We start from the raw sequence: 115,343 nt of genomic DNA, 5'->3' as shown, positions 1-115,343 counted from the left end.
TGCCGATGAGCGCGGACCTGATGTACATGTATGTGACAACGCCGGAACCGGACAATCCGCGCTATCCCAAGGAAGGCCTTGCGGCGGCGATGCGGGCCAAGCTGGTCAACTGTTCGGCGCAGATCCGCGAACTGGCAGAGCAGATCACCGACGATGACGGCGTGGTCTATCGCCCGCTGGAAGGGATGCTGGTGCGCGGCGACTGGAGCAAGGGCCGCGTTGGCCTGTTGGGCGATGCGGTTCATGCCACGACGCCGCATCTTGGCCAGGGCGCAGGCATGGCGATCGAAGACGGGATCGTGCTGGCCGAGGAACTGGAGCGCAGCGACGACGTGGAGGCCGCACTCAGGGCCTACCGTGACCGCCGCTTCGAACGCTGCCGCTACATCGTGGAGAGCAGTCTGGCCATCTGCATGGGGCAGCTTGGCAAGGCGCCGCCCGTCGACAACCACAAGGCCACTGCCGAGATGTTCGCAGTGGTCTCGCAACCGATCTGATGCTGTCCGTTTCCATGACGGGCACGTCAATTCAAGCATTCTGAATCAAGACCATAGGGATGACCACCATGAGCCGCGTGACCGAGATTCGCTATGTCGGGTATGGCGTGAAAGAGTTCGACGCCGAGAAGGCCTATTACCGCGATTTCTGGGGGCTGGAACCGGTGGGCGAGACTCATGGCATGGCGTGGTTCAAGGCGCAGGGTCATGACGAGCATCACGTGGTCCAGCTTCGCAAGGCGGACGAAAACCGCATCGATGTGATCGCGCTGGCGGCCGACAGCCGCGCAGACGTGGATACGCTTTGCGCGCGGGTGAAGGACGCCGGGTGCAAGGTAGTGAGCGAGCCTGCCGAACTGGCATCGCCGGGCGGCGGATACGGCTTCCGCTTCTTCTCGCCAGACGGGATGCTGTTCGAGATTTCCAGCGATGTGGCCAAGGGCGCCAAGCGCGACCTGGCGCGCTGGGAGGGCGTGCCGGTGAAGATCAGCCACATCGTGCTGCACAGCCCCGATCATCAGGCGCTGGTGAAGTTCTTCTGCGACGTTCTGGGCTTCAAGATTTCCGATTGGCTGGGCGACTTCATGTGCTTCCTGCGCTGCAATTCGGCGCATCACCGCATTGCCATCCTGCCCGGACCGCCGTGCCTCAACCATGTGGCTTACGACATGCTGAGCGTGGACGACATGATGCGCGGCATCCATCGCATGAAGATCAAGGGCGTGGACATTGGCTGGGGGCCGGGTCGGCACACCGCAGGCAACAACACCTTCAGCTATTTCGTCACGCCGGGCGGCTTCACGACCGAATATACCTCGGAACTCGAAGAGGTCGATTTCGAGACCCACCAGTACAAGGTGCACACGCCCGCTCCGATGGTCATGGATCAGTGGGGCATCGGCACTGGCGGGCCGCAGACCCTGCCGCATCCCGCAGCGAATCCGGGCCTGTTCCAGACCCCCGAACTTGCAGTCGAGGGCTGAGGCATGGCGCTTTACGAACCGTTCCCGAACTATATCTGGAACCTCTCGGTTTCCATCGCGATGGAAAGCGGTGGGCTGATCGGCGAAATCGTCGACATGTGCCAGCCGATCATCGAAGCGGCGGCCAATGGGGGCGATGCAGGAACCCCGGTGTTCATGAAGCAGTGGTCGGCCTTTGGCGACAAGCTGATCGAACTGGCCGCCGAGGACGAGGCCAAGGGGCGACTGTTCTCTGCTTCGAACAAGCTGGAGCGTGCAGCGCTTTACCTGCTGGTGGCCGAGCGCATGCAGGGCCATGGCGCACCGGGACGCAAGGAGACCTATGCCAGGGCGCTGGATGCCTTTGCAAAGTCCACCGCTTTCGGACAGATCAACCGCGAACGGGTGGAAATCCCGCTGAGCACGGGCACGATGCCTGCGCTCTATACCCGCGCTGCGGGGCCGGGGCCGCATCCGGTGGTGGTTTATTGCAATGGTCTCGATAGCTGCAAGGAACTCCTTTACTGGAGCCGCCTGCCCGAAGCGCTGGCGCGGCGCGGCGTTTCCACGCTCTGCGTCGATCAGCCCGGTTCAGGCGAAGCGCTGAGGCTTCAGGGCCTGCCGGTCGATCCGCATTCGGAAAACTGGGCAAGCAAGGCGGTGGACTGGCTGGAACAGCAGCCCGACGTGGACCCCAGCCGCATCGGCATGACCGGGATTTCGCTGGGCGGGCACTTTGCGCCGCGCGCGGTCGCCTATGAGCCGCGTTTCGCATCGGGCGCGGTGTGGGGTGCGAACCACAACTGGCGCGAGGTGCAGGACAAGCGCCTGAAGCGCGAAGGCGAAAACCCCGTTCCGCATTACTGGGCGCACGTCATGTGGGCTTTCGGCGCCAAGGACATGGACGACTTCATGGCGAAGTCGACCGACATGAACCTCAACGGACACATGGACCGGATCAAGGTGCCCTTCCTGGTGACGCACGGGGCGCATGATCGGCAGATCAGCGTTTCCTATGCCGACGACCTCTATGACCAGCTGATCAATTCGCCGCGCCGGGAGAAGGTGATCTTCACCGCACGCGAAGGCGGGGTCGAGCACGTGGGCGCCGACAACATGTCCTACGGGCGTGATCTCATTGCCGACTGGTTCGCCGAGACGCTGGGGGGGCGCACTGCCTAGATGGAGGCGAGTGCCTACATTCGCCGGGAAACCCTGATCAGCATTGCTGTCAACGTGGTGTTGAGTGCGGGCTTCTTTCTGGCGGTGTTCGGGCTGCGCGGACCCGTGCCTGTTTGGGGCAGCGGGGGTTATGTGCTCGATTTCGGGCCGCAGGGCTTCATGATCGGATTGATGGCTACGCTGGTGCCCGGCCTGCTGGCGCGCAAGGCGCGGACAGCGGGCAAGGTCATGGCCATGGACGGGGCATCGGCCTTGCCCGGCGCGATTGCCGTTCGCGCAATCCTGTGCGGCTTGATCGGAGCAGCAGTGGGTGTTGCAGCTTCGGCAATTCCGCTCCGGGCCATCGCCGTGCCTGCTCTTGACTGGTTGACGGCCCTGATTGCCAAATTGCTGTTTGGTGCCATGCTTGCCTTCACCGTCACGCCCGCTGGCCTTCGTGCTGAACTGATAAAGCGCTGAAGCCGCGCGAGAGAGGAATGACATGACTCGCCGTTTTGTTGATCTTTCGATCTATCTTGAAAACGAGGTGATTACCGATCCGCCGTTCATGCGGCCGAAGATCGAATACCAGAAGCATGGCGAGACGCTGCCGGAACTGGGATTCTTCTTTCCGGGTGTGACCGCCGAAGACACGCCCGACAGCGCAGGCTTTGCCGCGGTCGAGAACGTGACGCTGACCACGCACAACGGCACCCATCTGGATGCCCCGTGGCACTTCCACCCGACGATGAACGGCGGCGAGCGGGCCATCACCATCGACGAAGTGCCGCTTGAGTGGTGCTTCCAGCCGGGTGTGAAGCTGGACTTCCGGCACTTTCCCGATGGTTACGTTGTTACCGCGCAGGACGTGGAAGACGAACTGAAGCGGATTGGGCACGAACTGAAGCCGCTGGAAATCGTGCTGGTGAACACGGCCGCAGGCATGGCGGTAGGCAACCCGAACTATGTGAGCATTGGCTGCGGCATGGGCTATGAGGCGACGATGTATCTGACATCGCGCGGGGTGCGCGTGACCGGCACCGATGCCTGGAGCTGGGACGCGCCGTTTGTCCACACGGCCGAAAAGGTCAAGGAAACCGGCGATACATCGCTGATCTGGGAAGGGCACAAGGCCGGGCGCGACATTGGCTATTGCCACCTGGAAAAGCTGCACAACCTTGAGGTTCTGCCGCCCAGCGGATTTACCGTGAGCTGCTTCCCGCACAAGATCAGGGGCGCCTCTGCGGGCTGGACGCGCGCTGTGGCGATCTTCGAGGAGTGATCGCTTCCAGGTCCTGCGGCGCCACTTCGCGCCACTCGCCCGGAGCGAGGCCGGCAAGTGTCCATGGCCCGATCTGCCAGCGGACGAGGCGCAGCGTGGGGTGGCCGACGGCTGCGGTCATCCGCCGGACCTGACGGTTGCGGCCTTCGCGGATGGTGAGGCGCAGCCAGCTGTCCGGCACGGTCTTGCGCACACGGATGGGCGGATCGCGCGGCCAGAGCGCGGGGTCTGCGATCTGTTCCACCTTTGCGGGCAGGCTCATCCCGTCCCTGAGGCGAACGCCGCTGCGCAGCGCATCGAGCGCGGCGGTATCAGGCACGCCTTCGACCTGAACGAGATAGGTCTTTGGCAGCTTGTGGCGCGGATCGGCGATGCGGGCCTGAAGGGCGCCATCGTCGGTCAGGAGCAGGAGGCCCTCGCTGTCATGATCGAGGCGGCCTGCGGGATAGACGCCGGGTTGCCGGATGAAGGCGGCAAGCGTGGGGCGGGGCGGCCCGGTGCGTTCATCGGTGAACTGGCACAGGACGCCGTAGGGCTTGTTGAACGCGATGAGAGCCATGGCCCCGCTTAGGCGGGCTTGCCCTGTGCGGCAATTGCCCGGCGGAAGGCGGGACGCTGTTCAAGGCGGGCGAAGTAGGCGCGCATGGTATCGGACACGAACTCTTCCAGCCCGACCGACAGGGCAAGCATCAGGGCGTAGCCCACGGAAATGTCGGCCATCGTGAAGCGATCCGCCGCGGCATAATGCGGTCCCATCATGGTTTCGGCATTGCGCAGGCGCGAGCCGAACCATTCGGCATAGTCGCGCGCGATTTCGGGGCGGCGCTCTTCGGGACGGGCAAAGACCGCGTAACGCAGGTGGATGGTCTGCGGGAAGGTGAGCGTGGCCTCGCCCATCACGAGAAAGTTGAGATAGGCGGCATAGCCATTCTCGTGCGGAGCCACGGCAAGATCGGTGGGGCCGTATTTCGTAGCGAGATAGTGCGGGATTGCCACGCTTTCGGTGAGGCGCAGGTCATCGTCGAACAGAACGGGGATGGTGCCCAGCGGATTGAGATCATGCATCCCCTCGTGCCGCTTGCGCGGGGGGAAGGGCAGCACATGGAGCGCATAGGGCAGGCCCATCTCTTCAAGCGCCCAGAGCGCACGGAACGAGCGGGCATTGTGGCAGTGATAGAGCGTGAGCATGGGCGCAAGCATGGTGGCCCAAGGGGTTGTTGCGCAAGCACCAGTTCCTGACGATTGAGCGCGGCCGGACGAAATGTATCCGGCAACAGTTCGATACGCTCACGAAAAGCCGGGTTCAGCCTGAGCGGTCCATATCGCGCGCCGGGCCGTTACTTACATCAGGGAGAATAAGCGATGCGTCTGCCTTCTGTGCTGCTGGTGCCTGCACTGGCTCTTGGTCTGGCGCATCCCGCCGCGGCGCAGAGCGCGCCGGACCGGCCCGCGCCGGGTGCGCCGCCTGCTGGGCAGATGCCGCCCCAGCCGCAGGGCTGGACCATGACGGTGGGGGTTGCGCCGGTATTCGGCATGGCATGGCAGGGATCGAAGGATACCGCGCTTTCGATCTTTCCGGACCTGCGCATCAACTACAAGGACACGCTGTTTCTATCGGTGCAGGATGGCCTTGGCTGGAATGCGGTGAATCGCGACGGCTGGAAGGCCGGGCCGATCGTGCGTTCGCGCTTCGGGCGAAACGAGGACGATGGCGGATCACCGTTTCTGGTGGCTGGTGGCAGCGATGCCCTGCGCGGCATGGGCGACATCGGCATTGCTGGTGAAGCCGGTGCATTCGTGGAAAAGCGTTTCGGCGCGAAGCGGCAGTGGCGCGCACGGGCCGAAGTGCGGCAGGGATTTGGCGCGCATGAAGGCCTGGTGGGCGATGTGCTGATCAATTACTCTGGCCGCGAGGGCAAGCTGCTCTATTCCTTCGGGCCGCGTGCAACCTTTGCCACGGCGGATTACATGCAGACCTATTTCGGGGTGGATGCGGCGCAATCGGCAAGGACTGGCCTTGGGGTTTCGCGCCCTGATGGCGGGCTTGTTTCGGTGGGGTTGGGGGCAAACCTGATCCGCCCGCTGGACCGGCGGCGCGCGGTGGCGCTGTTTGCCGGGGTGGACCGGCTGGGCGGAGCGCCGGCGGGCAGTTCTCTGATCCGCGAACGTGGCCAGCGGATGCAGTATGCCGTGGGGCTGGGCTATTCGTTCCGCTTCGGTCTGTGATCCGGCGCGGACTGACCGCCATGCCTGAGGTCAGTTTATCGTGATGACCCCATCGACGGCGCGCCATTCCTGCGGGCCTATCAGGTGCCTGTGGGCAATGCGGACGGAGTGGATGGCGGCTTCGATTTCGCGCCGCCAGTGATCGAGAAAGCCGTTCAGGCGCGGAAAGCGCGGGGCGAGATCATACTGCTGGAACGCGAACATCTGAAGCAGGCTGGGGTGATCGGGCAGGTAATAGTGGATCTGGATGGTGGTAAGGCCATAGCCTTCCATCTGGAGGCGGATGTCTTCGTTCCCGATCACGCGTTCCATACTTTTCCTTCCTTCGTCCGGAAGGAGCATCGGCCGTGAGGAGCGCGATGCTCCAACCCATGCAGAACGTCTGAATGACAACGCTAATGTGACGAGGAAACCTGAAAAGGCGCTTAACCGTCAAGAGGGGCGAATGGCGTATGGTCCGTTCAGGATGAAGTTACAGCAGAAACCTGTTCGCACCTGGCCCTGGTGCCCGCGCTTTCATCGCCCTTGCCGAGCAGGCTGACCGCGAGGAAGCCGCCCACGACGAGCACGACGAAGCCGACGGTGACGAGGCCGAGATACCTGTCGATGAAGCGCTTGATCCGCGCGCCGAACAGACGGAAGAGCACGCCCACGATCATGAAGCTGATCGAACGGCTGACGAGGCTGGCCACGATGAAGGGCACCAGGGGCATGGCGATGAAGCCCGCGGTGATCGTGAGCAGCTTGAACGGGATGGGCGTGGCGCCCTTGGCGATGATGATGGCAACCCCGGTCTCGCGCAGGTAGCAGGCGGCCTTGGGGAAACTTTCGGTGAGGCCAAGCGCGGCGAGGAGCTGCGTGCCGACGGTATCGTAGAGTCCATAGCCGATGGCATAGCCGAGCAGGCCGCCCATGACCGAGGCCAGCGTGGCAATGGCCGCAAAGCGCACCGCCTTTTTCGGTTCGGCGAGGCACATCAGGCCCAGCAGCGGATGCGGCGGGACGGGAAAGAAGCTCGCCTCCATGAACGCGAACAAGCCCAGCCACCAACCGGCATGGGGATGCGCGGCCTTGGCCATGGTCCAGTTGTAGAGGCGGCGAAGCATCGGCGTTCCTGCGATTATTGCGGCGCAGCGTTTAGGGGAGAGCACGGGAAAGCGCCAGTCAGTTTGCGATTAACCGGATTGGCACTTTTCTGTTGACATTCGCGCGTTCTTTCGGTACATAACAGGAACATCGCGAAGAGACGAGTCGCCGCACTCAATGCGCGGCCGCAGGCGCGGTGCAATTCACGAAGACCCAATTTCTGGAAGGATGGTCAGCATGGCCAAGCCGACTGTGCAGCGGCGCGCGAAGACTTTGCGCGCAAGGGTGGGTGCTGCGCCACAGGCGCAGCCAGCAAGAACGGGCAAGCCATGGAAGGCCGGGTTTCTGGCGGTGCTTGCGGAAACGTCGAATGTTTCGGCGGCGGCAGCCGCCGCAGGGGTGACGCCTTCGCGCGTTTACAAGGAGAAGCGCAGCGATGCCGATTTCGCGGCGCGCTGGCGAGAGGCTCTTTGCGAGGGTTACGATCTGCTGGAGATCGAGGTTCTGCACCGGCTGCGCTTTGGCGAGCCGAAGGAGGGCGGCGCGAAGTTCGACAATGCCACCGCGCTGCGTCTGCTTTCGCAGCACCGCGAGACCGTGGCGCGCGAGCGGGCCATCCGCGAGAACGCCGACGTTGAGGTGGTGCGCCGGTCGATCCATGCCAAGCTGCTGGCGATCCGCGACGAAGTGCTCCGGCAGCGGCAGACGCACGCAGCGGAAGCCTGTGCGGATGCGTGAGCGCTGCCAGCTGGGGTGGGTTCCTGATGCCAGCGCGGAACAGATCAGCGCCTTCGTGCAAGGACTGGAAGAACGGGAGATCATCGAATGGCCTTATGACTGGCGCACCTGGGCCAGGGCCAGCCAACTGGCGCCGCAGGGCGACTGGCGGGTGTGGCTGGTGCTGGCCGGGCGCGGGTTCGGCAAGACGCGGCTGGGCGCGGAATGGGTGCGCGGCATTGCCGAAAGCCAGCCAGATGCGCGCATTGCGCTGGTGGGCGCATCGCTGCACGAAGCGCGCAGCGTGATGGTGGAGGGTGAAAGCGGGCTGCTTTCAATCGGTGCGCCATGGCGGCGGCCCGTGTTCGAAAGTTCGATGCGGCGGCTGGTCTGGCCGAATGGCGCGCAGGCTTTCCTCTATTCCGCGGGCGAGCCGGAAGCCCTGCGCGGGGCGCAGCACAGCCATGCCTGGTGCGACGAGATTGCCAAGTGGCAGAGCGCATCGAACCGGGCCATGGCCGCTTGGGACAACCTGCTGATGGGCCTGAGGCTGGGCGGCGATCCGCGCGTGGTGGCAACCACGACGCCGCGCGCGGTGCCGCTGGTGATGCGCCTTCTGGCAGGCGACGAAGATGTGGCCGTGACGCGCGGCTGCACCTTTGACAACGCGGCAAACCTGCCCGCGCGTTTCATCGAGGCCATGCGCCGCAATTATGGCGGATCGGCGCTGGGGCGGCAGGAACTGCTGGGTGAACTGATCGAGGATGTGGCGGGCGCCCTGTGGACCCGCGGCCTGATCGAGGCCGCGCGCGAGGAGGCAAGCGCCGCCATGACGCGCGTGGTGATTGGCGTGGACCCGCCGACGAGCGCACATGGCGATGCCTGCGGGATCGTGGTCTGCGGCATTGGCGATGACCGGATCGGGCGGGTTCTGGCCGACTGTTCGATAGAGCAAGCCAGCCCCGAACGCTGGGCGGCGGCCGTGGCGAATGCGGCGCGCGCATGGTCGGCCGACCGGGTGGTGGCCGAGGCGAACCAGGGCGGCGAGATGGTGCGCGCGGTGCTGCGGGCAGCCGGGGCGCATCTGCCCTTGCGGCTTGTCCATGCCCGGCGCGGCAAGGCGGCGCGGGCCGAGCCGGTGGCGGCGCTCTATGAAGCCGGGCGGGTGCGGCACGTGGGCATGTTTGCACGGCTGGAGGACGAGCTGTGCGGCCTTATGCCGGGCGGCGAATATCGCGGTCCGGGGCGATCGCCCGACCGCGCCGATGCCTGCGTCTGGGCGCTGACCGAGCTTATGCTGGGGCAGCAGGCAGAGCCGCGCATCTGGTTCGACTAGGTTGCGCTTGCCGGTGGCGGGCTGACTTTTCCATTCTTGCGAAAGGGACATCATGTCGTTCTTTCAATCGCTTGCGGCTGCGTTCAAGGGCGAGGCGGTGACGCCGCGCGCACCGCTGGGGCGCAGTTTCATTTCCCCCTGGATTGCCGCTGCCGACTGGCGCGGGGAGCCTTCGCGCCCGGAGTTCAGCCGGGGACCGAGCAACTATGCAGCGGCGGCGCGCGAAGCCTATCTGCGCAATCCGGTGGCGCAGCGCGCGGTGCGGATCGTGGCGGAGGGGGTTGGCTCTGCGCCGGTCAGGGCATCGCACCCCGAACTGCTCGCGCTGGTGAGCGAGACAAGCGCCGGGCAGCCGCTGCTGGAGACGCTTGCGGCGCACCTTATGCTGCATGGCAATGCCTTTGTGCAGGTGCTGCGCGATGCCGAGGGCATCCCGGTGGAACTCTTCGCGCTGCGGCCTGAGCGGGTGACCGTGATCCCCGATGCGGCGGGATGGCCCGCTGCCTTCGCCTACAAGGTGGGCGAGAAGACAATGCGGATCGATGCCGTTGACGATCTTGGCCGGGCGAACCTTATCCATGTGAGGCATTTCCACCCTTCGGACGATCACTATGGCGCGGGCTGTCTGGAGGCGGCCGAGGAAGCCGTGGCAATTCATAACGCCGCGGCGCGGTGGAACCGGTCGCTGCTGGAGAATGCGGCGCGGCCTTCGGGCGCGCTGGTCTATGATCCGGGCGAGCCGGGTGCGGCGCTGACGGCGGACCAGTTCGAACGGATCAAGAGCGAACTGAGCGCGGCCTATTCGGGCATGGGCAATGCCGGGCGCCCCATGCTGCTGGAGGGCGGGCTGCGCTGGCAGGCACTGGCGCTGACGCCTGCGGACATGGACTTTGCCACGCTCAAGGCGGCCGCAGCACGCGACATTGCCCTGGCGTTTGGCGTGCCGCCGATGCTGCTGGGGATCCCCGGCGACAATACTTACGCCAACTATCGCGAGGCCAACCGCGCGCTCTGGCGGCTGACACTGCTGCCGGTGGCGGGCAAGATCCTGAGCGCGCTGGCCGAGGGGCTGCGCCCGTGGTTTGCCGGGGCCAGCCTGATCGTCGACTTTGACCGGGTGCCTGCGCTGGGCGAAGACCGCGAACGCCTTTGGGCGCAGGTGACGGCGGCCGATTTCCTGACGGGCGAGGAGAAGCGGGCGCTTCTGGGCATCGAACAGGTGCAGGCATGACCCGCGAGGACATGCTGGCACGGCTCATCGCGCAGGCCGGTGATGAGGGAACCGATCTTGTCACGCTGCGGGCCATTGTCGAGGAGGCATCGGACATGGGCGCGGTGCGGGCCCTGACCCGCATGGGGCTTGGCGATGATGATGCCCACAGCGATCTGGCGGAACTGCGCCAGCTTCTGGGGGCGTGGCGCGATGCCAAGGCGAGCGCGTGGAAGGCGGCCATCGGCTGGGTGGTGCGTGGCGTTCTGGCGCTGCTGCTGTTTGCCATCGCGGTGCGGCTGGGTTCGGCGGAGCTGGTGCGATGACGGGGCCGATCCGGTTTGCGGGCTATGCCGCGATCTTCCGCAAGCGTGACAGCGGCGGGGACACGATCATGCCGGGCGCCTTCAGGGGCAGTCTGGATCGGCGCCTTGCCCAGGGGTTGCGGCTTCCGCTGTTGTGGCAGCACCGGCCCGACCAGCAGATCGGCTGGATCGAAAGCGCAGGCGAGGATGAACGCGGCCTGCGCGTGGTGGCGCGGGTGGATGCCGCCGATTCCGCTCCTGCGAAGGCGTTGCGGCAGGGCGCGGTGGACGGGCTTTCGTTCGGATACCGCGTGCTTGACGGGCGCGCCCTGCCGGGCGGGCGCGAACTGAAGGCGGTTGAGATCATCGAAGTGAGCCTGGTGACGCGCCCCATGCAGCCGCTGGCGCGCGTGCATTACGTGGAAAGCGGCAAGGCGGCCGCAGCCGCCTGAGCCTTGACCGGCAGGACGGCAAGGCCCGGAGCAGCCCGATCCCGACATAATGGAAGTCCCCCTCAGGCCGACCTTTGCGGCGACCTGTTTCATGCAGAAAGGACGTTGAGCCACATGGAAAATCTTGACATCGAAACCAAGGCGGACGCGCTGAGCGCTTCGTTCGACATTGCCGCACGGCAGGAAACGCACGACGCCGCCATTGCCGCGCTGCGCAGCGAAGTGGAGGAAGTGAAGGGCCGTCTGGAGCGGTTCGGCCGGGCAGCAGTGCGGCCCATGCTTGACGGTGCGGCCGATGCGATGCGCGATGTTTCCGGCTTTATCGATGGCTATGTGCGTCATGGCCGCGAGACCGAGCTGAAGGCGCTTACCGGAACGACGGGTGCGGATGGCGGGTTTGCCGTTCCGCAGCAGATCGATACGCTGATTGCGCGCCGACTGACCGAAATCAGCCCTATCCGCGGCGTGGCAAGCGTGGTGCGCACCGGGACTTCGGGTTTTCGCCGCTTGATCTCGACCGGTGGTGCGGCGTCCGGGTGGGTCAGCGAGACGGGCGCACGGCCCGAAACCGACAGCCCGAAGCTGGCCGAGATCGTGCCGCCCAGCGGAGAACTTTATGCCAACCCTTCGGCCACGCAGGCCATGCTGGATGATGCGGCCTTTGACGTGGAAGGCTGGCTGGCCAATGAAATCGCGACCGAGTTTGCCCGCGCGGAAGGCGCTGCTTTCGTGAATGGCAGCGGGGTGAACCAGCCGCGCGGTTTCCTGAATGCGCCGACGAGTGCAGCGGGCGATGCGGCGCGCGCCTTTGGCAGCTTGCAGTTCATCGGATCGGGCCATGCAACTGGGTTTGATGCCGCCCCCGAACTGAAGCTGATCGATCTGGTGTTCCAGCTCAAGGCGCCGCTGCGGCAGGGCGCGGTCTGGGTAATGAACTCGGCCACGCTGGCGGTGATCCGCAAGCTCAGGACCGCCGATGGCGCGTTCCTGTGGCAGCCGGGCATGATCGAGGGGCAGCCCGATCGCCTGCTCGGCTATCCGGTGATCGAGGCAGAGGACATGCCGGATGTGGCCGCCAATGCCTGCCCGATCGCATTTGGCAACTTCCGTGCCGGATACCTGATTGCCGAGCGTCAGCAGACGACGATCCTGCGCGATCCCTATACCAACAAGCCCTATGTCCAGTTCTATGCCACGCGCCGTGTTGGCGGTCAGGTGATGGACAGCGACGCGATCAAGCTGCTGCGTATCGCAGCCTGATGGTGACGGCCTGCGGCCGCGCGGCGGCGCTGTCGCAGGCCGCCCTTTCCTTCCCATTGACCGGAGATTGCCATGATGCGGGCAATTGTTGCGCCGCCGGTGCTGGCTTCGGCGGCGCTGAGCGAACTCAAGGCCTGGCTGGGAATCAGCCGGTCAGCCGAAGATGCCGAACTGCTGGCGCTGCTGCGCAGCGCGCTGGACCTGTGCGAGGGCTTTACCGGCACGATGCCGCTGAACGCCGGATGCGAGGACGTGCTGGCCGCGAGCAGCGCATGGCAGACGCTGGGCGCGCGGCCGGTGCGCTCGATAACCGCCCTTGCCGCACTCGACCAGAGCGGCGGGCGCATTGCGCTGGCGGCGAGTGACTATGAACTGGACATCGACGCCGAGGGACGCGGGCGGATCAGGCTGTTGCGGCCGATCGAACAGCGCCGGGTGGCGGCGACATATGTGGCCGGTCTGGCCGAGGACTGGCCAGACCTGCCCGAAGCGATCCGGCAGGGCGTGATCCGGCTGGCTGCGCACCAGCACCGTGCGCGGGACGACGAGAAGAAGTCTGCCGCCTGGCCTCCTGCGGCAATCGCGGCGCTGTGGCGCCCCTGGCGGCGGATGCGGCTGGCATGATCGCGGCGCAGGCGCAGCAGATCGGGCCGCTGATGCAGCGGCTGGTCGAGAAGGCCGAGGCGCTGGCGAAGGCGCGGGCGGTGATGATGGCGCGGCGGCGCGATGCCCGGCGGTGGCGCAAGGCGGGCCTGCTCTGGCCGCTGTTTGGAGAGGACTAGCGCGATGGAAATCCCGTTTCGCAGTGTTCTGATTGACTGGCTGGCCAGCGATCCGGTTCTTTCCGGTGCGCTCAACGCCGTGGTTGAGGAAGCGCCCTTGCGCACCGCGCTGCCGTGGCTGGCGCTGACGGCGAGCGCAAGCAGCAACTGGGGCACCAAGACGCAGGCCGGGCGCGAGATCAGGGTGGCGCTGGAACTGAACTTTCGCAGCGACGATCCGCTGGGCGGCGCGGCGCTGGTGGCCGCGATCGAGGCGCGGGTGGAGGCGCTGCCCGCCGATCAATCTGCCGCCGGACTTCATGTGGCAAGCCTTGGCCTGCTGAAAGCGCGGGCCGAGCAGCGCGGCGAGGCGCTGCGCGCGGTGGTGCTGGAATACCGGGCGCGCGTGCTGGCCGCCTGAAACCCCGTTCATTCAAAGGAGAACCGACATGGCAGCCCAGAAGGGAAGCGCCTTTCTGCTGAAGATCAGCGATGGCGCGGCAGTGCCGACCTACAATACCGTGGCCGGCCTGCGCACGACGCAGATGTCGATCAATGGCGAGGCGGTGGTGATTACCAGCAAGGATTCAGGCGGCTGGCGCGAACTGCTTTCCGGAGCAGGGACGCGCTCGGTGACGGTCAGCGCGGCGGGGATCTTCCTGGGCAGCACCGCAGAAGCGCAGGTGCGCGGCCACGCGCTGGCGGGGACGATTGCCGACTATGAACTGTCGTTCGAGGGGGGCGAGAAGATGCGGGGCAGGTTCCTTGTCCAGCGGCTTGACTATTCGGGCGATTTCAATGGCGAGCGCAACTACACCATGACACTCGAAAGTTCGGGTCTGGTGGCGCAGGTCTGATGACGGGCGCGGCAAACCCGCACCGGGGCGAAGCGGTGCTTGTGATCGGCGGCCAGCCGCTGGTGCTGCGCCCGACATTCGGCGCGCTGGTGGCCGCCGAGGAGGAACTTGGCCCGCTGTTCGCGCTTGTCGAGAGGGCCAGTGCGGGGCAGCTCCGCCTTGGCGAGATGGTGGCCCTGTTCTGGCACACCCTGCGCGAGCGTGAGGGGCTGGAGCGCCCAGATTTTGCGGAGGCCGTGGCGCGTGAGGGGCTTGCCGCCTGCACTCCGGCGCTGCGCGCGCTGATCCTGCAAATCCTGAAGGGTGGCGGGTGAGCGGGCGGTTCGGCGCGGTGGCGGCGCGGCTTTCGGGCCATACCGCACTGCTGCTGGGCTGGACGCCAGACACGTTCTGGGCGGCAACGCCGGAAGAATTGACCACGATCATGATGGCTCTGCGCCCACCGGAAGGCGCGGCGGTGGACCGCAGCACAATCGACAGACTGATGGAGCAAGACCGTGGCGGATGAACTCGATACGCTGATGATCGACGTGCGCGCGAACACTTCGGGCTTTGCCGCCGACATTGCGCAGATGCGCGGCAGTTTCGATTCGATCCTGGTAGAAGGTTTCGGGCGGGCCGGGGATACGCTGGAACGCGGCCTGCTGAGCGCAATACGGCGCGGATCGCTGGGCTTCGAGGATCTGCGGCGGGTGGCGTTGAACGTGGTGGGCGACATTGCCGCGCAGGCAGTGAGTGCAGGGATCGGCGCGCTGGGCGGTGCGGGAGCAGCAGGGCAGCCGGGCGGGATCGGCGGCCTGCTTTCGGGGCTGATCGGATCGATCTTCGGCCTGCCGGGGCGGGCAACCGGCGGTCCGGTGGCGCCGGGGCGGGGATACCTGGTGGGGGAACGGGGGCCGGAACTTTTCGTTCCGACATCGGCCGGGCGCATCGAACCTTCGCCGGGCGCCGGGAAGGGACGAGATGTGAATGTCTCGATCCGCATTGTCAGCCCGCAAGGCAGCAGCCAGCCCGAAAGCCTGCGCCGTTCCGGCAGGCAGGTGGCGCAGGCCGTTCGCCGCGCGCTGAGCGATTTCTGACGGCGGGGAAAGACCATGGCATACTGGCTGGCCAAGCACCGCACGGTGCAGCAGACCGACGTGATCCAGCGCTTCGATCCGCGCTTCTGGATGGTGAACTTTCCCCGCCCCGCCATGGCATCGGTGGTGACAACCGCGCCCGATGCGCTGCGGGTGGATGCGGTGTTCCGCAAGGCGGATGATCTAGTTGGCCTGATCTGGGAATCCGAAGACAAGTGGGACCATCCGCTTCTGGCCTACGATACCGACCGCGATTATTCGCGGCTGACGCTTTCGTTCCGCTGGCGATCGGGGGGTGTGCTGCCGCTGGATGCGGTGAACGGGCCGACACTGACCATCGAGGGGCGCGATGCGGCGGGCAATGCGCGGTCCTGGTATGTGCGGCTGTGGAACTATGCCGAAGGATCGCCCACCGATGCGCGGGTGACACTGCGGTTTTCAGCGCTGGACGGGGGCTTCATCCTGCCTGCCGAGGCGGACAGGGTGCATCCCGCAGACATCGACCGCATGTTCATTTCGCTGGTGGCGCCGGGATATGGTGCGGGCAATGCCGCGCCCTTCGCTGCTTCGGTGGCGGGCTGGGCCGAACTTTCCGACATGGTTTGCAGCGGACATCAGCCGATGCTGACCATCGGTGACGTGATGGTGCCGCCGCACGGGCTGGCCATGTGCACGGGATATGACGACGCCTACAATCTTGCTCCGGCGCGGCTGCTGCGCGAGATTCGCGGTCTGGGGTATCGCGGCAGCATCAACCACTACATCGGGATGAGCCACTTCTATGCGATGGGGCCCGACGGTGCTGACGGCTTCGTGGTCGATCCTGCCCTGCCCGCCATGAACCCTGCGGCCGAACGCTGGCACAAGGCATTCCTCGCCGAGGCGAAGGCGACGGGATACACGGTGATCGCATCGCAATCCTACGAACTGCTGGCGCAGAACTGCCCGCAGGAGTGGCAGCAACGGGCATGGAACGGCGATCCGGCATGGACCGGCTGGGAGCCTCCTTCGGCGCTGCTTTCGCCCGCCAATGCGCAAGCCATGGCATGGGTGCGCAAGGTGGGTGTGGCCCTCGTCCAGATGATGCAGGAAGCGGGGCTGCCTGTGCGGCATCAGGTGGGCGAACCCTGGTGGTGGGTCACGCACGACCGGCGCATCTGCATCTATGACGATGCGGCAAAGGCCGCGTTCGGCGGCAATCCGGTGCACATTCCCGATCTGGGGGCGAGCCTTTCCGGCGCGCAGAAGGCGCTGCTGGATCAGGCCGGGGCGATCCTTGCGCAATCGACGGCAGACCTTGCAGCTGCGGTCAGGGCGGCGGCGGGGCCGGAGGGGGCGGAAACCCTGCTGCTGGCGTTTCTGCCCACCGTTCTCGACCCGGTCACGCCTGAGGCCCTTCGCGCCAACCTTCCGCCGGGCTGGGCATCGCCTGCCTTCGATATACTCCAGCTTGAGGACTATGACTGGGTCACAACCGGCAAGGATGCCCTGCGCCGACAGGCGCGATCCCTTGCGGAGACGCGGCTGGGCTATCCGCGCGAGCGCCAGCATTACCTTTCGGGCTTTGTGCTGGCGGCGCAGAATGCGGCCGAGGAATGGGCGCATATCGATGCCGCTGCAAGCGAGGCGTTGGCGCTGGGGGTGGCGGAGACCTTCATCTGGGCGCTCCCCCAGGTTTCGCGCGACGGCTTTACCCGGATTCCCGACACGAGCGGAGGCGAGACGATGCAATCTTTCGACGAAGTCCTGTTCCCGCTGGCGCTGGGGCGGGATGCTTCGGTGACGCCGGAGTTTTCGACAAATGTGACGATCACGGCATCGGGCTTCGAACGGCGCAACAGTCTGTGGTCGGACGCGCGCCTGCGTTTTGACGTGGGGCCGGGGGTGAGATCGGAAGCCGAGCTTGGCGAACTCATCGCGTTCTTTCGTGCCCGGCGCGGGCAGGCGCGGGGGTTCCGCCTGCGTGATCCGTCCGACTTCAGTTCGAACGGCATGACTGGTGTGCCGACGCCAACCGATCAACTGCTGGGGATTGGCGATGGCGCGACATCGCGCTTTGCGCTGGTCAAGCATTATGGCGATGCCCCGGACGCGCAGCGCCGCCGCATCACGCGGCCGCGCGCCGAATCGCTGCGGGTCAGCGTCGCCGGTGTCGAGACGGGTGACTTCACGCTTGATCCGCTGGGCATGGTGGTGCTGGCAATTGCGCCGCCCGGTGGCGCAGAGGTTTGCGCGGGTTTCCTGTTCGACGTGCCCGTGCGCTTTGCCGAGGACCGGCTGGACATTTCCGGAGCGGAGTTCGCAGCGGGAGAGGCCCCAAGCGTGCCGCTGGTCGAGCTGCGGGAGGACGCATGAGCCGGGCGTGGTTCAGCCAGCCGCTGGAGACCGTGGCGGTATGGTGGCGGATCGAACGGTGCGACGGTGTGGCGCTGGGACTGACCAGCCATGACCGCGATCTGGTGTTCGCGGGCCTGCGTCACCGCACGGCGCCCGGCATGGTGCCATCGGCCGTGCGCCGTTCGGCAACGCTGGAGCCGGATAGCGCCGAGGTGGCAGGGGCGATCAGCCATGACGCGATCAGCGAGGCGGACCTAGCGGCGGGGCGGTTTGACGGTGCGCGCGTTTCGATGGGGCTGGTGGACTGGGAAACGCTGGAGAGCGAAAGCCTGTTCGCCGGAACCATTGGCGCAGTCACGAGCGAAGGCGGGCGGTTTTCTGCGGAACTGGCATCGATCAAGCAGAAGCTGGCTGTCGATCTCGTTCCGAGAACGTCGCCGACCTGCCGGGCAGAGTTCTGCGGAAAGGGATGCACGCTTTCGGCCGCAAGGTTCATGCACGAGGTCATGCTGTCTGCCGTGAGTGCGGATCGCCAGTGGGTGCAGGTTGATGGGCCTGCGGCACAGGATCTTGCCTTTGGCTGGATTCGCATGATCGATGGCAGCGATGCCGGCATTACCCTGCGCGTGCAGGCGGTGAGTGACGGCTGGCTGGTGCTGGACCGTCCGCTCGGCGAGGATTGCGGGCCGGGGGACCGGCTGCTGGTTCGCGAGGGGTGCGACCAGACCCTTGCCACATGTTCCGCAAGGTTTGGCAATGCGGTGAACTTTCAGGGCGAACCGTTTCTGCCGGGCAACGATCTGCTCACCCGCTACCCGGCTCCATCGGCATGAATGCGGCCCTTGCGGAGGCAGCCCTCGAACTGGTTGGCGTGCCCTTCCGGCTGCATGGGCGCGACCCGGCATCTGGCCTTGATTGCGTTGGGGTGGTGGCGGAAGCCCTGCGCAGAACGGGACGCACTGTTTGCACGCCTGAAGGCTACGCCTTGCGGGCTTCATCGGTTGCGCGGTTTCTGACCTGTGCCGACCAGAGCGGGCTGGAGCGGATCGATGCGGAGGGCGATGTGCTCTTGTGCATGGCCAACCCGATACAGCCACATCTGCTCGTCGCGGTGCCGGACGGCTTTGTTCATGCCCATGCCTCGCTTGGCCGTGTGGCCTTCATGCCGCCGCCGCTGGAGTGGCCGGTGATTGTGCAATGGCGTCTGACGTGACGGATTGAGGGAGTTTTCATGGCAACACTGATCCTGTCAGCCGTTGGCACAGTATTTGGTGGACCGCTGGGCGGAGCCTTGGGGGCGCTGATCGGACAGCAGTTCGATGCAGCGCTGATCGGACGGCGCAAGGTGGAAGGACCAAGGCTCAAGGAGCTTTCGGTGCAGACTTCCAGCTATGGTTCGCCGCTGCCGCTCCATTTCGGCACGGTGCGCGCCTCCGGCAGTGTGATCTGGGCCACCGAACTGATCGAGCGCGCGGAGCGTTCGGGCGGCGGCAAGGGACGGCCTTCGGTGACAAGCTACAGCTACTCGGCCTCCTTCGCGGTGGCCGTTGCCAGCCGACCCATTGCGGGGATCGGGCGCATCTGGGCCGATGGCAATCTGCTGCGAGGGGGCGAAGGCGATCTGAAGGTTGCAGGCAAGCTGCGAATCCACACGGGTCATGGCGATCAGGCGCCCGATCCACTTCTGGTGCAGGCCGAAGGGCCCGCGCTGAACCCGGCCTATCGGCACACGGCCTATGCCGTGTTCGAAGATTTGGACCTCGCCGAGTTCGGCAACAGGCTGCCATCCCTGACATTCGAGATTATCGCCGATGCCTCTGGCGTGACGGCAGCCGATGTGTGCCGTGCCATCGACCCGATCGTTGAAAGCGCTGACCTTGAGGGCACTCCTATCACCGGCTTTTCGCTGGAGCGCGGCGGCGCCAGCGAAGCAATCGGGGTTCTGGGCGAAATTGTGCCGATGTCCTGCATCGTCCGGGATGCGCGGATCGTTCTGCAACGGGCCGAAGTGCCGCACGAACAGCCGCTGCCGGTCCTGCCCGAAGCCTGCGCCGGCGGCGACAGGGCTGAAGATGCTCTGACTTCGGGATGGACCCGCAAGCGCGAGGCCATGCCCGCGACGGCCCAGTGTGCGGTTCGCTATTATGACACTGCGCGCGACTATCAACCGGGATTGCAGCGCAGCGTTGGTCGCCACGTGCGCGGCGACGTGGCGGTGATTGAAATGCCAGTGGTGATGACGGCCGACGAGGCGGCAGGCGTTGCCAATCGTGCGGCTCTGCGCAGAACGCGGGCGCGCGACACCTTGCGCTACCGGATTTCCGAAATCGACCAGCGGTTTGCGGCTGGTGCTTTGGTGCGCACGACGGTTGCCGGCGGGATCTGGCGCGTGGAAGAGTGGGAATGGCTGGCCGATGGCGTGCTGCTGGATCTGGTTTCGGTGCCGGTCGACCTGCCAATGGGGCAGCCCGGCGATCCCGGCCGGGCCAATGTGCCGCTGGACGTGCCGGTCCCACCTACGCAGGCGGTTGCGCTGGAACTTCCCTGGAATGGACATGGCGATGCCAATCAGACGATCGTTCGGGCAGCGGCCACGGCATCGACAGCCGGATGGCGCGGTGCAGCGCTATATGCACGCCAGCCCGACGAGGCACTGCTGCCGCTTGGTTCGACCGGGCGCAGCCGCGCGGTCATGGGCAGGATTCCAGAAAGCCTGCCAGCCGCATCTCCGCTGATCTTCGACAGGCGCAACAGCTTGCTGGTGGAACTGGCCGGACCCGATCTGATGCTCGACAATGCCACATGGGCGCAGCTGATGCAGGGTGCCAATCTGGCGCTCATCGGAAACGAGCTTGTCCAGTTTGCCACGGCGGAAAGGGTTGGCGGCAGGACATGGAAGCTGCGTGGCTTCCTGCGGGGGCGCGGGGGCACTGAAGATGCAACGTCGAGCCATCTGGCCGGCGAACCGTTCGTTCTTATCGATGATCGCCTCACGGTGCTTGATCCAGCCCTGATTGGTGGAAGTGCTCCGGCCATGCTGGCGGCGATCGGTCTGGGCGATGCCGACGCCGTGACCAGTCGGGTCATCAATGCGGGGCTTTCCTTGCGGCCGCTGTCACCCGTTCACGGCAAGGCGACGATCAAGCCGGATGGTGGCCTTGAGCTGACATGGACCAGACGGGCGCGTGGCAGCTGGGCATGGCTCGACCTTGTTGACGTGCCGTTGAACGAACCGCAGGAATCATGGGAGGTGCGGTTCGGTGCGTCCGGTCAGACTGTCGCTTTCTGGACGAGTTCGGCCCCGCAATTACGGCTTGATGCCGCGACCTTTGCCGGGATCACTGCCGAGGCGCCATCGGGCATGTTCGAAGTCCGGCAGATTGGTCGCAGTTCACTGTCCGCACCGCTGCTGGTTCCCCTGCCTGCCTGATTGCACAAGACTTGGAGGTTTCATCTCATGCCGGATCAGATGTTCTATTCCGCCGCAACTCCGCGCCTTGCACTGCCGCTCCTCTTTGCCGGACAGGCCCAGAAGGAGGCGACCGTCAACGAGGCGCTCTCAATGCTGGACCTTGCTGTCGGTGCGGTAGTGCAGGGCGTTCGTAGCACGGTGCCTTCAGGCCCGCAGATCGGGCAGATGTGGCTTGTCGGGCAGGGGGGCGAAGCAGACTTTGCCACACATGACGGACATCTTGCTGGTTGGACCGAAGGAGGCTGGCGCTTTATCGTTCCGTTTGCTGGCATGTGTGTCCATGATCTGGAAGCGGGCGCGATGCGCCTGTTCGACGGGAGCTGGAAAATTGCCTCTGTGCCATCAACGCCCTCCGGCGGGTCTTTTGTGGACGGCGAAGCGCGCGCTGCAATCACGGCATTGATTGCTTCCCTGCAATCAATCGGGGTGTTTCCGGGAAGTTGACCGGAACCAATTCGGGGCCTCTGCATTCAAAGGCGACATGACGGCATGAACTGAACAGAGTTGCACTGCACAATGGACATGATTCGTTGTTTTTGTGCAACACTATGGGTGTTTGTCTGCTTGCATGACCACTTTGGAACCGGTAGACAACGGCCACGACGTGGCATGATGTCGCAAAAAGGGGAAACGATAATGCGGAAACTGGTCCTTGGCGTAGCCTTGGCCTCGAGCGCCTTGGCATCGCCGGCACTTGCACGGAACGATTCCTGGTATGTCGAAGCCGATGCTGGCGCGATGATTGTGGAAGACATCACCAGCCTGACGGGTGTTGGCCAGAACGGTCTTCTCAACTCCCGCACGGGTTATGATTTCGGCGGAATCGTGGGTTACGATTTCGGCGGCTTCCGCCTTGAAAGCGAAGTCAGCTATCGTCGTGCAAAGGCCGAGTCGTTCAACGACGGCGTGCGCACTTATGACCGCGCGATCGCGGGCAATGCGAATGCACTCAGCTTCATGGTCAACGGCCTGCTGGATTTCGGTCCTGATGATGGACTCCAGGGCTTCGTCGGTGGCGGCGTGGGCGTCAGCCGCGCAAGCATCCGCGTTGACACGCCTTCCAACCTTACCGATCTGAACGATTCGGATACGGGCTTTGCATGGCAGGCCCTCGCAGGTGTCCGTGCGCCGATCAGCAACTCGGTGGATGTCGGTCTGAAGTATCGCTTCTTCAATCAGAACCGCATCGACCTGGTAAATGCCGGCGGAACGAATGCGCGCACCAAGCTGCGCACGCACTCGCTGATGGGCACGCTGACCTACAACTTTGGTGGTGCGGCTCCGGTGGAAGAGGCTGCGCCTCCGCCGCCTCCGCCGCCCCCGCCGCCCCCGCCGCCTCCGCCGCCTCCGCCGCCTCCGCCGCCGCCTGCGGTGGTCTGCAACAAGGGTCCCTACATCGTGTTCTTCGACTGGGATAAGTCGGACATCACGCCGGAAGCCGCAAGCATCCTCGACAACGCCGTTACCGCTTATGGCAACTGCGCGAATGTTCCGATCATGCTTGCTGGCTATGCCGACCGTTCGGGCACGCCGAAGTACAACCTTGGCCTTTCGCAGCGTCGTAACGCTTCGGTTCAGGCTTATCTGACCTCGCGTGGCATCCCTGCCAGCGCGATCACCAGCAAGGCCTTCGGTGAAGCCAACCCGCGCGTTCCGACTGCGGATGGCGTTCGCGAGCTTCAGAACCGCCGGGTGGAAATCACCTACGGTCCGGGTTCGGGCATGTAATCTCCGGGTGAACCGGAAAATGGAACAAGGGGCCGGAGCAATCCGGCCCCTTTTCTGTTATGAATGGCATGATCCGCAAACCGGAGATCCAGGGATGACTTTGAAGACCGCAGGTATTTGGCTGCTGACTTTGCCTATGCTTCAGGCGTGCGCACACGCGCCGCGCATGCCGGCCTCTGTGCCGATTGCGACGGCCGCTCTCAAGGATGCGAGCGGAGCGGCCATCGGCGAGGTGAAAATCATGCGTGAAGGAGACCAAGCCAGATTGATTGTCGAGGCAGCGGGTCTTTCGTCAGGTCTGCATGGCCTGCATTTCCATGAGTTTGGCAGATGCGACGGGCCGTCGTTCGCTTCGGCCGGGGGCCATCTCAATCCGGCGGGGCGTCAGCATGGCATGCTTAATGCGGCAGGGCCGCATGTCGGCGATCTTCCCAATCTGCTTGCTGAGCCCAATGGCAAGGCAACAATGAACACGCAGCTTGCCATAGCGCCATCGGCGCTGGTTGCCGCCTTGTTCGACGCTGACGGAACCGCGGTCGTGATCCATGCGGGACCCGACGATTACAAGACGGATCCCAGCGGCAACAGTGGCGGGCGCATTGCCTGCGGCGTGCTCGTCGCAGCCTCCTGATGAACGGATGCGGCGGTTCTAGACCGGCTCTCCGGCTGCACGGGCGCGGTCTTCGAGGCTTGCCTGTGCGGTCGGGACGGACCTGATTGCAAAGAGCAGCAGTGCGAGACCGATGGGCACGGCAACAAGCGTAGAAAGAACGCCCTTGGCCAGATCATCGTTGTTGGTGGCTGAAACATAGCCAGCCATGAACGGCCCCAGCGCCAGGCCGACAAGGGTCGTGGCCAGAAAGAATGTGGCCGTCGCCGTCCCGCGCATTCGCGGCAGCACAAGCATCTGGCTGGTGGCCGCAGCGCCGCCAAGCGCGCTGCTCGACATGACATGCGCGATGAACGCATAGGCGAGGAAGGCGACGAAGGAATCGGTGGTGTATGCCCCGATCATTGGGAGGATCGGCGCCAGAAGCCCGAACAGGGTGACATAGAGCCGTCCGGCTGGGCCGCGCGCAAACAGGGCATCGGCGACACGCCCGCCAATGATCACGCCCAGAAATCCGGCAAGGGCGCCCGTCCCGCCAATTGTCAGGCCAAGGTCGGCCTTGGCGATGCCGAAGACCCGTTCCGCATAGGGTGCGCCCCAATAGGACGAGGCATAGGACATGAAGGCGACCATGCCATAGCCGAGCGTGGTGCACAGGAAGGCCGGGGTTCCCCAGATCAGCCTGAAAGTGGGCAGGTCGGTCGCTCTCAGGGCAGAGGCCCAACTGAAGACGGCATAGATTCCGACTGCAAGAAAGATCCACTGCTGCATCGTGCCGCGTCCAAGCACTGCTGAAAGCAGCCATACCGCCCCGGCAAGCACGCCTGCGATTGCCAAATTGATTGCCAAGGCACCAAGGCCGCGCCGCGCGGCGCCAATCAGGGTAAGGGGTGGAATGACGTTGAGCAGTTCGCTGGCAAACCCCTTGAAGGGTTCGGGCGATTGCCTTGATACCAATCCGTCAATCGCCCCGCGTATCGGCTCACGGATGGTCATCACCCACAGTGCCAACAGAACGCCGGGAAGGCCGACAGCCATGAACGCTGCCTGCCAGCCCACCAGGCCCATGGGACCGCCATCAGGATAGGCGCTGTTCCATGCTTCCAGGATGTAGCCGCCAATGAACAGCGAAAGGCCGCCGCCGAGAAAGAGGCCGGAGGAATAGATTGCCAGCGCCGTGGCCCGAAGGCGTTGCGGGAAATAGTCGGAAATCAGAGAATAGGCGGCCGGGCTTGCGGTTGCTTCGCCCACCCCCACGCCGATGCGCGCCAGCGTAAGTTGCGTGCCGGTCTTCGAAAGGCCCGAAACGGCGGTCATGACCGACCAGACGGCGAGGCCCGTGGTCATCAGGCGGACGCGATGCCAGTTGTCGGCAAGCCGCCCAAGCGGGATGCCGAAAAGCGAATAGAACACGGCAAAGGCCGTGCCGTAAAGAAAGCCCAGATCCGCGTCAGTCAACGAAAGATCACGCTTGATGTCGTTCGCGAGGATCGAGAGAATCTGCCGGTCAACAAAGTTCAGGATGTAAACCAGCACCAGAATGAACAGCACATACCAGCTGTAGGCGCTGGCTTCCTGCGGCGCTGCCCGGCCATTTCCTTCAGTCTTCGCCGTATCTGGTGCCGTCATGCAATCCTGCCTCTTCAAATCCCGCGCGCCGCAGCCGGCAACTGTCGCAAACCCCGCAAGCCGTGCCGCCGGGCAGGGGGTCATAACAAGACCAGCTTTGCGCAGCATCCAGCCCCAGCCGCTTCGCTTCCTGGGCAATCTGCGACTTTTTCAGATGCTGTAGCGGTGCGTGAACAGTCACCGTTCCGCCCTCGCTGCCAAGCTTGGTGGCAACCCGCGCGAGATTGCCGAACCCCTCGATGAACTCTGGCCGACAATCAGGATAACCGGAATAATCCAGCGCGTTGACGCCGATGAACAGATCCTTCGCCCCGGCCGCTTCTGCCCAAGCCAGCGCCAGCGAGAGAAAGACCAGGTTCCTGGCCGGGACATACGTCACCGGGATGTCGTCGGTCAGACCTTCTTTGGGAACCGCGATATTGTCGGTCAGCGCTGATCCGCCGAACTGGCGCAGGTCCAGCGGCAGGATCACGTGCCGCTTCACGCCCAGCCTTTCCGCAATCACGCGGGCCGCATCCAGTTCAATGCGGTGACGCTGGTTGTAGTCGATGGTCAGGGCAAGGATTTCAAAGCCCTGTTCGCGGGCAAGCGCGGCGCAGACCATCGAATCGAGACCGCCTGACAGCAGGACTACGGCAAGCGGCGGGGCGGATCGAGGATGACGGGGATCGGACTGAAGGTCGGGCATTGCCATTTGGCTAGCCGCGCCAATCCTTCGATGCAATGGTCTCGCGTGTAACTTTGTGCTGCCCGCTTCAGCGGCACGGACCGATCCTGCGCGCCTCGGCAGTGAAGTTGAAGGGCAGCCCTGTTCTTATACCCTGAGTATCGAGCCGGATGAGACGCGCGTTCTCTAGCCTGAGGCTGGTATGGCCGTAACCATTGGTCGGGCAGGTGTAGTGAACGGTCACGAGGCCGGGCGTATCGTCGACAATGAACCTCCGGCAGGTTTCGCCCTGATGGCGGATCTGGATCAGTTCGCGCCCACTGTCGACACAGATGCGGAAGGTTTCGGCTTCATCGCGGGCGCGCACCTCCCACATGCCCGGCTCGATCCTGTCGAGCATGGCCATGGCTGGACCCTGGGCCAGACCGCTTGCCGCAGCAAATCCCGCGATCAGGAAACCACAAAGGGTGATCGAACGCCTGATGAGCGCCGGATTGCCAAGTGCTGCCTTCATCATGTCCGCAACCTCGCACATAGAAGCGGTTGGGGCTGTGATGCCAATCATTGCCGGCGCATGTCGGTGCGCTGCTGCACGTTTTAAAGCGGAAAGGTGCCATGGCCGCATGAAAAATGCTGTCATATGCCGCTTCGGTCCCGTTCACCACATGAACCGGCCCGGATGATCTGACGCAGTCAGGGGAGGTCGATCGCGAATTCCTTGGAGCAGAAGGCGCAATCGACCACGATCAGCCCTGCCTCGTTCTTCATTTCGGCAATCTCGGCGGCGCCGAACCGGCTCAGGATATTGCGGTAGTGCTCGATCGTGCAGCGACAGCCGCGCTTCAGCGGGCGGTCCGCGTGAATCCGGATCTCGCGTTCCTCATGGAACAGCCGCCAGACCACGGTTTCGAGATCAATGTCCCGATCAACGAGTTCTTCCGGCTTGACCGATCCGCCCAGCGCGACAACATGCTCCCACTCCGGATGATCAAGCTGCACGTGAAGGCGCTCGCGCCCCTCTTCGCCTTCCGGGAGATGCTGCAAGAGCAGCCCTCCGGCGACACAGCCTGTCGGCGTGTTGCTCACGCCTACGCGAATGAGCGTGGGCACCTGTTCGGACTGGAAGAAGTAATTCTCGCATGCCTGCGCGAGCGACGCGCCTTCAAGCGGGACGACCCCCTGATAACGCTGTTCGGTCACGGCCAGATCGAAGGTGATCGCCAGATAGCCTTCGCCGAAAAGCGAAAACAGCGATGGGGATGGCCCAAGTTCGTCGAGCCGCGCGCGATCGTGGCGCACATGGCCGCGCACTTCGCCGTTGCGATAGTCGCAGACGAGCAGGTCGATGACGCCGTCCTGGGTCTGCGCCTGCATGGTGAGCTGGCTGTCCTGATCCTTCAGCAGCGATCCCAGCAAGGCCGTAATGGTCAGCGCTTCGGAAAGCACCTGCCTTATCGGCCCCGGATAGGCATGGGCGGAAAGGACCGTGTCGAGAACCGGCCCCAGCCTGACCACGCGCCCGCGCGCGTTGCGGTCCGGCAGGGTGAATTGCAGCACCTGGTCAAACCCGGTGGAAGACTGAGCCTGTTCTGTCACGCGCGCGTGTCCCTTCGGTTTCCCGTGAGAGCCATGGTTCTAAAGCTGGCCGAAAACCCAGCGCAGCACCGATTTCTGGGCGTGGATGCGATTCTCGGCCTCGTCCCAGACGACCGATTGCGGTCCGTCGATGACGGCATCGGTCACTTCCTCGCCGCGGTGCGCGGGCAAGCAGTGCAGGAAGATGGCATCGGGCTTTGCCGCAGCCATCAGCGCTTCGTCGACCTGGTAGGGGGCCATGGCGGCAAGTTTCGCCTCGGCATGGGCCTGCCCCATTGAGATCCACGTGTCGGTCACGATCACGTCTGCACCCCGCACGGCTTCGGCCGGGTTGCGCACGACATTCACGTTTGTGCCGCCACGCCGCGCCTCTTCGATGAAGCGCGCGTCCGATTCGTAGCCTTCGGGCACGCCGATGCGGACATTGAACTTCATCAGCCCGGCCGCCTCGATGATCGAGTTGAGCACGTTGTTGCCATCGCCCAGCCATGCCACCTCAAGGCCGGGCAGGGCCTTGCCGTGTTCGATCACGGTCAGCAGATCGGCCATGATCTGGCACGGGTGCGAAAGATCGGTAAGGCCGTTGATGACAGGCACGGTTGCATGGCGCGCCAGTTCCTCGACCTTGGCATGATCGTCGGTGCGCAGCATGATTGCATCGGCCATGCGGCTGAGCACACGCGCCGTGTCGGCAATGGTTTCGCCGCGCCCCAACTGTGTTGTTCCGGCATCGAGCACCAGTGCCGAGCCGCCGAGCTGGCGCATCGCGATATCGAACGAGACGCGCGTGCGGGTGGAGTTCTTCTCGAACACCATGGCCAGAACGTGGCCTGCCAGCGGCGCGTCGGAATCGGGCCTGCCCTTGGGCCATGCCTTGCGGGCCTGCTTGCGGTCGATCGCGTCTGCAAGCATGGCAGCCACCGCATTGCCGCCCGCATCGACAAGGTTGAGAAAGTGTCTCGTCACGATGCCGCGACCTCCGGCTGATAGCTGGCGGCAGCGGCCGAGAGCCGCTCCATGAACTCGTCGATGTGGCTGTCGTCGATCACCAGTGGCGGGATCACGCGCACGGTGTTGTCACCGGCAGAGACGGTGAGCAGATGATGATTGTCGCGCATATGGGCCACGAAGGGTCGCGGTTCGACATGCATCATCAGACCCAGCATCAGCCCGCGCCCGCGCACTCCCTTGAACAGGTCGGGATAGTTGCCGATGAACTGTTCCATCCGGGTGCGCAGGCGTTCGCCCTTGGCGCGCACATCGGCAAGGAACGCTTCGTTCGCTACCACGTCAAGCACGGCCTCGCCCGCAGCCATGGCCAGAGGGTTGCCCCCGTAAGTGCTGCCGTGGGTTCCGGCCACCATGCCGCGCGCTGCCTTTTCGGTGGCAAGGCAGGCGCCCATCGGAAACCCGCCGCCGATGCCCTTGGCTGTGGCCATGACATCGGGAATGACCCCATACTGTTCGTAGGCATAGAGCGTTCCGGTGCGCGCCACGCCGCACTGCACTTCATCAAAGATCAGCACGAGATCGTGTTCGTCGCAAAGCGCGCGAAGCCCCCGCAGGAAGGCGTCGGAGGCATCGCGGATGCCGCCTTCGCCCTGGATCGGTTCGACCAGAAAACCGGCGGTGTTCGGCCCCATGGCGGCCTTTGCGCCTTCCAGATCGTCGAAATCGACGTATTTGAAACCTTCCAGCAGAGGGAGGAAGCCCTTGTGCATCTTTTCCTGATTGGATGCGCTGATCGTGGCCATGGTGCGGCCATGGAAGGCGTTCTTGAAGGTAATCAGTTCGTATTTGTGGTCATTGCCCACCGACGAATGATAGGCGCGCGCCGTCTTGATCGCGCACTCCACGGCTTCCGCGCCCGAATTGGTGAAGAACACCGTATCGGCAAAGGTCAGGTCCACAAGACGCTGCGCGAGATGTTCACCCTGCGGGCTGCCATAAAGGTTCGAAACGTGCATCAGCGTTGCCGCCTGACGTTGAATCGCGCCGATCAGATGCTCATTCGAGTGGCCAAGCAGGTTGACCGCGATGCCGCTGGCGAAATCGAGGTAGCGGGTGCCATCCTCGGAAATCAGGTGGCAATGCTCGCCTCGCACCGGACGCACGCCGCACCGGGGATAGACGGGCATCAGCGGGGTGATCGACATAAGGCTCTCCTGGTTTCTCAAGAAGCGTCCGGATGGCGGCCATACAATGCCTTGTCCGGATGGAAAAAGGGGAATCGCAAACGACGAATGGCGGCCCCTCAAGTCCCTTTCAAGGGACTCCGGGACCGCCATCTGTGCGCGTATGTGCTTGCAGGCCGCCGGTCAGCTTACCGGAAGCGATGCAATCGGGATCAACCCTGAATCGGCACCAGGTTGACCGCCGAATGCTTGCCTCGTCGATCCACTTCGAGGTCAAACTCCAGCTTGTCGCCTTCGTTCAGTTCGCGCAGGCCCGACCGCTCGACCGCGCTGATGTGCACGAAGGCATCGGGCTGGCCATCATCACGCGTGATGAAGCCAAAGCCTTTCATCGCGTTGAAGAACTTTACCGTGCCGGTGGCCTTTTCGCCGGTAAGCTGGCGCTGCGGGGCAGCGGGCTTTGCCGCCACCGGGATCACGTCGCCCACAACCTGTAGATCGGCTGCGGAAACCTTGCCGCCGCGGTCAACGAGGTTGAACTCAAGCTGCTGCCCTTCGGCCAGACCTTCGAGGCCCGCGCGCTCGACCGCGCTGATGTGCACGAACACATCTTCGCCGCCGTCTTCACGCTGGATGAAGCCGAAACCCTTCTGGCTGTTGAAGAACTTGACGACGCCCTTGCCCGTGCCGACGACCTGGGCAGGCATGCCGCCGCCGCGCGGGCCGCCGAAGCCGCCACCGCCACCGCGTGGGCCGCCGAAGCCGCCACCGCCGCCACCGAAACCGCCACGGTCGCCACCGCCAAAGCCGCCGCGATCACCGCCGCCGAAACCGCCACCGCGATTGCCGTATCCGCCACGATCACCGCCGCCGAAACCGCCACGGTCGCCAAAGCCACCGCCAAAGCCGCCACCGCCGTAGGGATCGAAACCACCCTCGTCGCCAAATCCGTCGCGCTTGTCTCTGCCGCGACCGCGCCGCCCTCTGTCAAAACCCATAGAAATCAATAGACCTTCAATCCGCCCCAACCTTCACGGCACCGCAAGCCGGACGCGGGAGCCGGCGGCGCGACGAGGGAATCGGCTTGCGGCCTGTGACAGCCGAAAACCTTCCTTTGCCCTTTAGACTATAAAGCAAAATCGCCGGACCGCTAACGGAATCGACAAAGGTTGCGCATTTGATCGCGAAAACTGTGGCTTTCGTGCCGATTTGAACAATTCGCGGCTCTTCGTCGTCGTTTCTTGACGGAACCCGGCTGCCTCGTCGGGGGCGCCTGCTCTTGCCCATCAGGCAGGCTTTGGGCACAAGCGGGATGAAGATCGAGACTTCAGACGGATGCCCGCCCATGTTCCGCAAGATTGACGACAAGACCTATGCCAGCCCGCAGATCACGCTGGCCGAAGTGGCTTATGCCAAGGCGCTGGGCATCGGACTCATCATCAACAACCGGCCCGAAGGCGAATCGGACGATCAGACACCCGGATCCGAGATCGAGGCGGCAGCGCGCGATGCAGGCATTGCCTATGTGGCGATCCCCGTCTCGCACGCAGGGTTTTCTATGCCGCAGGTGGAAGCGATGCAGAAAGCGCTGGCCGATGCGGGCGATGCGCCGGTTCTTGCCTATTGCCGATCGGGAACCCGTTCCACGCTGCTGTGGGCGCTTGCGCAGGCACGGTCGGGAATGAACCCTGACGAGATTGCCGCCAAGGCGGCCGGTGCAGGCTACGACATCGCGCCGGTCCGGGCCACGGTCGACATGCTGGCCGCTCAGGCCCAGTAGCATCCGCACTGAAGCATCGCTTCATGCCATCCAGCGCCGCTTAGGATTGCAGCAGGATCATTCGCCTCGATCATGAAGCCACTTGCAACCCTTCAGGAAGTGCCTCTGCACCAGATCCCGGCCCTTGGCATGGCCTTGCAGGCGCTTGGGTCGCTCGTGGCGATACTGGCGCTGTTCTGGATTGCCCGTAAACTTCGTCTTGGGGGTGATCCGCGCATCCTTGGCGAGGAGCAGGCGCGCGCGCTTGCCGATGCGGCGATCTGCGGCTTCGATGCGCAGGCGCTGGTGATCGACCGGGCAGGCATCGGCGCCCTTGTCCGCGACGGGGAGGGGCGCGTCCTGCTGATCCGCCGGCACGGCAGCAATTTTGCTGCGCGGCAGCTCACCAGCCACGCGGGTGTCCGGCTCGATGGACGGTTTCTCACGCTGTCGACGGATGACCGGCACTTTGGCACGATCACGCTTGATCTGGGCGAACAGGCGCCTGTCTGGGCCGCCAGTCTGCGCCGTCTGGGAGCAGGCATGGCATGAAGCCGGTCGATGTCGTCACCTATGCGGTGCCGTTCTTCGTGATCCTCGTCCTTGCCGAGATGATCTGGGCGGCGCGGCGTGCGCCTGAAAAGTATGAGCCGCGCGATACCCTGACCAGCCTCGCGCTGGGGCTGGGCAGCACGCTTGCCGGTGCGCTTGGCGCAGGGACGGTCATGGCGGCGGCCATGTGGCTTTACGATCACCGCATCGCCACTGTGCCGTTTGCCTGGTGGGCGTGGATTGCGTGCTTCGTGCTTGACGATTTCAACTACTACTCTGCGCACCGCACAGGCCACCGTGTCCGCTGGTTCTGGGCGAGCCACGTCAACCACCATTCGAGCCAGCACTACAACCTGTCCACCGCCCTGCGGCAGACTTGGACGGGTTTCATCGCGCTGTCTTTTGCCTTCCGGATATGGCCCGCGTTCCTTGGGTTCCATCCTGCGATGATCCTCACCGTGGGCGGCGCGAATCTGGTCTATCAGTTCTGGATCCATACCGAAGCGGTCGGACGGATGCCCCGTTGGTTCGAGGCGGTGTTCAACACGCCGTCGCATCACCGGGTCCATCATGCCACCAACCCGCTCTATCTCGATCGCAACTATGCCGGCGCGCTGATCGTCTGGGACCGCCTGTTCGGCACTTTCCAGCGCGAGGATGATGGCATCCCGATCCGCTATGGCATTGTCCGGCAGCTTGGCAGCTTCAACCTCCTGCATGCGGCCTTTCATGAATGGCGCAGTCTGCTGGCCGATCTCTGGCATGCGCCATTCAGGCACAAGCTGTCATACCTGCTGCGCCCTCCCGGCTGGAGCCATGATGGCAGCCGCGAAGGCAGCGACGCTATCCGGGCGCGCTGGCAGGCCCTTCAGAGCGGGGGTGATAACGTGATGACCGTGGTAAAGGAGCAAGGCTCCGGCATGGCCTGACGCGTCCGGTCCGGGCCGGAATCCAAGGCGCTTGCCCTTTTCCAGCCACTGCGATAGGAGCGCGCCTCGCTTTTCGCCGGATGCGGGCGTGGCGGAACTGGTAGACGCGCTGGATTTAGGTTCCAGTATCGCAAGATGTGGGGGTTCGAGTCCCTTCGCCCGCACCAGTCCGCGCGCCGCCATCCGAACATTTTTTGTCCGAACGGTTTTTCCCGCGTCGACAGGCGCGCGACATACGAGAAAGTTGGATCAGGATGCAGATCGTCGAAACCACCAACGAAGGCCTGAAGCGCGCCTACACCGTCACCATCCCCGCAGCCGACATTGCGGCAAGGGTCGAAGGTGAAGTCAGGAAGATTGCGCCGCAGGTGCGCATGCCCGGCTTCCGTCCCGGCAAGGTTCCCGCCAACCTCGTGCGCAAGATGCACGGCCCCGCGCTCCATCAGGAAGCGCTGCAAACGTCGATCCGCGCCGCGATGGACAAGCTTGTGGCTGACCACAAGCTGCGCCCCGCCATGCAGCCTGCCGTTGCGCTGGGCGAAGGCTATGACGAAGGCAAGGACGCCGAACTGACCGTCGAACTGGAAGTCCTGCCGGAAATCAAGGCTCCCGCGCTCGATGGCCTGAAGCTGGAAAAGCTGGTGGTGCCTGTCACCGATGCCGAAGTCGATGAAGCCATTGCCCGGATCGGGCAGGGCCAGAAGTCGTTCACCGAAGCGAAGAAGGGCGCGAAGGCCAAGGAAGGCGACCAGATCATCATCGATTTCGTGGGCAAGCTGGATGGCGTGGCCTTCGAAGGCGGCAGCGCGGAAGATGCGCCGCTCGAACTGGGCGCCGGGCGCTTCATCCCCGGTTTTGAAGAGCAGCTCGTCGGCGTGAAGGCCGGTGAGGAAAAGACCATCACCGTCACGTTCCCGGCAGACTATCCGGCCGAGAACCTCAAGGGCAAGGAAGCCACCTTCGACGTTACGGTCAAGGCGGTAAAGGTGCCGGGCGAGTTCGAGGCCAACGACGAGTTTGCCAAGATGCTCGGCCTTGAAAGTCTTGAGCAGCTCAAGACGCTCCTGCGCGGCCAGCTTGAACAGGAAACTGCCGGTCTGACCCGCACGCAGATGAAGCGCGCCCTGCTCGATCAGCTGGCTGCCGGGCATGATTTCGCGGTGCCGCCCTCGATGGTCGAGGCCGAGTTCGAACAGATCTGGACCCAGCTTCAGCAGGAAGCGGCCCGCGAGGAAAACCCCGAAGAGGCCCTGAAGGAAATCGAGGCCGAGAAGGACGATTACCGCAAGATCGCCGAACGCCGCGTGCGTCTTGGCCTGCTCCTGTCCGAAATCGGCCAGGCCAACGGCGTGCAGGTCACGCAGCAGGAAATGGAAATGCTGATCCGTCAGGCCGCGCAGCAGTATCGCGAGCAGGACCGCCAGCGTTTTGTCGAATATGTCCGTTCCGAGCCGCTCGCCGCCGCGCAGCTGCGTGCGCCGCTCTATGAGGACAAGGTCGTCGACTTCCTGTTCGACAAGGCCGAAGTGACCGAACGCGAAGTGACCCGCGAGGAGCTTCAGGCCGCCATTGAGGCGGAAGAAGGCGCGGTTGCCGAAGCCAAGCCCGCCAAGAAGGCTCCGGCCAAGAAGAAGGCCGCGGCCGCCAAGGACGAGGAACCGGCCGCCGAAGCTGCCCCAGCGGGTGAAGGCGAAGCCGAAGCGCCGAAAAAGAAGGCCGCTCCCAAGAAGAAGGCGGCAGAAGCGGCAGAAGATGCCCCTGCCACCGAGGAAGCGCCTGCCCCCAAGAAGAAGGCTGCGCCGCGCAAGAAAGCCGAAGGCTGATTCCGGCAATCTGATCCTTTCCGGCCTGCATCGGGCCGGTTATCCGAACGCCCCGGCATGCACCCCGCATGTCGGGGCGTTCTGCATGCGCTGAGCCACACGTCTGGCTGCGCTGGTGAGCACCTTGACAGGGTGTATTCAGGTTCCATAATGATAGCGCTATCTAACCGATGGCCATAAGCCAGGCCAGCGCATTCGGGAGAGGCGCGATGATCAAGAGTGGCATGGACGAACGCCTTGCATTGGCTTTCGATCGGTGCAGATCTGTCCGGTCACGCATCGCATCTCCCATAAAATCCATTTTGAACAACATTTTGTGTCGCCTCGCGGAATGTGGGTCGTTGCGTTGTCCAATCTGGGAAAGGCCTTTCGGTTGCGGGAAAGATTGCGCCGAAGCGCGCGGCGCTGCTCCCCAATCCTTTTGGCCGCACATTCTTTGTGGCGCTGGATCGCACACGGGTAGGCGGACAAATGTGAGCGCTACATAATTTGTTGCAAATGCGGGCCGCGAATGATCGGCCGCATCACCGGGAGAGCAGAATGTCCGATAGGCCGTCACTTGATATCCGTGCGCTGACCCGGCGCGAGCACCTGGCGCTGCTGGCATCGGGCGCCGTTGCAGCCTGCGGCGGCGGGGGCAGCGGTTCGGGGGCAGGACCGATCACCCTGCCATCCCCGGTGCCCGCGCCTTCGCCAAGCCCCACCCCTTCGCCTACACCCACCCCGACCCCCACCCCAACCCCAACTTCGTCAGCAGGTGTGCACACTTTGGCCGCTGCGCGCGGGCGCCGCTTTGGATCGGCCGTGGCGTGGTCCGCGCCGAATGCGGATGCGGGCAGTTTCGCCAATCCGAACTATGCCGCCATGCTTGAGCGCGATTGCGGCGTGCTGGTGGCGGAAAACGAGTTGAAGTGGGAGTTCATCCGCCCCGGCGCGACAACCTACAACTTCACGCGCTTCGACGAGATGCTGGCCTATGCCGAATCGAAATCGATGCTTATGCGCGGGCACACGCTGCTGTGGTATGTGGAGGAGCGCTTTCCCGGCTGGGCGCGCGGCTACAGTGCAAGCGCAACCCCCAATGTTACCGATCTGGTGCGCGGCCATATCGAGACGGTGATCCGCCGCTATGGCAATCGCATCTATAGCTGGGACGTGGTCAACGAGGCGATTGATCCGGCAACCGGCCAGCTTCGCTCCAACAGCTTCTCGCGGCTGGCGGGCGAGGATACCAGCCTCATCGACCTTGCCTTCCGCACCGCGCGCGCCGAAGCGCCGAACGCGCAGCTTGTCTATAATGACTACATGGACTGGGGCGGGGGCGATGCGCCGCGTCACCGCGAGGGCGTTCTCAACCTTCTCAGGGGGTTCCGTGATCGCAACGTGCCGGTCGATGCCTTGGGCATTCAGGGGCACATCGGCTTCTATTCCAGCCAGCCTGCGCGCGATATCGTCGATGCCCGGCGCGATTCGTGGGTTGCTTTCCTCAACGAAGTCGTCGCGCTGGGATATGATCTGGTCCTGACCGAACTGGATGTGAACGATGTCGGCCGCAACGGCAGCACTGCGGTGCGCGACGAGGATTCGGCAACGCTTGTGCGGGGCTATCTCGATATCCTTCTCAGCTATCGCCAGTGCCGGGATGTGCTCGTCTGGGGCATGTCCGATCGCTATAGCTGGTTGCAGAGCTTTGCACCGCGCAGCGATGGCCAGCCGCAGCGCCCGTGCCCCTATGACCGCGATTTTCAGGTAAAGCCGATGCGACAGGCGATCATCGATGCCATCGCGGCCGCGCCTGCTCTCGCCGCACCGGCCTAGGCGTTTGCGTGCCCGTCATTCGCCCCAGCGCTTCAGGGAAGGCGCGGGCACCGCAGCCGAGCGGGCGCGTTCATAAGCCGCGCCTGCTTCAAGCACGCGCCTGTCGTCCCACTTCGTGCCGATGAATGACAAGCCGATGGGCAGGCCCTCAACCGCGCCCATCGGCACCGAAAGATGCGGGTATCCGGCAATCGCTGCCAGGCTGCCCGCGCCCACGCTGGTGAAGTGGTCGCCCAGAACAAGGTCGATCGGCCAAGCCGGGCCATCGGTGGGCGCGATGAGCAGGGATGCGCGGTGTTCCTGCAACAGGCGGTCAATTCCCTCAGGCCCGGCAAGGCGCAGCGCGTTGGCGCGCGCCTGTGCATAGGCGCTCGTGTCGGTCGCGGCTTCGGCCGCTTCGAAGATGTCCTGCCCGAACCAGCGCAGTTCTTCGGGGTGGGCCTTGTTGAAGGCAATGAGATCCGCCAGCGAGCGCGGCCCGCCGCTTCCGGGGAGGGAACGCAGGTAGCGGCCCATGTCCTCGCGCAGTTCGTGCAGCAGCACGGCATATTCATCGCGCCCCATTTCGGGCGCGGGATCGAAGGATATGTCCACCAGTTCCGCACCAGCCTTGCGCAGGTCTGCCAGCGCCTGCTCGAACAGGGCCAGCAAGGCCGGATGGCTTCCCGCCTGCTTGCGCATGACGCCCAGCCGCACACCCTTGAGGCTGGCCGTGGCAAGGCCGGCGGCAAAGTCTGTCTTGCGCCGGTCTGCTTCGGCTGTTGCAGAATCGGCTGGATCGGTGCCCGCGAGCGCGTTCATCAGCAACGCCGCATCGGCCACGCTGCGTGTCATCGGGCCTGCGGTATCCTGGCTGTGGCTGATCGGGACGATGTGAGTCCGGCTGATCATCCCGACCGTGGGCTTGAATCCGACCACGCCATTGACCGAGGCCGGGCAGGTGATCGAACCATCGGTCTCGGTGCCGATGGCCGCCCATGCCAGCCCTGCGGCAACGGCCGCGCCGCTGCCGGAAGATGAACCGCATGGCGAGCGGTCGATGGCATGGGGATTGCGGGTCTGTCCGCCAAGCGCGCTCCAGCCGCTCGACGAGGAACTCGACCGGATGTTCGCCCACTCCGAAAGGTTGGTCTTGCCAAGGATGACAACGCCGGAACGGCGCAGACGCGCCACAAGCGGCGCATCCCGCCCCGTGACGTTATCCTTCAGGGCAAGACTGCCCGCAGTCGTCGCCATCGGGCCTGCAACCTCGATATTGTCCTTCACCAGCACCGGCTTGCCCGCCAGAGGCCCCTTGATTGCTGCTGCCGTGCGCTCCTCGCTGCGGGCCTGCGGGTTGATCGTCAGCACGGCGTGCAGCATCGGCCCGGCATCGTCGATTGCAGCGATTCTTGCCAGGTAGTCGTCAACGGTCTGGCCTGCGGCGCTTGTGCCTGAAAGACCAAGGAACAGCGCGGCGGCCAAGCGACGGGTATTCATAGCATTCCCCCATGTTCCCGCGCCTCGGCCCTGTGCCCGTGTGCGTCTGGCGCGCGGCATGTGTTTGTCTTGCAGGTTGCAGACCGCGCGGTTTGCCGCAACGCCCTTGTTCTGCCCCCTTGTTTCGAAGCCTTGTTTCGGGACCTTGTTTGACACCCCCGCCACGCAAATCCCCCGATTTGCGGTTAACGCCCTTGAACATCCGGTCATGTCACGCGACATAGACGGCCTAACCATATGAGGATTCCCATGCTCGACCTGTTCGGCGCCCATGGCGCCCCCACTTTTGGCAATCAGGGAAAGTTCACCACCGATCCCGTCACCGGCGCACTGATTCCGGTTGTGGTCGAACAATCGAGCCGCGGCGAACGCAGCTTCGATATCTATTCGCGCCTGCTGCGCGAACGCATCATTTTCGTCACCGGCGAAATCGAGGACCACATGGCCTCGGTCATCATCGCCCAGCTTCTGTTCCTTGAGTCGGAAAACCCCTCCAAGGACATCTCGATGTACATCAACTCGCCCGGCGGCGTGGTGACGGCGGGTCTGGCGATCTACGACACCATGCAATACATCCGCCCGCGCGTGTCCACGGTGTGCATCGGGCAGGCCGCGTCGATGGGTTCGTTCCTTCTGGCCGCGGGCGAGCCGGGCATGCGCATTGCCCTGCCGAATGCGCGAATCATGATCCACCAGCCTTCGGGCGGTGCGCGCGGCATGGCTTCCGACATCGAGATTCAGGCGCGCGAGATCCTGCGCATCCGCAAGCGCATGAACGATCTCTACGTGAAGTTCACCGCCCGCCCGCTCGACGAGATCGAGAAGGCGATGGACCGCGATACCTTCCTGGAGGCAGAGGAAGCGCTGAAGTTCGGTCTGGTGGACAAGGTGTTCGAATCGCGCCCCGCAACCGATGCCGTTGGACATGAAGAAGGCTCCGGCGGCGCACCGGAATGATGCAACGCCCCTTTTCGGCCGTGCTTTCCCGTTGCAAGAAAGGCACTGGCCGGTAAGGGCCTGTTACCTGTTTTCGAGTCCGGTTGATTAATGCCCTTGCGGTAGTAGGATAGCCGGACCCGCTCCTTGTGAAGGAGCGCCTGGGATGAACGAATGACCAAGCTTTCCGGATCGGATACCAAGAGCACCCTCTACTGCAGCTTCTGCGGCAAATCGCAGCACGAGGTGCGAAAGCTCATCGCCGGACCGACCGTGTTCATCTGCGATGAATGCGTCGAACTGTGCAACGACATCATCCGTGAAGAGACCAAGGCCGGGATCGCCGGAAAGAAGGATGGCGGCGTTCCCACCCCGCGCGACATCTTCGAGACTCTGAACGATTACGTGATCGGGCAGGACCGCGCCAAGCGCGTGCTTTCGGTCGCCGTCCACAACCATTACAAGCGCCTCAAGCACAGCGGCAAGGGCGGCGATGTCGAACTCCAGAAGTCGAACATCCTGCTTGTCGGGCCGACCGGTTCGGGCAAGACCCTGCTGGCGCAGACGCTGGCGAAAACCTTTGATGTGCCCTTCACCATGGCCGACGCCACCACGCTGACCGAAGCCGGTTACGTGGGCGAGGACGTGGAGAACATCATCCTCAAGCTGCTTCAGGCGTCCGACTACAACGTCGAGAAGGCGCAGCACGGGATCGTTTATATCGACGAGATCGACAAGATCAGCCGCAAGGCCGAAAACCCCTCGATCACGCGTGACGTTTCGGGCGAAGGCGTGCAGCAGGCACTGCTCAAGCTGATGGAAGGCACCACGGCCTCGGTTCCGCCGCAGGGTGGCCGCAAGCATCCGCAGCAGGAGTTCCTGCAGGTCGATACCACGAACATCCTGTTCATCTGCGGCGGTGCCTTTGCCGGTCTGGACAAGATCATCGCCGATCGTCTGCAGAAGCGCTCGATCGGTTTCGGGGCGCATGTCGCCGATCCGGAAAAGCGCCGCGTGGGCGAACTTCTCCAGAAGTCGGAACCGGAAGATCTGCTCAAGTTCGGGCTGATTCCTGAGTTCGTCGGTCGTTTGCCGGTGATTGCCACCCTTAACGATCTCGACATCGAGGCGCTGGTCAAGATCCTCAAGGAACCCAAGAACGCGCTCATCAAACAGTATGCCAAGCTGTTCGAACTGGAAGATGTTACGCTGACCTTCACCGACGACGCGCTTGAGGCGATCGCCAGGAAGGCCATCGAACGCAAGACGGGCGCCCGCGGTCTTCGTTCGATCGTCGAAGGCTTGCTGCTCGACACCATGTTCGACGTGCCGACCGAAACCGACATCACCGAGGTCGTTGTCGACAAGGACGTGGTCGAAGGCCGCAAGGAGCCGATCCGCGTGCACAAGGCCAAGGAAGAAGCGGCCTGATAGCGCTGCGCACTGACAAGGCGCGCTGAGCCGGGCACGCCTCGGAAACATCGCTTGATCGCGCACCGCACAAGGGGCGGCCATCGCACGGTGGCCGCCCTTTTCCCGTGCGCGATTCGCGAAAAAAGAGGCGCGCCGCCGGCAGGCAGCGCGCCTTCATGAATGTGACCCCGGCCGAAGGGAACGAGATAGCCGGAAAGTCAGGGGAGGAACCGGGTCGGAGGGGTAGATCAAACCCGGTCGGAACGTCTCCGCTCCGGGAAATGGAGCCTTGGAGGACAAATTGCGACGTGTCCCTTGGGGCTATGTCTGCAAGGTCAGGGGGCTGCGGTCATCCGCCTCAGACCGTATGGTCATCCAGCAAGACGCACTCGTGGCCATTGATCGTCTCGATCTGCACGGTGGGATGGCCAATGCCGAACTCATGTTCCAGTTCGTGCGCAAGCTGATGCAGGAACCCGTCGCCGGGATGGCCGCCGGGCATGACAAGGTGCGCGGTAAGCGCGGTCTCGGTCGTGCTCATCGGCCAGATGTGCAGATCGTGCACTGCCTCAACTCCATTCAGCCCTTCTAGGAAACTGCGCACGAGGCGTTCGTCGATATTGCCGGGAACGCCCAGCAGGCTCATCCGCAGCGAATCTTTCAGCAGGCCCCACGTGCTCCAGGCAATCACACCCACGATGACGAGGCTTGTTGCCGGATCGATCCATTGCGCGCCCGTAAGGGTGATGAGAAGGCCCGCCACGACAACGCCTGCCGAAACCGCAGCATCCGCCGCCATGTGCAGATAGGCTCCGCGGATATTGAGATCATGGTGGCGGCCACGCATGAACATGAGCGCGGTTGCGGTATTTATGACAATGCCGATGGCCGCCACGATCATCACCGTTGTCCCGGCCACGGGTTCCGGTTCGAACAGGCGGCGAATCGTCTCCACAAGGATCGCGCCCAGCGCCATCATCAGGAAGGCGGCATTGCCCAGCGCGGCAAGGATCGAACTTGATTTGAAGCCGTAGGTGAAACGCGCGGACGGGGGGCGCCGGGTCAGCACGCTGGCGATCCAGGCAATGACCAGACCGAGCACGTCCGAAAGGTTATGGCCCGCATCGGCGATCAGCGCCATCGAACCTGAGATGAACCCGTATGCCGCCTCGACGATCACGAAGCCAAGGTTCAACCCGATCCCGATGGCAAAGGCCCGGCCAAAGCTGGCCGGAGCGTGCCCATGCCCATGATGCCCATGATCGTGAAGTGTATGGTGATGGCCAGCGGACATTGGCTTGTTCTAGCGCCTTGGTCTTGCAGTGGAAACATGCGATGCGCCAGGGGGCCTGTAAGCCGGGTTCTGTAGCGCCGACGGTATGCCCAAGGTTTCCCTTTGGCGGGCACCGTATCGGCACTGGCAGCCATTCCTCTAGGCGGACCGTTGCCGGAACGCTCAAGCAATCAACCCGGACTGCTGGCCCGAAACCGGCCTGCCCCGAAAGGCGCGCAGTCCCTATTCGATCTTGCTCCGGGTGGGGTTTGCCGTGCCGCTTCCGTTGCCGGAAAGCGCGGTGCGCTCTTGCCGCACCCTTTCACCCTTACCTTCCTGATCCTGCGATCCTGAAAGGCGGTCTGCTCTCTGTGGCACTTTCCCTTGACCCTTTGCCCCGACTTTCGTCGCAGCCGCAGGCCCGGCGGGCGTTACCCGCCACCCTTGTTTCGTGGAGCCCGGACTTTCCTCGGTGTCGTCAAGACAACGCGGCTGCCCGGCCCCCTGGCGCAGCGCTACCTAGCATGACCCAGATCGCGTTCCAACAGCAGTTCGAACAGGAGCGCGCCGATCTGCCCGTCCACTTCACCGTCGATCCGTTGCGGCCGCCAGCGGCGCTGAAACGCCCGCACCGCGGCCTTCTGGTCCGAGATGTCATAGCCGAACCGTTCGAGCGCGAGGAAGAAGGCGGCTTCGTTGTCGTAAAGCAGCCGCATGGAAAGCTTGGGCGTTGGCAGACACAGCCGGTGGCGCGCCAGCAGTTCCCACGGGAACAGTTCGCCCGGATCTTCCTTGCGCGCCGGAGCCACATCGGAATGGCCGACCACGTTCGCGCGCGGCACATTGTGGCGCTTCATGATATCCGCCAGCAGCGGCAGCAGTGCCTCGATCTGGGCGTCGGGGAAGGGGCGGTAGCCGAACTCGTGGCCGGGGTTGACCAGTTCTATGCCCACGCTGGCCGAGTTCACATCGGTTATGCCGCGCCAGCTTGCCCGCCCGGCATGCCACGCGCGCTTGTCTTCGTCGACAAGGGCGGTGACGGTGCCGTCCTCGTCGATCAGATAGTGCGCCGACACTTCCGCCGCGGGATCGCACAGCCGGTCCAGCGCGGCATGCGCCGATTCCATGCCGGTGTAATGCAGCACGACCATGCTGACCGGCAGCTTGCGCTCGTTCCAGTTGGGCGAGGGAATCTCGCGGTGGACGAGCCAGCGGCGCATCGTTCGGCCCTCAGCCTCAGCCGACCGGAAGCACCGCGCCCATGACGAGGCTTTCCGGCGTCACATGCACCTGCACGCCTCCCCCTGCGGCTGCGGTCAGTTGCTGGACCATGGCGGCCGGTGCCGTGCGGCTGGACAGTTCGGCAGCGGGCAGGGTGCCTTCCAGCGCCTGTCCGATCGCCGGGTCAAACGCCACGCGCTGTCCGGCGGCGCGCACCACGATTTCGGCAACGCCGCCGCGCACTTCGGCGCCAATGTCGAGCGTGCCGCCGCGCACCAGTGCATCCAGCCCGATCAGGGCAAGGTTCAGGAGCGTCTTGACGGCGGGCTTCGACAGCGCGTCGACGCCAAAGAGCCAGTTCACGCTGACCCGCGCATTGCCGCCCACCAGCGCATCGACCAGTGCCTGCGCCTCGCTCACCGGCACAGTGTCGCCAAAGCCGCCCGCCGCACCGAAGGCAAGGCGGAAGAACTTCAGCTTGTCGGCCGATGCCTTCGCGCTCTGCTCCAGCAGTTCGAAGCAGCGCTGGCGCATTTCGGGGTCTTTCTCCTCGGCAAGGAGTTCCAGCCCGTTGGAAAGGGCGCCCACGGGGCTGAGCAGGTCGTGGCAGAGGCGCGAGCAGAGCAGGCTGGCAAGATCGAGCGAGTTGGAAGACATGATCAGGGTATACGCCTTGTCAGGAGATCTGGATCAGGAAATCGGAATGGTGCTGCTTGACGCCTGTGGGCAGCCATTGCGTCGTCCGCGCAGGGCCATGCCGCAGCCCGTGCAGGGGGCGGCATCATGGCGGGGCAAGCAACGAAATGTGTCATCTTCGCTCTCAGCCTTAGCCTTGCGCAATGCGATAGGAAAGCGCTTCGAAGCCGTCAGGGCCATCGCGCCAACACGTAGTGGTCCACTGGCCCATGCCGGAATGGGCCAGGATAATCCACACCCGGCCGTCGTGCGCGGCGCTGGCCACATCCGTTGCCGAAGGCCGGCCAAGTCCGTTGGGATGCGAATGAAAGTATCCCAGAACCTGCGGTCCGCCTTCGCGCGCGGTCCGATGCGCCGCGATCAGCGCGGCCGGATCAATCTCGAAATGATCGCTGGGCTGCGTGGCCACATTGGCGGCAGGCACGGCAGCATCGATAACATGGCCGCTGCCAAGCAGAAGGCCGCAGGCCTCGTGCGGCACTGCGGCGCGCGCGCAGGCCACCATGGCTTCAAGGCAGTGATGGCTGATCGAAAGGATCATCGCGCCGGTCTGGCGTCATGGCGAGTGGCTGGCAAGCGTGTGGTGTGTCGCGATCATCCGCCATTCAGCGATTTGTGATAATACAGCAGGCCGCGTCCTGCGCGAAGCAGAAGGCAGGCAGGGAGGAGCAGAATGATGGCGCCACGAATCCGTATCCCACTCACAGCCATTCTGGCAGTGTGCAGCTTTGCGATCTCGGCCCATGCGGAACCTGCAAGACCGGGAGTGTCCGGCCCTGGCAGCAAGGCGTCCACCCCTTTTGCGGATGCGCCTGCCGCGGCTAGGGGCAGCCATGTTTCGCCCGCGAAGCAGAGCCAGCAGGCCACCTTTGGCGAACGGGTGAATGCCGGACCGCCCAAGGCGCCTCCGCGTGACGGGCAGGAACCATCCCGGACCGAGCGCGGGACCGGAAAGTCGGCCGGGCAGCCGCAGGCGGCGCCTCAGCGGGATTGAGCCGGGCCATCGGTGCGGCTTGAACCGCACCGGCCTCTTTCCCATATCGGCGGCGATGGGGGGCGCCGATACGATCATTTCCGGAACCGTTCCTGCCGGTGGCCAGCGGCTCGACAAGGCGCTGGCCGATGCATCGGGGCTTTCGCGCGAACGGGTGAAGGCTCTGCTGGGCGAGGGGCGGATCAGCCTTGGCGGCAAAGTGGCGGTGCAGGCGTCGATCAAGCCCGCCGAAGGCACCGCTTTCGAAATCCGCGTGCCGCAGGCCGCGCCTGCCGAAGCGCTGGCCCAGGATATTCCGCTGGTCGTCGTCCACGAGGACGAGGCGCTGATCGTGGTGGACAAGCCCGCGGGGCTGGTCGTCCATCCCGCCGCGGGCAATCCCGACGGCACGCTCGTCAACGCGCTCCTGCATCATTGCCGGGGGCAGCTTTCGGGTATTGGCGGGGTGGCGCGGCCGGGGATCGTGCACCGGATCGACAAGGATACTTCGGGCCTGCTGGTCGTCGCCAAGACCGACGCCGCGCACGAAGGACTGGCACGGCAGTTTGCCGATCATTCGATCGTCCGCGCCTACAGATGCGTGACGGCGGGGGTGCCGAAGCCGCCCGCCGGCACGGTGCGCGGGGCAATTGCCCGGTCAAGCCACGACCGCAAGAAGATGGCCTTGGTCGAGGACGGACCGCATGGCCCGGCAAGGGGCAAGCACGCTGTCACGCACTATCGCATGCTTGCCGCACTTGATGGGGCCGCGCCTGATGGAGCCGCGCTGGTGGAATGTCGGCTAGAAACCGGGCGAACCCATCAGGTGCGCGTTCACCTTGCGTCAATCGGCCATCCGCTATTGGGCGATCCCGTCTATGGACGCACACCCTCAAAGCTTCGGCCTTTGTTGCAGCGACTCGGCTTCCACCGTCAGGCGCTTCATGCGGCCGAACTGGGGTTCATCCATCCGATCAGCGGCAAGGCGCTGCACTTCATCAGCCCGACGCCCGTCGACATGCGGGAACTTGTCGTCGAATTGTGCGCTGACGGGCAGGATGCAAAAGTCATGGCGATGCTGTAGAGTTCAGACATGGAGTCGGTCGTTCGAAGGCTCCGCAATGTGTGGTCCCGCCAACGGTCGCCCAGCAGGGGGCCGGACCATGGGAACCGACGCGATGAAAGGAATGTTCAGGTGAGTGAGGAAAAGACCGCGTTGACCGTCCCCGCCCTCGGCGGGGAAGCCAGCCTCAACCGCTACCTTGCCGAAATCCGCAAGTTTCCGGTGCTGACGGCCGAGCAGGAATACATGCTCGCCAAGCGTTTCCAGGAGCATCAGGATCCTGAAGCTGCCGCTCAACTGGTGACGAGCCATTTGCGCCTCGTGGCCAAGATCGCCATGGGATATCGCGGCTATGGCCTGCCGGTGAGCGAACTCATTTCCGAAGGCAACATCGGCCTGATGCAGGGCGTCAAGAAGTTCGAGCCGGACCGGGGTTTCCGTCTGGCCACTTACGCCATGTGGTGGATCAAGGCTTCGATTCAGGAGTTCATCCTGCGCTCGTGGAGCCTCGTGAAGATGGGCACCACTGCCGCGCAGAAGAAGCTCTTCTTCAACCTGCGGCGCATGAAGAAAAACCTCGAAGCCTTCGAGGACTCCGATCTTCACCCCGATGACGTGAAGAAGATTGCAACCGATCTCGGCGTGCCTGAGCAGGAAGTGATCAACATGAACCGGCGCATGATGATGGGCGGCGATGCCTCGCTCAACGTCTCCATGCGCGAGGACGGGGAAGGTTCGTGGCAGGACTGGCTGACCGACGACCGCCCGCTTCAGGATGAAACCGTTGCCGAGGCCGAGGAGGCCCGTTACCGGCATGAACTGCTGGTCGAGGCCATGGGCAGCCTGAACGAGCGCGAGCGCCACATTCTTACCGATCGCCGCCTGATCGATGAACCGAAGACCCTCGAAGAACTGAGCCAGGTCTATAACGTAAGCCGCGAACGCGTCCGCCAGATCGAGGTGCGCGCCTTCGAGAAGCTCCAGAAGGCGATCCAGCGCATCGCGGTCGAACGCAAGCTCCTCCCGGCCTGATCCGACTCGGGCGTTGGCGTGCCGCTGCGGTCCGATCTGCGCCAGTAATTGGCGATAAGCCGGGGCGCTTATATTCATAATGGACTAAAAATGACGGCCGGATCATACCCGGCCGTCAGGCATTTTTGCGCCTCGGCCAATTGCGCGCCACGCCAGAGAGAACGTGTGCTCCGTCACATTTCTGTGCTGCTGGGAATGATAGAACAGCAACGTTCAGTATTGAGGATGCCTGTTGGCGTGTTGGTTTTCATCTCGTTAACAATGATTGCCACCAATCTGGCACTGAGGCAGCCTCAAAACTGAGCAGAAGAAAGATTTTTCGGGTTCGCAATCGGAAGTTTGGAAGGTGAGTCATCTCAGACTTGCCTGCGGATGCTTTCATTGGGGGCACGAAATTGAAGAAGCCTTTGTTCGCCACTTTTGCTGGCGTCGCCGCGTTTGGTGTGTCCGCTTCGGCCGTTCAGGCGCAGCAGGCTACTCCCTCTTTTGATCCAAGTTCGACGCAAACCCGCGATCAGTTGCAGTTGCCCGTGGCGAAGCCGCAGGCCCCGGAGGCAAGTGTCCGCGTGCGCTCCGACGGGTTCGAGCCCGGTCCCTGTCCTATCGCTGAAAGCGACATTCGCGCTGCGATCTCTGCGGTGGAGATTACCGGTCCGGGCGGAGCGACCCTGCCGCCGGAAATTGCCCGCCTTGTTGGCGGCATAACGCCGGCTTCGGGCGAGCAGCCGATCCGTCAGGTCTGCGATCTGCGCGATGAAGTGCAAATGCGGCTGCGAGCAGCGCGCTACGTCGCCAGTGTGCAGATTCCGCAGCAGCGCATCGATAGCGGTGTGCTCAAGCTCGAAGTGGTGTCGGGTCGCATCGTCGAAATGCGCGTGCGCGGCGATGTCGGTCCTTATCAGGCGCTGTTGCAGCGCCGGATCGAACGGTTGCAGGCAATCGACCCCCTCAATGAAGCCGAGGCGGAGCGTATCCTGCTGTTGGCGAACGATATTCCCGGACTCACGGTGGAACTGTCGCTCAGCCCAGCAAGCGGCCGTCCGGGCGATCTGGTTGGCGAACTTTCGGTGGCCTATCGTTCATTCTCCCTGCTCGCCAACCTTCAGAACTACAATGCCTCGTTCCTCGGTCGTGAAACCGGGCTGCTTCATGCCGAGTTCTACGGGTTGCTCGGACAGGGCGATGTCACGTCTATCACGGGGCAGAGCACGTTCGACTTCAAGGAACAGCGCATTGCTTCGCTGCGCCATGCCATGACGCTCAACAGCGCCGGGACTACGCTTGAACTGCGCGGCACGATTGCCGAGGCGCGCCCTGATCTGCCTGGCCTTGATCAGCGCACGCTTTCGGCTGTGGCGGGTATCGGCTTTTCCCACCCCTTGCTGCGCACCGTTACCGATCGGGTGAAGATCAGCGGTGGTTTCGAATATTCCCTGCAACGCTCCAAGTTCTTCCAGCCCAACGGTGTTTCCAGCCCGCTGACACGCGACCGTATCTCCGCGCTTTACCTGCGCCTTGATGGATCGCGTTCGGAACTCGACGTAACCGGCCAACAGATCGGAGGGGTCAGCGCTTCGCTCGAATTGCGGCGCGGCATCGACGTGTTCGGCGCCTCGCATCAGGGTGATGTGGTTGATCTTTATGGCATTTCCCGGCCCGATGGCAGTTCGCTTGCGACCGTTGTGCGCGCCAGCATCGATGGCTTCTACAAGTTCGGGCCGGTCTTCGAAATGGCCGCCAAGGTCAATGGCCAGTGGGCCAACCGCGCGCTCCTTAACTATGATACCTATGCCATCGGCAACTTCACTATTGGCCGCGGCTATGATCCGGGTGCCAATACCGGTGATCGTGCGATCGGCTTCGTGGTCGAACCGCGGATCAACTTCAAGCTCGACGAGAAGGTGAACGGGCAGCTCTACGGCTTCTATGAAGGCGTCCGGCTGTGGAACATCGGCGCCAACGCTACCGAACGTCGCCGCTATATCGCATCGCTGGGCGGCGGGGCGCGCTTCTCTCTGGCGCAGACAATGCGCCTCGACGTGACCTACACCCATGCCCTGGACCGGCCGCTGCTGACGGGGGCGCTTTCACGGCGGCCTGAAGACCGGGTCCTCGTTTCGATGACTTTCCAGTTCGTGCCGTTCGGCCTCTGAATATTCCAGGAGACTTCCGATGAATGCAGCTCTGAACGGCACGCGGCGCGCTCTCCGTCTCGGCACCGGCCTTGCTACCTGCGTTTCCTGCATGGTCTTCGCGCAGTCCGCGCTTGCGCAATCCATGCCTGAACTTTCGAATGCGGGCGGTGCCAGCATCAGTCTTGGCGGCAATACGCTTTCGATCGATGCGCTTGCGGCAGATCGCGTGATCAACTGGCAGACCTTCAGCGTCGCGTCCGGCAACACGGTCAGCTTCACGTCCACGGACGGAATTGGCAATGCGGTTGCCACGCCGGTCACGGTCATCAACCGCGTGATCGGCAAGGATGTGGGCGGCACCACAACCTTTTTCCCGTCGCTCATCAACGGAAGCATCACCGCAACCGACAACATCTCGTTGTGGCTCATCAACCCGTCGGGGGTGCTGTTCGGTGCAAGCGGCGCCTTCAATGGCGGAAGCCTTGTGGTATCGACGCTGGACTTCAAGGGCGCACCTCCCGGAACCCAGGTCTTCGGACCGGGCGATCGCACGGTTACGCTTGCAAGCCGGGACGTGGTGATTGATCCAGGCAGTGCACTTGCGGCGGTGGAACTGAAGCTCGAAGGAGGCGCAGGCGCGCTGCGTTCGTCGGGTTCGGTGCTGCTGTTGGGCGAACAGGTCACGGTTGGCAAGACCGTTGCGGCTCAGGATGATGTCTATGTCGTGGCGGCCAGCGATGTGCGCATCACCTCGCGCGCGGGCAGCCCCGTTGGCTACGCCTTTGCCAAGGGCACCCGGCTGAACGGTGCGCAGGTGCTGGCTTCGGGCAACGTCGAAGGGCGTAGCATCGTGCTGGCAGCCTCTAACGGGACCAGCGCACTGGCGGATCTGCTGCAAGTCGAAGCCGGTAGCCGGCTGACCGTGACGCAGGACGGCGGAAGCATCACGCTCCTCACTGCCGCCCAGCCTGTCACCCTCGGTGATCCGGCGACGGGGGCCAACATCGTAAGCCGGGGCGTCCTGCGATCGCTGGCGGATAATGCCGATGTCACTGTCCAGTCCAATGCGAGCGCGCTTGTCGAACGCATTGAAACAAGCGGAAACGTTCTCGTCCGGTCAGGTGCTGGAGCATCCGACACCGTAACGGCAGGCACGATCCGTTCCGGCGGCAATGTCGAACTTCGCGCAACCGGTGATCTGGTTCTCGGCACCAGTGGCACCCAGGCGATCATTGCCGACGGCAAGATTACCTTGCGCTCCAACGCCGATATCGTGCGCGGCGCAGGATCGACCACTCTGGCGATCCGGTCGCATGATGATCCACTTCTCGCCGATGGCACCATGTTCATTTCGGCGCAGAACGTCGATCTCGGAAATGCCAGCCTCGCGGGCGGCAGCAACGGCTCCGCTTCCGTCACGATCTTTGCGAACGGCGGCGAGATTGCCATCGGATCCGCCATCGCAAGCCGCTTCAGCGCCACGGCTGCCACGACATTCGCGGCAACCGGCCTGATCCGTGCCAACAACTCGGCAGTGGGGGCAGGCACGGCACTTTCGATCAGCGCGGCAGATGGGATCGAACTGGGGACGGCGCAGACGACCGGCACCGATCAGGACATCTCGCTCAATACCGCAGGCACGCTCGCAGCGAACAGCATCAGCGCCAGCCGTAATGTTATCATCGGCAATTCCTTGAATCCGGTGGGGCTTGTCGATGCTGGCACGCTCACCGCGCAGAACGGCAACCTCACGGTCATCGCAGACGAGATCGATGTTGGCAGCGCGTCGGCCGGGCAATCGGTGAACCTGCGTTCGGATGGCGATATTGCGGTCAGCGGCGGGTTGATTGCCGGGACGGCGGCGATGTCGACGGGCAACATCACGGTCAGCGGCATCACGGGCTCGCGCGCCGCTTCGTTTGCGGCGGGCGCTGTCAATGCCACCACGGGGCAGGCTACTGTCCGGGCGGATGCGCAGACGATCGGTTCGCTGCGTTCGGCGACGGCATCGACGCTTGATGCGACCGGTGCAGTATCGCTGGGTTCGGCGACGGTTGGCGGCAACCTTGCCGTCACCTCGACAGGCGGCGACATTTCGCTGGGCACCAGCGGGGCGCAGAGCATCGTGGCCAATGGCCGGGTGACGATTACCGCCACGGCGGGTGCGATCGGGCGCGGTGCAGGGTCGAGTGCGCTGACGGTGCGCTCGAATGACGATGATCTTGGTGCGGCCGACAGCCTCACGCTGCGCGCGGGCAATGCCGTGGCGCTGGGCAATGCGGCGCTGAACGGCGGCCGGACCGGGACGGCTGCGGTATCGGTCAGGTCGGACACGGCAGGGGTGGCGCTGGGATCGGCGCTGGGATCGAGCTTTGCCGGTTCTGCGGCGACGACCTTTGCGGCGAGCGGGTCGATCCTCGCCAACACGGCGACGGCCACCGGCGGCGACACGATTGCCATTACCGGGCTTGGCGGCATCGACGTGCAGACGGTGCGCACCGGCGGCGGCTCCGGTCAGAATATCGTGCTGACCAGCAACGGGCCGATCAGTGCCACGACGCTCGATGCGCAGAACAATCTGACCATTGCGAGCCTTGCCAATCCCGCGGCCAGCCTCACGGCCACGACGCTGACCGCGCGCGACGGTTCGATCAGCGCCTTTGCCGGATCGATGGCGCTGGGCAGCGCGTCGGCCGGGCAATCGGTGAACCTGCGTTCGGATGGCGATATTGCGGTCAGCGGCGGGTTGATTGCCGGGACGGCGGCGATGTCGACGGGCAACATCACGGTCAGCGGCATCACGGGCTCGCGCGCCGCTTCGTTTGCGGCGGGCGCTGTCAATGCCACCACGGGGCAGGCTACTGTCCGGGCGGATGCGCAGACGATCGGTTCGCTGCGTTCGGCGACGGCATCGACGCTTGATGCGACCGGTGCAGTATCGCTGGGTTCGGCGACGGTTGGCGGCAACCTTGCCGTCACCTCGACAGGCGGCGACATTTCGCTGGGCACCAGCGGGGCGCAGAGCATCGTGGCCAATGGCCGGGTGACGATTACCGCCACGGCGGGTGCGATCGGGCGCGGTGCAGGGTCGAGTGCGCTGACGGTGCGCTCGAATGACGATGATCTTGGTGCGGCCGACAGCCTCACGCTGCGCGCGGGCAATGCCGTGGCGCTGGGCAATGCGGCGCTGAACGGCGGCCGGACCGGGACGGCTGCGGTATCGGTCAGGTCGGACACGGCAGGGGTGGCGCTGGGATCGGCGCTGGGATCGAGCTTTGCCGGTTCTGCGGCGACGACCTTTGCGGCGAGCGGGTCGATCCTCGCCAACACGGCGACGGCCACCGGCGGCGACACGATTGCCATTACCGGGCTTGGCGGCATCGACGTGCAGACGGTGCGCACCGGCGGCGGCTCCGGTCAGAATATCGTGCTGACCAGCAACGGGCCGATCAGTGCCACGACGCTCGATGCGCAGAACAATCTGATCATTGCGAGCCTTGCCAATCCCGCGGCCAGCCTCACGGCCACGACGCTGACCGCGCGCGACGGTTCGATCAGCGCCTTTGCCGGATCGATGGCGCTGGGCAGCGCGTCAGCCGGGCAATCGGTGAACCTGCGTTCCAACGGCGCCATCGGCGTGACCGGCAGTGTCACCGCCGGAACCGACCTTGCCGTGGCAGGCCTCACAAACGCGCGCGCGGCATCCTTCAGTGCCGCACAGGCCACCGCAACCGGCGGCATGCTCGACATAAAGGCGGCCTTGGTGAATATCGGCAACGCCACATCGGGTGCCGATACGCTGATCGATGGTGCCACGGTGGTGCTTGGTCGGGCGACGGCGGGAACGCTTCCGGCATCCGGCAATCTGGTAATCACGGCCAGCGGCGACATCACGCTTGGCACCGCGGCCGGCGCATTGATTTCGGCTTCGGGCGGAGTCTCGATGACCAGTTCCGGAGGCTCGATCCTGCGCGGCGCGGGGGCCTCGAACCTCACGATCCGATCCAACAGTGACGGTGCTGGCAGCGGCCCGCTTGCCCTGACCGCAACGACGGGTGCTATCGCGCTTGACGGAGCGACGCTCAAGGGAGGCACGGCAGGTCAATCGGCCATCACGCTCAACTCGGGTGCAGATACGCTGTTCAGCGTAGCCGATGGCGCAGGCTTTACCGCCACTACCGGAGGCAACTTCACCAGCACCGGCAGCATCAAGGCGGCAGGTGCGGCACAGATTGCCGCAACGGGTGCTGCAAGCATTGCCCAGGTCGAAACCACCGGCGCGGGCAACGCCATTTCGGTGACGGCTGCGAGCGCCGACATTGGCCGCGTGGCATCTGCGGGCGATTACTCCGTTGCGGCCACCGGCAACATCGCGCTGGGCCGTGCAGGTGCGCTTTCGCAGGCAGCGGCAGGGCTGGTGAACATCTCTGCCGGAGGAAACATCAGTCAGGGTGCGGCCAGCCTCACGCTGACGGCCAACAGTGATGGCGCAGGTGCAGAAACCCTCGCGCTTTCAGCGGGAGGAACGATCGGGCTTGGCGGCGCCTGGCTGGTTGGAGGGACAGGCGCGCAGGCATCGGCGGTCTCGGTCACGTCTGGCGGCAACGCCGTTGTCGATCGCATCACTTCGGCGGCTCTCACGGTCAGTTCCGGAGGATCGTTCACTTCGGACAACCGCATCGATGCTGTGGGCGATGCCGTGATCACGGCCAGCGGCGCGGTTACGCTGAACCAGATCTTCGCGTCGGGAAGCGGACATGACCTTTCCATCACCACGCCGGGGGCGGTGAATGTCTTCAGCGCAGGGGCTGCACGCAATCTGACCATCGGCGGGTCGGCTGGCGGCAATGTCGCGTCGGTCGTGGCAGGAAATCTCTTCGCAGTCAGCGGCAGCGTCAGGGTCCGCGCCACAAGTTCGGACATCACCGATATCTATGCCGGCAATAACGTGACCGTATCGGGCGCCAGCGCGATCATCGGCAATGTGGCGGCAGGTCTCAGCAATCCGGGCGGCAGCCTGAGCATCAACGCAACGGGCAACGTGACTCTGGGCAAGACTGCGGGCAACACGCAGCTGGCCACGGGGGCAATCACCGTCAATGCGGGCGGATCGATCACCAAGGGCGATGCCGGACTGCTCACGCTGACGGCCAACAGCGACGGCACTGGCGCAGAGGCAATGACACTGAACGCCGGCGGCGCAATCGCGCTGGCGGGCGCAAGGCTGAATGGCGGCACGGCGCAGCAGTCGGCTGTCTCGCTTTCCGCAGGCAGTTCCATCCGCATCGAGCGTGCGACATCCGCAGCGTTCACGGCGACAGCCGGAACTTCCTTCACCGCGGACAACGACATTGTCGCTCTGGGCAATGCCGCGATAACCGCTGGCGGGCCTGTTGCTCTGAGGGCCGTAACAGCCAATGGCGCAAACAACGATATCACCGTGGTGACACCGGGAGCGGTTGCGGCGCTCTCGCTGACGGCTGCCCGCAACGTGACGGTCGAAGGGCCTTCTGGCAGCAGCGCAGCCTCGTTCACTGCGGGCAGCGTAACCGCGACGGCAGGCGCAATCAGCGTGCGCGCAGGTGCGACCGACATCGGGTCGGCGACATCGGGCACCAATACGACCGTTTCGGGAACGACCGCAGCGCTGGGTATCGTCTCTTCCGGCGGAAACTACACGGTTTCCACTACGGGCGACGTGACGCTCGGCAAGTTTGCCGGTCAGACCCAGTCAGCGCGCGGCGCCATCGCAATCACGAGCACTGGCGGCTCGATCCGGCAGGGAGCAACCGGGCTGCTCACCATGACGGCCAACAGCGATGGAGTCGGCACCGAAACACTTGCGCTTTCGGCTGGAAGCGCGATTGCCCTGGGAGGCGCGCAGCTGAACGGCGGAACCAACCGTCAGTCTGCGGTCAATCTCACCTCCGTTGGCAATACCGAGATCGCCGGCGCAAATGCTTCTGCGTTCACGGCAACCGCCGGAACTGCATCCGCGCAGGCAGCCTTCACTGCCAACCGCGCCGTGCGGGCCGCCACGAACATGACGATCACGGCCAATGGCAAGGTGACGCTTGGCGATGGCGGTTCGGCAGGAAATGCGGTGCGCATCTCCGCGCGCGATGCGACCATCGGCGACGATCTGAGCGCCGCCACGATCGAGCTGTTCAACACGGCTCCATCGGGCAGCACGATCATTGGCGGCACGGCCGAATCCATTGCGGGTAACTTCGTGCTCGACCGCAACGAGGCAGCCCGCCTCAAGGCGACCGGCACGCTGACGCTCGGTGCGGATGCTGCGCATGATGTCGAGATCCGTCAGGTGAACTTCACCGTTCCCAGCACGGTTCAGGTGCTGGCACGGGGCAAGCGTATCGACGTCACCGGACGCATCACCTTCGATGCCGACACCGTGCTCAAGCTGGGCAGCTTCGGCGCCGCGGCGGCCGACCAGACCTCGATCATCCGCCTGAATTCGCAGGCGGGCGGCGCGATCTACAGCCCAGGCGGTGTGCTTGAACTCTCCGCGGCGAACATCGCGGCAGGCAACAACGAGTTTGGAACGGCGCTCAATGCGCAGGCAAGCGGAACCGGGGCCGGAACCGGCTCGATTGCCGAGGCGATCAAGCTGAATCTCAATCCGGGCAGCCCGCTCTACACTTCCGCCAATGGCGGCGGGGCCGCCATGATCGAGACTGGCTCGATGAAGGTGACGTTCTCCGGTTTCGCGATGTTCCAGAACACGAACAACATCGATGGCTCGAAGGGAGCGATCAACCTGCTCTCCACCGGGGTCACGCTGGGCGGCGGCAATGCGCTGGCGCTCGATATCGTCAGCGGAGCAGCGCAGCCGGTCTTCGCGCTGTTCGGTTCGGTCAACGGCATCGTCAACGCGGCAACCGCCCTGCTCGGCAATCCGCCGATCGGACGATACACCAACGTCAGCGCATCGCGCATCAATGGCTGCATCATCGGCGGTGGCAGCTGCAACTCTGTCCAGAACCTGACCCCGTCGCTGACCGGCCTGGAGAACATCCGGACCACGATCTTCACCGTGAAGCCTGACTTCGTGGTGCCGTTCGATCCTCTGGTCGGCACAAACAATGATGCCCTGTTCGACGACGTCGGTTCGTTCGGTCTGGGCGAACTTCCCATGACTCCGATTGAATGCAGCGATCCCAACGGAAGCTGCGACGTGCAGAAGAAGGATGGCAAGTGATGAAGCGCGCGTTCCTGGCCTCGCTGTCCGTGCTGGCGCTTGCAGTCACTGCAAGCCCCGTGGCCGCCAAATCGCCCGAATTGCCGGATCAACTCGAACTTGGCCGCAATGGCGCGGGCAACCCCTGCGTCGCCACGCCGCTGTGGAAGGAGGATGCCTTCAAGGGCAGCTATACCTTCACCTGCCGCGGCGCCAGCGCCAACCGCTATCTGGGGATCGTTCGCACGGTCCGGGCTGGCGATATCGGCAAGGTTGATGGCCTGCTTGATTGCGGTCCGGGCATGGCCGTGACCATTCCCGGAGTGGGGCCGGCCAACGCGCGGCGCTGCTTTGACCGGCAGCTTGGTCAGGAGACGATCGAAACCCGTTTCAGCCGCAATGGCAGGGTCTATACCTCCAGCGCCATCCCGTTGGCGCAGGGGCCTGCGGAAGAGGCGCTGCGCTTCCTGTCCGGCGTGGCCGCGCCCAATCAGGACCGCACCAGAACAACCACTGCCGCGGTGGAAATCGGCGTTCTTGCTCCTTCGCCAGCGGTGAAGGGCAGCACCGCCGGGGCCGTGGCCAACGCCGAGGATGCCTTGCAGCAGGGATTGCGGCTGGTGCGTCAGGGCCTGCACCTTGATGCAGCGCGCATTGTCAGCGATGCGTTGGCGCGTCTGCCGCAAGACACCGCGCCTGCCACGCGGATCGACCTGCTGCTCCTGGCGGGCCTCGCCGACTCCAACCTGCGCTTCTTCGATTCGTCCGACGATTATTTCGCCCGTGCAAATGCGCTTCTCGCACAGAACGCCGGTATTCCGGGGGCAGATGTTCTTCAGGCGAAGAGCCGCAACTATGCTGCACTGCACCTCATCAACAAGCGCGAGTTTGGCATTGCCGCCACCGCACTGGAAGCGGGATCGGGCGCTGCGGTATCAGCCGATCAGCCGCTGCTGGATGCCCGTTCGGTGCAGAAGCTGAACGAAGCGGCAAAGAACGCCAGCTCCGGATCGTCCTTGGCTTCGGCATGGGACAATCGCACCAGGACCTCGCTGGTGATCGATGCCCAGGCAGGCTGGGCGCGGAGCGTTGCCCTGCTTGGCCAGAACCGTCCTGAAGAGGCCGCCGCGGCGCTTCGTCTCGCGGATGCAAGCTATGGTGCCCTGCGCGAGCAGCCAATCCCGCAGCAGCAACTGCTGTGGCTTGCGGCCCGGATCGAGCGCCAGCGTGCGCGCCTCCAGTTGCGCGCCGGTGACCGCACCGCCGCTCTTGCTTCGCTCGACAAGGCCATTGGCTATCTGCGTCTGGCCGAGGATGCCGGGGACAATGGTCCGGCGCTTGCACAGGTTCAGCTCGAGCGCGCGGCCGTCCTTTCGGGTGGCGGCGCATCGAGCGAGGAAGTCCTCGCGCAATTCGACGAAGCGGTGACGAGCCTCATCTCCGCGGAGGCGGATGTGGGCGGATTGCCGGCCCAGACGCGCAGTTATCTCGATGCGCTGGTGGTTGATGCTGCGCGGCGGCCCGACGGCAAGTCGCCGGAGCGCTTTTTCCGCGCAATGCAGGCGGCCGCCACTCCGGCGATCGCGCGCCAGTTCGTGGAACTGCAATCGCTTGTGTCGGCTGATCCCGTGCTTGCGGCGAAAGTGCAGGACCGACAGGAGGTCGAGCGCGAGATCAACCGGCTGCGCTTCGAGATCGCATCGGGTGGGGATGCAGCGAAGATTGCGGATCTGACTGCGCGCCGTGCCGAACTGGAGAACCGCTCGCTGGCGCTCCAGAACGAACTCAGCGCCAATGGCTCGTTCCGGCAGGTGGTTGATACGCCTGCCACGGTCGAGGAAATCCGTGCCGTGCTGAAGCCGGGCGAGGGCTATCTCAAGCTCAGCAAGGTGGGCGGATATGTCTTCGGTGCGGTGATTGATGCTTCCGGCACGCAGATCTATCGTGTGGCGCGTCCCGCCGTGGAAGTCGATCCGCTGGTGAGTGCCGTTCGCGAAACGATCACTGGCGGCGGCGCCAAGGTGCCGGTCTTCTCGGTCGCGGGTTCCAGCGCGCTTTACAAGCTGCTGGTTGGCCCTGCTGCGAAGCGCATTGCTGGCTACTCCTCGCTTGTCATCGATGCCTCAGGCGTCCTCGATGCGCTGCCCGCAGGCGTGCTGGTTATGGATGATGCATCGACGGCAGCGTTCGCCAAGTCGCGCCGCAAGGACCAGTATGACTACACGAATGTCAGCTTCCTCGCTCGCAAGCTCTCGCTTTCGACGGCGTTGTCGCCACGTTCGCTGATCGTCTCGCGCAATCTGGCTCCTTCGAAGGCGCCCTATCCGTTCATCGGATTTGCCCAGCATCAGCCCGTGCCGATGGAGGCAAACCTTGGCGGGATGATGGTGAGCATCGGCACCAACTGCGAAGTCGAGCTTCAGAAGGTGGCGGAACTCAGCCGCATGGTCCAGCCGATCGATGCGGTTGAGTTGCAGCAGGCAAGCGCGGCACTGGGCGTGTCGGGCGCGCCTGAAGTCATCGGTGCAGCCTTTACCGACACCGCCGTGCGCAGCCGCACCGATCTTGACCAGTTCCAGGTGCTGCACTTTGCCACTCACGGCCTCACCGAGGGTCAGTGGGCATGCTCCAAGGCACCGCCCGCGCTCGTCACCAGTCTGGGCGAGGCCAATTCGGACGGCATCCTGTCATTTGACGAAGTGGCCCAGCTTCGCCTCGATGCCAATCTGGTCGTGCTGTCGGCCTGCGATACCGCCGCCGGCGTCAGCAGCCGGGCTGGCCGTGCCGCCGGGCAGGAGCAGGTGGGTGCCTCGCTCGACGGGCTGGTGCGCGCCTTCCTTGCCGCGCGGGCGCAGGCGGTGCTGTCCACCTACTGGCCGATCTCCGATGCGGGCGAAAGCGTTGAGCTGATCACCAGCTTCTACGGCAATGCCCGCAACGACACCATTGGCGCGGCACTGCAAAAGGCGCAGGTAGCCCTGATGAGCAAGCGCAACAGTTCGCACCCGCTCTATTGGGGGGCCTTCGTGCTGGTCGGCGATGCGCAGAAGTCTTTGCTGACAGGCGCGGCGAAGATGGCGGCACAGGCAAGCGTTGTCCCGGCCGTGGCGGCGCAGTCCGTGGCAGTCAGCGCGGAACCGGCAAACAATGCCGGGGCAAGTCCTGCGGCAACGCGCTGAAGAACCGGGGCCCTGGGCGGGGCTTGCACCTCGTCCGGGGTTTCACGCGGCGCGCATGTGTGATCTGGCGCATTCCCGCGCAGGATCGGCCGGGGTAGAAGGTACAGGATGAGCAGGCCGGCGGCACGCATATCCGATCCCCATGTCTGCCCGATGGTTTCGGGCACGGTGCCCCATGTCGGCGGGCCGATCATGCCCCCGTGCGCCTTCAACGTGCTTACCGGGATGCTGCCTCAGGCCAGAATTGGCGACAAGGCCGTGTGCAACGGACCGCCCGATGTTATCGCGCTTGGCTCTTTCACCGTCTTGGTCAAGGGAATGCCCGCCGCGCGCATGGGCGACATCACCGCGCATGGCGGCGTCATTGTCATGGGGCAGCCAAACGTGCTGATCGGCGATGCGGGGACGGCCAGTCTTTCGGCTATTGGCAAGTCGCTGGTCAATCTGCCGATCGGCGCTGAGGGTGAGGGCACGTCGTTTGCCGATATGGCGAAGGCCATGATCGCATCGGCGAAGGAGGGCAAGCCCTTCTGCGAACAGTGCAGCAAGAGCTGATCCGGGCTACGGCATGGACCCGGTCTGGTATGCCATCATCGATTGCGCACAGGATCCCAGACTTGTAGATCTGGTGCGGTCCTGCCGCGAGCATCTGTGTCTGTTCAAGGGGCGCGATCTTGATCCGCGCTTGCTGGCCGCCTCGCCATGGCTCGTGCGAATAGACGCAGCCGAACCTCTGCTGGGGGTGTGGCAACAGCACGGACATGGCGCAAGCTGGGGGCTTATGGTGCTCTCGGACATGTCGATCGAACGGCTTCAACGCCACTTCCGGCGATTTCTGCAAGCCCGCTTGCCCGATGGCATGCTTGCCCTGTTCCGCTTCTACGATCCGCGCGTTTTCAATACCTTCATCCGCGCGGCGACACCTGAGGAGCGCGTGCCCTGGTTTTCCGGGGTGCAGCAGTTCTCGGTGGAGGCCAACGGTGGCTCGGCCGTGCATCATTACCGGCTGGTCGAGGGGAGATTGTTCGATGGCGCAAATCTCGTCGGGTGACGAAAAGGTGCCGCTCTGGCGGCAATGGTCGGCCATTGTCGGTGGCCTGCTCGTCGCGTCAGGATGGATAGCCCTTGTCATCGCGCTTGCGCCTGCGCTGATGGGCGATGGCAGCAATCTCTGGCGCTATGCCATGTTCATGCTCATGATCTATGTGCCTCTGCTGCCGATTGCCCTGATCGGCGGCTGGCTCTGTCGCAGCCAGGTGTTGCGTGCAGGGCAATCGCCGGGCGTCTGGATGGCGGCAGGCATCCTGATCGGAGGCGGCGGCGTTGCGGCATCGCTGCTGATGTCCTGGCTCAACGGCGGCGTGGTGGAAGGCAGCGGCATGACCGGCTTCGGGCTGCTTGTCGTGCTGGGGATGATGCTCACACTGGTTCAGGCCTCGATGGAGGAAGTGCTGTTTCGCGGCTGGCTTCAGCCGATCCTCGCTGAACAACGGGGCGCCATAGCAGGCGTTCTGGGAAGTGCGCTGCTGTTTGCGCTGTTCCACCTCATCGGCGGTGCGCGGGCGCCGGTGACGCTGGTGTTCATCATGCTGGCGGGCGTTCTGTTCGGGCTGTTGACGCAGCGCACAGGCGGTATTGCGGCATCCGTTGGCGCGCACGCGGCCTGGAATATCACCGAAGGGTCGGTTTTCGGGCTGGTTCCCAATCCGGGAACGGACCTGTTCGGCTCGGTCCTCGATTTCGACATTGCGGGGCCACCGATCTGGGGAGGCAGCGATGAGGGACTGAACGCTAGCGTCGGCACCTTGATGGTGATGGCGGCGCTGGTCCTGCCGTTTCTTGCAACGGTTCGGCCCCGGGGCGGCAAGCCTGCCCAGCCCGGCCTTGCGGTCTAGAGCGCGCGCTGGCTTCGCGCGGTGTCGATGCGGTCGCGTTCCTTCAGGAAGGCTTGCAGGGCCGCTCCATCCAGCCGCTTGCGGCTCGCTTCGTCGGTCGGGATGCTCAAGGGATCGACGCGTTCGCCGTCGATGTGGACTTCGTAATGCAGGTGCGGCCCGGTCGAGCGTCCGGTTGTGCCGACGTCACCGATGCGCTGCCCCTGCATGACGCGAACGCCTGCAGCAATGCCCGGCGCAAAGACGTTCTGGTGCAGGTAATAGGTCTCCCAGCCGTTGTCGTGGCGCAGGATGGTGAGGTTGCCGTTGGCGCCCTTCATCGCGGCAAATGCGATTGTGCCATCGGCAGCGGCAAAGATGGGCGTTCCGATGGGGGCGGCAAAATCGGTCCCGCCATGCAGTTTGTTGTAGTGCAGCACGGGATGGAAGCGCATCCCGAACTTGGAGGTGATCCGGGCGCCATCAACAGGAGTGCGCATCAGGCCGCGCTTGGTGGTCGCTCCGTTGCCGTCAAACCAGCCGGCATCCTCGCCGGGGGGATGGAAACGGTAGAGCGCGAGGCTTTTCTTCGGCGTGGTCAGCTGCGCAAAGAGCAGCCGCGGCGGGCCGACAGGCTCGTCGCGCCCGTTGACCTCCTGATCGTAGGCCACCTCAAAGACATCGCCGGGTGCCACTTCCGAGGCGAGGTTGAAGTCATACGAGAAGGCGTTGATGAACTCAGGGATCAGGGTGTCGACAAGGCCCGCAGTAACGGCAGAAGTGTAGAAGCTCTCGCTGTCGATCTCTCCGCGCAGAACCTGAATGCGATGAGTGACATCGGCGGCCAGTGGCGTGACGGTAAAGCTGCCGTCATCGCTGCGGCCCAGCATGACGCCCGATCCATCCACGCGCGAGGCGCGCAATTGCCGGAGCAGTCCGCCAGTGGCTCCTTCGCCGGGCGCGATGACGAGGATGGCATGGATCTCTCCTCCGCCGCCAAGGTAGGGCGCTGCCGCGATGGCAGCGGCTGTGGCATCGTCAAGTCTCACGCCCGCCTCGACCAGGGCCGTGGCGAGCTGCTCAGGGCTGGTCAGGTTGAGTGCGCGTTCCTGCATTCCGGTGCCGGTCTCGGCTGCGGTGGGAACCGTGGTTTCAGGCGTGGGAACGCGGGTGAGCCATGCCGCCAGCGCCGTGCCTGCAAGGATCGCTGCCGAACCGGCAAGCGCGATTGCGAAACGCATGTCGCGGGGCTTTGGCCGCGCAGCAGAAGGGGCCGCATTTGCTGGTCCGCTCGCGCCGGTGTCTGCCGGAAGCGGCGACGCCAGCGCCTCTTTCCAGAACGCCGTGCCGCTTGCGGACCGATTGCCTGCGTCCGGAGCAGAGACGGGGTCTTTTGGCGAAGTTCGGCCCGCAACCCATTGCTTCGGATCGAAACTGTCGTCGTTCATGGCAAATCTCGTCTCGAACCGGGGCAATTGCCGTGAAATATTCACGCATGGCTATAACCACGCTTTTGCAAAGGGTGAAGCTGTGCTTAACAGTATCGTGCTGATTATCGGGGGTGCGGATGTCGTTCGGAAGTCGTGTCGCATGGCGCGAAGGGCAGTTTCTTCGGCCCCAGCACTTTCAACAGGCCGATCGCGCCATGCGCTGGCAATTGCGCATGCGGTCGGATTCGCTGCGTCCTCATCCATGGGGGCTGACAGAGGTCGAGATTGACGAGGATCTTGCCGCAATCGGCAAGCTGACTCTCATCAAGGCCAGGGGCGTCATGCCTGATGGCACGGCCTTTTCCATTCCCGACGACATGGCCCCGCCTCCACCGCTCGACCTGCCGCTCGATACCCGCGACGCCGTTATCTATCTTACCCTGCCCGCCGCCCAGACGGGTGCGCAGGAGTTCGACGAGGCGGGGACCGCCGGCCCTGATATCCGCTTTCTCGTGGAAGAGCACGAGATTGCCGATGCCTTTTCGCAGGACCGCAGCCAGGAGCCGATCGAGGTGGCGCGGCCCAACCTGCGGCTGGGGGTAACGCGCGATCAGACCTACGGGCGCATCCTGTGCGGGCTGGTCCAGATCCGCGAGATGCAGGGGCGCAAGGTCATGTTCGATGACCGTTACATTCCCCCGCTGCTGGATGTCCGTGCCTCGCGGCCCTTGCGGCATGGGCTGGTGGATATTCTCGGCCGGTGCGAGCAGCGCGCCGACGAACTTGCGCTGCGTGCGGTTGAAGCAACCGATGGCGGCGCGGAAACCTTCGCCAGTTTCCTGCTGCTGCAAGCGCTCAACCGCTGGATTCCGGTGCTCCGTCACCTCGATTCGCTGCCAATGGTGCACCCCGAACGGCTCTATCAGGAACTTGCAAGCCTTGCGGGCGAGATCGCCACGCTGATCCGGCCGGAGCGCAAGGCGCCAACGCTGCCGCCTTACGATCACGAGAACCTGCGCCTTGCCTTCGAACCTCTGTTCGATCTCCTGCAATCCATGCTGTCGGCGGTGTTCGATCGTTCGGCGGTGCAACTGCCGCTGGAAGCCATGGGACCGGGTGCATGGACTTCGACGATCACCGACCGCAACCTTTACCAGCATGGTTATTTCTATCTGGCGGTGCGTGCAGCGGCTTCGCTGGACGAAGTTCGCCAGATGTTTCCGGCCGTTGCCAAGATCGGCGCTGTCGAGAAGATGCGCCAGATCGTAGATTCCGCCTTGCCGGGGGTGCCCTTGCGGCACACGCCCACGCCGCCTTCACAGCTTCGGGTTCTGCCGGGCTTCGTCTATTTCGAACTTGATCGCGGCGTGCCTGACTGGAGCGATTTCGCCACGGCCACCGCGCTTGGCCTGCATGTCGCCGGTGACTGGCCGCAGCTGCGCATGGAGCTATGGTGTGTGAAGCGGGCGGCACGATGATCTTCGATTCGAAGGAGGCTGCGGCATGAGCGGGGACGGTTCTTCCGACAACGGCAACCGGACGGTATTCCGACCCTCGCCCCTGGCAGGAATGCGGGGCGGATCGGCTGGCAGCGGCCAGCCGGCGTCTGGTCAGCCTCCTGTCGCTCAGCCGCCTTCAGGGGGTGTTTCGTGGGGGGCGCCGCCGCCAATTCCGCAGACACCGCCTGCCCAGCCATCAGCCCCGCCGCAGGGCTATGGTGCGCCGCCCGCCGGTTTTGGCGAGCCGCCGCCCTCGTTTGCCGCGCCGACCCCGGTCACGGGTGTCAACCGCCGTCTCAACGATGATGATATTCCGGTGCCCTCGCGCCCGCGTGATACGCGCAGCCCGCTGGTGATCGAGGCAGGCACTGTGCTGGCGCTGGCGGCATCGGTCCGTTCGGGCCGGGCGCGTATCGCCCTGCCCGATCTGCACCGCGAGGCAATGGAAGCGGTGGCAGCTTATGATCGCGCCATCGCGCCGCTCTATCCCGAAGAGACGCGGATGCGCGCGCGCTATGCAATCTGCGCCACGATCGATGATATCGCCCAGAACCTTCCCGGCATTGGCGGTGATGGTGCGGAATGGGCGCGGCGCAGTCTCGTGGTAAGCTTCTTCCGCGAGAACATTGGCGGTGATCGTTTCTGGCAACTGGTCGATGATCTGCTGGCGCGGCCGGGCCAGAACGCAGAACTGATCGAGCTTTATGCCGATTGTCTTGCCGCCGGGTTCGAAGGGCGATTCCGGGTCATGCCCGACGGCCGCGCGCGTCTGCAGCAGATCCTCACCAATCTCTACGGCGCGCTGGAACATCCACGCTCGCTCTCGCAGACCGAGATCGCCCCGATGTGGCGTGGCGCCGATGCTCCGCTGCGCAAGATCAGTCCGTGGAGCAGGGTTGCACTGGCTGCCGCCGCCGCCGTTGCTCTGCTGCTGGGCATATACATCGTCCTGCGGCTTCTGCTGATGACGGCAGGCACGGATTCGCTGAATGCTGCCAAGGCGCTCATGCCAAGAGAGAATCTGCGACTTTCGCGGGTTGGCGCTGCGCCTCCGCCGCCGCTGGAAAGCGGCCAGCTCATGCGGCTGCGCCAATTTCTCGAACCGGAAATCCGACAGAATCTGGTGGTGGTTGAGGAAGACGGCAGCACCGTTCGCGTGCGCACGACCGTGGGCCAGTTGTTTCGGTCCGGCTCCGACCAGCTTGAACCGGGCAGGGCGGAACTGTTTGCACGCATCGGCCGGGCGGTTGAGGCTGAACCGGGGCAGGTCACGGTCGAAGGCCATTCCGACAGCGACCAGATCAGCGGGCTGGCCTTCCCCGACAATACCGCGCTGTCGCAGGCGCGAGCGCAGACGGTGGCGGGCATCCTCGGTTCGGTCCTGTCCAATCCGGGACGCATCGCGGTGCAAGGCTATGGTGACAGCCGCCCCGTGGCCGACAATGCGACGCCCGACGGCAAGGCGCTCAACCGCCGCGTCGAAATCGTCATCCCGCGTCAGCCCTGAACGAGCGAGGCGAGACCCGTGAAGAAATACTTCGGCAACTGGTGGGTTCTGACAGGGCTTGCGGTCCTGTTCCTCGTTCTCGTGCTGTGTCTTGGCCTGCCCATCTTCGTGCGGATGCTGGCGCCATGGTGGGTGCGGCTCTTGCTGTTCATGCTGGTGGTCTTGCCATGGGGCCTGATCGGCTGGCTGCGTGTGCGCAAGAGCCGCAAGGCCGCTGCGGCCATTGCCGCCGAGCTTTCCGCGCCTGCACCCGGCGATGCCGAAGGTCAGGCGGTCGCCGCGCGCATGGCCGAAGGGCTGGCCGCTTTGCGGGCAGGATCGGGCAAGCGGCGGGACTATCTCTATAACCGTCCCTGGTATGTCATTATCGGGCCTCCGGGTGCAGGCAAGACCACGGCGTTGCTCAATTCGGGGCTGCGCTTTCCACTCTCGGACCAGTCGTTCAAAGGCGTTGGCGGCACGCGCAACCTTGATTTCTGGTTCGCAGATGAAGCGGTCATGGTCGATACTGCGGGCCGCTACACCACGCAGGATTCCGATAGCGCCGCGGATGCAAAGGGCTGGACCAGTTTCCTTGCCTTGATGAAGAAGCACCGTCCGCTCTCGCCGGTGAACGGCGTTATCGTGGCGATCGGCGTTGACGAGCTGCTTCAGGCAGACAGGGCAGGGCTTGATCGCCATGCCGCACTGGTGCGCCGCCGGCTTGCGGAAGTGCGCGCCACGCTTGAAGTTGCGGTCCCCGTCTATCTGCTGCTCACCAAGGCAGACCTCATCGCCGGTTTTGCCGAGTTTTACGACGATCTGGATGTCGAGGGACGGCGCGCGGTGCTGGGCGCAACCTTTCCGGTCGAACTCAAGCGACCCGGCAACGACGATCTGGTAGCCGCCTTCGATGCAGTGGTCGCTGCCCAGCAGGCCCGGCAGGCCAAGCGCCTGTTCGAAGAGGTGGATCAGACCCGGCGCAGTCTGATTCTCGGCTTTCCCGCCCAGCTTGGCGCGTTGCGCAACCGTCTCGCCCGTTTCGCCGATGGCGCCTTCCTTTCCGGCGATCAGCCGATCGGCACGCTTCGCGGCTTCTATTTCACCAGCGGCGTGCAGCAGGGCGCACCGCTTGACCGCATTCTGGCAGGGGTTGCCGAAAGCTATCAGAGCGCCACGCGTCCGGCCGAAGGATCGGGCCGCACCTATTTCCTGAACCGCGTGCTCACCGAAGTCGTGTTCGGCGAGGCGGGGCTGGTCGAGGCCGATCCTGCTGCCCGGCGGCGCCAGCAGGCCCGCACAACGGCAGGGATCATTGGCGTTGCCGCCGCCGCCACTGCCATCGTGGCGCTATGGGCTGTCAGTTTCTGGCAGAACCGTTCGTTCCAGTCTGCGCTTGGCCAGTCGTCGGCTCAGGCGGCCACGCTGATCCAGCAGACCGGTGTCGATCTGGTCGAAGTGCGCGATACGGATCCGGATCTTGAGCAGGCGCTGGCCTCGCTCAGGGCGCTGCGCAATCTGCCGCAGGGCTATGCCGAGCAGGCTGGCGGAGAGCCGGGAATGTTCATGCGTCTCGGCCTCTACCAGTCGAGCCATGCCGATGCCGCTGTCGAAGCCTATCGGTCGGGCCTGCGCCGCATCCTGCTGCCTCGCCTGCTGTTGCGGCTTGAGCAGTTCATGGCGGCCAATTCCGCCGATCCTATGGCAATCTATCAGCCGCTCAAGGTCTATCTCATGCTGGGCGGGCAGGGGCCGCTAGATCCCGGAACCGTGAAATCGTGGATCGAGGCGGACTGGGCAAACGAGCAGTTCCCCGGTGCCGACCGCGCGCCCGTGCGCAAGGAAATGTCCGATCATCTGGCGGTCCTGCTTGAAGATCAGGGCCTTTCCTCCGAATGGGCGGGGCGCAAGGCGCCGCTGGATGGCGCCATCATCGCCTCGGCGCGGGCCGCGCTCCAGACTCTCAGTCTGGCAGACCGCGCCTATGCGGTGCTGCGCCAAAAGGCGCTGGCCGGGGCGGAACAGCCCTGGCGCGCCAGCGCCGCCATTTCCGCCGGAGATGCCCAGGCTTTCGCCAACGGTGCGGAAGTCATGCAACTTGAAGTGCCCTACTTCTACACCCGCGAGGGCTACGAGAAGGCCTATCTGCCCGGCCTCGTTACGGTTGCGGGCGATCTTCAGAAAGACCTCTGGGTTTTGGGCGAGGGGGCGCAGACAGCGGGTGTGCAGGCCCAAATCGAACAGATCCGCCCCGGCGTCGCCGCGCTCTATGCCCGCGACTATGTGGATGCGTGGGAACGGGTGGCCACCTTGCCGGTTCCGGGCAACCTGTTCGGCGATCTGGCTGTGCTTGGCACCTTTGCCAAGAGTCCCTCGCCGCTCAAGGTTCTCCTGCTCGAACTGCGCAAGAACACCAGCTTCGCAGGCGGTGCCAAGGCGGTGGGCGACATGGCCAGCGCGCGGCTCGAATCCTCGCGCTTCGGCAAGCTGGCACAAGCTGCCGCCGCCACGGCAGCAGGGCCGCAGGTCGATGCCGCAACGGCAATCTCCTCGCATTTCAAGCCGGTCCACGACTATGTGGGCGATGGCAAGGCGCCTGCGCCAATCGATGACTTCGTGGCGGCGATCAAGAAGGCGGGCGAGGCCATCACTTCGGCAAAGCTTGCTGGAGGAGGCATGGGGGCAGATGCGGTGCAGAGCCAGATGGCGATGGCACAGGCCGCCGTTGCCACAAGTGCCGGGGCCGCACCGCCCCAGTTGCAGAACTTCGTGGCGGCTGCTGCCAGCGGTGGTTCTTCGGCCAGCACCGCTGCGGCACAGGGCGCGCTGAGCGAAGCCTATGCCCAATCGGTCTTTCCCGATTGCCAGCTCGCCACGCAGGACCGCTACCCTTTTGTCGGCACCGCCATGGCCGACGCATCGCTGGCTGATGTCCAGCGTGTCTTCGGCCTTGGCGGCACTTTGGACAGTTTCATTCAGGGCCGCATCGTGCCGCTGCTTGATCTGACCGGGCCGGTATGGCGCTGGAATGCGCAGAATCCGCAGACCGCCGCACTCAATCCGGCAACGCCCGAAGAGTTCGTCAAGGCGCGACAACTGCGCGATATCCTTGCCGGTGGCCTCAACGTGAAGATCGAAGCCAAGTCGTTCGGAGCCGGGGTCGATACGGTTGACATGGTGGTTGGCAATACGCGCTATACCTTCGAGCGCGGCTCGCTTGGCATGGCGCGGCCGCTTGCCTGGTCGGCGCAGGGCAATCTGCCGGTGGCCTCGGTTGCGCTCATGGCCGATGGCGCGAAAGTGGGCGGGGTTGAAACCGAAGGCCCTTGGGCCTTGTTCCGCCTGTTCGACGCCGCCCGCAAGGAAAATGCCGGGCCGCTTGCGGTGCTTGCCACTTTCGGGTCGGGCGCGCAGACCGCCGTCTTCAAGATCAGTCTGCCCAACGATCGCAATCCCTTCGGCCGGGGCGGCATCTGGAGCTTCCGATGCCCGACCGCGCTTTGAACCTGAGCGTGGCAAAGGTGCGCCCATGAGCCGCTGGCTATTCGGCAAGCTGCCCGCGCATGGCGATTTCGTGGCGCGCGGGATAGCCGCGGATGCGCGCGAGCGGCTCGACCGGTGGCTGGCGGCAGAAATGGAGCGCGCGCGAGCCCGCTGGAACGCGGAATTCGATTCGCTCTACAATGCCGCGCCGGTGTGGCACTTTGTCGATGGCGATGCGCTGACCGGCTGGAGCGGCGGCATCCTGTGCGCTTCGATGGACCGCGTGGGCCGCCAGTTTCCGCTGATGTTCGCCAGTCCGGCCGGGGATTGCGAAGCGGCGGTTGCAGCATCGGGCGGATGCCTGGCCTTGGTCGGGCAGGCTTTTGCGCAAGGCTGGACGGCGGACCAGTTGATTGCGGCGCCCCTTATCGCCGAAGGCCTCCCATGGCAGCCTTCGAGCGCAGGCTGGGCGCTGGTCGGAGAGGATGGTCCCGTGGCGGAGTGTGGTGGGCCGCACCCGGAAGGGGTGATTGAACGGATGTTGGAGATGGCTGCATGACCGGGACGTTCCGCATCGAAGACTTTGCCTTCAGTCATGTCGGCAACGTGCGCAGCCAGAACGAGGACAGCCACTTCGCTGATGGTGCGGCAGGGGTTTGGGTCGTGGCCGATGGCATGGGTGGCCACACCAACGGCAAACTTGCCTCCGAGGCGCTGGTCGCTGCGGTGGCGGCAGTGCGCCTGCCCGAAAGCATCGATGAGGCCTGCGAGGTGCTGGCGCAGGCGATCCATTCCGCCAACACCGCGATATATGGCCACGCACAGGCCGAAGGCGTGCAGATGGGCACGACCGTGGTTGCGCTCATCGTGCGGGGCGACGAGTTCGCGGTGCTCTGGGCAGGAGACAGCCGCGCCTACCTTCAGCGCGACGGAGTGCTGGTGCAACTCACCCGCGACCACACGCAGGTGCAGGAAATGGTCGATCGGGGGCTGCTGGATCCCGCGGATGTGGAAGACCACCCGATGAAGCATGTGCTTTCGCGCGCAGTGGGTGTGCAGGAAGCGCTTGAGATCGACGCGATCCGGGACACAATGGTTTCCAGAGATCTGTTCCTGCTGTGCAGTGACGGACTTTACGGCGTGGTCGGCGAAGCGCAGATTGCGCAGATAATGCACGAACGCGGCATGGCCGCAGGCGAGGCGCTGATCGAAGCCAGCCTTGCGGCAGGGGCACCGGACAACGTCACGGTCACGCTTGTCGGCGTCAACGAGCCGACCCTTCTGGTTCTCAACGGAGCATCATCGTGAGCGAGAACAACGGCCAGAACGGCGAGGGCGAACCGCGCACGATCTTCAACCCGCAGCCTTTGCCCGGAGGCGGCGATGCCGCATCGGCCTCCGCCGGTGGCTGGGGTGTTCCGCCCGTTCCCGAAAGCGTGCCGCAGGCTGCGCCGCCAACGCCCGGCTGGCCGCAGGCGGAACCGCCGCCTGCAACGCCTGAGCCATCTGCACCCGAACCATCTGCGCAACAGCCAGCCGCGCCGCAAGTGGCGGCCCCTCTGCCGCCCGAACCACTGGCCGAAACCGCGTTTCCCGGTGGCACCGCATTCCCGCTTGCCGGAACGGAGCCGCGCGAGGTGCGCGAAGGGGATGTTCTCAACCATCTCTATCAGGTTCGCCGTTTCATCGCGCGCGGCGGGATGGGGCAGGTGTTCGAGGGCGTGAACATCAACAACGAGGACGAGCGGGTCGCGATCAAAGTGATCCTGCCCCATCTCGCCCGCGATCCCAATGTCCTTGCGATGTTCCGCAAGGAGGCTCGCACCCTCACCCGGTTGAGCCATCCGGCACTCGTGCAGTATCGCACGCTTGCCATGGAGCCGCAGCTTGGCGTGTTCTACATCGTCACCGAATATATCGACGGCAGGAACCTGTCCGATGTCCTCTCGACAATCGAGGCCACTCCCGCGCAACTGCTCTCGTTGATCCGCACGCTGGCCGAAGGACTGAGCGTGGCCCACGAACTGGGCGCGATCCACCGCGACATTTCCCCCGACAACATCATGCTTGAAGGCGGGCGGCTGGACCGGGCCAAGGTGATCGACTTCGGCATTGCCAAGGATCTCGACGCTGGCAGCCAGACGATCGTGGGCGATGGTTTTGCGGGCAAGCTGAACTATGTCGCCCCTGAGCAGCTTGGCGATTTCGGACGACAGGTGGGGCCGTGGACAGATGTTTACAGCCTTGGCCTGACGATCCTTGCGATCATCAACAAGCGCGATGTCAACATGGGCGGTTCGCTTGTCGATGCAGTGGACAAGCGTCGCGCCGGTCCCGACCTTTCGCCCGTTCCGGCCGAATTGCGCCCCGTTCTGGAGGCCATGCTTCGGCCCGATCCTGCCCAGCGCCTGCGCAGCATGGACGCCGTGCTGGAGGCGCTGGGAGACCGCAAGGGCACCGGGGGAACCTCGTTTGCACCAGTGCAGTCCGCCTCAGCGCCCGCCCCGGCGCCTCTGCGGGAAGCGCCCCCTTCGCAAAAGCCGCCGGCATCGGACGACGCGGGCAACAAGCAGCGCAAAGTGCTGATTGGCGCAGGTGTTGCCGCTGCGGTCGTGCTCTTGGCGGGCATGGGCTACATGCTTGCATCGGGTGACGATGCGGCCGTCCCCGATGCGCCGCCTTCGCTTGCGGCCGCAGCGCCGCCAGCCGATCCGCTAAAGGCCGCACAGGCCGCGCTTGAGGGGGGGCTTTCGGTAGTTTCCTGTTCCTGGCTTGATGTCAGCGACCTTCAGGTTCAGGGCAATGATGTGGCTCTTGCGGTGAAGGGTGTGGCGGGCCGCCCGGTCGAGGCGCAGAATGCCATCGGGCAGTTGCTTTCGGCCAGGGGGTTGCGGGCAGCCTCGATCGATTTCAGCGAGGTTTCGCAGATCAGACCCAGCGATTGCGGCCCCGTCGAAGCGTTCCACCGCATTCGTGGCAAAGGCGCTTCGCACCTGTCGGTGCCGCAGACCAAATGGGAGCTCGCTCCTCTTCCCGCCGATGATCCCGATGCGGGCAAGCTTGGCGTTCCGGTGGTGATCGAGTTCGATCTGAACGGGGTTTCAGGCGATATCGCCATCGTCACGCTCGATGACAAAGGTATCATGGAGGTCACGCCGCTTCCGCCTGCCATGCTGGAGCAGATCAAGGTCGGCCCTGATCGCTACCGCCTGAGGATCACCACTACGCACAACGGCTGGAGCGGTATTTTCCTGCTCTACGGACGTGGTCCGTTCGATCCGGGTCTGCTCAACAGCACCACGGCAACGCGCACGGGCAACTGGGAGCAGCGCTTCCTTGCTGCGGCTCAGACGCAAGGGTGGCAATCGGATACGATCTGGTATCGTGCGGTTGACGAACAGCCCGACTGAAGCGCGAAGCCTCGTGATCGCCATGGCGTCGCCGGGTCATCGTTGCCGGGCGATTTCCTCGTAAGCCTTGCGGAACTCCTTTGCGAAGACTTCCATGAAGGCTTCGTCGGAGCCTTGGGCCACCCCGCTGAACTCCCTCTCGTAGGCAGCCCAGAGCGCGGCATCCTTTGCGCCGGGAAGAATGCGCGAGAGAATGCCGCCCTGTTCGGCGCGCGCACGGATCGCGCGCGGGCTGAACCGGTCGAGCGTTGCCCGCAAGGCTCCCTGCATCGCCTTCAGTGTCGCCATCTGGTGCGCCTGAAGATCCTTGAACGCATCTTCCACCGCGCGTTCGCTGTCCATGAAGCCGCGCTGGGGAGCGTTGAGCAACTGTTCCAGCGCCTGCTCCGGCGTTCTGGCAAACTTCAGCGGATTGTTACCGTCGAACTCAAGGCTGGTGCCTTGCGCGCCGAGCTGGCTTTTGGCGCGCGCCCGCGCCTCCAGCATGACCACCATGCCCGCAACAAGGCGGCGCAGCAGATTTCCGGCGACACCCAGAGTCTGGACTTCGCCCGACTGCAAACGTTCCAGGCTGATCCCGGCGCTCTGGGCAAAGGCGGCAAGGGAGCCTCCTGCGGCTGCGCCCGTCTGCGGCACGGCGGAGGTGGGTGATGCTGCATGGGATGGGGCGGCGGGGGGTGGTGTCGGCTGGAAGGCAGGGGCCACCGCAGCAGGCGTGTGGACCTGCGGCGCGGTGAAAGCCGGTGGCGGTGAAGGGCTCGCCGCGCCAAAGCCGCCGCGCGCCCAGTCGACAACATTGGACTGGGAAAACTTGCCCCAGATGTCGTCGGCAGCAGGTGGCGGGGGCGGTGCGGCTGGGCTGGACCAGTCCGAGGCAGGCTTGGGCGGGGCAGGCGGCGGTGCGCCCCAGGGCGATCCTCCCGCAGGTGCGGGCGTTGACGCAGACGCTGGATTGGACCATCCCCCGGTGGACGGAGCGGGGGCCGCTCCCGGTGGCGGTCCCCAGCCCGACGGCGCAGGTGCCGCGCCGCCCGCTGCGGGCGCCGGTGACGGCCCCCACCCGCTGCCTGAAGCCGCTCCAGTGGCCGCAGGTGCGACGCCCGCCGCCGGCGGGGCTGCCCAGCTTTGCGACATCGGGCCGGTGCCGGAAATGGCCGATCCGGTCGGGCGCTTGTCCCACGCGGAGGCGGCAACGGGCGGCGCGGCTTGCGCCTCGTTGCCAGAGGTCCAGCCCTTCCAGTTCGCCGGTGCAGGATTGCTGTTTCGCTCGGCAGCCTGAGCAGCAGCGGCATCATCGAGTGCCGCAACGATTTCGAACGGCCCGATGCGAATGACATCGCCCGGTGCGATGAGGTGCGGCCCTGCTAGCCGCGCGGCTTGCCCGTCGATGAAAGTGCCGTTGGTGCTGTGATCGATCAGTTCATAGTGGCCGCCTGCAAAGCGCACTTCGCAGTGGCGTGACGAAATATGGAGCGACGGATCGGGCAGGCACCAGTCCGAGGTTGCTGCCCGGCCGATCAGCGCGCCGCGGCGATCAAGCACAAGGGACAGCGGCGAGCCGTTGTCCAGCCGTTCGGCATTGCGGATGGTTAGAGTAAGAGGCACGGACCAGACCTAAACTGTCGGCGGCAAATTGTCATCATGCACCGCGAGGCGGAAAGGAAGGTGTCGCACCGATGGTCTGCGCGGTCAGCCGGGCGGTTCAGCTTCCGGCGAGGATCGCCTCGCCCAGCGCCAGACTTGCCGCAATGGCCTGTGAGGGATCGGCACTGGCAAAGGCTGCGGTCAGCACTGCTCCTGCCGCCAGTTTTGCGCAGACATCGGGCGGGGGTTGCACCGCGGGGAGATCTTCCTCCGAGATCGATCCGCCTGAAAGGAAGATCGCCTGGCAAAGCAGTGCCTGCGGGCTTTCGTCATCAAGCGTTTCGCCCAGTGTGGCGGCTGCGCGCCGCAATGTGTCGGACGGATTGTCGATCCAGCGCAATGCGGCGACAGTGGCCGGATCCGTCCGGGCAATGCCGATCTCGATCAGGCTTCGCGTTGCCCAGATCACGCATTCGTAACGGGGCATGGCATGGGCCAGAAAACTGGCCGCGTCGCTGGCCTCGCCAGCCTCGCGCAGCCGGGCGAACCAGTCGGACGGTGCCATGCCTTGCGCTTCCGGCGCCACGGTGCGGGGATTGACCACGCGGGCAAGCTGTGCCGCGTCGGTCCAGGTGGAAAGTGTCCAGTTGCCCATCGTGCGTCCCGATCGCGTTTGTCAGTTGATCTTCACCAGACTGCCCTTTGCAGTCAGGATTCCCGATGCCTCGACATTGGTCATCGCGCCCTTCAGCTTGGCCGTTGCGGCGCCTTCCATCTTGAGCTGGGTCGTCGAGATCTTCACCGAGGTGGGATCGATGGTGATCGTGCTGCCGCCGCATTTCAGGGTGATCTTGGTGGCGGCGGTGATCTCGATTGAGGAACCGGAGGTAATCTTGATCTTCTTGGTCACGTCGAGCGTGTCGTTCGACTTGATCGCAACCTTGCGATCCTTGTTGACCGTGATCGTCTCGGTGCCCTTGACTTCCTCCTTGCGGTTTCCCTCGATCAGGATCTCTTCGTTCTTGCCGACGCGCTCCTTGCGGTTCTTGCCGACACTGATTTCCACGTCACGGCCAACCTTGTGGGTCTCGTTGTGCCGCACCCGTGTGTTCATGTCCCGCTCGGCGTGAAGGAAGACTTCCTCCTTCCCGGTGGCATCCTCGAAGCGCAGTTCGTTTGCGCCGGGTGCCTTGGTGTCAAGTTCCTCGGCTTCCGGCAGCGCCTGACCGCTGGTGCGCTTGTAGGTCTTGGTCCGCCACAGGGCCTTGGTCTTGTGGTCAGGCAGCTTGTAAACGGGCATGTGGCTGGCATTGAAAACCCTGCCGACCACGATTGGCCGGTCCGGGTTGCCGTTGATGAAATCGACCAGAACTTCATGCCCGATGCGCGGAATGATGATGTTGCCAAGCCCGCCGGTCTGGGAAACGCGGACCCAGCAGCTTGACTTGTCATCGAGCTTGCCCTGACGATCCCAGTGGAACTGCACCTTGATCCGCCCGAACTCGTCGACGTGGATTTCCTCGCCGGGCGGTCCGGTGACGACCGCCGTTTCGGGGCCGCGCGCCGAAGGACGGGGTGTTGCCATAGGGGCGCGGTAGTTCACGTCGTGAGGGATCGTGGTGAACTCGACGAAGGTCTGCCCGGCGCTGCCGCCCGAACGGTATTGTTCGGTGGCCAGCACGGTCCGGCAGCGCACGATCAGGTATTTGCGGTTGAAGCGGCTGATCGGATGCCCCTTCAGCTGGAGGTGATAGCCAGTTTCGATCCCGGCATAGGTGCTTGTGCCTTCATAGCGCAGGCGCTGGGCGCGGCGGCTCTCCAGAACCACGGTGCTGAGCGCCTGTCCTGCGGGTTCCTGATAGTAGCGGCCCGGCCAGTTGTAGATTTCGATCGAATCGAGCGGATGCGCGCTCTTGTCGGTGGCTTCGGCCTGGCGCGGGCGCGTTGGCTGCTTGAAGTCGTAGTCGCGCATGGTCACGCGCGATTCGCCCCCGGTCGAGGCACGTTCGTGCCATGACTGGATGAAGATCCCCGCAGAGCCGCCCCGGCTCGTCGAATCCACCAGAGCCGCGGAATCCGAAACCGGATTGTAGGTCATCGGCCCTGCCGGCATCGTTACGTGGCAGCCGGGCTTGTCGCAGATCACCATCGTGTGGGCCGATGGCCCGTGCTGGTAATAGTAATAGAGCCCTTCTTCTTCCATGAGACGCGAGACGAAATCGAAATCGCTTTCGCCATACTGCACGCAATAGGCCAGCTGACGCGTCCCGCCCGAAGCCTTGACCTCGAAGGCAATGGAACAGCCACCCAGCACGGACTTGATGATCTCTATGACGGGCTTGTTCTGGAATATCCGGTAGTTGCTGCCCTGATCGTGCAGCTGCGCAGCGGGTGCCAGCATCAGGCGATAGACAAATCCTGCGCCCTCGATCTCCTCCACGTATTCGGCATCCACCACGATGCCGTGAAAATGGCGCAGCAACTGGCCATCCAGCCTGCTCTCGATTGCCGCAGGCTTGCCCAGATTGGGCAGAAGCTGAAGTTCGTCGAGCGAGAGCACTTCAAGTGTGATGGCGAAGTGCTGGCTCAGGCCCTCGAAGGCGTCGAGCCGGACCAGCCTGAGTTGTTCGGCACCATTTCCAAGCCGCAAGGCAAGGGCGGTCTGTCGCATCGGACCATCAGCCAAGTCTGTTCCCCTACCAAAGAGGTGACGGCATTGCTGCCGCAGCGATGCGACCGGTTTGCTGGTTTATCAGCTTCTCGTCTGTGATTGTCGTCACCGCTACCAGATGGCGCGGCTGTTATGAAGCGTCTATTCCGCAAGAGACGGCAGTCTTGAATAGGGGTGAACTTATCCGGGGAGTATTGCCGGAAAGTTCGGACTTGGCAGACCGATTGTCTCGTAGTGGCACCGATTTGCCGGTTCTTCGGGAAATGCGGGTTTGCGGTGCAGGAATCGTTTGCGACGCTGGTTGATGACCTGTAGATGTGTTGGAAAGATTTAACCAAAGGCGTCGCGTATTCAGGCCCGGATGTGCCGGGACAGACAACGGCTCCCCGTTCATTATCGGGGTAAGCCCGTCATTGAGGTGCGCTATGGTGTTCAAGATCATCGCTTCGGGCGTTCTCATCACGCTCCCGACCATCGCTTCGGCACAGGCCGGTCCTGTCGCGACCAAGTCCAGCAACCAGATTACCTGCGAACTGACCGGCGACTGCGACGCCTTCAATCAGGAACTTGCAACCGAAGACCGCAAGGAAAGCCGCGGCCTGCGAGTGGACCTTCCCGGCGCTCCGGCGCGCAAGGTGCTTCCGCCTGCTCCGGGCTATGCCGCGCCGCGCGCGCCTGCTCCCGTGGCATCGGGGCAGCGCACGTATGTTGCCGCGCCTGCCGTCACGCGCGCCGCACCTGGGCGATCCACCCTGTCGATCAACTTTGCTTCGGGTTCGGCAGAGATCCTTGCAGGCAGCCGGGCACAGGCACAGGCGCTCGTCGATGCGCTGAAGTCGCCAGCAGCGGCGGGCAAGCGGTTCATCGTGGCGGGCCATACCGACTCGGTTGGCGGGCGTGAATACAACCTTGAGCTCTCGCGCCGCCGCGCCGAAGCGCTGACCAGCTTTCTGGTCGAGAACGGCGTTGAGCGTTCGCGTCTCCAGCCGGAAGGCTACGGTTTCGACAAGCCTGTCCCAGGCCTGAGCGCACGTGCGGCGGCCAACCGCCGTGTCGAGATCGTGAAGGTCGACTGAGCCGGAAGCAAAGGGGGGTGAAGGGGGACGCAGCGAATGGCGCTTGATATTGCGGCACTGGTTGCTCCCCTTTCCGATGAGGCGCCCTCCGGACCCGATCTTTCCTATGATGACGCGCGCATTGAGATAGAAGGCGCGTTCGAGCGTCCCGTCAGCGATGAAGGGGGCGAATCCGATGTCGACTGGCGCAAGGTCATCGACCAGATCCTCGTTCAGGCAGAGCAGACCCGCGACATCTGGCTGCCGGTCTATCTTATCCGCGCGGCCGTTTTCGCCCGTCGGTTTGATCTTGTTGTCGAAGCAGCGCAATGGCTTGCCGCCCTGCTGGAAGAACGCTGGGCGGATCTTCATCCACAACTCGACGAATACGGCTTCATCGGCCGCAAGTCTCCGTGCGAATCGCTGACCCGGATCGTCGATTTTCTGGGGCCACTGGGCCGTGTGCCGCTGCTGGAGCATCCGCGCTTCGGCCGTTTTTCCTGCGATGATATCGAGCGTTTCGCCGAGCAGGGCAGCAGTGCCGAGGGTTTTGGCCCGTTTCGCGCCACGCTCGATGCAACCGATGCGGCGCAGGTGGAGGCGCTGGTCGAGCGGTTTGCCGCACTTTGCACTGCCTTCAAGCGGATCGATGGCGTGCTGACCAGCAACGCCGAAGGTGACACGGCAACCAATTTCAAGCCGACCCACGATAAGCTTGAGCGTTTTCGCAAGGCGCTGGCCACAGTCCTGCCGGGACAAGCGGCAGAGCCTTCCGACGTTGCCGCGCCGACTTCGGAAGAAGCGGTTGCGAGCATGTCGGCAACAGCGGCGGGGGCAGTCGTTTCAGCCGCTCCGGCGGGTGCCGTATTCAGCGGCGCGGTCCGCAGCCGCGATGATGTGGTGCGGGCGCTTGATGCGATCTGCCTCTATTACGAGACGGCAGAGCCGGGCAGCCCGGTGCCCTTGCTGCTCAAGCGCGCGCGGGCCTGGACGAACCTCGATTTCCTGAGCGTGCTCGAAGATATCGCGCCGGGCGGCATGGATGAGGCAACGCGGGTGCTGCGTTTCAGCCGGGAGGCAGGGCAGGGTGATGGTGCCGCTGCCGCATCGGGTGGTTGGGATGAACCGGCTGACTCGTCGTCGGAGTGGTAGAGATTTGAGATGTCCCTGATGGCATCAAGCGGGCGATGCGCCGAAGATGCCGGATTGTGATTTTCCGCACCGAACCTTGGGGGGAAGTGCAGGACATGGAATGAGTGGGTTCCCGGAGCGGATGGCTGCGGGGTGTCGGCGGGTCCGGCAAAGGAGGCGAGTATGGCGAAGAGTGGTCAGCGGTTCATCAAGGAAAACAGGGCGCCACGGGTCCATATCGAATATGAAGTCGAGACTTACGGCTCGAAGCAGAAGGTCGAACTGCCTTTCGTAATGGGCGTCATGTCCGACCTTTCGGGCAAGAGCCTTGTCGAGAAGAAGGCGCTGAACGAGCGTGACTTTCTCGAGTTCGACATGGACAACTTCGAGCAGCGCATGGCGGCGATCGCGCCGCGCGCCGCCTTCAATGTCGACAACACGCTGACCGGCGAAGGCAAGATCTCGGTCGACCTCACGTTCAAGTCGATGGAAGATTTCTCGCCCGGCGCGATCGCCAAGGCGGTCCCGGCGCTTGCGCAGCTTCTGGAGGCGCGCGAGCAGCTCAATGATCTCATGCTCTACATGGATGGCAAGGACGGCGCGCAGGACCTGCTTGACCAGCTGCTCAAGGATCCCGCGCTGATGAAAGCCATGTCTGCCGCTGGCAAGGGGCCACAGGGCGGAGCGTCGGGCGAAGGCGAGGGTTGATCGCGGGCCGTGTGCAGGCGGAAGCCGATTGAGGGAAATCACCACCACGGCGGGCGGTCGTGGCAGGCAGACAGGATGGCGTGAAATGGCAACGGAACAGGTTCAGGGCGCAAGTGCGGCAACCCAAACGGAGTTCGCTCCCGATGATTTTGCTGCACTGCTGCGCAAGGAGTTCAAGCCGAGCGACGATGCACGCGCCAACCGCATCGAGCAGGCGGTTTCGACACTCGCACAGCAGGCGCTGGCTGATGTATCGGTCATTGGCGATGACGTGTTCAGCACCATGGATGCGCTGCGCGCAGCACTCGACCGCAAGCTGACCGAACAGGTCAACGAGATTATCCATCACCCCGATTTCCAGAGCCTCGAAAGCGCTTGGCGCGGGCTGAACTATCTGGTGATGAACACGTCGACCGGCAAAGATCTGAAGATCCGCGTGCTGAATGTCGGCAAGGACGAATGCCGCAAGATGTTCCGGCAGTATCGCGATGCGGCATGGGATCAGAGCCCGCTGTTCAAGAAGGTTTACGAAGCCGAGTTCGGCCAGCTTGGCGGGCAGCCCTACGGCGCCTTCGTGTGCGATTATGCATTCGATCATTCCGCGCCCGATCTGGAGGTGATGAAGGGGCTGGCAAAGATCGGTGCGGCGGCTCACGCCCCGTTCATTGCCGGGGCGGCGCCCGGCCTCATGGGCATGCAGAGCTGGACCGAACTTTCCAACCCGCGCGATCTTGCCAAGCTGTTCGATGCGACGGACTATGCCGCGTGGCGTTCCTTCCGCGACAGCCCCGACAGCCGCTATCTGGCGCTCGCCATGCCGCGCTTTCTGGGCCGTGCAATTTACGGTGCGAAGTCAGAACCGGTCGAGGAGTTTGCCTTCGAGGAGGACACTGGCGGCGATCACGAGAAGCATCTGTGGATCAATGCCGCATACGCCATGGGCACGCGCATTACCGAGGCATTCAGCACCTGGGGCTGGTGCAGCCGTATCCGCGGGGTCGAGAGTGGTGGCACGGTGGAAGGGCTGCCACTTGCCATGTTCCCCACGGACGATGGCGGGGTCGACATGAAGTGCCCCACCGAGATTGCCATCTCGGACCGCCGCGAGGCCGAGCTGTCCAAGGCAGGCCTTATGGCGATGATACACCGCAAGGGCACCGATCAGGCAACCTTCATCGGGGCGCAGACGGTGAACAACCCGGCCGTCTATGATGATCCTGCCGCCACGGCTTCGGCCAACCTTTCGGCGCGTCTGCCCTACATCTTCTCAAGCTGCCGGTTCGCGCACTATCTCAAGTGCATGGTCCGCGACTGGATTGGCGGCACCCGCACCGAACGCCAGATCGAGCAGGATCTCCAGAGCTGGATTTCCAATTACATCGATGGCCAGCCTGAAAGTTCGACCGAAGAAACCAAGGCGCGCCTGCCGCTCAAGGATGCCCGGATCGAAGTTGTTCCTGATGAAGCCAATCCCGGTTACTTCAAGGGCAAGTTCCTGTTCATTCCGCATTATCAGCTTGAAGGCATGGATGTTTCGCTGAGCATGGTCTCCAAGCTGCCCAATTCTGGCGGTTAGTGCATAATGTCACATGATCCGGTCGGCTCCGGGTGTATCTGTGTCATGACGACACGAGCATCGGAGCTGGCCTGCAGGAAGGCCACGAACAAGGCAGACCTGGCGAGGACCAACCTGACAATGGCCAGACCCTTCGGGTGACGGCCGCCGATTTTTGAGTGCCAACCAGTCTTTTGAGGCTGAACGTCGTTCGGGTTCGCAACCTGTTGATCGAGTTATAGGAGACGGATCGTGGCAACTGACATCTTTCTGAAGCTGACGAATATCAAGGGCGAGTCGAAGGACGAAAAGCACAAGGGCGAGATCGACATCGAGAACTTCTCGTGGGGTCTTTCCAACGGCGGTGACTGGGCGACCGGTGGCGGCGGTGGTTCGGGCAAGGTTTCGTTCAACGACCTGACCATCCAGAAGCGTTGTGATCTTTCCACACCGGCGCTGATGCAGGCTTGCGCCAAGGGCGATCACATCGCCGAGGGCGTGCTCACCGTTCGCAAGGCGGGCGGCAAGCAGGAAGAATACTACAAGATCTCGCTCAAGAACATTCTGGTGTCGAGCATTGCCAACACCGGCACCGATGGCAGCAACCCGATGGAATCGGTCTCGCTGAACTTCGGCGAGATCAAGTTCGACTACAAGGAGCAGACCGACAAGGGCGGCCTTGGCGGCGTTGCCAAGTTTGGCTGGGATCTCAAGGCCAACAAGTCGCTTTGATCGTGTGCGCCCGGCTTTCGGGCCGGGTGCGGAATGTCGGGACTGGGGGTGGTCGATATGGCAGATCCGGACACCTTGCTGCGCGAGGGCGATCTGGACGGGGCGCGCAGCGCTCTCGTCGAGGTCGTTCGGGCGCGTCCGGGCGACGACAAGGCCCGCATGTTCCTGTTCCAGCTGCTGTGCGTGACTGGCGAATGGGACAAGGCCCGCAAGCAGTTGCAGGCGCTCGTTCAGGTAGCCGGGAACGCGCAGATGCTGGCCGTGACCTACAATCAGGCCATCGATGCCGAGTGCGCGCGCGCCGATGTGTTCGCCGGAAAAGCCGATATGCCGGTGCTGGTGGGCATGGGCGGCTGGGTGGAAGGCGTGGCCCGCGCGCTTACGCTCCAGTCGAGAGGCCGCCATGCCGAAGCCGAAGCCGTGCGCGAGGAGGCATTCGCCGAGGCCCCGGACACGCCGGGGGTCCTCGACGGGCGCCGCTTCGACTGGATCGCCGATGCTGACACGCGGTTCGGCCCCACGTTCGAAGCGATTGTTGCGGGCCGCTATGGCCTCATCCCCTTCGATGCGGTGGTCTCGATCACGTCCGATGGGCCTGAGGATCTTCGCGATACTGTCTGGTATCCCGTGCAGCTTGCGCTGAAATCGGGCCAATCGATCGCGGCATTTCTTCCCGCGCGCTATCCGGGCACCGAAGCGGCGCAATCACCCGCCTTGCGGCTGGGCCGCGAAACCGACTGGGTCGATGCCGAGCATGACGGCGTGGCCATGCAGTCCGGACTTGGCCAGCGGTTGTGGACCCTGTCTGGCGGAGAAGACGCGGGCCTTCTCGAATTGCGCAAGCTCACCTTCGATTGATGGCGCGCAATCCTGCCCAGCCGGTTCTCAATCCCACGCTTTTCGACAAGCTGGTGGCTGGCAACGAAATCGGCGGGATGCGCGGCGAGGAACTGGAGCAGGCCGAAGAGCGCCGCGAAGCCCTGCGATTCCTCTCCGTTCCGGCGCTTGAGCGCTTCAACGAAACCGCCTTGCGCGCCACCGTGCGCCGCGAACTTGGCTGGCTGCTCAACACCACCAATCTTGAGGCAAGCGTCGATCTTGAAGCCTATCCGCAGGTGCGGACCAGCGTTCTCAACTATGGCGTTGCCGATCTGGCGGGCAAGTCGCTGAGCAGCCGTGCGGTCCTGCGCCGTGCGCGCGAGATTCGCGATGCCGTGCGTGCATTCGAACCCCGAATCGATCCGGCAACGCTTCACGTCGAACTGTCCGGAAAGGTCGAGCGCGAAAACGCGCTGACTTTCGTGATCGAGGCGGACGTGCGTTCGGCGGTGCGGGCCGTGCCGATCAAGTTGCGCACCGATGTCGAGGCCGATTCCTCGGCTGTGACCGTGCGGGAGTAGGGAAATGGACCCGCGTCTCCTGCGCTTCTACAACGAGGAGCTGACCTATCTGCGCGAATCTGCGCGCGAGTTCGGGGAGGAGCACGAGACTGTCGCCGCGCGGCTGGGACTGAAAACCCCTAACGATCCGGATCCTTACGTTGAGCGGCTGCTTGAAGGGGTGGCCTACCTTTCGGCAAGGGTCCAGCTCAAGCTGTCGGATCAGTATCCTGAGTTTACCCAGCATCTGCTTTCCGCCGTTCAGCCGCACTATCTTGCGCCCGTTCCCTCCATCTGCATCGCGGGTTTCGAGCCGAAGGAAGGTGATCCGCTTCTGGCCGAGGGCTATGAAGTGCCGCGCCAGACCGAACTTGTGGCGACAAGTGATGAGCCCGGAGCCAGCCCAGTCACTTTCCGCACGGGTCACGCGGTCCGGCTCTACCCGTTGCGCATCGTCGAGGCCGAGTATCTGGGCTCGCGCACGGCGGTCGCCAGTTTTGCCGCAAGTGCCGGAGCACGCGCCGAAGCGGGACTGCGCCTGCGCTTCGAGGGGGTTGGCGCGATCCCGCTCGAAAACCTCGCCATTGCCGATCTGCCGCTTTACCTTGATGGTTCAGAAACCATTCCCGGCGAGCTTTATCGCCAGATCATCGGCGAGACGGTGGCGGTGCTCGCCAAGCCGGCATCATCGGCATCGGCGGTTCCGGTGCAATTGTCCGTGCCGGTCCAGGCCGGTTTTGACCAAGACGAGGCTTTGCTGCCGCCGGAGGAACGCTCCTTTCGCGGCTATCGCCTGCTGACGGAATATTTCGCCTGTCCGGAGCGCTTTCTGTTTGCCGTGCTGCGGGGGCTGGACCGGGCCTTTGCCAATGCAGCGGGCGGCGCGGTCGATGTCGTGCTCCTGTTCAGTCGCAATGCACCTGCCTTGGCCGGAGCGGTTTCGCCGGCCAATTTCCGGCTTTTTGCAACGCCTGCGATCAATCTCTTCGAGAAGCAGCTTGGCCGGGTTCAGGTCGATCAGGCCGAGCATGAGTTCCTGCTGATGCCGGATCGCACCCGGCCTGTCGATTTCGAGGTCTGGCGCATTCTCGATGTTTCCGCGCACATGCGCGAGGCAACCGATCCGCGGCCGGTCGCACCGCTCTATGCGCTGGGCGCCCTGCTTTATGACTGGCGCGATGCGCTCTTCTTTGTGCCCCGGCTCAAGCTGCGCCGTCTGTCCACGCGCGAGCAACGCCGCCTTCGCCGCGACGACTATACTGGCACCGAAACCTGGATATCCCTGACCGCTGCGGGCAATCCCGAACGCATCGCCGACATCAAGGAGCTGGCGGTTCGTGCGCTTGTCACCAATCGCGAACTGGCTGCGAAGCTGGCATTCCGGGGAACCGAACATTTCATTCCACCCGGCGGTCCGGTCCGCGCGGTCAGCGTGCTGCGCAGTCCTAGCAAACCGCGCCCGCCACTGGGGCTTGATGATGCCGCCTGGCGGATCATCGCGCATCTTACCCCCAACTACGCCTCGCTCGTTCCCGAAGACGGGAACGATCCGGCCATGCTGCGCGATCACCTTGCGCTTTACGGACCGCGCGACAATGCCGCGCTGCGGCGGCAGATCGACGGAATCATTTCGGTCAGTTCGCGCCCGGTGGTGCGGCGCGTGCCGGGGCGCGGGGCCATGGCCGTTGCGCGCGGCAGCCGCGTTACGCTCACGCTTGATGATGCGTCGTTCGACAACGCGCGCCTGTTCCTGTTTTCTGCCGTGGTCGAGCGGTTTCTGGCAGAGTTCACGTCCGTCAACAGCTTCACAGAAACGATCGTCCGCACGCCGGGCGAAGGAACGATAATGTCATGGCCGCCCCGGATCGGACGCAAGCACACGATCTGATCGACTGGTCGGCCCTTGCGGTCGATCTGAAGCGCAGCGGGCTGTTTGCCGTGCTGCGCCGGGCGGAGGCTGCGGCAGCGGCAAAGCCGCGCATTGGTGAAGCACGGCAACCTGCGCATTCCATTGTCGATTTGGCGCAGGAGCCTTCGCTCGGTTTTGCCGCTCAGACACTTTCCCGGATCGAGTTCCATCACGGCAGGCCACGCCTTTATGGCGAGTGGCTCGGCCTTCTGGGGCCGATGGGGCCGATGCCGATCCATCTCACCGAGTTTGCGGTCTATGAACGCCGTTATGCGGCCAAGCAGCCTTTCCTGGACTGGCTGAACACCATTTCCGGGCGGATGCTGCAACTTTTCTATCGTGCCTGGGCGGAATCGCAGCCTGCCGCACAGGCTGACCGGCCGGGCGATGATCGCTTTGCCGCATGGCTTGGCGCACTTTCGGGCGCAAGCGAGGGCGCGCGCGAGGACAGCAGCTTCCATGCGCGCGCACGGCTGCACTACGCTTCGGTCTTTGCCGGGCCGCGCAGCGCGGTGGTGATCGAGGATGCGCTGGGGCACCTCCTGCGCCAGCCCGCCACAGTGGTGGAGTTCATGCCGCGCTGGCGGGAAATGGAGCGTGAGGATTGCACCCGGCTCGGTCGCAGCTATGCCACGCTGGGGCAGGATGCCGTGCTGGGAAGCCGCATCTACAGTGCGTCGGATGCGTTCCGCGTCATCGTGCGGGCCAACAGCCACGCGGATTATCTCTCGCTCATGCCCGGCGGGACGCGATTTGCCGTCGCTGCCGAGGCAATCGAGGCTTTCAAGCCGACGCATCTTGAGTGGGATCTGTGCGTCGAACTGGCCGACGAACATGCACCTCCGGCGCGGCTGGATGGCAAGACCCGGCTGGGCTGGTCGGGCTGGATCAAGCCAAGAGGTTCCGCGCTGGCCGCCATTGCCCGGCGCCGCCGCAGGCCCGGTTCTGCCACCGGCGCGCAAGCAGCCGATCAGGCCGCCGTTACCGGGCCGATCAGGGCCGATGCCCATTTACGCAAGACCAGTCTCAGAAGAAGGAAACCGGCAGGATGACCGAGATCAGCCGCAGCGCCCTGTTCGGGCGCCTCAACCAGACCGCGCTCAAGGGGATCGAAACAGCCACCGGTTTCTGCAAGATGCGCGGCAACCCCTATGTCGAGCTGGTCCACTGGATCCACGTCCTTTTGCAGGACCCCCAGAACGATATCGCCGCGATCCGCAGCGCCTTTGGTCTTGATGACGAAAGCCTTGCCCGGCAGGTCGTGGCCGCGCTCGATGCCCTGCCGCGCGGGGCAACCTCGATTTCCGATTTCTCGCCCCAGATCGAGGAAGCGATCGAGAAGGGCTGGCTCTATGCCTCGCTCCAGTTCGGGGCGGGACGGGTGCGCACGGGGCATCTGCTTTACGGGATGCTCAAGACCGCAACGCTACGCAACGCCCTGTTTTCGATCAGCGCAGAGTTCCGGAAGGTTCAGGTAGAGCGTCTGGCAAGCGAGTTCGAGGCGGTTTGCGCCCCAAGCCATGAAACGACGCAGGGTGCCGATCTGGCCGGTGGCGGGGCAGGCGGCGAGGCTGGTTCCGGTCCGGTTGGCGATGGCGAGGCGCTGGCCAAGTTCTCGGTCGATCTCACGCAAGCCGCGCGTGATGGCAAGATCGACCGTATCGTGGGGCGCGACAGCGAGATTCGTCAGTGCGTCGATATCCTGCTGCGTCGCCGCCAGAACAATCCGATCCTTGTCGGCGAAGCGGGCGTAGGCAAGACCGCCGTGGTCGAAGGCTTTGCCAAGCGCATCGTCGATGGTGATGTGCCGCCAGCGCTTCAGGGTGTCACCCTGCGTAGCCTCGATATCGGCCTTATGCAGGCTGGGGCCAGCATGAAGGGCGAGTTCGAGAAGCGCCTGCGCCAGGTGATCGACGAGGTTGAGGCCAGCCCCACCCCGATCATCCTTTTCATCGACGAGGCGCACACCCTTATCGGTGCGGGCGGGCAGGCGGGCACGGGCGATGCCGCAAATCTGCTCAAGCCTGCATTGGCCCGCGGCAACCTGCGCACGATTGCGGCCACCACCTATGCCGAATACCGCCAGTATTTCGAGAAAGACCCGGCTCTCACTCGCCGCTTCCAGACGGTGGACGTGGCCGAACCGGAAACCGACAAGGCGGTGGCCATGATCCGCTCGGTCGCGCCGATGATGGAAAAGCACCATAATGTCGTCGTGCTCGACGAAGCGGTCGAGGCGGCGGTCAAGCTTTCGCAGCGTTATGTCCCGGCGCGGCAGTTGCCGGACAAGGCGGTCAGCCTGCTCGATACCGCCTGCGCGCGCGTGGCTGTGTCGCAGCATGCAACTCCGGCGCAGGTCGAGGACCGCAAGCGGCGGCTGGAGCTGCTCGAAGTGGAGCGCGAGATCGCGCTGCGCGAGGCAGGCGGGCAATATACCAGCGGGGAACGCCTGCCCAGGCTGGACGAGGCCATCGCCGAGGCCAGAACGGCGCTCGACGAGGTGAATGCCAAGTGGGAACGCGAGAAGCAGGCGCTTGCCGACGTGGTGGTTGCGCGCGATGCGCTCACCGAAGCGCGCAAGGCCGCAGGCGAAGGGCCAGTCGAGGGTGAGGAATCCCTTAAAGAGGCACTCAAGACTGCCCTTGCCGCCATGGCCGAGGCGCATGGCGACGAGCCGATGGTGTTCGGGGTGGTCGATCAGGATGCAATCGCTGCCGTTGTGGGCGACTGGACGGGTATCCCGATGGGCCGCATGGTCAAGAACGAGATTGAAAGCGTGCTGACCATTGCCGATCAGCTGAAAAAGCGGGTGATCGGGCAGGACCATGCAATGGATTCCATCGCCAAGCGCATCCAGACCAGCCGCGCCAAGCTCGACAATCCGAACAAGCCGGTGGGCGTGTTCATGCTGTGCGGCCCATCGGGCGTCGGCAAGACCGAAACGGCCATGGTCCTGTCCGAACTGCTGTTTTCCGGCGATGACAGCCTCATCGTCATCAACATGAGCGAGTTTCAGGAGGCCCATACCGTCTCGACGCTGAAAGGCGCGCCGGCAGGCTACGTCGGTTACGGGCAGGGCGGTGTTCTCACCGAAGCGGTGCGCAGGCGCCCTTATTCGGTGGTGCTGCTCGACGAAGTGGAAAAGGCCCACCCCGATGTCCACGAGATGTTCTTCCAGGTCTTCGACAAGGGCTTCATGAACGATGCCGAAGGCCGCTACATCGACTTCAAGAACACACTGATCCTGCTGACCAGCAATGTCGGCACAGACCTCATCACCACGATGAGCGAGGATGAGGAGATGAAGCCCGATGCCGAGGCACTGGCAACCGCGCTGCGTCCCGAACTGCTCAAGGTCTTCCCGCCTGCGCTGCTGGGCCGCCTGATCGTCCTGCCCTACTATCCGCTCAGCCCCACGATGCTGCAAGGGATCGTCCGCATCCAGCTTGATCGCATCGTCAAGCGCATCGCCGACAGCCACGGCATCGCCTTCAGCTATGGGCAGGACGTGGTCGACCTCATTGTCTCGCGCTGCAACGAAGTGGCCAGTGGTGGCCGCCTGATCGATGCGATCCTGACCAACACCATGCTGCCCGATCTTTCGATCGAGCTCCTCAACCGGCAGAGGAACGGCGACGAGATCAAGGTGATCGATGTCACCGTTGATGGGGACGGGTTCGGGTATCGGTTCGGGTAAAGGCCATGCACGTGCGTGCATCGTCCGGGAGATTGACATGCGAATGCAGATGAACCTTCTGAAGCCCGGTGCGATGGTCACAACCCGCTTCATGCTTACCCCTGCGAGAGCGCAGAACTGGAAATATGCCGCCACCAATCCCGCCATTGGCGGTGGCATCATGGCAGGCACGGCCATGAAGGTGGTCGATGTGTCGATGAACCCGCCAAGGGCGAGGCTTGAACTTCCGGGGCGTTCGCCACCTGCATTCATAACCTTGAGCGGCGAGGAAATGGCCAGCCTGTTCGAGATGGTGCAAGCCAAGACGGCACCGCCATTGCCGCCTCAGCAGCCGCAGAACCTGTCTGCCACGTTCCAGCGGCTGGCGCAGAAACAGATGGCGGCAAGCGCAGGTGTGGCGGCAATGCGCGAAGCGCGCAAGGCACTGGAAACAGACATGCAGCAGGCACGATTCTGGGGCAACATCGCCGTATTTGCGAATGCCGCCATGCTGCCGCTCAACCTCATGATCAATGCTTTCCAAGCCAAGGCCGCCACGAGCGCCTATCAGGCCGCGGTCAAGGAGCTCTACGCACAGCTTGGCAAGAGCGGGACGCGCCTTGAATCCGGGGCGATCAAGACGTCGCTCTCCGTCATCAAGAAGGCCACGGTCGAAGCGCTGAAATCGAAAGGACTGACCAGCTATGTTCCCGGCGTGAACATGCTCGTCGGTTTTGCCGAGGACAGCGTAGCCTTGTTCCAGACCGCCAGCACAGTCCGCGACGGATCGAACGAGATGCGCCAGTTGATGCGCCAGATGGAAACCAAGATTGCCAATGCCGAGCAGACCTTCCTGAAGATCGGCATCGAAATGGACCGCCTGCTGACCGAGATGCAGCGGCGGGAAAGAACCGCCTGATCCGGCCATGTCCATCGCCAACGCCAAGGCCCGCGCCATAGCGCTCCTCGCCAAGGGCGAAGGTCTGGTGAACTTCATGTATCTCGATTCCAAGAGCCGCGTCACCATCGGCTATGGTACCATGCTTCCCGATGCTGCGTCTGCCACGGCCATTGATTTGCGCCATCCGAACAAGCAGCCGGCAAAGCCTGAGGAAAAGCGCGCGGAATGGGAGCGGCTGCGCAAGATCAGCCCGGCCGGAACGGACCGCAACTACAGCGCGCAATCCTATCGCAAGGATGCCAAGCTGTTCATCATGGAATCTGAGGCCGACCGGCTGCGCCTGCTCAAGCTTGACGGCTTCATTGCCGAACTGCGCATTGCCTATCCCGGTTTCGATACCTTCCCGGAAGATGCGCAGGTGGCCATGATGGACATGGTTTACAATCTTGGCGGTGGCGGGATCACCAAGAAGTTCCCCAAGTTCACCCGTGCGGTAAACAACCCCAAGGGGCCTGACTGGAAGACAGCCGCGCTGGAATCAAATCGCCCGGATCTGTCGCCCGAACGCAACAAGGACGTGAAGGATCTGTTTCTGTCCGCCGCGCGGATTGCCGAAAGCGAGGCGCGCAACCAGCCCGGCAGACCCCTCATGAAGGCGAAGGGCAGGGAGCACAGGTGAGACTGCTCGCAACAGCGATGCTGGCGGCGCTGATCCTTTCCGCCTGCAACACTGGAAAACAGCCTGCTGATCACTCCCCCGCATCAACCGAAAGCCATTCCCCCACGACCGCGACGAACCCGGCTCCGCCCGCCATCGATCCCGCGCTTCTGGGCCAGTGGCAGCCTTATGATACGCAAGCCTTCAAGGTTCTGGGTGCGCTTGCCGTGAAGCCTGATCGCCTCGATTTCGCCAAGGGCCTCGGCCTTCGGATCGTGCCGGCATCGCCGCTGCTCGCCCGTGTCGATCCGGCCGATGGGGCAAAGCCGGTCTGGGGGAAGGATGGCCTGTGCGGTGCGGTGCCAGTGCGAGCGGTTTCCTTTATCCTCGCCGAACCGAAAGTTCTGCGCATTTCGGTTCACGATGTTGCGACCGGGCCGGGGCCGGATGCCGATTTCGATCTCCATCGCTGCCAGACGTTCACCTACGTGCGTGATTGAGCAAGGACACTGCACTTGACGACCCTCGCGAACCCCACTCCCTACGATCGCGTTGCCTATCCCACCACGGTTTTTGCGCAGACGCACCCTGAACGGCTGGCCGTGCTCGCGCGGCTGGCCGGGCTTGATCCGGTGCCGCCTTGCGAGGCGCGCATTCTTGAGATCGGCGGGGGCACCTGCGTCAATCTCATGTCGATGGCGGCCATGTGGCCGGGTTGTGATGCCCATGGCTTCGATCTTTCCACCAATGCCATTGCACGCGGACAAGAGATTGCCGAGGCGGCTGGGCTTGGCAACGTCACGCTGGCGGTTGAAGACATCTGCGAGGCGCATCACCGCTACCCGGCAGGCTCGTTCGACTATGTGATTGCGCACGGCGTCTATGCCTGGGTGCCGCCGCACGTGCGCGAGGCCACGATGAGGCTGGCCGCGCATGTCCTGTCCGACCGGGGCGTGGCCTTCATCAGCTACAACGCCATGCCCGGCGGCCATGTGCGCCAGATCATGCGCGAAATGCTGCTCGATGCCATCGGCGAGATCGACGACCCGGAAGAACGCATTGCCGCCGTGCGCGATTTTCTCGAAAGCTATGCCCGCCCGCAGGATGGCGACGAGCCACTTGCCACCGCGCTTCGCCAGCAGGCCGAGAACATGCTGCAACGCCCCGATGCGGTGCTGTTTCATGACGAGCTTGGCCCCTGCTTCCATCCGCAGCGGCTGCTTGATGTTGCTGCCGCCGGTCATGCCTGCGGCCTTGCGTTCCTGACTGATGCCGGTCGCAACCGCCAGCTTGACGGGTTCCTGCCCGATGGCGCGTCTGTGCCCGATGATCCGGAAGCGGCCGTTCTTCTTGCCGCGTCTCGCGATGACTATGCCTCGCTGCGCTACTTCCGGCAGAGCCTTTTCGTGAAGCGGCAGCACGGCCGCATGATCGACCGGACGATCGATGCCACCCGCATCGCCAACCTGTGGATGTCAACCCGGATGGCACGGCAGGAGGATGGCTCGTTCGTGCATGGCGCCGACAGCATGGTCATCAAGGATGAGGCGCTGGCAGATGCGATCGAGAGGGCGGCGGCGGTCTATCCCCAGCGGGTGCCGGTTGCCAGTATCAGCACCGATCCAGAGCATTTGCGGGTGCTGCTGCAACTTTATATCGAATGGTATGTCAGCCTTTTCACCGCGCCTGCACCCTTTCCGCCCAGCCCTGCTGAGCGGCCGCAATGCAGCCCGCTGGTGCGCGGGATGCTCGAACTGGGCGAGGCGATGCTCTGCACGCTCGATCACGGTGTCCTGAAGATCGAACAGGCAGAACTTCGCGCGCTCCTCAGGGCAGCCGACGGACAGCGCACCATTGCCGAGATCGCCGCGCTGGGCACTGGCATTCCGCCAGAGGATACGCTGGCCGCGCTGACCGCCTGCTGCACCAAGGCATTGATGAAGGTCTAGAGCGCGCTTCCCGCCAGAAAGCCGAGCGCCTGCCGGCCGGGCAGGAAATAGTAGCCTCCGCCGCGCAAGGTCACGTAGCGCTGCACCGGGCACAGGGTGAGCGGCGCATTGCGGCCGTGGATGGTGAATCTCTGCTGCGCTTCGTGTCCGCCGTGGTGCAGGGCAAAGGGATCAGGCTCGGCCTCAAGCCCGTGGAACACCGGTGAGGCAAGCCAGGTCTGCTGGACGAACTCGAACTGGCGCTCAAGATCGGCGTTGAAGCACATGAACAGCGTGCCCTGCGCCGTTTTGCCATCTTTGGCCAGATAGGGGCGTCCGCGCCGCAGCAGGCGGTGGCGGTTGATGACCGAAAGCTCGTCCGGGTCGGTCTGGCCAAGGCTGTCGCGCGGCAGGCTGCGGCGGATGTGCGATCCGAAGGGGCAGCGCAGCCCTTGCGGGTCGGTCTCGCGGAACAGAAAGCCGTTGCGCCGTGCAGCATCCGCGCCGCTGCGGAAGGCCGGGCTGAACGGGTGATCGACCAGCGCCGATCCATCGCGCCAGCGGCCCAGCAGCTTGGCCGCGATCCATTCGCGCGTGCGGTGCAGGTTTGCGTGGTGCGGATTGCTGACATCGCGCTGGCGGCAGACTTCCTCGGCCATGCGGTCAAGCTGGGCGCGGAAGCCCTCGACGTCCTGTTCAAGCTGGCGGATCACCAGATAGCTGCCGTTGCGGCCGAAGTCGCGCGGGCGGATGCGCGTCCGGCCAAAATCGGGAAGCGGTCCGGGCTGGCTGTCGGGCGGCGCGGGCAGGCATTCGTGCCCCGGCATTGCGCGCTCGATCAGCGGTGATGGCGGAAAATAGCCGCGGTTGTCGGCATAGCCGAGGATGAACTCGCCCGGCTCCACGCCATGCACCGGATCGGGGCCGCCATGCCCGCCCGGAAACCCGCGCACCAGGGGTTGCGACACGCCATCGACAAAGCCGAAGGGTTCGGTCGCAAAGGCATCGGTCGTATCCGGCCTGGCATGAACGAAGGCGTGCGCTTCGCCGGGGGCGGACAGTTCCTCGTCGCTGGCATCCCATGCCTTGCGGAAGGCATCGAGGTCGAACATCGTGATCCCGGTGGCAATGCTGGTGACGACCTTCAGGTCTTCAGCCTCGGCCCTTGCCACGATCTGCGCAAAGCGCGCTGCGGTTGCTTCGTCGCGGGCGTAGAGCAGCAGCACGGCGTGGGTTTGATCGTCATTCCAGTCGAGGCTTGCGGGATCGCCCAGCGCGCGCTGGCGGCTGGGATGCGCCATGCCAAGCGCAAAGGCGGGGGCAAACCCCTGTGCGGTCCCCTCTCCCTCCAGCGCCAGTTCCCGTTCCAGCCCCAGAAGGCGCAGCCCTGCCGCCGAAAAGGCGATGTTGCAGACCAGATCCTCGGCCGGTCTGTCGCCAAAGCCGATCATGTCCTCGCGGATCAGTCCTGCCAGCCAGCGCCGGGCGCGTTCACCGGCTGACGCGGCGTCCTGCGCGCCCGACGTGCCGAAGTTCAGGGCAATGACCTTGCTGTGCGGATGGCGGCGCAACCCGCCGAACATCAGCGTCTGGATTTCCTCGTATTGCAGGCCGTAATCGGGGCGCGGCACCGTTCCGAACAGGTCCAGCCAGGCCTCGGCGGCGCTGGGGCACTGCTCCACCCGTTCGCGCCAGACCAGTCCGCTGGCGATCAGCGCGTGTTTGCGCATCGCCGTGCAGGAAAGATCGGGATGGGACGAAAACCAGAAGGGCGTCGGCTGCATCGACCGGCGGGCATAGCGCTTCATCCGGTCGCCATCCTCGGCTCCTTGCCAGAACAGCATCCGCGCCGCCGGAGCGCCTTCGGTATTGCTCCACATCCCGGTCGTGCCCTTGGCGGCCTTGGTGATGAAGTCTTCTAGGTAGCTTTCCCAGCTTCCGTCGTAGTTGCTGCAGAACACCAGTTGCCGCGTTCCCGGCAGCACGATCCAGCGCGCCGCATGGATCGTGCCGATAGAGGCAAGAAAACCCGGACGCATCGCACCGATGCGCGCCATGACTGCCACCACGGTGAAGGCGGCAGGCATGCTCAGCCTGCGGATCCATGCCGGGCGCAGGCGGGTCACGCTGATCATGTGGTTCTGCACCACACCCGGCGCATTCTCGCGCGCCATCATCGCGGCAAGGCTTGCCGCCGACGGAGTGCGGTCCACTGGCCGGTTCGCCATTTCATCGCGTCGCAGCAGCCAGAGCAGGAGCGCGATCAGGGCCGCGCTCAGCACAAGGCCGGGCACAATCGCGCCCGATGCGGCAGCGCCAATGCCCTTGCCTGCAATCAGCAGGCCTGCGGTGATGACCAGCCACGGCATGATGACCAGCGGGAACAGGAACCCCGTGGCCGCGGCCAGTCCGCGCAGGATCCACACCGCGTTCCAGCCGCTGCGGGCAAAGTCCAGCCAGGGCGCCTGCGCGCGGTCGCAGAAGGAAAGCGGTTCCGGTCTGCCTCCGCGCATGGGCGCAAGGTCTGCCTCCAGCCGGTCGGCCACGCGGCGGAACAGTTGCTGCGGGCTAAGGGCCGATGATGCGCCACGCTCTGCCTCGATGATGGCGCGCGCCTTTTCCGCGATGGCGCGGTTGCGCGCAATTGCGCGCACGCTCAATCCCGGAAGGCCGTTGAAGGGCAGGCCGGAAAGATGGCCGAACCAGCGCAGCGGTGATGGGCTGATGCGGTGGCTGTGCCTTGTCAGAAGGGGCAGCACTTCCTCGGCTGATGTGATGCCGCTGGTCAGCGCCAGCACTGGCAGCAGGTCTGCGCCGATGGCATCGACCAGCCGGGGCAGGGCCGCATCCGCCTTGCCGTCCACTGTCGCCTCGATCAGGAGATGTGCCTTGCCGCCTGCCGGATCGGGGGCGATGGCATGGATCGAGAGGAAATGGACCATGCCCGCCGCGCGCAGCCGTGCGGCGATTTCCGGATGCGCAGGATTGCCCAGTTCGCCGATCTTGCGGTCGACATCGGCCGGATCAAAGGTTTCGCAAGCCTCGCCAAACGGGATTGCGATGGTGATGAAGTCCTGCACAAGGCTCACGGCAATGTCCGTCGCTACTGGTAAAGGGCGGTAAAGGGCAGGTCGTCGGGCAGCCCGGCAAAGTTTGTCAGCCTTGCATCGGGGGCCGGAACGATGCGCCCGGCGGTGGCGGCGATGGCCTCTGCCATGATGGTCCACGCCATGCCCCGGCCATAGCACACATGCGGGCCTTCCAGCGGGCCGGAGGTGATGTAGGGCCGCGCCGGATCGGGGGCGAAACGCCCCGGATCGGCAAAGGCGGCCGGATCGCGCGATGCCGCATCGGTCAGCACCACTACCCGGTCCTGCGCGGCAAGGCTGATTGCGCGCCACGTGCCGTCATGGCGCACGGTGCGCATCAGGCGGCTGCCGCCCACCAGCCGCAGCGCCTCGTTCACGGCTGCATCGCGCCGCGCCCATCCATGATCGCGCGCGCTCAGGTGTGTGACCAGTGTGATCCAGTCCAGCCCCGCTTCGGCCCCTTGTGCCGATGCGGCAAACCCGGCGATTTCCGCCAGGGATTTGCCCACGATCAGCACCATCGCGCCGGTCAGCTCGAAGATCAGACTGCGCGCCTGCAGGCGGTAATCGGCCACCTCGGCAAATTGTGGTTCCACCGCGGCCAGCGCGGCCAGAAGGCTGTGCGCCGGGGCCACGCCGGGCAGATCAAACGCCCGGTCGATCGCGGCGAGCGAAGGCTGCGCCATCTGCCGGGAAAGCCATTGCATCCATCCGGGGCTTGTCGTCACCGTTCCAAAGACATGGCCGAACAGCGGCTGAAGCATGAGCAGCATGGTCAGCGATGCGCCCTGTTCGCCTTGCAGACGAAGCCATGGGCCCGGTCGGGAAATGTTGCGCAAGGCCGCCACCAGCCGCACCGGCAGCGGCACACGGTGCGGCGCGGGCACGCCGATGATCCTCCGGGCGATGCGCCATGCGATCAGGAAGGCATATTCGCGCACGAAGTTGATCGGCGCTGCGCCATGTGCCCGCCGCGTCAGCCGATCAAGCACGCGCTCTGCTTCCTCGCGTGCCATGGCGCCGATCCAGTTGCGGAAGGCCGGAGCAAGGTTGGGGGGCACATCACCGGCATTTGCGCCGCGCTGCGCATCCAGCCAGCCCTGCGCCGCATGGAGCAGGCGCAGCCGCACCTGCCGCTTCGCGTCGTTTTCCCCCACGAGATAGCGCGTGCCGGGCAGAACCTGTTCAAGCAGATCATCGTAATGGCGCAGCGAGAACCGTGCCGTATCGCACAGGATTGCGCTCGCCACATCGTGCCGGGCCGCCACGAAGACACGTCCGGGATAGGCGGGCTTTTCCAGCGCCGGGCAGCGCAGCAGCGCGGGCGCTCCCGGTTCGAGCAGCGCCTGCCCGATCCGGGCGAGTTCCGCCTCCGCGCTCATCGCTTGCCAGTGCCCTCCACAGGCACGGCGGCCACGCCGAGGCCCAGGCGCTCCACGGCCACAGCCAGTCCGGCCAGACCAAGCTGGCGCGCACGCGTGGCCAGCATGGCGGGATCGGTCATTCCGGCGGCGGCCACGGTCCGTCCCGTCTTCGCCCGGACTTCGGCGCACAGGACGAGAGCATGAAGTTCATGAACCACGTCCTCGCAGGCGCGGGCATGATCCAGCGCCACGCCGGCCAGCGCCTCGGCCGACGCCGCATCGCCCTGTGCCAACGCAAGGCGGCAACGCGCCTCATGCAGGTAATAGGTGGCCGATGTGCGCACTTTCAGGAAATGGCCTCGCGCGACCGTTTCCTCGACAATCGTCTGCGCTTCGTCGAGCAGGCCCAGATCGATCAGGCACAGCGCCAGCCAGCTTGCGCTGGCCGGTTCGAACCCGTGAAAGCGGTGGCGCAGGCAGTCGGCATAGGCCGCCCGCAGGATCGGCAGGGCCTTGCACAACCGGCCCGCGCGGTAATGCAGATAGCCCCGCGCCAGATCGGCCAGCAGCCGCGAATAGGCGTGGCGATAGCGCCGGGACAGGTTGAGCGCCTCTGCGATCCAGCTCCTTGCCTTGGATGTCTCGCCGAGATCGGTCAGATACCACGCGCCGAAGGCACGGGCCAGAACATGCGGGATGACCACTACCGCGCCGAAAGTCGCGCCGCGCAACCCGTCGTCCAGCCGGTTGCCCAGTCGCTCGATCCTGTCCACGGCCTCGCGGGTCTGGCCCAGCGAGTAGGCGAGATAGGCTCCCACCAGATCGGCATAAGTGCGCCGGGGCAGGCTTTCGTGCGCGTCAAGATCGGCTTCGGCCTGCGCCAGCCAGCGGCTGCCGCGCGTGGGTGCGCCGTCGATCCATTCGATCAGGGCCATGTTGATCCGGGCCACCGTGCGCGCGCCCGGCCCCAGATCGATCGCCCCTTCGGCGAGAGCCAGCATTTCCGCGCGCAGGGATTGTTCCAGCGAAAGCTGTTGCAGCGTGTCGAACACAAGCAGGCCGAAGCGGGCGCGCGCGGCTGGGGCGGCTTCGGGGGGCAGGAGTTCGGCAATGCTCCGCGCGCGGTCGTGCAGCTCCTGCACCGCCTCGATCGCGGCAAGGCCAAGCGCCTGCGTGCAGGCATTCCACAAGTGGCCAAGCGCCTGTTCGAACAGTCCGGCCTTTTCGGCATGGGTGGCAAGTTCGGCGTGGGTGGGGGCAAGCGCGTCCTGCGCGTCGGCCATGCCCGCTTGCAGCATCTCAAGAACGCGTGCGTGCATGGCCCGGCGCCGCTTGCGCGCCATGGCGCGATAGGCCGCCTCCTGCACAAGCTGGTGGGTGAAGCGTGCCTGCCCGGTTCCGGCAAACTCGATCACGCGTGCCTCTATCAGACGAGCAATTGCACCCGCGGGGTTGCGGCAGACGAGCGCGGCCCCCTTTTCCAGACGCTGCAAGGCAAAGACCGGGCCAAGCGCGGCGCAAAACTGGCACAGCCGGTTGGAATCCACATCGAGCGCGGCAAGCCGCGCCGCAAGCAATGCGTCCAGCCGGACCGGAAGCTGGTCATTGACCGGGTCGAGCGTTCGTTCGTGCGCCGAAAGGCCGCTGTCCTGCGCGGTCATGGCAAACTCGTGCAATGCCAGCGGCAAACCTTCGGCACGCTCAATGATGCGTTCCATCGTGCCGTCGTCGAGCGGGGCAAGCCGGTTGATGAGCGAAACCAGCGTCCGCGCCGATGGCGGTGAAAGAGGGCCAAGCGTGATGACCGTGCGGCACATGGCTTGCAGTTTCGGCATCGCTTCGGGGCGACCGGCAAGAATCAGCGCAAGGCCGGGCATGGGGCCTTGTTCTGCCGGGCTGGCAAGATCGTGGCAGATGGCGGCCAGCGCTGACATGCTCTCGCTGTCGATATACTGGACATCGTCCACCAGCAGCAGCACGCGGATGTGCCGTGCTGCCAGCCTTGCCAGACGCAGCACGGTCTGCGTGGCGATATGGTTGCGATCGTCCGGTGTCAGGTGCGCCAGCCAAGCGTCGGTCTTGCCCAGAAGGCCGTCGAGGCAGGCGCTTTCCTGATCCGACATCTGGGCTGCCGCTGCCGGATCGGGTGCAAAGGGGCGCAGCAGATCGATCAGCAGCCGCAGCGGTGCCCCCAAGCACCCGAAGGGCACGGCGGCCATCAGCGCGCTGCCCCGCACCGCCACGAAGGTCACGCCAAGACCTGCCCCCAGCCGCGCCGCCTCCAGAAGCAGCCTGCTCTTGCCGATCCCTGCCTCGCCTATGATGCCCAGCGCGCGGCAATCGTGCGCTTCGGTCGCATCGGGTTCCCGCAAGGCCAGTCTGCGCACTTCGGCATGGACCATGGCAAGTTCCGCCGTGCGGCCGATCAGCGGAACGGTCGCATTGCCCTTGACCGGCAGACTGTCGCTCCCGTCAAGGTTGATCGCAGCCAGCGCGAAAACCGCCTCGCCACGTTCATCCGCGCCGGATGCCACGGTCCCGGCCGGTTCCACCGCACAGGGTTCCGCGATCAGGGAAAGCGCGGTGGCACTTATCGCCACCCCGCCCGGCTTCGCGATCTTCTCGGTCTGGCCTGCAACGTGTGCGGCATGGCCAACCACATCGAGGATGCGGCCGAAATCGTTGTCTTGCTGGCGAAGCAGCACCGGTCCGGAATGAACGCCCACCCGCACCTGCGGGGCGGGAAGAATGCCCATGATCCCGCTTTTCATCAGTTCGTTGATGCGCAGCCCTGCCAGCGCGCCGCGCAGCGCGTGGTCTTCGGCTGCGGGCTGCACGCCGAACACCGCCATCACCCCGTCGCCTTGCACGCGCACCACCAGCCCGCCCAGTTCATGGATGGCCTGCTGGATCAGCAGGATCGACGCATCGAGCAGGTCGCGCGCATCGTCGGGTTCGAGCGAGGCGATCAGTCGGGTCGATCCGACGATGTCGGCAAACAGGATGGTCACGAAACGGATGGAATCGAGGTCGCCCGGCGCTGCACCCGCTGCGGGCAGCGGTTGAACCGGGTCCGGCAGCATCTCCGGTTTTTCGCTTTCGGTGTTGAATCCTGACAAACGCACGATGCGTTGCTGCGCCCCCGCGCAAGACAGCCTGAAGCCCGCACAGGACTGCTTGCCCGATGTAGCTATTCAACTTTGGATAAGGTTCGCAACGAAAATCTTGCGATGGCGGCGTGCCCGTGTGAAACGATTGCATTAACCGCAAGGGCGCTTTCAGCCGTGGCAGCGTGCGTTTACGCGCAGGAATGGCCTGATCGACCCTGCCGGACCTGTCCAAAGGGTCAGGCCAGCCCGATGATCGCATGGCCGTGCGCCATTGCGGTGCCCGCCGGGATGTGGCGCAGGTTGGGGCGGGTAAAACCATCGCGCGCCAGCGGGATCGGCCGTCCGTCCAGCAGATGCCCGTTAAGCGGAACCCCGCCGCGCGAAAGGCGGACCGCCCATCCCCAGCGTCGCCTGCTGGATGTGAGGGCGAGGAAGGCATCGCATTGCAGCATGATGCAGGGCGGGCGCAGGCCGTCGCGCGGGGAAAGCAGGCGCGCCACATCCTCGTCCGACAGCGTGAAGCGGGCAATGTCGCCCTCGTCTTCGCGCGGGATGCTGATGGCGCCTGCTGCGGTGACAATCGAGACCGACGGCCGCAACAGCGCCTCGCCCGCGCGCCGCAGGTCGAGCATCAATGCGCCGGGTCCGGTCTTCCACAGCGTATAACACGCGGCCGTCGGCGAAATGCGCGACGAAGCCTGAAGGGGAGGGCTGTCGGAAGAGGCTGTGCCTGAAGAAACGGACGGGACAGGTTGGACCATGTCCTCTTATGGACGCGTGATCCTTCGCTCGTGCGTTGCCCAGCGCACCGGGTGCTTGTGATAAAAGGCACAATCCATCATGCACAGTGCCGGTAAAGCTGCGGGAATGGATGGATTCGTGCCCGGTTCGAACCTGAAAGTGCCGGACGAGGCATATGCGATTCTGGCGCGGCACGGGCGCCAGCTCCGCGTGCGCAAGGGCCAGGTCATGGTGGCGGTGGGTCTGTCAGCCAACGATGTCTATGTTGTCATCGAAGGCTGCCTCAACGTCTCGCTTGTCTCGGCGCAGGGCCGCGAAACGGTGCTTCGCGCCATCATGCCGGGCGAAATGTTCGGCGAACTGGCCGCCATCGACGGGGAGCCGCGTTCTGCCGATGTCGTTGCGGCCGAAAACAGCACGCTGCTGGTGGTTCCCGGCAATGCCTTCATCGCGCTGATTGAACAGGAGCCGGTGCTGGCGCTGTGGCTCACGCGCTTTCTGGCCTATCAGGTCCGCTATCTCACCAACCGCATCTATGAACTGTCAACCATGGGGGTCGGTCCGCGCCTTCAGGCAGAGCTTTTGCGCCTTGCCGGACAGGCCGGGCCCGATGGCGCGGCGGTGATTGCCCGCATTCCCACCCAGGCCGAACTGGCCGCGCGGATCGGCACCAACCGCGAGACGGTGACGCGCGAGTTTGCCCTGCTGCTGCGCGAAGGGCTGCTCGTGCGCGAAGGGCGGCGCATCGTGGTGCCGTCGGTGGTGCGGCTGGCCGATCGGCTGCACCGCTATTCCCAGACGGCCTGAACGCGCGCGAAGGCAATTGCCAGACCGGCCCCTGCGCGGATAGCGTTCCGGCCATGATCGAAGAGCTGAAAAACCCGCGCACCCCTGATCTGGCGAGTGCACGCCCCACGCGCCGCTTTGGCTGGGTTCTGGTGCGGATCATTGCCGCCTTCCTGTTCTTCTCGGTGGCACAGGTGGTGATCTTCAAGTTCGTTCCGGTGCCGGTTACGCTGACCATGCTGATGGACCCTTTCCCCGTCACGAAGAAATGGGTGCCACTTCAAGAGGTTGACCGCGACATGGTGGATGCCGTCATTTCGGGCGAGGACGGCAAGTTCTGCCTGCACAACGGATTCGATCACGAGGCCATGATGGATGCCTTCCGCCGCAACCAGCGCGGGGGGCGGATCAGGGGCGGCTCCACCATCAGCCAGCAGACCGCCAAGAACGTTTTCCTGTGGCAGGGCGGGGGCTATTTCCGGAAAGGTCTTGAAGCCTGGTATACTGTTCTGATCGAGACGATCTGGGGCAAGCGGCGGATCATGGAAGTCTATCTCAACGTCGCCGAAACCGGCATCGGCACCTATGGGGTGGAAGCAGGCGCGCAGCGCTATTACGGGAAGAGCGCGCGCAGCCTCACCCCGGTGGAGGCCGCCCGCATAGCCGCGGTCCTGCCTCTGCCCAAGAAGCGCGAAGTCAACGGCGCGGGCGGTTTCACCCGCCGCCATGGCAATGCCATCGCCCGCCGCGTCAAGGTGGTGAAGAACGAAGCACTCGATTCCTGCGTCTATCGCTGAACATCGTCCAGGCGCCGGGCCACAAAAAAGCCCCCACGGCAAACCGTGGGGGCAGGGTCTGACCACACAGGGATCGGTCTTGATCGATCAGTATTTCTGACCCCAGCGGATGCCGAAGAACTGCGGCTTGATCGGGAAAGTGCGCGCCGAACCGCGGCAGAAAGTGATCGAGCAGAAGGTGTTGCGCGTCAGCTCGCCGCGCTTGTCGAAGGCGTTCTGGAGGAACAGGTCGAGCGTCCAGTTGTTCTTCCTGATCCCTGCCGAGAAGTCGAAGCTGACGAAGCCGGGCGTGGTGCAGGTGCGGTTCGCGGCGGTTTCGGCCTGGGCTTCGGCGACTGTGTCGCAGGTCAGCAGGTTGTTGTTGAACACGTTGAGGTTCTGCGTCGCATTGGTCTGATAGAGCGCCGCGCCCTGGAAATAGACGTCGGCGTCGCCCATCGAGGTATCGTAGCGGATCGATGTTGTGCCCTTGAACTGCGGCTGGCGCGGCAGGCGCGTGCCCGAACGGGCCGCCACTTCGGCCACTGGCGGGTTGCCGAAGGTCGCGCCGGGGGTGCAGGTCTGCAACTGGCTGATCGAAAGATCGGCCGCATTGAAGCGGAAGTTGCAGAAATTGCCCGAAAGCGCGGCGTTGTTGTAGGCGCCGTTGGTCGAAATGGTGAACTTGCCCAGCTTCAGGTCCGCATCGTATTCGATGCCATATACGCGTGCCTTGCCCGCGTTGCCGGTCATCCCGGCGCCCTGCGTGCCTTCGATCACGACGCTATACTGGATATTGTCCCACTTCTCGTAATAGATCGCGGCGTTGAAGCGGAACATGTTGTTCCATGTGCTCTTCAGACCCAGCTCGAAGTTCGTCAGCTCTTCCGACTGGAACGGCGGAACCGTGGCGATGCCCACGTTGCGGATGCGCAAGGGCCGGTTGAAACCGCCGGGGCGGAAGCCGGTGGAATAGTTGGCATAGACCATCTTGGTCGGATCGATCTGCCAATTGAGCGCAATCTTGTGCGTTTCGCCCTGTTCCTTGTAACGGCCAACCTGATCGGGCGCGGCAAGGTTGGTGTTGAGGCATTGCAGACGCTCCGCCGGAAGCGGGATCGGGCAGCCGAATGTGCCTGTCGGCACATAGAGCGAGGTTACGGTATTGCGCGCCGATGCGGCCACCCCGGCAAAGCCCACGACACTGAACTCGGTCCAGAAATAGCGGATGCCTGCGGTCAGCTTCAGGTCGGGCGTGATGTCGTAATGGCCTTCGCCGAAGATGGCGTAGTCCTTCCAGCGCTGGTCCTGTTCGGTCATGTAGAAGGCATCGCCCTTCACGGCAGGGCTGCCGAGGATCATGGTGCCGCCCTGCGCCACGGGAATGCCGAAGCCGGCCGGATTGCTGTCACCGCCCCCGGCGCGGGTATAGCCGACGATCTTGTCGAGCCCGCGCGTGGAGTAGTTGTTGTTCACCTCGTTCTTCTGCTCGTGATAGAAGCCGCCGATGGTGACGTTGAAGGGCCATGATTTAGGCGTGGTCAGACGCACTTCCTGCGTGAACTTCTTTTCCTTGCGCAGGCCGCGGTAATACTGCTGCGGATTGATGAGGGTGTTGCACTTCAGCGTCGCGCCCGATCCGGTGCAGCCGTTGCGGTCGAAGAACTGGAGATAGTTCTCGTAACCGGGGCCGAACCCGTCATAGGTTACGGTGTAATAGGTATAGTCGTTGAGCAGGTTCACTTCGCGGCGGTAGTAGCCGGTGGCAGAAACCAGATCCCAGTCACCGATGTGGCCGTGAATGCTCAGCGCCGCCTGATACCATTTGTCGTCCTGGCGGGTGATGTCATAGTCATGCACCTGCAAGTCGCCCACGCGCGGGTCGAACCCGAAATAGCCGTCGACGATCTGCTTCTGCGCGGTGATCTGGGGCAGGATGTCCCAGCCATCTGCCGGAGACCACAGCACCTGCAGGCGCCCGCCATATTCCTCGATGCCATTGTAGTTGTCCTTGGCAATGGCCGAGTTGTCGAGCGTGTAGTTGGTGTTCGGGTTGTTGTCGCCCAGCGTCAGGGTTGACGATCGGCCATCGTTGAACTTGCCGTTGTTGGGCGTGTTGTCGATGAAGCCGCCGTCCTTGCGGAAGTATCCCATGGCGCGCACGGCCAGCGTATCGCTGACGGGGGTGTTGATGAACGACTGATACTGCCCGCCGAAGGCGCCGGGGCCATACTTGTTCACTTCCACGTCCCAGCCGAACTCGAACTTGTCGAGCTTGGGCTTGTTCGAGATGAAGCGGATCGTGCCTGCCAGCGAGCCTGCGCCATAAAGTGTGCCCTGCGGCCCCGAAAGCGCTTCGATGCGCTCAAGGTCATAGGCGTGGATATCGGGCAGGGCCGTGCCGGTGATCGGAATGTCGTCGATATAATAGCCCACGGATTCGCGCGCGCCGCCTGCCGGCACGATGCCGCGGAAGAAGGGTGTGTTGCGGCCCGGACCGATGCCCGCGAACGTGACCGAAGGCAGCAGCGTGGCAAAGTCGGTCAGACCCTTGACCTGCCGCTGGGCCAGCGTGTCGGCGCTCAGCGCCTGCATCGAGATCGGCACGCGCTGGATGGAGGTGGCCGTGCGCGTGGCCGTCACCACGATATCGCCGAAACCGCCTTCGCTCGTTTCCTGCTGCGGTTCGGCAGCGGGCGCGGCAGCCTGCGGTTCGGCCGGGGCGGCCGCTTCGGCGGCCAGCACGCTCATGGGAAGGGCCATGGTGGAAAGAATGGTGGTGGCGCCAAGCGCCCTCATGATGCGCGGCCTGACCCTGATCTGCTTTTTCATTGCGTGCTACCCCCTTGGTATGTGCTGCGTGGCGTTCCCGCCCTCCCCTGACATCCGTTCCCGTCTTCCGTTCGGCGCCGTTCCCTTGGCGCATCCTTTTATGCTGCGACGCGGCATTCCAGCCCTTGCATGGCGCGGCCGGTGGCGCGTGGACGTGGCGCGCAGGCAAGGCTCTCCCCCGGCCGGAAGACAGCAAGGACTCCGGCCTGCCGCTGCAAAACGGCAGATTTCAGGTGATCGGCATTACCCCTACGATGAGCGCGGCCCTTCGGCCATTCCATGACGCCCGTCCGGGATTGATAATGATGCAGCGCAATATGGAGTCAACGCCCTTTTACGCAGCCGCAACATCCTTTTTCGCTGCCGGGCCGAAACGAAAACGGCGCCCGGATTGCTCCGGACGCCGTCTCTGCGTTGCGCCTCTTGCCGCGAAAATTACCAGGTGCCGGTATTGGCCATGCTCGCCCACGGTTCCTGCGGCGGCAGGTGCCCGTCCTGCAACAGTTCGATCGATATGCCATCGGGGGTTTTCACGAAGGCCATGTGCCCGTCGCGCGGCGGGCGATGGATGATGTGCCCGGCATCCATGATCCGCTGGCAGGTCTCGTAGATGTTGTCGACCCGGTAGGCGAGGTGCCCGAAGTTGCGCCCACCGGTATAGGTTTCGCTCGCAGAACCATCATCAGGCGGCCAGTTGTAGGTGAGTTCCACCTCGGCCACGCCTTCCTCGCCGGGCGCGGCAAGGAAAATCAGCGTGAAACGGCCCTGCTCGCTTGAGAAGCGGCGGACTTCCTTCAGGCCGATCAGTTCGAAAAAGGCGATTGTTGCATCCGGGTCTGTCACCCGGATCATGCTATGGAGAAACTTGGTCACGCGCTGGCCTTCATGTTCAAAAACGGTTCATCGACAAAATAGCACAACCCGCCTCAATCAGGGGCAATTCCGCGCCACAGGGAGATCAAGATGCAAAGCGAAGATAGTCAAACTCCGGCTCAGACCCAAGCCGGTCTCGCCCGCTTTCTTCCGCGGGGCGCAACTTCGCTGGCGCCGGTGGTGATCCTGGCGTTCGGGCTGATCGTCGGTGGCTGGTTTGTCGGTGACGGCTTTCGCCGCGCCAAGGTGGCTGACCGTTCCGTCACGGTGCGCGGGCTTGCCGAACGCGAGGTGACGGCCGATCTTGCCACGTGGACGCTGGCCTATTCGGCCACCGCGCCCGATCTGGCCAGCGCCCAGGCCAGCGTTGACCGCGACAGTCAGGCAATCCGTGCCTTCTTCGATGAATTGGGCTTTCCTGCCGACGCGCTCCAGCCCACCGGGGTCAACGTGCAAAGCTTTACCAACGATGGCGTGGTCAGCTTTACCGTGCGCCAGCGCATGACGCTGCGCACCACCGACATCGACCGCGCCCAGAAGGCGGTCAAGCGTCAGTTCGATCTGGTGCGGCGCGGGGTCATGCTTGAGGAAGGGTCGGGCATGGCCTTCACCTTTACCAAGCTGAACGCGATCAAGCCCGAAATGGTGGCCGCCGCCACCAAGGACGCGCGCGCCGCCGCCGAACAGTTCGCGCGCGACAGCGGCGCATCGGTCGATGGCATCAAGACTGCGAGCCAGGGCTATTTCGAGATCACCGCCCGCGATGGCGACGGCGGCGGCTGGGGTGTGTCCGATACGCCCTACAAGAAGGTCCGCGTTGTCACCACGATCGATTTCTACCTGCGCTGAGCGGGCCTGACCGGCCATTCGCAGCGCCGCGGAAGCCGCGCCTGTTGCATCGCGCACAGGCGCGGCCCATATCGCGCGCTAACGAGGCGTCATGTTCAGCAAGTTGCGTTCCCTTTTCACCGCGCCCGATCCGGGGCCGCAAACCCCGCCCGAACCTGTGGCAAGCGTGCCTGCGGGCCAGCGCGTCTATGCCATTGGCGACATTCACGGGCGGCTCGACCTGTTCGAGCAATTGTTGCAGCGCATCAAGGCGGATGACGCCGCCCGTCCCAGCGCCGAAACCACGCTGATCCTGCTGGGCGATCTGGTCGATCGCGGCCCGGACAGCCGCGGTGTGGTGAGCCGTGCGATGGAACTTGTGGCAGGCGGAAGCGTGCGCGTGCTGGCCGGCAATCACGAGGAAATGATGCTGGGCAGCCTCTCCAGCGAGGAGACTCTGCGCCACTTCCTGCGCCATGGCGGCCGCGAAACGCTGTTCAGCTATGGCCTTCAGCCCGAAGACTATCGCCGCTCCACGATCGAAGAACTCCAGCAGCGCATGGCGGCGCTGGTTCCCGCCGAACATGTTGAATTTCTTCAATCTCTGGAGGATCGTATCGTCATTGGTGACTATGCCTTCGTCCATGCCGGGGTAAGACCGGGCGTTGCGCTCGATGCGCAGAGCCTTTCCGATCTGCGCTGGATCCGGCGCGAGTTTCTCGATCATCCCGGCCCCCACGGGCATGTCATCGTGCATGGCCACACGATCGTTCCCGATCCGGTTGTTCTGCCCGGCCGCATCGGCATCGATACCGGCGCCTTCGCTTCGGGCAAGTTGACGGCGCTGGGCATGGAAGGGAGCGAACGATGGTTCCTCTCGGCGTTCATCGCGGCCGAGGCTGACGAGGCGCCCTGACCGTTTTCGCTTGTGCAGCAATTTTTGCTCGCTGTTGCACTATTGCCACTTCATTCCACTTATTGCCGGCAATCCGCTGCTTCGGCAATAAACGAACAATTGGCCGGGCTGTTCGGGCAATGAGCTTTCCGCCGCCCCGGCCATGGTGTCACCCCGTCGCAATATCGTCATTCTGGTGTCATTTGAGACCGGTTTTGAGGGCGCAGATGGGCGTCTAAAGGCGGTTCCGTCGGGACGGGCATGGCTGATTCTTGCAGTCACAGCCTCCACCGGCCGGGGTCAACCGCGCGGAAGCACGCCCGCGCCACAACCGCGCCATCGCGGCGCAACAACGGGGTTCGAACATGCACCTGAGATTTCTTCTGGCGGCCAGCGCGGCCAGCCTGACGCTTGCTACCGCAATCGCAACGCCGGCCTTTGCCCAGGAAACCACTTCCTCGATCCGTGGCACGGTGACGAACAACGGCACCGCGATCCCGAACGCGCAGGTCACGATTACGCACACCCCGTCGGGCACGGTCAGCACCACCACTTCGGACGCCAGCGGCAACTTCAGCGTCAGTGGCCTGCGTCTGGGCGGTCCGTTCACCGTCGAAGTGACCGCCGAGGGCCTGCCGCAGGCTTCCGTAACGGACATCTACCTCGCCGCCGGCCAGCCCTTCCGTCTGCCGATCGATCTCAAGGGCGATGACGTGATCGTCGTGAGCGCCAACGCGATCCGCAGCACTGCCCGCCTCGATTCGGGCGCAGCCACCGTGCTGTCCGTGCGCGACATCGCAGGCGTCGCCAACGTTAACCGTGACATCCGCAACCTTGCCGCGCGCGACCCGATGGTGAACATCGACCCCACCAACGGCGGTGCCATCTCGATTGCCGGGCAGAACAACCGCTTCAACCGCTTCACTGTTGACGGCATTGCCTTCGGCGACCCGTTCGGTCTGGAAGCGGGTGGCCTCGTTTCCACGCGCGGCCCGGTCCCGCTTGATGCCATCGGCGAGTTTTCGGTCGAAGTCGCCCCGGTCGACATCCAGCAGGGTTTCTTCCAGGGCGGCGCGATCAACACCCAGCTCCGTTCGGGCGGAAACGATTTTACCGCGCTGGCTGCGGCATTCTACCAGAACGACAGCATGCGCGGTAAAACCGCTGCCGGGCTGACGCGTACGGGTCAGTTCAAGTCGCAGATCTACACCGCACAGATCACTGGGCCCATCATCAAGGACAAGCTGTTCTTCGCGGTCACCTACGAACGACTGCGCGATTCCGTGCCGGCAGGCGTGACTCCCGGCCAGCTTGGCATCACCGATGCCCAGATTCAGCAAATCCAGAACATCGGCAACAGCGTTTACAGCTTCGATCCGCTTGGCGTTGCCAGCTCGGTGCCGGAACGTGACGACAAGGTGGTTGCCAAGATCGACTGGAACATTGCGGACGGCCACCGTGCAACCGCAACCTACATTTACAACAAGGGCAACGTCCTCGCCGGAACCACCGGCATCGGTGAACTCACCGCCACGAACCCCACTTTCGCGCTCCAGTCGAACAACTACAATCAGGGCGCGATCAACCACTTCGGCGTGTTCCAGCTGAACGACCAGTGGAGCGACAGCTTCTCGACCCAGGTCCGCGTGTCCTATGCCGATTACAAGCGCCTCCAGCAGCCCTTCGGCGCCACCACGTTCGGCCAGTTCCAGGTCTGCCTTGACGGCACGTCGAGCGCACCGCCGCTGACCTGCCCGGCCGGTATTCGCCGTCTCACCTTCGGTCCGGACATCAGCCGCCAGGCCAACGAACTGGATTCGCAGTCGCTTGCGGTCGAGTTCCAGGCCAAGCTCGAACTGGGCGCCCATACGCTCAAGTGGATCGCCGAGCGCCGCCGTCAGGACATCCGCAATCTCTTCGCACAGCGCGTTTCGGGTGCATGGTATTTTGACTCGGTGGCCGATCTTCAGGCCCGCCGCGCCAACGAAGTCGACTTTGCCGTGCCGCTGCGCGGTGGCATCGACACCGTCACCGCGCTGTTCGAGAACAACAGCTGGACCTTCGGCATGCAGGATACGATCGACGTTACCGATCGTCTGACTGTTACGGCCGGGTTCCGCTGGGATCTGTTCGATTCGCCGGATCGCCCGTTCAACAACACTGCCTTTTTTGACCGTTTCGGCTTCACAAACACCGCGACGCTCAACGGGCGTGAGCTGTTTCAGCCGCGCTTCGGCTTCAACTGGAAGGCGTCAGATCGTCTGAAGGTGCGCGGCTCGGCCGGTCTGTTCGGTGGCGGCAATCCCAACGTTTGGATTTCCAACAACTATTCCAATCCCGGACCGACGCTGGGCCGCGCTCAGGTGCGTCGTGCTGCCGATGGCACCTTCACCATCTCCGGCATTTCGGGTCTGACCAACGCCCAGATTCAGGCGATTGGTGCTGCAACGCTGAACAATGTTTCGGGCGGCACGGGCATTCCGCAGTCGCTTATCGATGCTATCCGCACGACCGGCACCGCCGGTTCGCCCACGAACGCACTTGATCCGAACTTCAAGGTGCCTTCGCAGTGGCGCGTTTCCGGCTCGGTCGATTACGAGGCCGATCTGGGCGGTCTGGGCGACGACTGGAAGTTCGGTGTCGACGTGATCTGGTCGAAGGTCCGCAATGCGCTGACCTGGGTCGATCTGCGCTCGGTGCCGGTGGGCACCCTGCCTGATGGCCGCATCCGTTACGGCGTGCTGCCTGGTCAGGGAACGACCACCAACACCGACATGCTGCTTACCAACACCACGAAGGGCTACAGCTGGAACGTGGTGGCCCGCTTCGACAAGCGCTGGGACAGCGGCTTCCGTCTGGGTGGTTCCTACACCTTCCAGCGAGCGAAGGATCTCAACCCCGGCACGTCCTCGGTTGCCTTCTCGAACTACACCAACGCCACTGCGGGGATTGATCCCAACAATGCGGCCTATGGCATCTCGAACTACCAGCGCGACAATGCCTTCCGCATCGTTGCCGGCTATGATGCCGAACTGTTCGGCGACAACGTCACTCGTTTCGAGCTGTTCTTCAACTCGCAGTCGGGCCAGCGCTACAGCTATACCTTCGCCGATCAGGCCTCCGGCAACAACCGTTCGGCTGTCTTCGGTGTTACCGGAACGAACAACCGGTACCTGATGTACGTCCCGAATGTGTCGTCGCCCACTGCCGACCCGCGCGTGACTTATGCTTCGGGCTTCGATTTTGCCGGCTTCCAGCAGTTCATCCTGAACTCGGAACTGAAGGACTATCAGGGCCAGATCGCTCCGAAGAACATCGGCAAGTCGCCGCGCTGGAACAAGCTTGACCTGTCGGTGCGTCAGGAAGTGCCCTTCGTGTTTGGCGGCAAGATGGAACTGCTGCTCGACGTCGAAAACGTCCTGAACCTGATCGATTCCGATTGGGGCGCCATCAAGCAGGTTGGGTTCCCGTATTACGGAACACTGGTCAACGTGACTTGCAACAACAACACGAACTGCACCCAGTATGTCTATTCGAACCGCTCCGGCACCAGCTTCGTTGCTCCCAACGAGGCCGTGCAGATCAACGGTTCGTTCTGGGGTCTGCGGATCGGCGCACGCGTGAAGTTCTGATCGCGAACGCCAGCGTCTGAAACAGGCAAGCGCGGGAGAGGCAGCTCTCCCGCGCTTTCTTGTGTCCGGGCTGTTCGCGGGGGTTGTGTGGCGGGGGGTTGCGGGTTCAGGCGTCGGGCACTGCCGGATAGCTTTCCAGCACCGGTCCCAGCGCTGCCTTCAGCGGCTCAAGCCAGGGCTCATAGGGTTTCCACGCTTCCAGCCCATCCTTGTAGATGGGCTTGCGCACCTGTTCCGAACTGGCGGTGCGCACCGCGCGTTCGGTGCGGTAGAACTCAAGGCACGCCGGCTCGAACGAAACGCCGATATGATCCAGCAGGCGGCGCACCTCGGCTTCGGTATCGGCCACCATGCTTTCATAGAAAACGCGGTGCACCGTGCCCGGCGCGGCCTTGTCCCATGCGGCCATCATCATCACGTAATCGCGGTAATAGCGGCCGATATCCGCCAGATCATAGGTGAAGGTCTGCCCGCGTGCGAAGTGCTGCTTCCATCCCGAAAAGCAGCACGACATCGGGTGCCGCCTGGCATCCACGATCTTCGCATTGGGCAGGATCAGGCGGATGAGGCCCACGTGCTGCCAGTTGTTGGGCATCTTGTCGATGAAGCGGGGGCGGCTGGTCTGGCGGTGGATGCGCGTGCGCTCGATGTATTCCTCGCCCAGCCGCGTGCGATCGGCCGGAGAAAGCGCGGCGATCATCGCGCCGAAATCGGCAAACTCGCCCTCGTCCACCCGCGATTGCAGGCGCCCGGCAATCATCATCATCTCAGGCAGTTCCATCGTGCCTTCGATCTGCGAATGGCTGGCCATGATCTGTTCAACCAGCGTGGAGCCGGAACGCGGCAGGCCCACCACGAAGATCGGATCCGGGGCAGGGCAGCCGCCCCCTGATCCATCAATGCCCATGCGGGCGATGAAAGGTGCGGTGAAGGTCAGGGCCGCCGCGCGCACTTCGGCCGAAAAGGCATCGGCATCGTGGCGGATCATCGTGCGGCGCAGCGCATTGCCCTTGGCATAATGCGCGAACGAGGCGGCATGATCGCGCGCGTCCTCGAAGGCCTTGCCCAGCGAGAAGTGCAGGTGGAACACGTCCTCGCGGCGGTCGTCTCCGGCGCCTGCCAGCGATGCCAGCGCGGCTTCCATGGCCGCAATGTCGTAGGGGCCAAGCTTCACCGTCTTCAGGTTGGCAAGGCTCCACCATGCTTCGCCCATCGTGGGCTGGCGCGAAACGGCGGCGCGGTAGGCATCGACCGCGCCTGCCTGATCGCCCAGCGTTTTCAGCACATGGCCAAGGTTCTGCCAGACCTGCGGCTGATCGGGCTGCTCGGCCAGAAGCGCGCGGTAGATCTGCGCTGCCCGTTCCTGCTTGCCCAGCCGCACCAGCACCGATGCCAGCAAGAGGCGGTTGCCGGGCGCGGGCACCGGTGAACGGGCCAGCACTTCGGCCTGTTCCAGCGCTTCGGGCAGGCGGTTGGTCTGGAGCAGCAGGCGGATCAGGAAATCGCGCGCCAGATCAAAGCCGGGGGCCAGCGCGACCGCGCGCTCCACCCGTTGCAGGGCCGGAGTCATGTCGCCCCGCCGCCATGCGACTTCGCCATGCAGGCGCAAGGCTGCCGGATCATCAGCCGCGCGCGCCAGCCGCGCCGTCAGCAGGGCATCGGCCGTGTCGAGATCGCCTTCGTTCACCGCATGTGCGGCCTTCAGCAGTTCGGGATCGCGCGATGATGCGTGGATGCCCGAAAGATCGGCGCGCCACGCATCCTCGTCGCGTCCGGCCTTGCGCAATTGCCGCGCCAGCAGGAACCAGCCCGCCGCCACATTGGGCTGCAATCCGGTCAAAGCCTCAAGCGCGGCGATGGCGCGGCGGCTGTCGCCCAGATCGGCCGCCACCTGCCCCAGTTCCCAGAACACCGCCGGGACGCGCGACTGGCCGCACGCCAGCGCATCGAGCCGCGCGAGCGCCTGTCTGCCCTTGCCCATGCGGCGCAGCGCGCGTGCGGCAAGGAACTCTGCCGGAGGAAAGCCCGGTGCCTGCCGCAGCACCCCCTCGGCCTTGCCGAGCGCCACATGGGGCTGTTTTTCCAGCAAGCCTTCCGCCTCGGCCAAAGTGCTGGCGGGCGAGGGCGGCGGGCGGAATTGCTGGATCATTCCGCCAGCCTAGGCCGCAGGCCGCGCATTGGGTGTACGCGATTCAGCGCAAGGGCTGGCGCAATTCGGGCGCGGCATCAACTGGCGCAAGCGGGACAATCCGCAAGCGCTGCCAGAACGGCATCACGGCTGGCAAGTCCGCGCGCAGCAATCCAGCCCGTTGCCTGCGCCACGGCAAAGCTCACGCCATGAAGGTTGCGGCGCTGCTCCACGCCGGGGATCGGGCGCGGAAAGCCCGATGCCATGACCTTCGTGCCATCATCGCCAAGGCGCAGCGTCCCGCACGGCTGGTCCCAGTCCAGCGCCACGCCCAGCACATCGGGCAGGCATCCGGGCCAGCACGGCTGCCCTTCCGCCTCGAACGCGGCCACGATCAGCGCGCCCTGCGCGGCAGCTTCGGCGGCAAGTGCTGCGAAAGCATCGGCATGGACAGGGTTGGCCGTGCCAAGGCTGAGGTTGACCAGATCGCAATCTTCCTCAAGCGCCAGCCTGATGGCGGTGGCGAGCGCGCGCGCCGAAGCGCGCAGACCATCGCGGAACACGCGGATCGGCAGCACCTGCGCATCGCGTGCCAGTTCCTGAATCGCGGCAGTCACGGCGGTGCCGTGGCCCAGCCGGTCAAGCATGTCCGCTTCGCCTTGCAGCACCGTGCCGTCGGCCAGAACGCACAGGCCCGGCAGCAGCCGCGCCGCGTCGATATGCGGGTGCGCGGGATGCACGCCGCTGTCGATCACGGCAATCCGCCTAGCCATGGGCGATGATCTGCGGTTCGATCATCGCCGTGGCCCGTTCAAGGCGGATGACGTGATCGGCAAGGTCAGCAAGCGCGGGCTTGTGGGTAATGACGATCAGTGTGGCATCGGGCAGGGCCTTGCGCAGGCCCTTGGCGACAAGCTGCTCGGTCGCCTCGTCAAGCGCGGCGGTGGGTTCATCAAGGATCAGGACATCGGGCTGGCGCAGCAGTGCGCGGGCAATGGCGATGCGGTGCCGCTCGCCCGCCGAAAGCGCAAGGCCGCGCTCTCCGGTGCGGGTGGCAAGCCCATCTGGCAGGCGCGCGATCAGCCCGTCCAGTCCGGCGGCGCTGGCGGCCCCGGCAATGGCGGCATCACTGGCTCCGGGCCGCGCAAAGGCGATGTTGTCCGCGATCGAGGCATTGAACAGGAAGGGTGCCTGATCCACCAGCAGCACCCGTGCGCGCAGATCGGCCAGCGCCAGATCGCGCAGGTCCATCCCGTCGACGGTCACGCGCCCGGCCACCGGATCCAGCAGACGCACCAGCAGGTCCGCCAGCGTCGACTTGCCCGCGCCTGATGGCCCGATGATGGCGGTGAACGATCCTGCCGGGATGGCAAGGCTTGCCTTGTCGAGCACCGGCTCGCGCCCGTGGTGCATGGTCACGCCCTCAAGCCGGATTTCGCGGCGGACGGCGGGCAGCGGGCAGGGCGCGGGGGCCTCTGTCACTTCGGGCGCGGTATCGAACAGCTCGAAGATGCGCGCCAGCGCCACGCGCGCGGTGGCAAGGCTGGCGGTCAGGCCCATCAGCGCCTGCACCGGGGCCAGCAGACGCCCGTGATAGGTGATGAACGCCACGAGCGCGCCGATGGTCAGGGTGCCATCAATGATCTGCTTTCCGCCATAGAGGATGACAGCGGCGCTGGAGGCGGTCACGATCGTGCCGGGCAGCGCGCCTGCAAGGAACGAAGTGGTCTGCATCCGCAGCATCGTGGCCACGAAACCGCCGTTGGCCGTGGCGAACCGCTCTGCCTCGTGGTTTTCGGCACCCAGCGCATTCACCGTGCGCATTCCCAGGATCGTATCTGCCAGCAGGCTGCCGATATCGGCGCCGCGTTCGCGCATCTGGCGGGTGAGCTGCGTCATCCTGCGCTGGAAGTGCAGGAATGCGCCCACCGCCAGCGGCACCAGCACCGTGCCGACAAGGAACAGCTTCCAGTCAAGCCACAGCATCATGCCCACCGAACCGGCAAGGAACAGCACGTTGCTCAGCACCGAAAGCAGCGTATCGCCTGCCACGCGCTGCACGTCCGAGACATCGCTGTTGAGGCGCGACATGAGATCGCCCAGCCGGAAACTGCCATAGAAGCGCGGGGAAAGGCGTTGCAGGTGGCGCAGCAGCGCGACACGCATGTCGAACAGCATCTGCGCGGACAGCGCGACATAGCGATAGGAGACCAGCGCATTGACCGCAAAGCCTCCCAGCGTTGCGCCGACCATAAGTCCCGCCACGCGCAGCAGCATGTCCCAGTCGCGCTTCATCAGCGCTTCATCGATCATCAACTTGGAAATCCAAGGCTGCGCAAGCGTCAGGCCCGTGGCAAGAAGACTGCCGCAAAGGAC

The 115,343-nt window shown here is 64.3% G+C and carries 95 protein-coding genes, 1 tRNA gene and 1 other RNA gene (2 of these 97 cut by a window edge); 67 read left to right on the top strand and 30 right to left on the bottom strand.

Annotated elements, in window-relative coordinates; translation table 11 throughout:
- From DKM43_RS03070 to DKM43_RS03050, 5 genes are all read left to right on the top strand, one after another.
- On the top strand, nucleotides 1-497 hold the final stretch of the coding sequence (locus tag DKM43_RS03070) for an FAD-dependent oxidoreductase (RefSeq protein ID WP_109796970.1). Its footprint begins 619 nt before the window's first position; only the last 497 of its 1,116 coding nucleotides appear in the window; its start codon lies off the left edge, out of view; the stop codon is at nucleotides 495-497.
- A 68-nt stretch (nucleotides 498-565) separates the two neighbouring features.
- A complete protein-coding gene (locus DKM43_RS03065) occupies nucleotides 566-1,480 on the top strand; it encodes a VOC family protein (protein WP_109797073.1) in 915 nt (304 codons plus the stop codon).
- A 3-nt stretch (nucleotides 1,481-1,483) separates the two neighbouring features.
- Nucleotides 1,484-2,641: an alpha/beta hydrolase family protein gene (locus DKM43_RS03060; protein ID WP_109796969.1), complete on the top strand. Its 1,158-nt coding sequence runs from the start codon at nucleotides 1,484-1,486 to the stop codon at nucleotides 2,639-2,641.
- Complete coding sequence (locus DKM43_RS03055; RefSeq protein WP_109796968.1) at nucleotides 2,642-3,100, top strand: hypothetical protein; 459 nt, start codon at nucleotides 2,642-2,644, stop codon at nucleotides 3,098-3,100.
- A 22-nt stretch (nucleotides 3,101-3,122) separates the two neighbouring features.
- Complete coding sequence (locus DKM43_RS03050; protein WP_109796967.1) at nucleotides 3,123-3,902, top strand: cyclase family protein; 780 nt, start codon at nucleotides 3,123-3,125, stop codon at nucleotides 3,900-3,902.
- Here the strand turns inward: DKM43_RS03050 and DKM43_RS03045 are convergent.
- Together DKM43_RS03045 and DKM43_RS03040 are read right to left on the bottom strand one after the other, a co-directional pair.
- Complete coding sequence (locus tag DKM43_RS03045; RefSeq protein WP_109796966.1) at nucleotides 3,850-4,461, bottom strand: pseudouridine synthase; 612 nt, start codon at nucleotides 4,459-4,461, stop codon at nucleotides 3,850-3,852. The genes DKM43_RS03050 and DKM43_RS03045 overlap by 53 nt on opposite strands.
- An 8-nt stretch (nucleotides 4,462-4,469) precedes the next feature.
- The gene (locus DKM43_RS03040) at nucleotides 4,470-5,090 is read right to left on the bottom strand and encodes a glutathione S-transferase family protein (protein WP_109797072.1); all 621 of its coding nucleotides are present in this window, start codon (nucleotides 5,088-5,090) and stop codon (nucleotides 4,470-4,472) included.
- 174 nt (nucleotides 5,091-5,264) lie between these two features.
- On the opposite strand from DKM43_RS03040, the gene DKM43_RS03035 reads away from it, so the two are divergent.
- Nucleotides 5,265-6,128, top strand: coding sequence for a MipA/OmpV family protein (locus DKM43_RS03035; protein ID WP_109796965.1), 864 nt, complete (start codon nucleotides 5,265-5,267; stop codon nucleotides 6,126-6,128).
- 30 nt (nucleotides 6,129-6,158) lie between these two features.
- On the opposite strand, the gene DKM43_RS03030 is transcribed toward DKM43_RS03035, so the two are convergent.
- Both DKM43_RS03030 and DKM43_RS03025 read right to left on the bottom strand, forming a co-directional pair.
- The gene (locus DKM43_RS03030) at nucleotides 6,159-6,440 is read right to left on the bottom strand and encodes an usg protein (protein WP_109796964.1); all 282 of its coding nucleotides are present in this window, start codon (nucleotides 6,438-6,440) and stop codon (nucleotides 6,159-6,161) included.
- A gap of 149 nt (nucleotides 6,441-6,589) precedes the next feature.
- Nucleotides 6,590-7,234 carry a YqaA family protein gene (locus tag DKM43_RS03025; RefSeq protein WP_109796963.1) on the bottom strand — a complete coding sequence of 215 codons (645 nt, stop codon included), beginning with the start codon at nucleotides 7,232-7,234 and terminating at the stop codon, nucleotides 6,590-6,592.
- A gap of 217 nt (nucleotides 7,235-7,451) precedes the next feature.
- On the opposite strand from DKM43_RS03025, the gene DKM43_RS03020 reads away from it, so the two are divergent.
- From DKM43_RS03020 to DKM43_RS02925, 20 genes are all read left to right on the top strand, one after another.
- Nucleotides 7,452-7,952 carry a hypothetical protein gene (locus DKM43_RS03020; protein ID WP_109797071.1) on the top strand — a complete coding sequence of 167 codons (501 nt, stop codon included), beginning with the start codon at nucleotides 7,452-7,454 and terminating at the stop codon, nucleotides 7,950-7,952.
- Nucleotides 7,945-9,267 (top strand): DNA-packaging protein, encoded by a 1,323-nt coding sequence (locus DKM43_RS03015; RefSeq protein WP_109796962.1) that lies wholly within the window; start codon nucleotides 7,945-7,947, stop codon nucleotides 9,265-9,267. Before DKM43_RS03020 ends, DKM43_RS03015 begins: the two co-directional genes overlap by 8 nt.
- A gap of 52 nt (nucleotides 9,268-9,319) precedes the next feature.
- Nucleotides 9,320-10,498, top strand: a complete 1,179-nt coding sequence (locus DKM43_RS03010) for a phage portal protein (protein ID WP_109796961.1) — start codon at nucleotides 9,320-9,322, stop codon at nucleotides 10,496-10,498.
- Nucleotides 10,495-10,803, top strand: coding sequence for a DUF6127 family protein (locus DKM43_RS03005; protein ID WP_109796960.1), 309 nt, complete (start codon nucleotides 10,495-10,497; stop codon nucleotides 10,801-10,803). The genes DKM43_RS03010 and DKM43_RS03005 overlap by 4 nt, the downstream gene beginning before the upstream one ends.
- Nucleotides 10,800-11,234, top strand: a complete 435-nt coding sequence (locus tag DKM43_RS03000) for an HK97 family phage prohead protease (RefSeq protein ID WP_109796959.1) — start codon at nucleotides 10,800-10,802, stop codon at nucleotides 11,232-11,234. Before DKM43_RS03005 ends, DKM43_RS03000 begins: the two co-directional genes overlap by 4 nt.
- Before the next feature lie 114 nt (nucleotides 11,235-11,348).
- The gene (locus tag DKM43_RS02995) at nucleotides 11,349-12,494 is read left to right on the top strand and encodes a phage major capsid protein (RefSeq protein WP_109796958.1); all 1,146 of its coding nucleotides are present in this window, start codon (nucleotides 11,349-11,351) and stop codon (nucleotides 12,492-12,494) included.
- A gap of 72 nt (nucleotides 12,495-12,566) precedes the next feature.
- On the top strand, nucleotides 12,567-13,118 hold the full coding sequence (locus DKM43_RS02990; RefSeq protein ID WP_109796957.1) for a head-tail connector protein: 552 nt from the start codon (nucleotides 12,567-12,569) through the stop codon (nucleotides 13,116-13,118).
- Nucleotides 13,115-13,276, top strand: coding sequence for a hypothetical protein (locus DKM43_RS16440; RefSeq protein WP_161554024.1), 162 nt, complete (start codon nucleotides 13,115-13,117; stop codon nucleotides 13,274-13,276). Before DKM43_RS02990 ends, DKM43_RS16440 begins: the two co-directional genes overlap by 4 nt.
- 4 nt (nucleotides 13,277-13,280) lie before the next feature.
- Nucleotides 13,281-13,676: a DUF3168 domain-containing protein gene (locus DKM43_RS02980; RefSeq protein ID WP_109796955.1), complete on the top strand. Its 396-nt coding sequence runs from the start codon at nucleotides 13,281-13,283 to the stop codon at nucleotides 13,674-13,676.
- A gap of 28 nt (nucleotides 13,677-13,704) precedes the next feature.
- A complete protein-coding gene (locus tag DKM43_RS02975; protein WP_109796954.1) occupies nucleotides 13,705-14,112 on the top strand; it encodes a phage major tail protein, TP901-1 family in 408 nt (135 codons plus the stop codon).
- Complete coding sequence (locus tag DKM43_RS02970; RefSeq protein ID WP_201739754.1) at nucleotides 14,112-14,426, top strand: gene transfer agent family protein; 315 nt, start codon at nucleotides 14,112-14,114, stop codon at nucleotides 14,424-14,426. Before DKM43_RS02975 ends, DKM43_RS02970 begins: the two co-directional genes overlap by 1 nt.
- Nucleotides 14,423-14,620: a phage tail assembly chaperone gene (locus DKM43_RS02965; RefSeq protein ID WP_236632344.1), complete on the top strand. Its 198-nt coding sequence runs from the start codon at nucleotides 14,423-14,425 to the stop codon at nucleotides 14,618-14,620. The genes DKM43_RS02970 and DKM43_RS02965 overlap by 4 nt, the downstream gene beginning before the upstream one ends.
- Entirely contained in the window at nucleotides 14,610-15,191 is a 582-nt protein-coding gene (locus DKM43_RS02960) for a tail tape measure protein (protein WP_109796952.1), read from the top strand. The genes DKM43_RS02965 and DKM43_RS02960 overlap by 11 nt, the downstream gene beginning before the upstream one ends.
- Before the next feature lie 15 nt (nucleotides 15,192-15,206).
- Nucleotides 15,207-17,546, top strand: coding sequence for a DUF2460 domain-containing protein (locus DKM43_RS02955; protein WP_109796951.1), 2,340 nt, complete (start codon nucleotides 15,207-15,209; stop codon nucleotides 17,544-17,546).
- Nucleotides 17,543-18,361 (top strand): DUF2163 domain-containing protein, encoded by an 819-nt coding sequence (locus DKM43_RS02950; RefSeq protein ID WP_109796950.1) that lies wholly within the window; start codon nucleotides 17,543-17,545, stop codon nucleotides 18,359-18,361. The genes DKM43_RS02955 and DKM43_RS02950 overlap by 4 nt, the downstream gene beginning before the upstream one ends.
- Complete coding sequence (locus DKM43_RS02945; RefSeq protein WP_109796949.1) at nucleotides 18,358-18,741, top strand: hypothetical protein; 384 nt, start codon at nucleotides 18,358-18,360, stop codon at nucleotides 18,739-18,741. Before DKM43_RS02950 ends, DKM43_RS02945 begins: the two co-directional genes overlap by 4 nt.
- Nucleotides 18,742-18,759: 18 nt before the next feature.
- The gene (locus tag DKM43_RS02940) at nucleotides 18,760-20,958 is read left to right on the top strand and encodes a GTA baseplate fiber-binding domain-containing protein (protein ID WP_109796948.1); all 2,199 of its coding nucleotides are present in this window, start codon (nucleotides 18,760-18,762) and stop codon (nucleotides 20,956-20,958) included.
- 27 nt (nucleotides 20,959-20,985) lie between these two features.
- On the top strand, nucleotides 20,986-21,444 hold the full coding sequence (locus DKM43_RS02935) for a DUF2793 domain-containing protein (RefSeq protein WP_109796947.1): 459 nt from the start codon (nucleotides 20,986-20,988) through the stop codon (nucleotides 21,442-21,444).
- Nucleotides 21,445-21,636: 192 nt separating this feature from the next.
- Entirely contained in the window at nucleotides 21,637-22,728 is a 1,092-nt protein-coding gene (locus DKM43_RS02930; protein WP_109796946.1) for an OmpA family protein, read from the top strand.
- A 94-nt stretch (nucleotides 22,729-22,822) separates the two neighbouring features.
- Nucleotides 22,823-23,359, top strand: coding sequence for a superoxide dismutase family protein (locus tag DKM43_RS02925; protein ID WP_236632343.1), 537 nt, complete (start codon nucleotides 22,823-22,825; stop codon nucleotides 23,357-23,359).
- Between the two features lie 18 nt (nucleotides 23,360-23,377).
- Here DKM43_RS02925 and DKM43_RS02920 read toward each other — a convergent pair whose 3' ends face one another.
- The 7 genes from DKM43_RS02920 to DKM43_RS16775 form a co-directional block, all read right to left on the bottom strand.
- A complete protein-coding gene (locus tag DKM43_RS02920) occupies nucleotides 23,378-24,967 on the bottom strand; it encodes a spinster family MFS transporter (RefSeq protein ID WP_109796944.1) in 1,590 nt (529 codons plus the stop codon).
- The gene (gene queC, locus DKM43_RS02915; protein ID WP_109797069.1) at nucleotides 24,939-25,655 is read right to left on the bottom strand and encodes a 7-cyano-7-deazaguanine synthase QueC; all 717 of its coding nucleotides are present in this window, start codon (nucleotides 25,653-25,655) and stop codon (nucleotides 24,939-24,941) included. Before queC ends, DKM43_RS02920 begins: the two co-directional genes overlap by 29 nt.
- A gap of 67 nt (nucleotides 25,656-25,722) precedes the next feature.
- The gene (locus DKM43_RS02910) at nucleotides 25,723-26,151 is read right to left on the bottom strand and encodes a DUF3617 domain-containing protein (protein WP_236632342.1); all 429 of its coding nucleotides are present in this window, start codon (nucleotides 26,149-26,151) and stop codon (nucleotides 25,723-25,725) included.
- A gap of 176 nt (nucleotides 26,152-26,327) precedes the next feature.
- Nucleotides 26,328-27,230, bottom strand: coding sequence for an Hsp33 family molecular chaperone HslO (hslO, locus tag DKM43_RS02905; RefSeq protein WP_109796943.1), 903 nt, complete (start codon nucleotides 27,228-27,230; stop codon nucleotides 26,328-26,330).
- Nucleotides 27,231-27,269: 39 nt separating this feature from the next.
- Nucleotides 27,270-28,196: an ornithine carbamoyltransferase gene (gene argF, locus DKM43_RS02900; RefSeq protein ID WP_109796942.1), complete on the bottom strand. Its 927-nt coding sequence runs from the start codon at nucleotides 28,194-28,196 to the stop codon at nucleotides 27,270-27,272.
- Nucleotides 28,193-29,386, bottom strand: coding sequence for an aspartate aminotransferase family protein (locus DKM43_RS02895; protein ID WP_109796941.1), 1,194 nt, complete (start codon nucleotides 29,384-29,386; stop codon nucleotides 28,193-28,195). The genes argF and DKM43_RS02895 overlap by 4 nt, the downstream gene beginning before the upstream one ends.
- A 191-nt stretch (nucleotides 29,387-29,577) precedes the next feature.
- A complete protein-coding gene (locus tag DKM43_RS16775) occupies nucleotides 29,578-30,363 on the bottom strand; it encodes a cold-shock protein (protein ID WP_109796940.1) in 786 nt (261 codons plus the stop codon).
- A 347-nt stretch (nucleotides 30,364-30,710) separates the two neighbouring features.
- On the opposite strand from DKM43_RS16775, the gene DKM43_RS02885 reads away from it, so the two are divergent.
- From DKM43_RS02885 to DKM43_RS02860, 6 genes are all read left to right on the top strand, one after another.
- Complete coding sequence (locus DKM43_RS02885) at nucleotides 30,711-31,145, top strand: TIGR01244 family sulfur transferase (protein WP_109797067.1); 435 nt, start codon at nucleotides 30,711-30,713, stop codon at nucleotides 31,143-31,145.
- A 72-nt stretch (nucleotides 31,146-31,217) separates the two neighbouring features.
- Complete coding sequence (locus tag DKM43_RS02880; protein WP_109796939.1) at nucleotides 31,218-31,676, top strand: hypothetical protein; 459 nt, start codon at nucleotides 31,218-31,220, stop codon at nucleotides 31,674-31,676.
- The gene (locus DKM43_RS02875; protein WP_109796938.1) at nucleotides 31,673-32,605 is read left to right on the top strand and encodes a sterol desaturase family protein; all 933 of its coding nucleotides are present in this window, start codon (nucleotides 31,673-31,675) and stop codon (nucleotides 32,603-32,605) included. The genes DKM43_RS02880 and DKM43_RS02875 overlap by 4 nt, the downstream gene beginning before the upstream one ends.
- Nucleotides 32,606-32,687: 82 nt before the next feature.
- A tRNA-Leu gene (locus DKM43_RS02870) sits at nucleotides 32,688-32,772 on the top strand.
- Nucleotides 32,773-32,859: 87 nt separating this feature from the next.
- Nucleotides 32,860-34,428: a trigger factor gene (gene tig / locus DKM43_RS02865; protein ID WP_109796937.1), complete on the top strand. Its 1,569-nt coding sequence runs from the start codon at nucleotides 32,860-32,862 to the stop codon at nucleotides 34,426-34,428.
- Nucleotides 34,429-34,968: 540 nt separating this feature from the next.
- Nucleotides 34,969-36,246 carry an endo-1,4-beta-xylanase gene (locus DKM43_RS02860; protein WP_109796936.1) on the top strand — a complete coding sequence of 426 codons (1,278 nt, stop codon included), beginning with the start codon at nucleotides 34,969-34,971 and terminating at the stop codon, nucleotides 36,244-36,246.
- A 15-nt stretch (nucleotides 36,247-36,261) separates the two neighbouring features.
- On the opposite strand, the gene DKM43_RS02855 is transcribed toward DKM43_RS02860, so the two are convergent.
- Nucleotides 36,262-37,725: an amidase gene (locus tag DKM43_RS02855; protein ID WP_109796935.1), complete on the bottom strand. Its 1,464-nt coding sequence runs from the start codon at nucleotides 37,723-37,725 to the stop codon at nucleotides 36,262-36,264.
- A 249-nt stretch (nucleotides 37,726-37,974) separates the two neighbouring features.
- Here DKM43_RS02855 and clpP point away from each other — a divergent pair, with 249 nt between their 5' ends.
- Both clpP and clpX read left to right on the top strand, forming a co-directional pair.
- Nucleotides 37,975-38,682: an ATP-dependent Clp endopeptidase proteolytic subunit ClpP gene (gene clpP / locus DKM43_RS02850; RefSeq protein ID WP_109796934.1), complete on the top strand. Its 708-nt coding sequence runs from the start codon at nucleotides 37,975-37,977 to the stop codon at nucleotides 38,680-38,682.
- A 153-nt stretch (nucleotides 38,683-38,835) separates the two neighbouring features.
- Nucleotides 38,836-40,092 (top strand): ATP-dependent Clp protease ATP-binding subunit ClpX, encoded by a 1,257-nt coding sequence (gene clpX, locus DKM43_RS02845; RefSeq protein ID WP_109796933.1) that lies wholly within the window; start codon nucleotides 38,836-38,838, stop codon nucleotides 40,090-40,092.
- Between the two features lie 340 nt (nucleotides 40,093-40,432).
- On the opposite strand, the gene DKM43_RS02840 is transcribed toward clpX, so the two are convergent.
- The 5 genes from DKM43_RS02840 to DKM43_RS02820 form a co-directional block, all read right to left on the bottom strand.
- Entirely contained in the window at nucleotides 40,433-41,368 is a 936-nt protein-coding gene (locus tag DKM43_RS02840) for a cation diffusion facilitator family transporter (protein WP_109796932.1), read from the bottom strand.
- Nucleotides 41,369-41,410: 42 nt separating this feature from the next.
- Nucleotides 41,411-41,855, bottom strand: an RNA gene (rnpB, locus tag DKM43_RS02835) — RNase P RNA component class A.
- Nucleotides 41,856-41,862: 7 nt separating this feature from the next.
- Nucleotides 41,863-42,567, bottom strand: a complete 705-nt coding sequence (locus DKM43_RS02830; protein ID WP_109796931.1) for an N-acetylmuramoyl-L-alanine amidase — start codon at nucleotides 42,565-42,567, stop codon at nucleotides 41,863-41,865.
- A gap of 16 nt (nucleotides 42,568-42,583) precedes the next feature.
- Nucleotides 42,584-43,225, bottom strand: a complete 642-nt coding sequence (locus DKM43_RS02825; RefSeq protein ID WP_109796930.1) for a histidine phosphotransferase family protein — start codon at nucleotides 43,223-43,225, stop codon at nucleotides 42,584-42,586.
- A 169-nt stretch (nucleotides 43,226-43,394) separates the two neighbouring features.
- Complete coding sequence (locus tag DKM43_RS02820) at nucleotides 43,395-43,805, bottom strand: M67 family metallopeptidase (protein ID WP_109796929.1); 411 nt, start codon at nucleotides 43,803-43,805, stop codon at nucleotides 43,395-43,397.
- A 508-nt stretch (nucleotides 43,806-44,313) separates the two neighbouring features.
- Here DKM43_RS02820 and DKM43_RS02815 point away from each other — a divergent pair.
- From DKM43_RS02815 to DKM43_RS02780, 8 genes are all read left to right on the top strand, one after another.
- Entirely contained in the window at nucleotides 44,314-45,321 is a 1,008-nt protein-coding gene (locus tag DKM43_RS02815; RefSeq protein WP_109796928.1) for an RluA family pseudouridine synthase, read from the top strand.
- Nucleotides 45,322-45,432: 111 nt separating this feature from the next.
- Complete coding sequence (gene rpoH / locus DKM43_RS02810) at nucleotides 45,433-46,332, top strand: RNA polymerase sigma factor RpoH (RefSeq protein WP_109796927.1); 900 nt, start codon at nucleotides 45,433-45,435, stop codon at nucleotides 46,330-46,332.
- Nucleotides 46,333-46,862: 530 nt separating this feature from the next.
- Complete coding sequence (locus tag DKM43_RS02805) at nucleotides 46,863-48,485, top strand: ShlB/FhaC/HecB family hemolysin secretion/activation protein (RefSeq protein WP_145960462.1); 1,623 nt, start codon at nucleotides 46,863-46,865, stop codon at nucleotides 48,483-48,485.
- 19 nt (nucleotides 48,486-48,504) lie between these two features.
- Entirely contained in the window at nucleotides 48,505-55,686 is a 7,182-nt protein-coding gene (locus tag DKM43_RS02800; RefSeq protein WP_109796925.1) for a filamentous hemagglutinin N-terminal domain-containing protein, read from the top strand.
- On the top strand, nucleotides 55,686-58,844 hold the full coding sequence (locus DKM43_RS02795; RefSeq protein ID WP_161554023.1) for a CHAT domain-containing protein: 3,159 nt from the start codon (nucleotides 55,686-55,688) through the stop codon (nucleotides 58,842-58,844). Before DKM43_RS02800 ends, DKM43_RS02795 begins: the two co-directional genes overlap by 1 nt.
- Nucleotides 58,845-58,952: 108 nt before the next feature.
- Complete coding sequence (locus DKM43_RS02790; RefSeq protein ID WP_109796923.1) at nucleotides 58,953-59,399, top strand: PAAR domain-containing protein; 447 nt, start codon at nucleotides 58,953-58,955, stop codon at nucleotides 59,397-59,399.
- A gap of 13 nt (nucleotides 59,400-59,412) precedes the next feature.
- Nucleotides 59,413-59,895, top strand: coding sequence for a DUF4123 domain-containing protein (locus tag DKM43_RS02785; RefSeq protein WP_109796922.1), 483 nt, complete (start codon nucleotides 59,413-59,415; stop codon nucleotides 59,893-59,895).
- The gene (locus DKM43_RS02780; RefSeq protein WP_161554022.1) at nucleotides 59,873-60,739 is read left to right on the top strand and encodes a CPBP family intramembrane glutamic endopeptidase; all 867 of its coding nucleotides are present in this window, start codon (nucleotides 59,873-59,875) and stop codon (nucleotides 60,737-60,739) included. Before DKM43_RS02785 ends, DKM43_RS02780 begins: the two co-directional genes overlap by 23 nt.
- Here DKM43_RS02780 and DKM43_RS02775 read toward each other — a convergent pair.
- Nucleotides 60,736-61,959 carry a M23 family metallopeptidase gene (locus DKM43_RS02775; RefSeq protein ID WP_161554021.1) on the bottom strand — a complete coding sequence of 408 codons (1,224 nt, stop codon included), beginning with the start codon at nucleotides 61,957-61,959 and terminating at the stop codon, nucleotides 60,736-60,738. The two genes, DKM43_RS02780 and DKM43_RS02775, sit on opposite strands and share 4 nt — an antisense overlap.
- A 326-nt stretch (nucleotides 61,960-62,285) precedes the next feature.
- Between DKM43_RS02775 and tssK the strand changes: the two genes are divergently transcribed.
- The 6 genes from tssK to DKM43_RS02745 are packed head-to-tail and all read left to right on the top strand — an operon-like array spanning nucleotide 62,286 to nucleotide 72,026.
- On the top strand, nucleotides 62,286-63,626 hold the full coding sequence (gene tssK / locus DKM43_RS02770) for a type VI secretion system baseplate subunit TssK (RefSeq protein ID WP_109796919.1): 1,341 nt from the start codon (nucleotides 62,286-62,288) through the stop codon (nucleotides 63,624-63,626).
- Between the two features lie 25 nt (nucleotides 63,627-63,651).
- On the top strand, nucleotides 63,652-65,154 hold the full coding sequence (gene icmH / locus DKM43_RS02765) for a type IVB secretion system protein IcmH/DotU (RefSeq protein WP_109796918.1): 1,503 nt from the start codon (nucleotides 63,652-63,654) through the stop codon (nucleotides 65,152-65,154).
- Between the two features lie 18 nt (nucleotides 65,155-65,172).
- A complete protein-coding gene (gene tssM / locus DKM43_RS02760; protein WP_109796917.1) occupies nucleotides 65,173-68,637 on the top strand; it encodes a type VI secretion system membrane subunit TssM in 3,465 nt (1,154 codons plus the stop codon).
- 25 nt (nucleotides 68,638-68,662) lie between these two features.
- Entirely contained in the window at nucleotides 68,663-69,175 is a 513-nt protein-coding gene (tagF, locus tag DKM43_RS02755) for a type VI secretion system-associated protein TagF (protein WP_109796916.1), read from the top strand.
- Nucleotides 69,172-69,924, top strand: coding sequence for a PP2C family protein-serine/threonine phosphatase (locus DKM43_RS02750; RefSeq protein ID WP_109796915.1), 753 nt, complete (start codon nucleotides 69,172-69,174; stop codon nucleotides 69,922-69,924). The genes tagF and DKM43_RS02750 overlap by 4 nt, the downstream gene beginning before the upstream one ends.
- Complete coding sequence (locus DKM43_RS02745; RefSeq protein ID WP_109796914.1) at nucleotides 69,921-72,026, top strand: serine/threonine-protein kinase; 2,106 nt, start codon at nucleotides 69,921-69,923, stop codon at nucleotides 72,024-72,026. The genes DKM43_RS02750 and DKM43_RS02745 overlap by 4 nt, the downstream gene beginning before the upstream one ends.
- A 36-nt stretch (nucleotides 72,027-72,062) precedes the next feature.
- Here DKM43_RS02745 and tagH read toward each other — a convergent pair whose 3' ends face one another.
- The 3 genes from tagH to DKM43_RS02730 all read right to left on the bottom strand — a co-directional run bounded on the left by tagH (nucleotide 72,063) and on the right by DKM43_RS02730 (nucleotide 76,296).
- Nucleotides 72,063-73,631 carry a type VI secretion system-associated FHA domain protein TagH gene (gene tagH, locus DKM43_RS02740; protein WP_109796913.1) on the bottom strand — a complete coding sequence of 523 codons (1,569 nt, stop codon included), beginning with the start codon at nucleotides 73,629-73,631 and terminating at the stop codon, nucleotides 72,063-72,065.
- A gap of 97 nt (nucleotides 73,632-73,728) precedes the next feature.
- Entirely contained in the window at nucleotides 73,729-74,265 is a 537-nt protein-coding gene (locus DKM43_RS02735) for a DUF6931 family protein (RefSeq protein WP_109796912.1), read from the bottom strand.
- 21 nt (nucleotides 74,266-74,286) lie between these two features.
- Nucleotides 74,287-76,296 carry a type VI secretion system Vgr family protein gene (locus DKM43_RS02730; protein WP_145960461.1) on the bottom strand — a complete coding sequence of 670 codons (2,010 nt, stop codon included), beginning with the start codon at nucleotides 76,294-76,296 and terminating at the stop codon, nucleotides 74,287-74,289.
- Nucleotides 76,297-76,706: 410 nt separating this feature from the next.
- Between DKM43_RS02730 and DKM43_RS02725 the strand changes: the two genes are divergently transcribed.
- The 14 genes from DKM43_RS02725 to DKM43_RS02660 all read left to right on the top strand — a co-directional run bounded on the left by DKM43_RS02725 (nucleotide 76,707) and on the right by DKM43_RS02660 (nucleotide 91,934).
- A complete protein-coding gene (locus DKM43_RS02725; protein ID WP_109796910.1) occupies nucleotides 76,707-77,357 on the top strand; it encodes an OmpA family protein in 651 nt (216 codons plus the stop codon).
- Nucleotides 77,358-77,393: 36 nt separating this feature from the next.
- Nucleotides 77,394-78,488, top strand: coding sequence for a type VI secretion system protein TssA (locus DKM43_RS02720; protein ID WP_109796909.1), 1,095 nt, complete (start codon nucleotides 77,394-77,396; stop codon nucleotides 78,486-78,488).
- 162 nt (nucleotides 78,489-78,650) lie between these two features.
- The gene (gene tssB / locus DKM43_RS02715; protein WP_109796908.1) at nucleotides 78,651-79,175 is read left to right on the top strand and encodes a type VI secretion system contractile sheath small subunit; all 525 of its coding nucleotides are present in this window, start codon (nucleotides 78,651-78,653) and stop codon (nucleotides 79,173-79,175) included.
- 85 nt (nucleotides 79,176-79,260) lie between these two features.
- Entirely contained in the window at nucleotides 79,261-80,751 is a 1,491-nt protein-coding gene (gene tssC, locus DKM43_RS02710) for a type VI secretion system contractile sheath large subunit (protein ID WP_109796907.1), read from the top strand.
- A gap of 231 nt (nucleotides 80,752-80,982) precedes the next feature.
- Nucleotides 80,983-81,462, top strand: coding sequence for an Hcp family type VI secretion system effector (locus DKM43_RS02705; RefSeq protein ID WP_109796906.1), 480 nt, complete (start codon nucleotides 80,983-80,985; stop codon nucleotides 81,460-81,462).
- 33 nt (nucleotides 81,463-81,495) lie between these two features.
- Complete coding sequence (locus DKM43_RS02700) at nucleotides 81,496-82,320, top strand: type VI secretion system accessory protein TagJ (RefSeq protein WP_236632341.1); 825 nt, start codon at nucleotides 81,496-81,498, stop codon at nucleotides 82,318-82,320.
- Nucleotides 82,320-82,862 (top strand): type VI secretion system baseplate subunit TssE, encoded by a 543-nt coding sequence (gene tssE / locus DKM43_RS02695; protein ID WP_109796905.1) that lies wholly within the window; start codon nucleotides 82,320-82,322, stop codon nucleotides 82,860-82,862. Before DKM43_RS02700 ends, tssE begins: the two co-directional genes overlap by 1 nt.
- A 4-nt stretch (nucleotides 82,863-82,866) precedes the next feature.
- On the top strand, nucleotides 82,867-84,729 hold the full coding sequence (gene tssF, locus DKM43_RS02690; RefSeq protein ID WP_109796904.1) for a type VI secretion system baseplate subunit TssF: 1,863 nt from the start codon (nucleotides 82,867-82,869) through the stop codon (nucleotides 84,727-84,729).
- Complete coding sequence (gene tssG / locus DKM43_RS02685) at nucleotides 84,693-85,802, top strand: type VI secretion system baseplate subunit TssG (protein WP_109796903.1); 1,110 nt, start codon at nucleotides 84,693-84,695, stop codon at nucleotides 85,800-85,802. Before tssF ends, tssG begins: the two co-directional genes overlap by 37 nt.
- Nucleotides 85,799-88,447: a type VI secretion system ATPase TssH gene (gene tssH, locus DKM43_RS02680; protein WP_109796902.1), complete on the top strand. Its 2,649-nt coding sequence runs from the start codon at nucleotides 85,799-85,801 to the stop codon at nucleotides 88,445-88,447. Before tssG ends, tssH begins: the two co-directional genes overlap by 4 nt.
- A gap of 49 nt (nucleotides 88,448-88,496) precedes the next feature.
- Complete coding sequence (locus DKM43_RS02675; RefSeq protein WP_145960460.1) at nucleotides 88,497-89,345, top strand: hypothetical protein; 849 nt, start codon at nucleotides 88,497-88,499, stop codon at nucleotides 89,343-89,345.
- A gap of 7 nt (nucleotides 89,346-89,352) precedes the next feature.
- Entirely contained in the window at nucleotides 89,353-90,006 is a 654-nt protein-coding gene (locus tag DKM43_RS02670; protein ID WP_109796900.1) for a hypothetical protein, read from the top strand.
- A complete protein-coding gene (locus DKM43_RS02665) occupies nucleotides 90,003-90,485 on the top strand; it encodes a hypothetical protein (protein WP_145960459.1) in 483 nt (160 codons plus the stop codon). The genes DKM43_RS02670 and DKM43_RS02665 overlap by 4 nt, the downstream gene beginning before the upstream one ends.
- 15 nt (nucleotides 90,486-90,500) lie before the next feature.
- The gene (locus DKM43_RS02660; RefSeq protein ID WP_161554020.1) at nucleotides 90,501-91,934 is read left to right on the top strand and encodes a class I SAM-dependent methyltransferase; all 1,434 of its coding nucleotides are present in this window, start codon (nucleotides 90,501-90,503) and stop codon (nucleotides 91,932-91,934) included.
- Here DKM43_RS02660 and DKM43_RS02655 read toward each other — a convergent pair.
- The 4 genes from DKM43_RS02655 to DKM43_RS02640 all read right to left on the bottom strand — a co-directional run bounded on the left by DKM43_RS02655 (nucleotide 91,931) and on the right by DKM43_RS02640 (nucleotide 100,108).
- On the bottom strand, nucleotides 91,931-95,002 hold the full coding sequence (locus DKM43_RS02655; RefSeq protein WP_109796897.1) for a Dyp-type peroxidase: 3,072 nt from the start codon (nucleotides 95,000-95,002) through the stop codon (nucleotides 91,931-91,933). The genes DKM43_RS02660 and DKM43_RS02655 overlap by 4 nt on opposite strands.
- Before the next feature lie 14 nt (nucleotides 95,003-95,016).
- A complete protein-coding gene (locus tag DKM43_RS02650; RefSeq protein ID WP_109796896.1) occupies nucleotides 95,017-96,384 on the bottom strand; it encodes a cytochrome P450 family protein in 1,368 nt (455 codons plus the stop codon).
- Nucleotides 96,381-99,449, bottom strand: coding sequence for an adenylate/guanylate cyclase domain-containing protein (locus DKM43_RS02645; RefSeq protein WP_145960458.1), 3,069 nt, complete (start codon nucleotides 99,447-99,449; stop codon nucleotides 96,381-96,383). Before DKM43_RS02645 ends, DKM43_RS02650 begins: the two co-directional genes overlap by 4 nt.
- Before the next feature lie 263 nt (nucleotides 99,450-99,712).
- Entirely contained in the window at nucleotides 99,713-100,108 is a 396-nt protein-coding gene (locus tag DKM43_RS02640) for a hypothetical protein (protein WP_109796894.1), read from the bottom strand.
- A 208-nt stretch (nucleotides 100,109-100,316) separates the two neighbouring features.
- Between DKM43_RS02640 and DKM43_RS02635 the strand changes: the two genes are divergently transcribed.
- Entirely contained in the window at nucleotides 100,317-101,024 is a 708-nt protein-coding gene (locus tag DKM43_RS02635) for a Crp/Fnr family transcriptional regulator (RefSeq protein ID WP_109796893.1), read from the top strand.
- A 53-nt stretch (nucleotides 101,025-101,077) separates the two neighbouring features.
- Nucleotides 101,078-101,800, top strand: coding sequence for a monofunctional biosynthetic peptidoglycan transglycosylase (mtgA, locus tag DKM43_RS02630; RefSeq protein ID WP_109796892.1), 723 nt, complete (start codon nucleotides 101,078-101,080; stop codon nucleotides 101,798-101,800).
- Between the two features lie 87 nt (nucleotides 101,801-101,887).
- On the opposite strand, the gene DKM43_RS02625 is transcribed toward mtgA, so the two are convergent.
- Together DKM43_RS02625 and DKM43_RS02620 are read right to left on the bottom strand one after the other, a co-directional pair.
- Nucleotides 101,888-104,611 carry a TonB-dependent receptor gene (locus tag DKM43_RS02625; protein WP_201739753.1) on the bottom strand — a complete coding sequence of 908 codons (2,724 nt, stop codon included), beginning with the start codon at nucleotides 104,609-104,611 and terminating at the stop codon, nucleotides 101,888-101,890.
- 435 nt (nucleotides 104,612-105,046) lie between these two features.
- Complete coding sequence (locus DKM43_RS02620; protein ID WP_109796891.1) at nucleotides 105,047-105,484, bottom strand: VOC family protein; 438 nt, start codon at nucleotides 105,482-105,484, stop codon at nucleotides 105,047-105,049.
- A gap of 90 nt (nucleotides 105,485-105,574) precedes the next feature.
- Between DKM43_RS02620 and DKM43_RS02615 the strand changes: the two genes are divergently transcribed.
- From DKM43_RS02615 to DKM43_RS02605, 3 genes are all read left to right on the top strand, one after another.
- Entirely contained in the window at nucleotides 105,575-106,333 is a 759-nt protein-coding gene (locus DKM43_RS02615; protein ID WP_109796890.1) for an SIMPL domain-containing protein, read from the top strand.
- A gap of 91 nt (nucleotides 106,334-106,424) precedes the next feature.
- The gene (locus DKM43_RS02610) at nucleotides 106,425-107,228 is read left to right on the top strand and encodes a metallophosphoesterase family protein (protein WP_109796889.1); all 804 of its coding nucleotides are present in this window, start codon (nucleotides 106,425-106,427) and stop codon (nucleotides 107,226-107,228) included.
- A 344-nt stretch (nucleotides 107,229-107,572) separates the two neighbouring features.
- The gene (locus DKM43_RS02605) at nucleotides 107,573-110,839 is read left to right on the top strand and encodes a TonB-dependent receptor (RefSeq protein ID WP_109796888.1); all 3,267 of its coding nucleotides are present in this window, start codon (nucleotides 107,573-107,575) and stop codon (nucleotides 110,837-110,839) included.
- A 106-nt stretch (nucleotides 110,840-110,945) separates the two neighbouring features.
- Here the strand turns inward: DKM43_RS02605 and DKM43_RS02600 are convergent, their stop codons facing one another.
- The 3 genes from DKM43_RS02600 to DKM43_RS02590 form a co-directional block, all read right to left on the bottom strand.
- The gene (locus DKM43_RS02600) at nucleotides 110,946-112,988 is read right to left on the bottom strand and encodes a tetratricopeptide repeat-containing sulfotransferase family protein (protein WP_109796887.1); all 2,043 of its coding nucleotides are present in this window, start codon (nucleotides 112,986-112,988) and stop codon (nucleotides 110,946-110,948) included.
- A 77-nt stretch (nucleotides 112,989-113,065) separates the two neighbouring features.
- Nucleotides 113,066-113,740 (bottom strand): subtilisin-like serine protease QhpE, encoded by a 675-nt coding sequence (qhpE, locus tag DKM43_RS02595; RefSeq protein WP_109796886.1) that lies wholly within the window; start codon nucleotides 113,738-113,740, stop codon nucleotides 113,066-113,068.
- Nucleotides 113,733-115,343: the 3' portion of an ABC transporter ATP-binding protein gene (locus tag DKM43_RS02590; RefSeq protein WP_109796885.1), read on the bottom strand. It continues 87 nt past the right edge of the window; the window shows 1,611 of its 1,698 coding nt (coding positions 88-1,698); its start codon lies off the right edge, out of view; it ends in the stop codon at nucleotides 113,733-113,735. The genes qhpE and DKM43_RS02590 overlap by 8 nt, the downstream gene beginning before the upstream one ends.

This window comes from Novosphingobium meiothermophilum, from assembly GCF_003171715.1.
Lineage (GTDB): Bacteria > Pseudomonadota > Alphaproteobacteria > Sphingomonadales > Sphingomonadaceae > Novosphingobium > Novosphingobium meiothermophilum.
Note: the sequence above shows the minus strand (reverse complement) of the source record. Positions and strands in the feature narration are given on the sequence as shown.

What these genes read in the sequence shown, in the direction of transcription:
- DKM43_RS03065 (WP_109797073.1), top strand. Translation starts at nt 566, where the DNA reads ATGAGCCGCGTGACCGAGATTCGCTATGTCGGGTATGGCGTGAAAGAG.
- DKM43_RS03060 (WP_109796969.1), top strand. Translation starts at nt 1,484, where the DNA reads ATGGCGCTTTACGAACCGTTCCCGAACTATATCTGGAACCTCTCGGTT.
- DKM43_RS03055 (WP_109796968.1), top strand. Translation starts at nt 2,642, where the DNA reads ATGGAGGCGAGTGCCTACATTCGCCGGGAAACCCTGATCAGCATTGCT.
- DKM43_RS03050 (WP_109796967.1), top strand. Translation starts at nt 3,123, where the DNA reads ATGACTCGCCGTTTTGTTGATCTTTCGATCTATCTTGAAAACGAGGTG.
- DKM43_RS03045 (WP_109796966.1), bottom strand. Translation starts at nt 4,461, where the DNA reads ATGGCTCTCATCGCGTTCAACAAGCCCTACGGCGTCCTGTGCCAGTTC.
- DKM43_RS03040 (WP_109797072.1), bottom strand. Translation starts at nt 5,090, where the DNA reads ATGCTCACGCTCTATCACTGCCACAATGCCCGCTCGTTCCGTGCGCTC.
- DKM43_RS03035 (WP_109796965.1), top strand. Translation starts at nt 5,265, where the DNA reads ATGCGTCTGCCTTCTGTGCTGCTGGTGCCTGCACTGGCTCTTGGTCTG.
- DKM43_RS03030 (WP_109796964.1), bottom strand. Translation starts at nt 6,440, where the DNA reads ATGGAACGCGTGATCGGGAACGAAGACATCCGCCTCCAGATGGAAGGC.
- DKM43_RS03025 (WP_109796963.1), bottom strand. Translation starts at nt 7,234, where the DNA reads ATGCTTCGCCGCCTCTACAACTGGACCATGGCCAAGGCCGCGCATCCC.
- DKM43_RS03020 (WP_109797071.1), top strand. Translation starts at nt 7,452, where the DNA reads ATGGCCAAGCCGACTGTGCAGCGGCGCGCGAAGACTTTGCGCGCAAGG.
- DKM43_RS03015 (WP_109796962.1), top strand. Translation starts at nt 7,945, where the DNA reads ATGCGTGAGCGCTGCCAGCTGGGGTGGGTTCCTGATGCCAGCGCGGAA.
- DKM43_RS03010 (WP_109796961.1), top strand. Translation starts at nt 9,320, where the DNA reads ATGTCGTTCTTTCAATCGCTTGCGGCTGCGTTCAAGGGCGAGGCGGTG.
- DKM43_RS03005 (WP_109796960.1), top strand. Translation starts at nt 10,495, where the DNA reads ATGACCCGCGAGGACATGCTGGCACGGCTCATCGCGCAGGCCGGTGAT.
- DKM43_RS03000 (WP_109796959.1), top strand. Translation starts at nt 10,800, where the DNA reads ATGACGGGGCCGATCCGGTTTGCGGGCTATGCCGCGATCTTCCGCAAG.
- DKM43_RS02995 (WP_109796958.1), top strand. Translation starts at nt 11,349, where the DNA reads ATGGAAAATCTTGACATCGAAACCAAGGCGGACGCGCTGAGCGCTTCG.
- DKM43_RS02990 (WP_109796957.1), top strand. Translation starts at nt 12,567, where the DNA reads ATGATGCGGGCAATTGTTGCGCCGCCGGTGCTGGCTTCGGCGGCGCTG.
- DKM43_RS16440 (WP_161554024.1), top strand. Translation starts at nt 13,115, where the DNA reads ATGATCGCGGCGCAGGCGCAGCAGATCGGGCCGCTGATGCAGCGGCTG.
- DKM43_RS02980 (WP_109796955.1), top strand. Translation starts at nt 13,281, where the DNA reads ATGGAAATCCCGTTTCGCAGTGTTCTGATTGACTGGCTGGCCAGCGAT.
- DKM43_RS02975 (WP_109796954.1), top strand. Translation starts at nt 13,705, where the DNA reads ATGGCAGCCCAGAAGGGAAGCGCCTTTCTGCTGAAGATCAGCGATGGC.
- DKM43_RS02970 (WP_201739754.1), top strand. Translation starts at nt 14,112, where the DNA reads ATGACGGGCGCGGCAAACCCGCACCGGGGCGAAGCGGTGCTTGTGATC.
- DKM43_RS02955 (WP_109796951.1), top strand. Translation starts at nt 15,207, where the DNA reads ATGGCATACTGGCTGGCCAAGCACCGCACGGTGCAGCAGACCGACGTG.
- DKM43_RS02950 (WP_109796950.1), top strand. Translation starts at nt 17,543, where the DNA reads ATGAGCCGGGCGTGGTTCAGCCAGCCGCTGGAGACCGTGGCGGTATGG.
- DKM43_RS02945 (WP_109796949.1), top strand. Translation starts at nt 18,358, where the DNA reads ATGAATGCGGCCCTTGCGGAGGCAGCCCTCGAACTGGTTGGCGTGCCC.
- DKM43_RS02940 (WP_109796948.1), top strand. Translation starts at nt 18,760, where the DNA reads ATGGCAACACTGATCCTGTCAGCCGTTGGCACAGTATTTGGTGGACCG.
- DKM43_RS02935 (WP_109796947.1), top strand. Translation starts at nt 20,986, where the DNA reads ATGCCGGATCAGATGTTCTATTCCGCCGCAACTCCGCGCCTTGCACTG.
- DKM43_RS02930 (WP_109796946.1), top strand. Translation starts at nt 21,637, where the DNA reads ATGCGGAAACTGGTCCTTGGCGTAGCCTTGGCCTCGAGCGCCTTGGCA.
- DKM43_RS02925 (WP_236632343.1), top strand. Translation starts at nt 22,823, where the DNA reads ATGACTTTGAAGACCGCAGGTATTTGGCTGCTGACTTTGCCTATGCTT.
- DKM43_RS02920 (WP_109796944.1), bottom strand. Translation starts at nt 24,967, where the DNA reads ATGACGGCACCAGATACGGCGAAGACTGAAGGAAATGGCCGGGCAGCG.
- queC (WP_109797069.1), bottom strand. Translation starts at nt 25,655, where the DNA reads ATGCCCGACCTTCAGTCCGATCCCCGTCATCCTCGATCCGCCCCGCCG.
- DKM43_RS02910 (WP_236632342.1), bottom strand. Translation starts at nt 26,151, where the DNA reads ATGATGAAGGCAGCACTTGGCAATCCGGCGCTCATCAGGCGTTCGATC.
- DKM43_RS02895 (WP_109796941.1), bottom strand. Translation starts at nt 29,386, where the DNA reads ATGTCGATCACCCCGCTGATGCCCGTCTATCCCCGGTGCGGCGTGCGT.
- DKM43_RS16775 (WP_109796940.1), bottom strand. Translation starts at nt 30,363, where the DNA reads ATGGGTTTTGACAGAGGGCGGCGCGGTCGCGGCAGAGACAAGCGCGAC.
- DKM43_RS02885 (WP_109797067.1), top strand. Translation starts at nt 30,711, where the DNA reads ATGTTCCGCAAGATTGACGACAAGACCTATGCCAGCCCGCAGATCACG.
- DKM43_RS02880 (WP_109796939.1), top strand. Translation starts at nt 31,218, where the DNA reads ATGAAGCCACTTGCAACCCTTCAGGAAGTGCCTCTGCACCAGATCCCG.
- DKM43_RS02875 (WP_109796938.1), top strand. Translation starts at nt 31,673, where the DNA reads ATGAAGCCGGTCGATGTCGTCACCTATGCGGTGCCGTTCTTCGTGATC.
- tig (WP_109796937.1), top strand. Translation starts at nt 32,860, where the DNA reads ATGCAGATCGTCGAAACCACCAACGAAGGCCTGAAGCGCGCCTACACC.
- DKM43_RS02860 (WP_109796936.1), top strand. Translation starts at nt 34,969, where the DNA reads ATGTCCGATAGGCCGTCACTTGATATCCGTGCGCTGACCCGGCGCGAG.
- DKM43_RS02855 (WP_109796935.1), bottom strand. Translation starts at nt 37,725, where the DNA reads ATGAATACCCGTCGCTTGGCCGCCGCGCTGTTCCTTGGTCTTTCAGGC.
- clpP (WP_109796934.1), top strand. Translation starts at nt 37,975, where the DNA reads ATGCTCGACCTGTTCGGCGCCCATGGCGCCCCCACTTTTGGCAATCAG.
- clpX (WP_109796933.1), top strand. Translation starts at nt 38,836, where the DNA reads ATGACCAAGCTTTCCGGATCGGATACCAAGAGCACCCTCTACTGCAGC.
- DKM43_RS02840 (WP_109796932.1), bottom strand. Translation starts at nt 41,368, where the DNA reads ATGTCCGCTGGCCATCACCATACACTTCACGATCATGGGCATCATGGG.
- DKM43_RS02830 (WP_109796931.1), bottom strand. Translation starts at nt 42,567, where the DNA reads ATGCGCCGCTGGCTCGTCCACCGCGAGATTCCCTCGCCCAACTGGAAC.
- DKM43_RS02825 (WP_109796930.1), bottom strand. Translation starts at nt 43,225, where the DNA reads ATGTCTTCCAACTCGCTCGATCTTGCCAGCCTGCTCTGCTCGCGCCTC.
- DKM43_RS02820 (WP_109796929.1), bottom strand. Translation starts at nt 43,805, where the DNA reads ATGATCCTTTCGATCAGCCATCACTGCCTTGAAGCCATGGTGGCCTGC.
- DKM43_RS02815 (WP_109796928.1), top strand. Translation starts at nt 44,314, where the DNA reads ATGGGGGGCGCCGATACGATCATTTCCGGAACCGTTCCTGCCGGTGGC.
- DKM43_RS02800 (WP_109796925.1), top strand. Translation starts at nt 48,505, where the DNA reads ATGAATGCAGCTCTGAACGGCACGCGGCGCGCTCTCCGTCTCGGCACC.
- DKM43_RS02795 (WP_161554023.1), top strand. Translation starts at nt 55,686, where the DNA reads ATGAAGCGCGCGTTCCTGGCCTCGCTGTCCGTGCTGGCGCTTGCAGTC.
- DKM43_RS02790 (WP_109796923.1), top strand. Translation starts at nt 58,953, where the DNA reads ATGAGCAGGCCGGCGGCACGCATATCCGATCCCCATGTCTGCCCGATG.
- DKM43_RS02785 (WP_109796922.1), top strand. Translation starts at nt 59,413, where the DNA reads ATGGACCCGGTCTGGTATGCCATCATCGATTGCGCACAGGATCCCAGA.
- DKM43_RS02780 (WP_161554022.1), top strand. Translation starts at nt 59,873, where the DNA reads ATGGCGCAAATCTCGTCGGGTGACGAAAAGGTGCCGCTCTGGCGGCAA.
- DKM43_RS02775 (WP_161554021.1), bottom strand. Translation starts at nt 61,959, where the DNA reads ATGCGTTTCGCAATCGCGCTTGCCGGTTCGGCAGCGATCCTTGCAGGC.
- tssK (WP_109796919.1), top strand. Translation starts at nt 62,286, where the DNA reads ATGTCGTTCGGAAGTCGTGTCGCATGGCGCGAAGGGCAGTTTCTTCGG.
- icmH (WP_109796918.1), top strand. Translation starts at nt 63,652, where the DNA reads ATGAGCGGGGACGGTTCTTCCGACAACGGCAACCGGACGGTATTCCGA.
- tagF (WP_109796916.1), top strand. Translation starts at nt 68,663, where the DNA reads ATGAGCCGCTGGCTATTCGGCAAGCTGCCCGCGCATGGCGATTTCGTG.
- DKM43_RS02750 (WP_109796915.1), top strand. Translation starts at nt 69,172, where the DNA reads ATGACCGGGACGTTCCGCATCGAAGACTTTGCCTTCAGTCATGTCGGC.
- DKM43_RS02735 (WP_109796912.1), bottom strand. Translation starts at nt 74,265, where the DNA reads ATGGGCAACTGGACACTTTCCACCTGGACCGACGCGGCACAGCTTGCC.
- DKM43_RS02725 (WP_109796910.1), top strand. Translation starts at nt 76,707, where the DNA reads ATGGTGTTCAAGATCATCGCTTCGGGCGTTCTCATCACGCTCCCGACC.
- DKM43_RS02720 (WP_109796909.1), top strand. Translation starts at nt 77,394, where the DNA reads ATGGCGCTTGATATTGCGGCACTGGTTGCTCCCCTTTCCGATGAGGCG.
- tssB (WP_109796908.1), top strand. Translation starts at nt 78,651, where the DNA reads ATGGCGAAGAGTGGTCAGCGGTTCATCAAGGAAAACAGGGCGCCACGG.
- tssC (WP_109796907.1), top strand. Translation starts at nt 79,261, where the DNA reads ATGGCAACGGAACAGGTTCAGGGCGCAAGTGCGGCAACCCAAACGGAG.
- DKM43_RS02700 (WP_236632341.1), top strand. Translation starts at nt 81,496, where the DNA reads ATGTCGGGACTGGGGGTGGTCGATATGGCAGATCCGGACACCTTGCTG.
- tssE (WP_109796905.1), top strand. Translation starts at nt 82,320, where the DNA reads ATGGCGCGCAATCCTGCCCAGCCGGTTCTCAATCCCACGCTTTTCGAC.
- tssF (WP_109796904.1), top strand. Translation starts at nt 82,867, where the DNA reads ATGGACCCGCGTCTCCTGCGCTTCTACAACGAGGAGCTGACCTATCTG.
- tssG (WP_109796903.1), top strand. Translation starts at nt 84,693, where the DNA reads ATGGCCGCCCCGGATCGGACGCAAGCACACGATCTGATCGACTGGTCG.
- tssH (WP_109796902.1), top strand. Translation starts at nt 85,799, where the DNA reads ATGACCGAGATCAGCCGCAGCGCCCTGTTCGGGCGCCTCAACCAGACC.
- DKM43_RS02675 (WP_145960460.1), top strand. Translation starts at nt 88,497, where the DNA reads ATGAACCTTCTGAAGCCCGGTGCGATGGTCACAACCCGCTTCATGCTT.
- DKM43_RS02670 (WP_109796900.1), top strand. Translation starts at nt 89,353, where the DNA reads ATGTCCATCGCCAACGCCAAGGCCCGCGCCATAGCGCTCCTCGCCAAG.
- DKM43_RS02650 (WP_109796896.1), bottom strand. Translation starts at nt 96,384, where the DNA reads ATGAGCGCGGAGGCGGAACTCGCCCGGATCGGGCAGGCGCTGCTCGAA.
- DKM43_RS02645 (WP_145960458.1), bottom strand. Translation starts at nt 99,449, where the DNA reads ATGCTGCCGGACCCGGTTCAACCGCTGCCCGCAGCGGGTGCAGCGCCG.
- DKM43_RS02640 (WP_109796894.1), bottom strand. Translation starts at nt 100,108, where the DNA reads ATGCTCGACCTGCGGCGCGCGGGCGAGGCGCTGTTGCGGCCGTCGGTC.
- DKM43_RS02635 (WP_109796893.1), top strand. Translation starts at nt 100,317, where the DNA reads ATGCACAGTGCCGGTAAAGCTGCGGGAATGGATGGATTCGTGCCCGGT.
- mtgA (WP_109796892.1), top strand. Translation starts at nt 101,078, where the DNA reads ATGATCGAAGAGCTGAAAAACCCGCGCACCCCTGATCTGGCGAGTGCA.
- DKM43_RS02625 (WP_201739753.1), bottom strand. Translation starts at nt 104,611, where the DNA reads ATGAAAAAGCAGATCAGGGTCAGGCCGCGCATCATGAGGGCGCTTGGC.
- DKM43_RS02615 (WP_109796890.1), top strand. Translation starts at nt 105,575, where the DNA reads ATGCAAAGCGAAGATAGTCAAACTCCGGCTCAGACCCAAGCCGGTCTC.
- DKM43_RS02610 (WP_109796889.1), top strand. Translation starts at nt 106,425, where the DNA reads ATGTTCAGCAAGTTGCGTTCCCTTTTCACCGCGCCCGATCCGGGGCCG.
- DKM43_RS02605 (WP_109796888.1), top strand. Translation starts at nt 107,573, where the DNA reads ATGCACCTGAGATTTCTTCTGGCGGCCAGCGCGGCCAGCCTGACGCTT.
- DKM43_RS02600 (WP_109796887.1), bottom strand. Translation starts at nt 112,988, where the DNA reads ATGATCCAGCAATTCCGCCCGCCGCCCTCGCCCGCCAGCACTTTGGCC.
- qhpE (WP_109796886.1), bottom strand. Translation starts at nt 113,740, where the DNA reads ATGGCTAGGCGGATTGCCGTGATCGACAGCGGCGTGCATCCCGCGCAC.